We start from the raw sequence: 112,313 nt of genomic DNA, 5'->3' as shown, positions 1-112,313 counted from the left end.
ATCGGCCAGCAGATCAACCTGAGCTTCGCCATCGCCCTGCGCCGTACGCTGATCCTGCAAGCCGGCCACCAGCATTCAAGCGGCCTGTGGTGCTACCCGGAAGCGCGCGACGTGGCCCGCCTCGACATCGAGCAACTTACCAGCCGCAAGTTCTCGCAAGCCAAGGCCGACACCATCCTGCGCGTCGCACACATGATCGAGGACGGCAGGCTGTCGCTCGAGCGCACGCGCGACCCGCTCGAGGTCGGCCGCGAACTGCTGGCGATCAAGGGCATCGGCCCCTGGACCGTCAACTACGTGCTGCTGCGCGGCTTCGGCTATCCGGACTGCTCGCTGCATGGCGACGTCGCCGTGCGCGCCGCCCTGCACCACCTGGGTGGCGGCGATGCCCGCCCCAGCGTGAGGGAAGCCGAGCGCCTGCTGGAGCGCTACCAGCCGCACCGCACCATGGCCGCCGCCTACCTGTGGGCCAGCCTGGGCGAAAAGCCCGACCCGGCCGCCTAGTTCCAGCGCGGCAGCCCGTCATACTGCTGCGCCCCCTCTCCCGAAAACCGGATCAGCTCGGCCAACGGCACGGTGGCCAGGTTGTCGCAGCCGTAATGCCCGCCCAGCGCGCTGGGAATCTTGAGGCAATACTTGCGCCCTTCTTCCAGCGGACCCAGCGCCGCCTCGGCCAGCCGTACCGCCTCGGGCATGTACCAGTCGTCCAGGAAATCCTGGTTGTAGGCGAGCGCGTCGAGGTCGGCGCGGTTGCTGGCCAGCGGTTCGCAACACAGGTCTTGCGGACGCAGGCGCCAGAAGTGATCGTCCTCGTCGCGGATGATCAGATTGCCGAACGCATTGGCGCCCAGGACTTCGACGGCGTTCAGGCCAACCCAGCCCCAGGACTCGTTGATGTCGTCAACATGGATCATGATGTGCCTCTCGCTTGTCGGCCGCAGGATGCACGCACCATCCATCGGCCCTCGCATGGTTGGACCGGACCGGCCCGCATCCGTTGCAGCGAACGCGAGTGGGCTTGACCTGCGTCGAGGCCGTTAAAGGAGAGCAACGAAACAATTTGTCGCCCGGCCATCCGTATTGACAGTCCAGCGACGCTCGCTCACCATGGATCGCATCCCCGTCGAGCAAAGGAGCCATCTTGAGCAACGCACCCGGCGTCCAACCCCAGCTGGAATTCTGGTTCGATTTCGCCAGCAATTACAGCTACCTGAGCGTCATGCGCATCGAACACCTGGCGGCGCAAGCGGGCGTGCGCGTGGTCTGGCGCCCCTTCCTGCTGGGGCCGATCTTCCGCGATTTCGGCTGGAACACCTCGCCCTTCCTGCTGCAGCCCGAGAAGGGCCGCTATACCTGGAACGACATGCGGCGCCGCGCCGCCAGGTACGGGCTGGCGTTCAACCGCCCTTCGGCGTTTCCGCGCAATGCGCTGCTGCCGATGCGGGTCGCCCTGCTGGCGTCGAACGAACCGTGGATCGGCAGCTTCTGCCAGCGGGTGATGCAGCAGAATTTCGTCGAGGACGTCGACATCAACGATCCCGCGCACGTGCGACGCGCGCTGGACGGCCTGGTGGCCGACCCGGACGGCTTCATGCAGACGGCGCAGAGCGAGGCGGTCAAGGCGCGCCTGCGCGAACAGACCGGCCAGGCGCGCGCACGCGGCGTATTCGGTGCGCCGACCTTCTTCGTCGGAGAGGAATTGTTCTGGGGAGATGACCGGCTGGAAGACGCGATGGCATTCGCGCTCGAACCCATAACACAAACGACGACGCAAGCAGCGGCCGAATAAGGCGGCCGCCAATGCAAAAGCCCCTGATTCTCGATCGAAAATCAGGGGCTTTCTGAATTTGGTTGCGGGGACAGGATTTGAACCTGTGACCTTCGGGTTATGAGCCCGACGAGCTGCCAGACTGCTCCACCCCGCGTCTGATGGAATGAATTATACGCCCCCTGTCACATTTAGGCAATGCCAATCCTGCCCACATCTGCAATCGCAACAGTAAATTGCTCATCAATAAACACGACGGACAGCCGGGCGCGTCACGGCTGAGCAGCATGCGCCTGCCAACCGGCGCCGCATTCGGTGTAAAGTAAGGGCAATGCCAATTCGTCAAACCGTCATGAAATTCTGTTCCGAGTGCGCCCATCCCGTTGCGCTGGCCATCCCCGAAGGCGACAACCGGCCGCGCTACGTCTGCCCCCAGTGCCACACCATCCATTACCAGAATCCGAAGCTGGTGATCGGCTCGATCCCGGTATGGGAACAGGACGGCCAACTGCAGGTGCTGCTGTGCCGGCGCGCGATCGAACCGCGCTACGGCTACTGGACGCTGCCGGCGGGCTTCATGGAAAACGAAGAGACCACCAGCCAGGCCGCGGTGCGCGAAACCGAGGAAGAAGCCGGCGCCAACGTCGAACTCGGCAACCTGTTCACCCTGCTCAACGTGGCCCACGTGCACCAGGTGCACCTGTTCTACCTGGCGACGCTGCGCGACCTCGAGTTCGCCCCCGGCATCGAAAGCCTGGAGGTGCAGCTGTTTACCGAAGACCAGATTCCGTGGGACGAGCTGGCCTTCCCCACCATCCGCAGCACGCTGGAACTGTTCTTCGCCGACCGGATCAAAGTGCGCGAGGGCGGCAGCTACGGTTTTCACAGCCGCGACATCCATCGCCCGATGATCGCCCCGCGTGAACCGGACTGACGGTTCCGGCTCGAGATACGCAAGCGACTTGATATGATTCCCTGGCTCGAGTCCGACACGCCCTTCCCCGACGTGTCCAAGGCATTGACGGTGGAGGCGCCCGGCCTTCTCGCGGCCGGCGCCGACCTGTCGCCGCAGCGCCTGCTGCTGGCCTACCAGAACGGCATCTTCCCGTGGTTCTCGGAAGGCCAGCCGATCCTGTGGTGGAGCACCGATCCGCGCATGGTGCTGTACACCGACCGCTTCAAGATCAGCGCCAGCCTGGCCAAGACCCTGCGCAAGGTCGAGCGCAGCCGGCGCGAAGGCGGCCCCGGTGGTGACCGCCAGTGGGAAGTGCGCTTCGACAGCGCCTTCGAGGACGTGATGCGCGCCTGCGCCGCGCCGCGCAAGGACGGCCCCGGCACCTGGATCTCGGATGACATCATCGCCGGCTACGGCGGCCTGCACGCACTCGGCTACGCCCACTCGGCCGAGGTCTGGCTCGACGGCGAACTGGTCGGCGGCGCGTATGGCGTGTGCATCGGCCGCATGTTCTATGGCGAATCGATGTTCGCGCGCGTCTCGGACGCTTCCAAGGTGGCCCTGGCCTATCTGGTCGCCTTCCTGCGCGAGCAGGGCGTGCGCATGGTCGATTGCCAGCAGGAGACCAGCCACCTGGCATCGCTGGGCGCGGCGCCGATCGCGCGCAGCCAGTTCCTGGAGCACTTGCGCGGGGCCATACGCGAGCCGGCAATTGGCCCGTGGAAGGTCGTAGCACCGTTGCCTGCCTAACAGTGGCGAACGTGGGATTTCGTTAGAATAGGGTCACCAAACGTCGTCTCGAGAGTCTTTTGCATGACGCACCTACATGACCTGCCCTTCGCCACGCTGCAGTTCTATACGACGGCGCCCTATCCGTGCAGCTATCTCGATGCGCGCCAGGCGCGCTCGCAGGTCGCCACGCCATCGCACCTGATCAACGCCGACGTCTATTCCGAGCTGGTCAAGAACGGCTTCCGCCGCAGCGGCATCTTCACTTACCGCCCGTATTGCGACGGCTGCCAGGCCTGCATCCCGGTGCGCGTCAAGTGCGCCGACTTCCAGCCCAACCGCACCCAGCGCCGCGCATGGAAACGCCACGGCGACCTGGTGGCGATGGTGGCCAACCTGGCGTTCTCGGACGAACACTACGCGCTGTACCTGCGCTACCAGACCACGCGCCACGTCGGCGGCGGCATGGACCAGGACAGCCGCGACCAGTATGCCCAGTTCCTGCTGCAAAGCCGGGTGAATACGCGCCTGGTCGAGTTCCGCGAGCCGGACGGCACCCTGCGCATGGTGTCGATCATCGACGTGCTGTCCGACGGCCTGTCCTCGGTGTACACCTTCTTCGATCCGGACGTCGAAGGCGCCTCCTACGGCACCTACAACATCATGTGGCAGGTGAACCAGGCGCACGAACTGGGACTGTCCTACGTCTACCTCGGCTACTGGATCGAGCAGAGCCCGAAGATGGCGTACAAGATCAACTTCCGCCCGCTCGAGGCGCGCATCAACGGCGAGTGGGGCGTGCTGGAGCGCTGAGCTGCCGATGGCGTGCCGATGTCATAACATTTGCTTACGGACCTGGGCCCGCCGGCACGTTAGAATGGCGGCGATATCCCGAACGAGTAGCCCATGCCCGATAAACTCCTGTACACCCTCGCTCGCCCCGCCCTGTTCTCGCTCGATGCGGAGGCCGCCCACAACCTGACCTTGCCGCTGCTGCGCCGCCTCGATGCGCTCGGCCTCACCGGCGCCTTCAAGAAGCCCGCGCCCGACCCGCGCACCGTGATGGGCATCACCTTCCCGAACCCGGTCGGCCTGGCCGCCGGCCTGGACAAGGATGGCGCCTACATCGACGGCCTGGCGGCGCTCGGCTTCGGCTCGATCGAGATCGGCACCGTGACCCCGCGCGGCCAGGGCGGCAATCCCAAGCCGCGCATCTTCCGCCTGCCGCGCGCGCGCGGCATCATCAACCGCATGGGCTTCAACAACGGCGGCGTGGACGCCTTCGTGGCGAATGTCCAGGCCTCGCGCTTCTACCAGGAAAAGCAGGGCGTGCTGGGCCTGAACATCGGCAAGAACGCCGACACCCCGATCGAGCGCGCCGCCGACGATTACCTGCACTGCCTGCGCAAGGTCTATCCGTATGCCAGCTACGTCACGGTCAACATCTCGTCGCCCAACACCAAGAACCTGCGCCAGCTGCAGGGCGCGTCCGAACTGGATGGCCTGCTGTCGCAGCTGAAGGAAGAACAGAAGCGCCTGGCCGACCAGCACGGCCGCTACGTGCCGATCACGCTCAAGATCGCGCCCGATATCGACAACGACCAGATCCGCGACATCGCCGGCGCCCTGCTGCGCCACCGCATGGACGGCGTCATCGCCACCAACACCACCCTCAACCGGCGCGGCGTGGAAGGCATGAAGCACGCCACGGAAGCCGGCGGCCTGTCGGGCGAGCCGGTGTTCGAGCTGTCCAATATCGTGATCCGCGCGCTCAAGAAAGAGCTGGGCGACGAGGTGCCGATCATCGGCGTGGGCGGCATCCTGCGCGGCCAGGATGCGAAGGCGAAGATCGCGGCCGGCGCCCAGCTGGTGCAGCTGTACAGCGGCTTGATCTACGCCGGCCCGGCGCTGGTGCGCGAGTGCGCCAACGCCCTGCGTGCAGAAAAGAAGGCTTGAACATGGAACACGTCAAACTGGGACGCACCGACCTGGCGGTGACCAAGGTCTGCCTGGGCACGATGACCTTCGGCGAGCAGAACACCGAAGCGGATGCCCACAGCCAGCTCGATTACGCGCTCGAGCGCGGCATCAACTTCATCGACACCGCCGAGATGTATCCGGTGCCGCCCAGCGCCGCCACGCAGGGATCGACCGAACGCTTCATCGGTTCGTGGCTCAGGAAATCCGGCGCGCGCGAGCGCATCGTGCTGGCGACCAAGGCCGCCGGCCCCAACGCCAACCAGACCTGGATCCGCGGCGGCAAGCACAATCTGGACGCGGCCAATATCCGCGCCGCGGTCGACGCCAGCTTGCAGCGCCTGCAGACCGACTACATCGACCTGTACCAGCTGCACTGGCCGAGCCGCAACGTGCCGATCTTCGGCGCCAACCAGTTCGATCCGAGAAAAGAACGCAACGGCGTGCCGATCGAGGACACGCTGGCGGTGCTGGGCGAGTTGATCAAGGAAGGCAAGATCCGCCACATCGGCGTCTCGAACGAAAGCCCGTGGGGCGTGTGCGAGTACATCAAGCAGGCCGAGATGAAGGGCCTGCCGCGCATCGCCACCATCCAGAACCTGTACAACCTGACGGCGCGCGCGTTCGAAACCACGCTGCTGGACGAGGTGTGCTTCCGCGAAGAGGTCAGCCTGCTGGCCTACAGCCCGCTGGCGTTCGGGCAATTAAGCGCGAAGTATATCGACGATCCGAAAGCGGTCGGGCGCCTGTCGATCTATCCGCCGACCTGGAGCCCGCGCTACCTGCGGCCAGCGGTGCTGGACGCGACGCGCGAGTATGCGGCGCTGGCGCGCGAGAACGGCATGAGTCCTGCGCAGATGGCGCTGGCGTGGTGCTATTCGCGCTGGTTCGTGGGGTCGACCATCATCGGGGCGACCACGCTGGCGCAGCTGAAGGAAAACATCGATGCGGTCGAGACGGTGCTGCCGGTCGAGGTCATGAAGCGGATCGACGAGATCCACGCGCGCTACACAAACCCCGGGCAGTGATTCGGGATAGTGACGACGGATCGAACTTGGGTCCCCGCCTTCGCGGGGACGACGGTTTTAAAGTTAACGGTAGGGTCTTACGCTAACAGTATCCGACCTGTAAAGCTGCATGCACCACTACTTTTAAGACCGTCGTCCCCGCGAAGGCGGGGACCCAAGTTCACACCGCAGCCCGCGACTCGACCTTCAACCGGCAACCAGCCCCCTACTCCGTCGCAATCGCCTTCTCGATATCCGCCCGCGTATACCCCTGCGCAAAGCGCTCGATGAAGTGAAACGCATACGCGCGCAGATAGGTCCCGCGCCGCACGGCAAGGCGCGTCACGTTCTGCGCAAACAGGTGCGACGCCTCCATGGCTCGTAATCCTTTATCGCGCCCATGATCGAACGCCATCGACGCCACGATCCCCACGCCCATCCCGAGCGACACGTACTGCTTGATCACGTCCGAATCCATCGCCGTGAGCACGATGTCCGGCGCCAGCCCTGCTTCCACGAACGCGGCGTCGATGTGGCTGCGCCCGGTGAAGCCGACGTCATACGTGATCAACGGATGCTCGGCCAGGTCTTCCAGCCGCAGCGGCGAGCCGCCTGAAAAAATCGGATGCCCTTCCGGCGCCACCACCAGGTGGCTCCAGCGGTAGCACGGGAAAGACACCAGGTCGGGAAACGCCGACAGGCCTTCGGTGGCGATGCCGATGTCGGCCTTGCCCGAGGAAACCCACTCCGCGATGTGTTCCGGCGCGCTTTGCTGCAGGGCGATGCGCACTTCCGGGAAGGCCTGGCGGAACGACTGCACCACCTGCGGCAGCGCGTAGCGCGCCTGGGTGTGGGTCACGGCGATGGTCAGCGTGCCGCTGTCCTGGGCCGCATACTCGCGGCTGGCCTGCTGCAGGTTCTCGGCTTCCACCAGCAGCTTCTCGACGATGCGCAGGATGCCCTTGCCCGGCGGCGTCAGGCCGGTGAGCCGTTTCCCGTTACGCTCGAAGATCACCACCCCCAGCTCGTCTTCGAGCTCGCGGATCTGGCGCGACACGCCAGGCTGCGACGTGAACAGGGCATTGGCCACCTCGGTCAGGTTGAAATCGCGCCGGGCCGCTTCGCGCACGGAGCGCAGCTGCTGGAAGTTCATATATTGGTTCCTTCGTCGACGAACACTTCGATGCGGCGCGGACGCACCACCAGCGTCTCGCCCTCTTTCAGGCCCAGGCTGGCGAAGCGCTCGTTCGGCAGCACCGCTTCGATCAGCTGCCCGTTGTCGGCACGCTCCAGGTCGAGCTGGGCCAGCGGCCCGATTGCGTGCGCGCGGCGCAGCCTGGCCACCACGCCGTCGGCGCCGGCCGTGTAGCGTTCCACGTCCAGGTCGTGCGGGCGCACGTAGCCGATGCCGGCGCCATCAACCACGCCGGCCAGTTGCGGCGCCTGGAACGAGGCATCGCCGCTGGCCAGCACGCCGTCGTTGACGCGGCCGTGGAACAGGTTGACGTTGCCCAGGAAGCCGTACACGAACGGCGACGCCGGCTGGTTGTACACCGCGTCCGGGCTGCCCAGCTGCTCGACGCGGCCCTTGTTCATCAGGACCACCTGGTCGGCCACTTCCAGCGCTTCTTCCTGGTCGTGGGTGACGAAGATCGAGGTCACGTGCAGCTCGTCGTGCAGGCGGCGCAGCCAGCGCCGCAGTTCCTTGCGCACCTTGGCGTCGAGCGCGCCGAACGGTTCGTCGAGCAGCAGCACGCGCGGCTCCACGGCCAGGGCGCGCGCCAGGGCGATGCGCTGGCGCTGGCCGCCGGACAGTTGCGGCGGATAGCGGTCGGCGATCCAGTCCAGCTGGACGAGTTCAAGCAGTTGCTTGACCTTGGCGCGGATCTGGTCTTCGCTCGGACGCTCCTTGCGCGGCTTCACGCGCAAACCAAAAGCGACGTTCTCGAACACGGTCATGTGCTTGAACAGCGCGTAGTGCTGGAACACGAAGCCGACCTGGCGCTCGCGCACATGGCGGTGCGAGGAATCCTGGCCGTCGAGCAGCACCGCGCCCGAATCCGGGTGTTCGAGGCCGGCGATGATGCGCAGCAGCGTGGTCTTGCCGCAGCCCGAAGGGCCCAGCAGCGCGGTCAGTTCGCCATCCGGGAACTGCAGTGAGACGTCGTCGAGCGCGGTGAACTGGCCGAACTGCTTGCGGATGTGTTGGACTTCGATCGTCATTCGACTTGGCTCCGGATTAATGCGTTGGCGTGTCGGTCGAGGCCTTGCGAGCCGCGTGCAGACGCCATTCGATAAAGGACTTGATGGCCAGCGTCACCAGCGCGAGCAGCGCCAGCAGCGACGCGATCGCGAACGCGGCCGTGAAGTTGTATTCGTTGTAGAGGATCTCGACCTGCAGCGGCATGGTATTGGTCTCGCCGCGGATGTGGCCCGAGACCACCGACACCGCGCCGAACTCGCCCATGGCGCGGGCGTTACACAGGATCACGCCATACAGCAGGCCCCACTTGATGTTCGGGAGCGTCACGCGCCAGAAGGTCGACCAGCCAGAGGCGCCCAGCACCAGCGCGGCTTCCTCTTCTTCGGTGCCCTGCTGCTGCATCAGCGGAATCAGCTCGCGCGCCACGAACGGGAAGGTGATGAACACGGTGGCCAGCACGATGCCCGGCACCGCGAACAGGATCTTGATGTCATGCTCCGCCAGCCACGGGCCGAACCAGCCTTCGACGCCGAACAGCAGCACGTACATCAGGCCCGCGATCACGGGCGAGACCGAGAACGGCAGGTCGATCAGCGTGAGAAGAATGCTCTTGCCCTTGAATTCGAACTTGGCGATGGCCCACGCCGCCGCCACGCCGAACACCAGGTTCAGCGGCACCGAGATCGCGGCCGCGATCAGGGTCAGCTTGATGGCTGAAATAGCGTCGGGGTCGATAATCGCTTCGACGTAAACCTCCCAGCCTTTTTTCAGCGCTTCGGCGAACACCGCTACCAGCGGCACGAACAGGAACAGGGCCAGGAACAGCAGCGCGACCGTGATCAGCGCATAGCGCACCCAGCGCGGCTCGAGCGAATTGGTGACCACGCGGCGGGCCGGCGCGGCAGTCTGGCGCGGCAGCGCCTTGTCGTTCAACACGGCGCTCATGCCTTGCCCGCCCGTTTGCGCGTCCACGCCTGCAGCAGGTTAATCGTCAGCAGCAGGATGAACGAGAACACCAGCATCACCACCGCGATCGCGGTCGCGCCGGCGTAGTCGTACTGCTCCAGCTTGGAGATGATCAGCAGCGGCGTGATCTCGGACACCAGCGGCAGATTGCCGGCAATGAAGATCACCGAACCGTATTCGCCGGTGGCGCGCGCGAACGCCAGCGCGAAACCGGTCAGCAGCGCCGGCGTGATCGACGGCAGCACCACGCGGATGAAGGTCTGCAGCGGCGAGGCGCCCAGGCTGGCCGCCGCTTCTTCCAGTTCGCGCTCGGCTTCCTCCAGCACCGGCTGCACCGTGCGCACCACGAACGGCAGGCCGATGAAGGTCAGCGCCACCACGATGCCCAGCGGCGTGAACGCCACCTTGATGCCGAGGTCGGCGAGGTACTGGCCGATCCAGCCATTGTGCGAATACAGGGATGTGAGCGTGATGCCGGCCACTGCGGTCGGCAGCGCGAACGGCAGGTCGACCAGGGCGTCGATGAAGCGCTTGCCGGGGAATTGATAGCGCACCAGCACCCAGGCCACGATGCCGCCGAACACGACGTTGATCAGGGCGGCGATGAAAGAAGCGCCGAAGCTCAGGCGATAGGACGCCACCACGCGCTCGGACGTGACCGCGCTCCAGAATCCTTCCCAGGTCAGGTTGAAGGTATTCAGGAATACCGCCGACAGCGGGATCAGGACGATCAGCGCCAGGTAGAACAGCGTGAAGCCGAGCGAGAGGCCAAAGCCGGGAATCACCCGGCCCGGCCGCTTGCCCGGCCTGGGATGCGCTGGCGTCGTGCCCGGCATTGCAAGCGATGTCATGCGAGTCCTTATTACAAATTCTTCTAACGGACTCGCATGCTCTCACGCGATGTTCATAAAGCAAACGAAAGAATACTTATTTGTATAGACACCAAATGCTATTTGACCGCCGGTTGCTGGCGTCAAGTCACCAGCTTGAAAGCGACGCCGGTCAGGGTCATGGCCAGCAGGCCGCGCAGGAAGCGCTCCGGCACCTTGCGCGCCAGCATGGCGCCCAGGGTGATGCCGGGGAGCGAACCGACCAGCAGCGTCAGCAGCAGCATCCAGTCGATCGAGCCCAGCCACCAGTGGCCGAGGGCGGCGATGGCGGTCAGCGGCACCGCGTAGGCGATGTCGGTGCCGGCCACTTCGGCCGGGCTCAAGCGCGGATACAGGAACACCAGCAGCGTGGCGCCGATGGCGCCGGCGCCGATCGAGGACACCGTCACCAGCACGCCGAGCACGGCGCCCGAGACGATGGTGGCGGCGGCCAGGCTGCGGCCCTGCAGCTGGCGTTCGGGATGGGCGTTGATCCAGGCCAGCATGCGACGCCGGAACAGCAACGCCACCACGGTCAGCATCACCGAGACGGCGATCGTGTAGCGGATCAGCTGGCCGAGGTCATGGCTCAGGGCGCCGAAGCGGTTGAGCGCAATGGCGGCCAGCACGGCGGCCGGCAGCGCGCCCAGGCACAGGCGCCCGACGATCGGCCACTGGACGGTGCGGGTGAAGCGGTGGGTGATGGTGCCGGCGCTCTTGGTGATGGCGGCGAAGGCCAGGTCGGTGCCGACGGCAACCGAGGGCGAGACGCCGAACAGCAGCGTCAACAGCGGCGTCATCAGCGAGCCGCCCCCTACTCCCGTCATCCCTACCAGCAAACCTACTGCGAATCCTGCGATTACATATGTCGGCGACACGTCTGCTCCTCAAACTCGGGAACAGGGTAAGCCGGGCGCGGCCGTTTCACAAACGACAGCTTCCTCATTTGCTTATGCAGAGAAATTCGTACGCGGCGGGGGAATTATGGGGTTGGCCTCGGCGGCCCCGCGCTCCGCCGCCGACGCGGTGATTGCGATCGGCTCCGATCTCGTGCCGGATGATCTGGCTGCTAACTACCACCGCGTCGGCGGCGAAGCCGCCAACCCTACGGATACCGGGGAGTATCCCAAAACACGCTTACTTGTTCGGCTGCGGCGTCAGGCGCAGGTAAGGCTTGGGCGCCTCGTAGCCTTTCGGATACTTCTGCTTGATCACTTCCGGATCGGTCACGGTCAGCGGAATGATGACCGGGTCGCCATCCTTCCAGTTGCCCGGGGTGGCCACGGTGTAGCCGTCGGTCAGCTGCAGGGCGTCGATCACGCGCAGCACTTCGTCGAAGTTGCGGCCGGTGCTCATCGGGTAGGTGATGATCAGGCGCACCTTCTTGGCCGGGTCGATCACGAACAGCGAGCGCACGGTGGCGGTGGCCGAGGCGTTCGGGTGGATCATGTCGTACAGCTGCGAGACCGATTTGTCGGCATCGGCCACGATCGGGAAGCCGACCACGGTCTGCTGGGTCTCTTCGATGTCCTTGATCCAGCCCAGGTGCGATTCGGCGGCATCGACCGACAGCGCGATCGCCTTCACGTTGCGCTTGTCGAACTCCGGCTTCAGCTTCGCAGTCAGGCCCAGTTCGGTGGTGCAGACCGGGGTGAAGTCGGCCGGGTGCGAGAACAGCACCACCCACGAATCGCCCGCCCACTCGTGGAAGCGGATCTTGCCGATGCTGGAATCCTGCTCGAAATCGGGGGCGGTGTCGCCGAGGCGTAAGGTCATAGTCTTCTCCATGCTAGGTTTATCAAGCGTGGGCCTGCGCCAATCGGCGCAGGCTCACACGAATCGGTTGTACAGCACGACGGCCCAGGTGGCAGTGGCCATCAGCAGCGTGATCGCCACGGCGGCGCTGCCGATGTCCTTGGCCGCCTTCGACAGCGGATGGCGCTCGAGCGAAATGCGGTCGACGATGGCTTCGATCGCCGAGTTGATCAGCTCGACCACCAGCACCAGCCCCAGCACGCCGATCAGCGCCAGCTTCTGGAATCCGGACACCGGCAGCAGCAGCGCCACTACCGTAGCGATGGCAATCACCACCACCTCTTGCCGGAATGCCGCCTCGCTGCGCCAGGCCCAGGCCAGGCCGTCCCAGGTATTACGGCAAGCGGCGGCGATGCGGTCGATGCCGCGGCGGGTCTTGAATTCGCTGGTCGGATGTCCCATCGTGTTCCCATTTGGAAATATTGGAACACCATCATACCTGTCCGGGATCAGCATGTGGCATCTGCGTAAATTATGCAACTGCGCGCTGCCCTGCCACGAGCGCGAGTTTGCATCCCCGTTTCACATCATGGTATAAACGATGCACCGTTACTGCACTGCACCAACCACATCATGAAAATGGAAACGCCGACTCCAGCCAAGACCTCGATCCAGGTGATCGAACGCATGATGGGCCTGCTCGATGCGCTGGCCAGCTATTCGGATCCGGTCAGCCTCAAGGAATTGTCGCGCGTCTCGGGCCTGCATCCCTCGACCGCGCACCGGATCCTGAACGACATGGTGGTGACGCGCTTCGTCGACCGCGTCGAGCCGGGCACCTACCGCCTCGGCATGCGCCTGCTGGAACTGGGCAACGTGGTCAAGAGCCGGCTGTCGGTGCGCGAAGCGGCGCTGGACGCGATGCGCGCCCTGCACCGCAAGACCCAGCAGACGGTCAACCTGTCGGTGCGCCAGGGCGACGAGATCGTCTACATCGACCGCGCCTTCTCGGAACGCTCCGGGATGCAGGTGGTGCGCGCGATCGGCGGCCGCGGGCCGCTCCATCTCACCTCGACCGGCAAGCTGTTCTTGTCGGTGGACGACGTCAAGGCGATCCGCGCGTATTCGACCCGCACCGGCCTGGCCGGGCATACGCGCAACTCGATCACCGAGCTGCCGCGCCTCGAGCGCGAGCTGAGCCTGGTGCGCGCGCGCGGCTATGCGCGCGACAACGAGGAACTGGAACTGGGCGTGCGCTGCATGGCGGCCGGGATCATGGACGACAGCGGCAAGCTGGTGGCGGGCTTGTCGATCTCGGCCCCGGCCGACCGGTTGCAGGAAGACTGGGTGGAAGACCTGGTGCAGACGGCGGCGAAGATTTCGGCGACGCTGGGGTATCGACCGACACCGGCGATCTGAACGCGTGGACGGGCACCCCGTCCATCCGGACGGCCGCGCCGCCGGGCGCGCACATCACATCAATGCAAATCCGGCGCCGCCGGCGCGCTGGCCGTGATGGTCGGCGTACGCACCGCGTCCACGTCCATGCGGTCGGGCAGCGCCTCGATCCAGCGCCGGATGCGGCCGGCGTCGGCGGTGCGCGACATCTTGCCCTTCGAATCGAGGAACACCATCACCACGTTGCGGCCATGGATCATGGCCTGCATCACCAGGCAACGTCCCGCTTCGTTGATGAAGCCGGTCTTCTGCAGGCCGATGTTCCAGTCCGGCAGCGCCACCAGGTAGTTGGTGTTGTTGTAGTGCATGGTGCGGCCGCTGGCGCTCACGGTCGACTTCGGCGTGGTGGAGAATTCGCGCAGCAGCGGCTCGCGGTGCGCCACCGTGACCAGCTTGGCCAGGTCGCGTGCACTCGACACGTTCTGGCTCGACAGGCCGCTGGTATCGACGTAGCGGGTGTCGTTCATGCCCAGCTCCTTGGCCTTGGCGTTCATCGCGGCGACGAAGGCCTCCTTGCCGCCCGGGTAATTGCGGCCCAGCGCCGAGGCGGCGCGGTTTTCCGAACTCATCAGGGTGATGTGCAGCAGTTCGCGGCGCGTCATGCGCGCGCCCACCGGCAGGCGCGAGCTGCTGTACTTGTGGCGGTCGACGTCGGCGTCGGTCACCTGCAGCACTTCGTCCAGGTCCTGCTTCGCTTCGGTGACGATCACGCCGGTCATCAGCTTGGTGATCGAGGCGATCGGCAGCGCCACGTTGGCGTTCTTTTCGAACAGCACTTCCGAACTGTTCTGGTCAATGACGAAGGCGACGTTGGAACGCAGCGCCAATGGATCGTCGGTCTTGTTCAGGCCGGCGATATCGCCCATGCTGCGCGGCGCGTAAGCGGCAGCCGCAACGGCGGCGCCGGCCACGGCGGCGCGGCGCACCGGCACATAGGTCACCACCCGCTTGCCGCGCACGGTCTTGACACGACGCACCATGCGCGGACGGTCGTCGTCGGCCTTGGCCACGTCCTGGCGCTTGGCGCGCTTGGCCTTGCGCACGGTCTTGCGCTTGACGGTTTTCTTGGCAGCCTTCTTCGGCTTGGACTGTTGTGCCTGCTCGGCAGCGCCTGCGCCTGCGCCGGCGGCATGGACCGGCGCCAGGGCGAACAGTGCGGAAACGATGGCAGCCAAAGCAAGTTTAAACATGGTAAAGCCCTTGGACGCAAACTGATGAGGTACTCGATGAGTGTAGCCGAACGAGTCCTGATCGCAAGCAGTTTTCCGGTTCCGTGCGGCAACAATCCCAGCAAAACAACAGCTAGCTCAAAAAATTTTCTCTTTTGATATCAATGAGATAGCGTAAATACTTTACTCGATGAAACGCGCGAAGCCGCTGCTAGGTTCGCGCTCGGTGAGCAGCGTATTCTCGATCCGGTCCGGGTCGGCCCAGCCTAGCGCCATGCCGCACACGACCATCTCGTTGTCGGGCAAGGCCAGTTGATCGGCGATGATCCGATGATACTGGGTAAAAGCCGCCTGCGGGCAAGTATCGAGACCGCGCGCCCGCGCCGCCACCATGATGTTTTGCAGGAACATGCCGTAGTCCAGCCATGAGCCCTGCTCCATGATGCGGTCGATGGTGAAGATCAGGCCCACCGGGGCGTCGAAAAAGGCGTAGTTGCGGGCGTGCTGGGCCGCCATCCCGGCCTTGTTCTCGCGCGTCAGCCCGAGCAGGCTGTACAGGTCCCAGCCGACCTTGCGGCGGCGGTCGATGTACGGCGCCACCCACTCGCGCGGGTAGTACGGATATTCCTCGGCGTGGGCGCGCGCCTGCTGCGGGTCGGCGTTCACCGCCAGGATCGCCTGCGACAGGCGTTCGCGCGCGGCCCCGAGCAGCACGTGCACTTTCCACGGCTGGGTATTGGTGCCGGATGGCGCGCGCGCGGCAACGTCCAGGATGCGCGCGATCTCGTCACGCTCGACCGGCTTGTCGAGGAAGGCGCGGATCGAGCGGCGCGAGGTGATGGCGGCGTCGACGGCTTCTTGCTGGGGGCTGGACAGCATGGGTTCTCCTCTGTGATTGACTAGGGTTTCCGGACCACGAAGGCGACGCCGGCCACCGCCACCGCCATCCCGGCCAGGGCAAGCGGGCTGAACGATTCGCCGAACAGCAGCCAGGCCATGATGGCCGTGGTCGGCGGCGTCAGGTACATCAGGCTGGTGACTTCGGTCGCTCCGCTGCGTCCGATCAGGCGGAACAGCAAGAAGATGGCGCCGATCGACAGCGCCAGCACCGACCACAGCCAGGCGACGATGAAATCGACGCTCCAGGCGATGCGCGAGAACGCCGGATCGAGCCCTTCCAGCCACACGGCCAGCGGCGCCAGCGCCAGCACGGTGGCGCCGAACTGGACCACGGTGCCGCTGCGCAGGTCGAAGCGCGGGCAGAAACGGCGCTGGTACATGGTGCCGGCGGTAATGCTCAGCAGGGCGAACAGGCACAGGCCGAGCGCCGGCAACGACAGTCCGGCCAGGCTCAGCTTGGCGTACACGACCAGCGCCACGCCGGCCAGGCCGAGCAGCAGTCCGAGCCATTGCAAAGGCCGCACGCGCTCGCCGATCAGCGGCGCCGCGGCGGCGGTGAGGATCGGCTGCATGCCGACGATCAGGGCGGTCAGTCCGGCCGGCATGCCGAGCTTGATCGCGGCCCAGACGCCGCCCAGGTAGCCGGCCTGCAGCAGCAGGCCGGCGACGGCCAGGTGGCCGATCTGCTCACGCGGCGGCCAGGGCGCGCGCCACAGCAGCACGATCGGCAGCAGCACCGCCAGCACGCCCAGGCAGCGCACGATCAGGAAGGTCAGCGGCGGCGCGTAAGGCAGGCCCAGCTTGGCGACGATGAAGCCGGCGCTCCACAGGAAGACGAAGAACAGCGGCACGGGCGAGAGCCAGCCGGGAGCGGTCCGGGCGGACTGGGGTGACAGGGCGGAGGCGCGGGTCGACATGGTCCGGGACGGCGGCGCGGGCTGCCGTTGAAGAAAACACAAGCGCCGAGTCTAGCATGCCATCTGATATCGGATGAGCAGCCGCAAAAGATGACATCGGTTTGACATACATCAATTGACATTTCTTGAAAGAAATGCATTCAAATATTTTATGTAGTGTGGATGGTGCGTCGCACCAAAAACGCTTGACGCTTCAATTGAACTGGTTGAAAATTTGCCCTGTTGCGGTGCACAAAAAAGAGTTTCGACAATTTTCATCAAGAACCTGCCCTCACCTGAGCAATAGTCCATTTACGAAACGTACCAATTTTGGAGAGCCACATGTTTGCAATCCCTGAACAGTTTTCGAATGCCACCAAAGCCAGCCTGGAATCGCAGTTCGCTCTGATGTCGTCGCTGACCTCGAAGACGTTCGAAGGCATGGAAAAGCTGGTGGAACTGAATATCGCCACCGCCCGCGCCAGCCTGGAAAACTCGACCGCCGTCACCCGCCAGCTGCTGGGCGCCAAGGATCCGCAAGAATTCTTCTCGCTGACCGCGTCGCAAGCCCAGCCGAACGCCGAGAAAGCCGTGTCGTACACCCGCCAGGTGGCCGCCATCGCCACCGGCACCGGCGCCGAATTCTCGAAGGCCGCCGAAAGCCAGATCGTCGAAGCCAATCGCAAGGTGATCTCGCTGGTCGATGAAGTGAGCAAGAACGCCCCGGCCGGTTCGGAAAGCTTCGTTGCCGCCGTCAAGACCGCCATCAGCAACGCCAACGCCGGCTACGAGCAGTTCAGCAAGACCACCAAGCAGGCGGTCGAGGCGATGGAAAACAATATGAACGCCGCCGTGTCGCAGTTCTCGGCCACGGCCAGCAAGGCGACCAACGCCGCGACTGCCGCTACCGCAGCCGCTGCCGCTTAAGTCTCCTGCGTCAATCAAGAAAGGCCGGAAACGCTTGCGCGTTCCGGCCTTTTTTCATTGCGTAGGGTTGGCGGCTCTGCCGCCGACGCGGTGATAGTTTGCAGCGAGATCATCCGGCGCGAATGCGAAGCCGATAACAATCGACGCGTCGGCGGCAGAGCGCGGGGCCGCCGAGGCCAACCCTACGTTTCAGCCACCGATCATTCGCCCAGGTACGCTGCCTGCACGCGCGGATCGTCGAGCATGTCGCGCGCATTGCCGCTCATCGTGATCGCGCCCGACTCCATCACGTAGCCGCGGTGCGCGGCCTGCAGCGCCAGCCTGGCATTCTGTTCCACCAGCAGGATCGTGATGCCCTGGCTGGAGACGTCGCGGATCACCTCGAAGATCTTCTCCACCATGATCGGCGCCAGCCCCATCGACGGCTCGTCCAGCAGCAGCAGGGTCGGATGGCACATCAGGGCGCGCGCCATCGCCAGCATCTGCTGCTCGCCGCCGGACAAGGTGCCGGCCAGCTGCGCCGAGCGCTCCTTCAGGCGCGGGAACACCGTGTACCAGCGCTCGATGTCGGCCGCGATGCCGGCCTTGTCGTTGCGGGTGTAGGCGCCCATCAACAGGTTCTCGTGGATCGACATGCGGGTGAACACGCCCCGCCCTTCCGGCACCATGGCCAGTTTCTGCTGTACCAGCCGATGCGACTGGGCGCCGCGCAGCGATGCGCCCAGGTAAGTGATCTCGCCCTCCACCTTGCACGGCGGCAGGGTACCGGTGATGGCTTTCAGGGTGGTGGTCTTGCCGGCGCCGTTGGCCCCGATCAGGGTCACCAGTTCGCCCTTGCCGACCGTCAGGTCGACGCCTTTGACCGCCTTGATACCGCCATAGGCGACCTTTAGGCCGGCGATGTTCAGGACATTCTCGAGCATCAGTGCGCTCCTCCGAGATAGGCGTCGATCACCGCCTGGTTCTTCTGGATCTCGCCCGGCAGCCCTTCGGCGATGCGCTTGCCGTACTCGAGCACCGTAATGCGGTCGCACAGGCCCATCATCAGCTTGACGTCGTGCTCGATCAGCAGCACCGTCTTGCCCTGCTCCTTGATCTTCACCAGCAGTGCGCGCAGCGCCAGCTTTTCGGTGGCGTTCATGCCGGCCGCCGGTTCGTCCAGCGCCAGCAGTTTTGGTTCGGTCGCCAGCGCGCGCGCGATTTCCAGGCGGCGCTGGTCGCCATACGACAGGTATTTGGCGGTGCGATGGGCAAACTGGCCGATGCCCACAAAATCGAGCAGTTCCTGGGCACGCGCGGCGATCGCCGCTTCTTCCTCGCGCGCGGCCCGGTGGCGCAGGATCGCGCCCAGCACGCCCTGCTTCGTGCGCACGTGGCGCCCGACCATCACGTTCTCGAGCGCGCTCATCTCGCCGAACAGGCGGATGTTCTGAAAGGTGCGGGCAATGCCGGCCTTGGCCACCGCGTGCGGCGCCGACGGCGAATACGGCTGGCTGGCCAGTTCGAAGCTGCCGCTGTCGGGCTGGTACAGCCCGGTGATGACGTTGAAGAAAGTGGTCTTGCCGGCGCCGTTGGGACCGATCAGCCCATAGATCTGGCCCTGCAGGATGCGGATGCCGACGTCGGTCAGCGCTTGCAGACCGCCGAAGCGTTTATTGACGCCGGAAATATTCAGGAGGACTTGTTCGCTCATGTTCTGTTCCTCAGGCGGTCGACGCTTCTTCGTCTTCACGCGCCAGGGCTGCATTCGGACGCTCTTCCTTGTTGGGCGAAGGCCACAGTCCGGCCGGGCGCACCAGCATGATCAGCACCAGGGCTAAACCATAGAGCAATTGACGCAGCACCTCGGCCTCGATCACGATGCGACCGAACAGCGCCTGCTGCGCCGGATCGACCACGTGGCGCAGCACTTCGGGCAAGGCCGCCAGCAGCACGCCGCCCAGCACCACGCCCGGGATGTGGCCGATGCCGCCCAGCACCACCATCGCCAGCACCGCGATCGACTCGGTCAGCGAGAACGATTCCGGAGAAACAAAACCCTGGAAGGCGCCGAACATGGCGCCGGCCACGCCGCCGAACGAGGCGCCCATGGCGAACGCCAGCAGTTTGACGTTGCGGGTATTGATGCCCATCGCCTTGGCCGCGATCTCGTCTTCGCGGATCGCCACCCAGGCCCGGCCCAGGCGCGAATGCTGCAGGCGGCCGGTGATGAAGATGGTCGCGATCACCAAGCTGAGGAACAGGAAATAGTAGGCATTCACCGACGGCATCGCATAGCTGCCGATGTACACGGTGGAGTTAGTGCCCGCTTCGCCCGCCAGCGACACCCCGAACACGCGGATCGGGTCGATCATGTTGATGCCCTGCGAACCGTTGGTGAAGTTGATCGGATCGTTCAGGTTGAGCATGAAGATGCGGATGATCTCGCCGAAGCCGAGCGTCACGATGGCGAGATAGTCGCCGCGCAGTTTCAGCGTCGGCGCGCCCAGTAGCGCGCCGCACAGGCCGGCGACCAGCGCCGCCAGCGGCACGATCGCCCACACCGACAGGTGGATGCCGTTCTGCTGGATCTCGGGACCGAAGAACGCCACCAGCGCTTCGCCCAGCGCCGGCGAATAATAGATCAGCGACTCGAGCAGCGCCGCGAACTGGGGCGACGAGAACAGCCCGACCAGGTAGGCGCCGACCGCGAAGAAGGCGATGTAGCCCAGGTCCAGCAGGCCGGCGAAGCCGACCACGATGTTCAGGCCCAGCGCCAGAATGATGTACAGCAGCGCCATGTCGATGATGCGCACCCAGGAATTGCCGAACTGGGAAGCGAAGAACGGGAACACCAGCATCAGGGCCAGGAGTGCCACCATGCTGATGGCGGCCTGGCGCGGCTTGTGGCGGGTGTCGAAGCTCAGGAGTGCCATGTCAATATCCTCTCTTCACACGCATCAGGCGCGGTCGGCCACGCGCTCGCCCATGATGCCGGACGGCCGCAGGGTGAGCACCAGGATCAGCACCACGAAGGCAAAGATGTCCTGGTAATGGCTGCCGAGGAAGCCGCCGGTGAGGTCGCCCAGGTAGCCGGCGCCGAGCGCCTCGATGATCCCCAGCAGCAGGCCGCCGACCATGGCGCCGTAGATATTGCCGATGCCACCCAGCACCGCGGCGCAAAACGCCTTCAGGCCCGGCAGCACGCCCATGGTGAAGGTGATCGAAGCGTAGTTGGCGCCCCACATCACGCCGGCGACGGCCGCCAGCGCGGCGCCGATGGCGAAGGTGGCGACGATCACGCGATTCGTGTCCACGCCCATCAGGCCGGCCACGCGCGGGTTCTCGGCCACGGCGCGCATCGCGCGGCCCATGCGGGTGCGTTCGACCAGCAGCACCAGCGCGCCCATGGCGACGGCGGCCAGCACCAGCAGCAGCACCTGGGTCTGCGAAATCATGGCGCCGCCGACCACGATCGGCTCGGGCGACAGCAGTTGCGGGAACGGGATCGGGCTGCGGCCCCAGATCATCATGGCGAAGGTCTGCAGCAGGATCGAGATGCCGATTGCCGTGATCAGCGGCGCCAGGCGCGGCGCGTTGCGCAGGCGGCGGTAGGCGACGCGTTCGATCAGGATATTGACCAGCATGGTGACGGGAATCGCACCGAGGATTGCCAGCGCCAGTTGGACGTAGCCGGGCAGCCCCGGGATATATGCGTCAAGCAGTTGCAGGATGGTCAGGCCGACCATGGCGCCGATCATCAGCACGTCGCCGTGGGCGAAGTTGATCAGATTCAGGACGCCGTACACCATGGTGTAGCCGAGTGCGACCAGGGCGTACATGCTGCCCAGCACCAGGCCGTTAAGACATTGTTGGAGAAAAGTTTCCATCGTTTTCCACTTGCGTGAACCTGCAAACAAAAAACGGCACGTCGAGGATCTCGAAGTGCCGTTCATGGTATGCCTGAACCGTGATCTGCGATTAGCCGGCCGGGTTGTTCATGGCTGGCTTGACGAATTTCCGAGCGTCGCCATCATAGCTTGGCTTTTGGAAAACTAACAATGCTTAATTAAGACAGCCTCACAGCACTGGCAATGGCTCGTTTCAAGGCGAAACAGAAAATAAAGTTCCGGGCGCGGGCGCCGTTCCCTGCGCCGGCACGCCGTCCAGGCCTTTCGGCAGCGGGAAGGTCACGTGCTCTTCGACGCCTTCCAGTGCGCGCACGCTGGCCGCGCCCAGCTCCTTGAGGCGGTCGATCACGGCCTGCACCAGCACTTCCGGGGCCGACGCGCCGGCGGTGACGCCGACGCGCTTCTTGCCGGCGATCCAGGCCGGGTCGATCGCGCCGGCATTGTCGACCATGTAGGCCGGCGTGCCCATCTTCTCGGCCACCTCGCGCAGGCGGTTCGAATTCGAGCTGTTCGGGCTGCCGACCACGACCACGACTTCCACCTGCGGCGCCATGAATTTCACGGCTTCCTGGCGGTTGGTGGTGGCGTAGCAGATGTCGCCCTTCTTCGGCTCGATGATGTTCGGGAAGCGTGCCTTCAGGGCCTCGATGATCTCGGCGGTGTCGTCGACTGACAGCGTGGTCTGCGACACGTAGGCCAGCAGGTCCGGATTGCGCACCTGCAGCGTGTGCACGTCGTCGACCGTCTCGACCAGGTGCATGCCCTCTTCGGCCTGGCCCATGGTGCCTTCGACTTCCGGGTGGCCGTCGTGGCCGATCATGATGATCTCGGCGCCTTGTTTACGCATCTTGGCCACTTCCACGTGGACCTTGGTCACCAGCGGGCAGGTGGCATCAAAAATGGTCAGGCCGCGCGCTTCGGCATCGGCGCGCACCGCTTTCGACACGCCGTGCGCCGAGAACACCAGCGTATTGCCGGGCGGGACGTCTTCCAGTTCCTCGATGAAGATCGCGCCCTTGGTGCGCAGGTCTTCCACCACATAGGCGTTGTGCACGATTTCGTGACGCACATAGATCGGGGCACCGAATTGCTTCAGGGCGCGCTCGACGATCTCGATCGCACGGTCCACGCCGGCGCAAAAGCCGCGCGGCTGGGCTAGCAGAATCTCGTTTTCCATAGATTTTTCCTGGTGTCCGGTATTACAGAACCGAAATCAGTTTCACTTCGAATTGCAAGGGCTGGCCGGCCAGCGGATGGTTGAAGTCGAACAGGGCCGTGGTATCGCGCATCTCCAGCAGCACGCCGGCGAAGCGGCCGCCCTTGGGCGCATTGAACTCGACCACTTCGCCGACCGTGTAGTCGGTGCCGGGCACCGAGTTCTCGTCCAGCGTGGCCTTCGACACCGACTGGATCAGGTCCGGGTTGCGCTCGCCGAAGCCCTCGCCCGCGTCCAGTTCGAAGGTCTGGTGCGCGCCTTCGGGCAGGCCGATCAGGCGCTGTTCGAGGAACGGCGCCAGCTGGCCCTGGCCCAGCAGCAGCGTTGCTGGGGTGCCATTGAAAGTGGTGACGATATCCGCGCCGCCGGCAACTGCCAGGCGGTAATGCAGGGTCAGGTAAGACGATTCGGTGACGACGGGTGGTGCGATGGACATGTTCTTTGTGGTGACAGGGATACCTGATCAGGCAAACCGCTATTGTAAGCCACGCGCGCGCCTTGCGCCCTCGGTAGCGCATTTTGACTGCCTCTTTTTTTGGCGAAGGATCACATATGGGTATCTGTGACTGGCCGGAACAGGATCGTCCGCGCGAGCGGCTGCTGCGCGACGGCGCCGGCGCCCTGTCCGACACCGAACTGCTGGCCATCTTCCTGCGCGTCGGCGTGGCCGGCAAAAGCGCGGTGACGCTGGCGGGCGACGTCCTCAGCCACTTCGGCTCGCTTCACCGCCTGCTGCATGCCGACTCGGACGAGTTCGGCACCCTGCACGGACTGGGCCCGGCCAAGTACGCCCAGCTGCAAGCGGCGCTCGAGCTGGCGCGGCGCGCGGTGGCCGAGCAGTTCCGCCGCGAAGCATTGTGCTCGCCGCACGCGGTGCGCCAGTTCCTGCGCAGCCAGTTCGCGCTGCAGACCCATGAATCGTTCATGGTGCTGTTCCTGGACGTCAAGAACCGCCTGATCAATTGCGACGAAATGTTCAGGGGGACGCTGACCCATACAAGTGTCTATCCGCGCGAAGTGGTCAAGGCGGCGCTGCGGCGCAACGCGGCGGCGGTGATCCTGGCGCACAACCACCCTTCCGGCGTGGCCGAGCCGAGCGAAGCCGACCTGCGCCTGACGAGCGCCCTGGTGCAGGCGCTGTCGCTGGTCGATGTGCGGGTGCTGGATCACTTCGTGGTGGCGGGCAGCCAGGTGCATTCGTTTGCCGAGAGCGGGCAGTTGTGACATGGATGCCGCACCAGCCCCTGGCGGCACAGGGCTGCCGTATGCACATTGGCATGAAATTACATAACGTAAACAGCGAGTTACGTGCCGCCCAGCGAGCTCGGCAGCAATTGTTAAATACAGATGCGAGCGTAAGACACCATTGTTTTTCGCAAGTGATTGATTCCGCTTTGTTTTTCGCGCTATACTCTCGTTTTTCCAATTCTGGAACATATTTAAGGAGTGCACTATGGCACGTGTTTGCCAAGTAACCGGCAAGGGTGTGATGGTTGGTAACAACGTCTCCCACGCTAACAACAAAACGAAACGCCGCTTCCTGCCGAACCTGCAGAACCGCCGCATCTTCGTCGAATCCGAAAACCGTTGGGTTTCGCTGCGTCTGTCGAACGCCGGCCTGCGCGTGATCGACAAGCTCGGCATCGACGCCGTGCTGGCCGACATGCGTGCCCGTGGCGAAAAAGTTTAATTAGGGAGCTATCATGGCAAAAACTGGCCGCGACAAAATCAAGCTGGAATCGACCGCAGGTACCGGTCACTTCTACACCACCACCAAGAACAAGCGCACGATGCCGGCGAAGATGGAAATCACCAAATTCGACCCGAAAGCACGTAAGCACGTGATCTACAAGGAAACCAAGATCAAGTAATTGATCCTCGGTTCTTTGAAAAAGCCGCCGGCGCAAGCCTGGCGGCTTTTTTGTTGCCCATGGATGGACAAGTAACCAGCCCGTTTTGCTTCTCGTGAGCGCCCAGACGTAGGGTTGGCCTCGGCGGTCCCGCGCTCTGCCGCCGACGCGGTGATAGTTACCATCACAAACATCGGGCGCGACATCGAAGCCGATAACAATCACCGCGTCGGCGGCGAAGCCGCCAACCCTACCACTCAAACAAAAACGGCTCCCGAAGGAGCCGTTCATGTCAAACCGGAGTCCGGTCAGGCGTAGCTGCGCAGCCGGAACGAAAACTCCTGCAGCGCCTTGATTCCCGACGCTTCCGCCCGGTTGCACCAGTCCTGCAGCTGGTGCAGCAGCTGGTCGCGGGTCGAGTGCGAACGTTCCCAGATCGCGCCCAGTTCCACGCGCATCTGGTGCATCGTTTCCAGCGCCTTGCTGTGCTGGAACAGCTCGACCAGCTGCTGCTTCTGCGACATCTCCAGCTTGCCCGGCTCGCGCTGCATCAGCTTGCGCGAGCTTTTCAGGAAGCGCGCTTCCAGCTCGGCCTTGTGCTTCAGGTGCTCGAATTCCTCGCGGAAGGCGTGGCGCACCGACTTGGCGTACTTGGCCATCACGTCGTAGCGGTTCGCGATCACCGATTGCAGCGTGTCGAAGTCGGCCTGCGCCTTGTTCTTGTCCAGCTTCGGCTTCGGCGCCACTTTCTTCACTTTCGCCAGGCCCAGGATTTCCAGGGTGCGGATATAACCCCAGCCCAGGTCGAACTCGTACCACTTGCTCGACAGCTTGGCCGAAGTGGCGTGCGTATGGTGGTTGTTGTGCAGCTCTTCGCCACCGATCAGGATGCCCCACGGGAAGATGTTGGTGGCGGCATCGTTGCAATCGTAGTTGCGGTAACCCCACCAGTGGCCCAGGCCATTGATGATGCCGGCTGCGGTGATCGGGATCCACATCATCTGGATCGCCCACACGGTCAGGCCGAGCACGCCGAACAGTGCGACGTTGATGAACAGCAGCGCGACCACGCCGGCCGCGCTGTGCTTGGTGTACACATTGCGCTCGATCCAGTCGTCCGGCGTGCCATGGCCATATTTGTCCATGGTCTCTTTATTCTTGCTTTCGGCGCGGTACAGTTCGGCGCCTTCGAGCAGCACCTTGCGGATGCCGCGCGTCTGCGGGCTGTGCGGATCTTCTTCGGTGTCGCACTTGGCGTGGTGCTTGCGGTGGATCGACGCCCATTCCTTGGTCACCTGGCCGGTGGTCAGCCACAGCCAGAAGCGGAAGAAGTGGCTCGGGATCGGGTGCAGGTCGAGCGCACGGTGCGCCTGGTGACGGTGCAGATAAATCGTCACGCTGGCGATCGTGATATGGGTCACCACCAGCGTGTAGATCACGACTTCCCATGCCGAAAAGTTCAGCAGGCCGGTCGACAGGAACGACAGCACGTCGTTAAAGAAATTCATTCAATCTCCAAAGGTCTTGTATGACGTGCAACCACCGCGACTGCACAGGCATAACCCCGGCATTTTACGCGGTTCTACTGACGCACGGCACGCAAGTTTTATCGCGAACAGGCTTGCCGCAGCATTATGCGCGCAAGTCTGCGCCAGTTTGATCCGGCGTATGCGGCGTGCGCGCCACAACCGAGGTGATGTGGGCGTCGAGCAGGCGCGTGTCCATGGCCGGATGGCCGAGCTTGATCGTGCCGGCCTGCACCAGCGCGTAGATCTTGCGGTTGACCTCGGAGATCGGTCCGCCCTGCCCGTTTTCCGGGTCGCCCAGCCAGAACCCGACTTCGAGCTCGTAGCCGTCGGCGGCGAAGGCGTTCAGGAGCACGTTCGGCGCCGGCGCTTCCAGCACCCGCGGCACGTCTTTCGGCAATTGCTCCAGCAGCGGCATCACGACCGACAAATCGCTGTCGTACGACACCACCAGCTTGGTTACCGCGCGCACGTTGCGATTGGTGCCGGACTGGTTCATGACCACGCCGGTGATCAGCATCTCGTTCGGCAGCAGGGTCTGGGTGCCGTCGGCGCTGCGCAGCACCGTGTAGCGGGTGTTGATGTGCGACACCTTGCCCGAGTATTTGTCCAGCGTGATCGGGTCGCCGATCGTCAGGCTGCGCTCGAACAGGATGATGAAGCCGGACACATAGTTACTGGCGATGCGCTGCATGCCCAGACCGAGACCGACGCCGAGCGCGCCGCCGAATACCGACAACACCGTCAGGTCCAGGCCCGCCAGCGACAGGCTGAACAGCAACGCGACCAGGATCAGCGCCGCGCGCCCGACCCGCGCCATCGCCACCCGCAGCGAGGTGTGCATGCGCTGGAAGCCCATCAGGCGTTCTTCCAGCGCGGCACCGGCCCACAGCGCCAGCATCATCAGCACCACGATCGAGATCGCGCCCTGCAGCAGGTCGGCGATCGAGACCTTGTTCTTGCCGATCGGCAGCACAGTGCGCTCGAGCGCGCGGATCACGTCCGGCAGCACGCCGGTCAGGTGCAGCGCGACGATGACCCAGGCCACGAAGGCAAACACGCGCTCGAAGGTCTGCAGCGCCGCGCCCAGCTGGCCACGGCGGGCGAAGGCGCGCCGCAGCAGGTAGAAGAAGGTGCGGATCACCGCCAGCGACATGAACAGCGGCAAGGCCACGCGCAGCAAGTGCACGCTGTAATACTGCGCCATCACGACCTTGGCCAGCGCCAGCAGGCCGACGATCAGGAGCGGCCCCAGCACGCGGCCGAAGCTGCCCAGGCCGACACTGATCAGGCCGCCCTGCTGGCCGCGGTCCTTGAGCAGCGAACCGTGGATCAGCCGCGCCAGCCCCCAGCCCACCGCCACGCAGGCGACGATGGCCAGAGCCTGCCACAGGATGGCGGGATTGCGGAAGTCGGCGAACAGGTCGCCCAGCAGGTCTGACAGCGGCATCCGGGGTCCTTACGCTTCGGTGTCGCCTTCGGCTTCGGCCGGCGCCGCCTTCGGCGCCTTGGCCACGGCCTTGCGCTCCAGCACGGCGGCGAAGAAGCCGTCGGTCTGGTGCTTATGCGGCAGCAGCTTGAGGTACTTGTCCATCTCGAGGTCGATCTTCTGTTCGGCCAGCACCTTGTTCATCGGCACCAGTTCGAAGTCCGGATGGCTTTCCAGGAACTGCTCGACGATGAAGTCGTTCTCTTCGTTCAGCAGGCTGCAGGTGGCGTACACCAGGCGGCCGCCACCCTTGACCAGGCGCGCGGCGCCGTCCAGGATCGCCGCTTGCTTTTCTTGCATTTCGGCCACGGCGTCCGGCTTCTGGCGCCACTTGACGTCCGGATTGCGGCGCAGCGTGCCCAGGCCCGAGCATGGAGCGTCGACCAGTACACGGTCGACCTTGCCGGCCAGGCGTTTGACCTTGACGTCGCGCTCGTGCGCGATCAGCACCGATTGGATGTTCGACAGGCCGCTGCGCGCCATGCGCGGCTTGAGCTTGCTCAAACGCTTTTCCGAGACGTCAAACGCGTACAGGCGGCCGGTATTGCGCATCATCGCGCCCAGCGCCAGCGTCTTGCCGCCGGCGCCGGCGCAGAAGTCGACCACCATCTCGCCGCGGCGGGCGCCGACGATCTGGGACAGCACCTGGCTGCCCTCGTCCTGCACCTCGATCGCGCCTTCCTTGAACAGCGGCAGGTTCTGCAGCGCAGGCTTCTTCAGCACGCGCAGGCCCAGTGGGGCGTACGGCATCGGCTCGGCCACGATCGGCGCTTCCGCCAGCTTGGCGATCACCTCATCGCGCCCGGCCTTGATCGAATTCACGCGCAGGTCGAGCGGCGCCGGGGTGTTCAGCACGGCGGCCAGTTCCAGCGCTTCGGCCTCGCCAAACTGGTTCACCAGCTTGTCGAACAGCCATTGCGGCAGGTTGGCGCGGATCGGCCCCGGCAGCAGGCTGCGGTCGACTTCCTTGATGCGGGTGAGGAAATGGGTTTCGTCTTCGGTCAGGCCGCCGATGGCGTCGATGCCGGCCGTCTCGGCCAGGCCCAGCAGCGCCAGGCGGCGCATCGACGGCGTGTTGCCGCCGCTGGCGAAATCGGTGAAGAACGATTTATTGCGCAGCACGGCGTAGACCGCCTCGGCGATGACACCGCGCTCGCGGCCGCCAAAGCGCGGGTTGTCCTTGAAGAAGCGCGACAGGGTGACGTCGGCGGGCGCGGTAAAACGCAAAATGTCGCGCAAGACTTCTTCGGTCTTGGCGACGATCGCTGGAGGCAATCTCATGTAAATCCTTGAATTAGCTGCTGATGGTGTCGAGCGCGCCGCTCACGTCGGCGTGCTCGAGAATGCGTACGGCGCCGTCTTCGATGACCAGACGCCCTTCCACGAACAATTGCACCGCCCGTGGGTAAATCTTGTGTTCCTCGACCAGCACCCGCGCCGACAGGGTCTCTTCGGTATCGCCCGGCAACACCGGCACCCGCGCCTGCAGCACGGCCGGACCATGGTCCAGCTCGGCGGTGACGAAGTGCACGGTGGCGCCGTGTTCGGTCACGCCGGCGTCGATCGCCTGCTGGTGCGTGCCCAGTCCCGGGAACAGCGGCAGCAGCGAAGGGTGAATATTCATCATGCGTCCCGCGTAGTGTTCGACGAAGGGCGCGGTAAGAATGCGCATGAAGCCGGCCAGCACCACCAGGTCGGGCGCGAAGCCGTCGATGGTTTCCTGCAGTTTGGCGTCGAACTCGGCGCGGGTGGCGAATTCCTTGTTGGCCACCACCGCGGTCGGGATTCCACGCGCCGCGGCAAAGGCCAGGCCGCCGGCCTCGGGTTTGTTGCTGATCACCGCTGCGATACGGGCCGGCCACTTCTGGCTCTCGGCCGCGCGCACGACCGCTTCCATATTGCTGCCGCGGCCGGAAATGAGGATCACGATGTTTTTCATGGCCGACATTGTACCGTATCGACACCGGCCAACCGCAGCCTCGGGGCCGGGTTTTATCGGACCATGGGCCCGGTTCAGCCGGCCTGGGCGTCGGTTTGCAGCAGGGTCGCGAACGAGTAGAACACGCGGAACGGCACCTTCTTTTCGGCCCAGAACTCGGCCGCGTCGCGGAACACGTCGAGCAGGTTTTCGCGCGCTTCCTTGTCGAATTTTTGTGCGCTAGGTAGTTGTTCGAGCACAACAAGGAAACCCGGCTGGGGACCGGCTTCGTGGATGGTTTCGGTCAGGCACTTACGCAGCGCATCGAAATTCTTGCTGCAAGGCTTGGGGAAATGGAAGTTCTCGCCGATTCGCGCACAGACCTGTTGCTTGGTCAGTGTATTGGCGCAATGCGCATACAAGAAGTGATGGCCCAGTCTGCCGGCCTCCTGTTGCAGATCGCCAACGCTATACGCGCGGATCGCTTGCACAAGATTTGGCGCCACCCTCATCAACAAACTCATTTTTTCCTCAAGTTGACCTGTCAGACCCGCGCCAAGGCGCCACCCGTCGCGGCGCCCGGTGACGCCGCTGCTGCTTCCCCCGCTGTCGTTGCTATACGCCAATAAATCCATGATTTGTGTAAGGGTAACGTTTTGTGGTATTGGAAGCAACCCAAATGTGAGTTTCACATACCCATTTGTAAGAAATGGTAGGGGCAACTGTCACACAAAGTCAGCCCCGATCGCCCGATCTCATTCTGGCGCGAGTCTTCCCGGGTCCGCATCGCTGTTACATTTTGTTGCCACGCGGATTCGAACCCTTTTCCGGGAAAGGATTACCATGAAGGTTCGAACCAAGACACTTGCGGCGCAGCGCCGCACCACCTACGAGGACACTATGAACATCCACGCCAAATTGATCGTCGCGGCCCTTGGCATCGCCGCCCTGCCGCTGGCGCAGGCTGCCGATTTCGAAGACTTCGGCCGCGTGGTGCGTGTCGAGCCGCGCGTCGAGCAAGTACGCACCCCTCGCCAGGAATGCCGCACCGACTACGTGCAAGTGCCGGTGCAGCAAGAACGCAGCGCTGGCGGCGGTATTGTCGGCGGGATCGCCGGCGCCCTGCTGGGCAATCAGATCGGCAGCGGCAATGGCCGCGTGGCGGCGACTGCCGCCGGTGCGATCGCCGGCGCCATGGTCGGCGACCGCGTCGACAACCGTAACGGCCAGCCCAGCAGCGTGCAGGAGCAAGCGGTGCGCCAGTGCCGCACGGTGGAAGCGATCGAGCAGCGCACTGCCGGCTACAACGTGACCTACGAATACCGCGGCCAGACCTACACGTCGCTGATGAACACCGATCCGGGCAACCGCGTGCGCCTGCGCGTCTCGGTGCAGCCGGTCGACAGCGCCAGCCAGGCCTACAGCCAGTACTGATCGGATTTATTTTGTTACAAGCAGCGCGGCCGGGCGGCGACGCCACGGCCGCGTTGCCGTTTATACACCTTGCGCATGTGCGCTTGCGCTACGGGAACGCGCGCCCCGATAATAGGGCGATTCCATCAGGCTGTCCTATGCTCATCAAACGCAAATCCATCGAACTGGCCGAATCGTCGCGCCGTCCCGCCCGCAAACCCAAATTCGCCCCCGTGACGCTGTCCGAACAGGATGGCGTGCGCTACCTCCACTTCGGCACCGAGTGGGTGCAAGGCGCCATGCGCATCCGCAAGCCCGACTGGCCCGAGCTGGAATACGCGCAGCAGATGATGGCTTGGATGCTGTTCATCGACGCCCCGCGCGCCATCGCGCAACTCGGCCTGGGCACGGCGGCGCTGACCAAGTTCTGCTATCGCCAGTTCCCTGAAGCCACGGTTACCGCGGTCGAGCTCAACGAATCGGTGATTGCGATCTGCAATTCGATGTTCAAGCTGCCGCCGCAGGACGAGCGCCTGCAGGTGCTCGAGATGGATGCGCTCGACTTCGTCGAGGATCCGGATAACCACGGCGCCTTCGACGTGCTGCAATGCGACCTGTACGACGCCACCGCGCGCGGCCCGGTGCTCGACACACCCGAGTTCTATCAGGCGTGCGCCAACTGCCTGAACGAGCACGGCATCATGACCGTCAACCTGTTCGGCGACCACCCGAGCTTTGCCAAGAACCTGAAGGCCATGAAATTCGCCTTCGGCCACGTGATGTGCCTGCCCGAGGTGCATGATGGCAATGTGGTGGCGCTGTGCTTCAAGACCCGCCCTACGATCGACAAGGAACAATTGGCCGCACGTGCCGCCGAGATCGTGGCGCAGACCAAGCTGCCGGCCAAGTCGTGGGTCAAGGGATTGCTCTCCACAGATTGACCCATCCATAAGGCCACCGTGAACGCTCCGCACAAGCCAGCCAGTCTCCGCAAACTCGACCTGCAATCGATTTTCTCGTGGCTGTTGGCCGACGGGATCGTCACCAAGGACAGCGTCAAGGCGCACTTTGCCCAGGCCCAGGGCATCCTCAAGAATGCGCCCGGCGTCATGCATCCGCTCACCGCGGTGGCGCAATGCAAGCTGGTATCGAACCTGGCGCCGCACCGGCTGCTGACGCTGGACGTGCTGACCGAATGGTGCGCCGCCAAGGTCGGCCTGCCCTTCATGCGCATCGACCCGCTCAAGATCGACTTCACCCGGGTGGCCGACGTGATGTCGGCAGGCTACGCTGCGCGTTTCAACATCCTGCCGATCGAGATGAACGCCACCACGCTGGTGGTGGCCACCGCCGATCCGGCCCTGACCGAATGGGAAGCCGAGATCGCCAAGGTCTCGCGCCGCCGCATCGAACTGGTGCTGGCCAACCCGCTCGACATCGCCCAGTACATCTCGCAATTCTTCGCGCTCGCCAAGTCGATCCGCGACGCCAACCGCAACAGCGGCCAGGACGTGGCGATGCGCAACAACTTCGAGCAGCTGGTCGAACTGGGCAAGTCGAACAAACAGTTCGACGCCAACGACCAGCACATCGTCAACATCGTCGACTGGCTGTGGAGCTATGCGTTCGAGCAGCGCGCCTCCGACATACACCTGGAACCCAAGCGCGAATTCGCGGTCATTCGCTTGCGTATCGACGGCGTGCTGCACCAGGTGTACCAGGTGCCGGCGGTGGTGATGATCGCGATGACGGCGCGCATCAAGCTGTTGGGACGGATGGACGTGATCGAAAAGCGCCGCCCGCAGGATGGCCGCATCAAGACCCGCACCGGCGGCGGGCAGGAAGTCGAGCTGCGCTTGTCGACCATGCCGACCGCGTTCGGCGAAAAGCTGGTGATGCGTATCTTCGATCCCGAAGTCGTGGTCAAGACCTTGCCTGAGCTCGGCTTTCCGCCGGATGATGCGCAGCGCTGGGATGGGCTGACCGCCCGGCCGCACGGCATCATCCTGGTTACGGGGCCGACCGGCTCGGGCAAGACCACGACTCTCTACACCACGCTCAAGGCGCTGGCCACCAGCGAAGTCAACGTGTGCACGGTGGAAGACCCGATCGAGATGGTCGAAGCGTCCTTCAACCAGATGCAGGTGCAGCCGGGGATCGAGCTGTCGTTCGCCGACGGCGTGCGCTCGCTGATGCGGCAGGATCCCGACATCATCATGGTAGGCGAGATCCGCGACCTGGAAACGGCCGAGATGGCGATCCAGGCGGCGCTGACCGGGCATCTGGTGTTCTCGACGCTGCACACCAACGACGCGCCGTCGGCCGTGGTGCGCCTGATCGAACTGGGCGTGCCGGATTACCTGCTCGAAGCCACGCTGATCGGCGTGATGGCGCAGCGGCTGGTACGGACGCTCTGCCCTGCGTGCAAGGCGCCGGGCGGCGAATTGAGCGACGAAGTGTGGCAGAGCATCGGCGGGGCGTGGAAGATCGACAAGCCGTCGGTGGTATATCGGCCGGTGGGGTGCCCCGAGTGCCGGCAGACCGGATATCGCGGACGGACCGGGATTTATGAACTGCTGACGGTAAGCGAAGGCTTCGGGCGGCTGCTGCGCGCGTCCGGCGATATCCAGGCGCTGCGGCGCCAGAGCGTGGCGGACGGCATGAAGCCGCTGCGCATCGCCGGTGCGATGAAGGTGGTCGAGGGCGTGACCACGGCAGACGAGGTGCTGAAGGTGACGTCGGCGCTGTCGTGAGGATGTGCGCAAGTTCCTCTGGCGCAAATCAAAATCGCCGGCTATAATGCTGCCTCTTTCGGGTCGTTAGCTCAGCTGGTAGAGCAGCGGACTTTTAATCCGTTGGTCGCAGGTTCGAATCCCGCACGGCCTACCACGAATTTGTTGCAGCATTGAAGGCGTTACGAGCAATCGTGACGCCTTTTTTGTTTTCGGCATGCCACTGCCCGAGTGACTGCTTGCCTGATTGGTGCACGCGCGAACACAAGCCCTTGCGCATTCAATGCTAGAGTCTTGTAACTCTATAAACATCGTGCACCATGAAAGCCATCACAAAACTGTTTGAACTCGGTTACGTCTTCATCGTCATCCTGTTTTTTGCCTGCGGCGTCGGTCTGATCGTCCTCGCAGGCATCGAAATATGGTCTGCCCTGCTTCCATCCGCCGACACCGCGGCGCGCGATCGCTTCGACCTCATCCTCGAATGCATCGGCATGCTGACCATTGCCGTCGCCTCACTGGGCCTCGGCCAGACCGTGCTGGAAGAAGAAATCCAGCGCGAAGCCAACATCAGCTCGCCAACGCGCGTGCGCCGCTTCCTGTCGCGCTTCCTGATCGTCATCGTGGTGTCGCTGTCGGTCGAATGCCTGATCGGCGTCTTCCAGTACGTCCATGGCAGCCCTGAATACCTGCCGCACGCCGCGTCGATCGGCGTCGCCGCCGCCGCCCTGCTGGCAACCTGGGGGCTGTTCGTGCGCCTCAACGTCAGCGCCGAGGAACTCGAGCCGCACGCGATGCACGATGTGCAGGCCGAGGACAAGGTCATCGAAGGCGAGGACGTCGGCGAAGAAGGCGAACAGCACGCCGAGGAACAGGGCGAGGAGTACCGCGCCGACATAGACGAAAAGAAAAAGTAATCCGAAGCACTTGGATAATCGTCGAAGTCCCGCTATAATCTTGTCTTCTTCGGGTCGTTAGCTCAGCTGGTAGAGCAGCGGACTTTTAATCCGTTGGTCGCAGGTTCGAATCCCGCACGGCCTACCAAAGATTCAACAACAACGCCAACCTTCGGGTTGGCGTTGTTGTTTTCATTTCTGCTTTTCCAGCATCTCATGCCCCAGACGATCGCCAGCGCCGTCCACCACGAACTGATCATCAAGAAAAGCCGCTTCATCGCCTGCGTGCAGCCGATGCCGGACCGCGCCGGGGCGCAAAAGATCGTGGCCGCGCTGCGCGCCGAGCATCCGGGCGCCGCCCACGTGTGCTGGGCGCTGCTGGCCGGCGGCCAGTCGGCGGCGGTCGACGATGGCGAGCCGAGCGGCACCGCGGGCCGCCCGATGCTCGACGTGCTGCGCCACCAGGACCTGGAAGGGGTGCTGGCCACCGTGGTGCGCTACTTCGGCGGCGTCAAGCTCGGCGCCGGCGGCTTGGTGCGTGCCTATACCGATAGCGTGGCGCAAGCCCTGCTCGGCGCCGACAAAGTGGCGATCGTCAAATTGCAACAATTGCGCTGCACCGCGCCGTATGCGATGGAAGGCATGCTGCGGCGCGAGCTCGAGGCCAGCGGCGCCACCCTCGACGCAGTCAAGCACGGCGACGACGTGCTGTTCACCTTCAGCCTGCCGGTGCAGGGGGTGGCAGCCTTGCGTGCGCGCCTCGACGACGCCGGACACGGCCGCATCGGCTGGCCCAAAGCGGATCCGGACGGCGGCGCAGACGCCCTGTAACGACGTCCATACCACCCTCCTATACCCGTCATCACCAGACGAAAGCGGACGCCAGCGGCGCCAGCCGGTATAGTGCCCGGTCCTGGCCGCTTCTCATGTCGGCCGGCCCTTTCCTCTCTACATAAATTCAAGTGATCAAGAAAAGCCTCGCACCCCTCGCCCTTGGCGGCTTCGGCATCGGCATGACCGAATTCGTCATGATGGGCATCCTGCCCGACATCGCCGGCGGCCTGCACATCACCATTCCGCAAGCCGGCTACCTGATCACCGCCTACGCCCTCGGCGTGGTGGTCGGCGCGCCGACCCTGGTCAGCCTGGTGGCCGGCCGCCCGCCGCGCAGCGTGCTGGTCTGGTTCATGCTGATGTTTGCGGTATTTAATGCGATGTCGGCGTTCGCACCGAACTTCGAAATCATGATGGCCTCACGCTTCCTGGCCGGCCTGCCGCACGGCGCCTTCTTCGGCGTCGGCGCCATCGTCGCCACCCGCCTGGCCGATCCGGGCAAGGTGGCGGCCGCGGTGGCCTCGATGTTCACCGGGCTGACGCTGGCCAACGTGGTCGGGGTGCCGCTCGGCACCTGGATCGGCCATACCATCGACTGGCGCCTGGTGTTCCTGATCGTCGCCGCCATCGGGCTATTGACGATGGTGAGCCTGCACAAGTGGGTGCCGTTCATCGAGCCGCGCCAGCGCACCGGCATCCTGCAAGACCTGCGCATCTTCCGCAAGGCCGACCTGTGGCTGGCGCTGGGCATCGTCTCGATCGGCACCGGCGGCTTCTTCGCCTGGTTCAGCTACATCGCGCCGCTGCTCACCGACGTCACCGGCTTCGCATCGACCACCATTCCACTGATCATGACCGTGGTCGGGGTCGGCATGACGGTCGGCGTGCAACTGGGCGGGCGCCTGGCCGACCGCTTCCACCCGCTGCCCGCGGTGCTGATCCTGCTGGTGTCGATGACAGTGCTGCTGCTGTGTAATGGCCTGTTCGCGCAGTCGCAGGCGGCGATGATCGTGCTGGCGTTCGCCACCGGCGCGAATGCGCTGGCGCTCGGTCCGCCGATCCAGATGATGCTGATGGAGCAGTCGCGCGAAGCCGAGATGCTCGGCTCCTCGCTGGGCCAGTCGGGCTTTAATATCGGCAATGCGATGGGCGCCTTCCTGGGTGGCATCCCGCTGACGCTGGGCTATTCCTTCGTCGCGCCGCAATGGGTCGCGGCGGCAGTGGCGGGCGTCGGCGTGCTGCTGGCGCTGGCGATGCTGGCACGGCACCGGGGGCAGGCGCGCGCCCTGGCCTGAGCCGGGGCTCAGTCAGCCGAGCATCGGCCGAACATCAGCCGAGCATCCGCCAAAGGTCAGCCGAAAGTCAGTAGAAAATCAGGCGCGCCGGCGGCGCAGGCCGGCCACGGCGCAGGCGCCGGCCGCCAGCAGCGCCAGCGTGCCCGGTTCCGGCACCTGGGCCGGATCGTCCGGCTCGAGGCCAAAGCCGGGAATATCGACCGGCTTGAAATAGTGGTTGGAATTGACCTGGATTGTCGAGTTCCATGAATCGACGATCACGTTGCCGTTGATGACGCCCCAGTCGGCCTTCACGGTGGCGTTCGGCGCCAGCACAGTGCCGATCACGCCGCGCACGTTGACCTCGGTCGCCTCGAAGAAGTTGAACAGCACGTTGTAGCCCGACAGCGGTTCGAAGCTGATGCCGCCATCGTTGAAGGTGCCGAGGCTGCCGCTGACGTTGAAGATCAGGGTCTGGCCGGCCGTCAGGCCGTGCAGCATCCAGTGGCTGGAGTTGCGAAACATATCGGCCGAGACATTAAAGATATCCAGGCTGCCATTCCCGCTGCCTGTCACCTTGGCGCCGCTCCACAGCGATTCCACGCTACCGGTCGCGCTCAGCGCCGACAGGCCGTTGGCGAGCTCCCTGAACTGCTGGCTGGTGGCGGCGAAGTCGAGCGGCTGGGTCGCGCCGGTCTCGACCCGCGCTGCCTGCTGCAGCGAGGTGGCGCCGCCGGCATAGGTCTTGCCGTTATTGATCGCCCCGCTCGTCAGCTTGAGGTCGCCCCCGGCCACCACGGCGTAGTCGCCGTAGGCTTTCTTGTTGTTGAGATTGACGGCGTAGTTCTGGATCGTGACGTTGCCGCCGGCAACGATCGAACCTTCCACGTCACTCGAGTGCGCCTTGAAGTCGCCCGCCGTGTAGACGTTGGCGCCGCCCATCATGGAACCAAGATCGATCACACCTGCCTGGGCGCCAGTCGTTGCAAGGAGTGCCGCCAGCACGATACCGGGCTTGATCATTTCTATTCCATATAGAAATTGATAATGCTCAAGGGTAACACCAATCCGGCCGGTGTCCGTTTGGTACGTGGCGACTTTTCTGGGTATTTTCCTCTAGACCAGCACCGCGTCGCCCATCGCGCGCGCGGTTTCGGCCGCTTCGTCCAGCATCTCGCTCAGGGTCTGCTCATCGAACACGAAGTCGACTGCGCTTTCGCCATGCGGCGGCGGCGGGGCGCGCTTGCCGTCGAGCGGCGACGGCACCGGCGCATACTGGTTCGCCAGCAGCAGCGTGTCGAGCAGGGTCGAGGGCGGCATATTCAGCCAGCCGCCGCGCATGTCGCCGATGGCCTCGGCCACCAGCGGCGGGATCGACAGTTTCTTCATGACTTCGACGCTGACCACGTCCTCGCACAATGCGCCCCAGTTCTCGGGATCGTCGTCCAGCAGGCCCGGGAATTCGTCGGCGCGCGCCAGCAAATAAAAGGCGCCGACCTCGTGCACGATGCCGGCAAACAGCGCGGTGTCGGGATCGATGCCGGTGATGCGGCGCGCCAGCGAATGGGCGATCGCCGCCACGTGGGTGGTGTGTTCCCACAACTGTTCCGCCTTGCTCCTGAGGCCGGGGTCGACGATGCGGTTGCCGAACTGGCGCACCACCAGGCTGGCCACCAGCGCCTGCAGGCGGCGGTAGCCGATGCGGCCGACGGCGCTGCGCACATTGGTCACCGGGGCGCCGCCGCTGCCGCCGAAGGCTGCGGTATTCGCCACGGCGACCGTGCGCGCGGCCAATTGCGGTTCGGCCAGCACGAGGCGGATCGCCTCGTCGATGTGGCAATCGGGATCGTCGAGCGCGAGCTGCAGGCGCAGCACGGCGTTGACGCTGGTGGGAAACGTAATTTCACCGCGCACGGCCTGCGCCGCGATGTATCCGAAGGCTTCGAGTTTGTTCACGCGCGTAATTATAGCGCCGGGGCGGTGCCATCGACGGCGGCAGCCGGCCGTCGATGGCCGTGAGAGACGCGGATTGTGGCGGCGCATCCACATTGCGTGACGGGCATGCGCCGGTCTGCCGACATGCTCCAGGCATGCCGGCCGCCGTTGCGTCAGGCTTACTTGACCTTGATCGCGCTCTTCACGCTCGTCACGCCTTCGACGCTCTTGGCCACCTGCACCGCGCGGTCGGCCTCGGTTTTGGATTCGACGAAGCCGCTCAGCATCACCACGCCTTGCTCGGTGTCGACCGCGATCTCCATGCCGCTCAGGTCGGGCTCGGCGACCAGGCCGGCCTTGACCTTGGTGGTGATCGCGCTGTCCGAGGCGGCGCGCGCGGTGCGCTCGCCGGCGCGGTCGGCCGCGTCGCCGGTCTTGCGCACGGCGTTCGACGCCATCTCCTTGGTGCGGTCGACCGCGGCCGCCGTCTTTTCCTTCACCGTGGCCACGGCTTCGCGGGTGCGCTCGCCGGCGCCGGCCATGCCGGTCTTCTCGGCCACGCTGGCGGCCATGTCGCGCGTTTTGTCGGCGGCGCTGCGCGCCGCTTCACGCGTGCCCTCGGCGGCGTTGGCGGCGGCATTGCGGGTGTTCTCGGCGATCGCGGCGCCGGTCGCCGAGGCGGCGGCGCCGGCGCTGGTGACGTTGCCCTTGTGGTCGACCAGGCAGGACGTGCGCGCGTTGCCGGTCATCTGTTCGCATTTGGCCACCGCTTCGGCCTTGACCGGGTCGCTGGTGTCGATGCGCGAGATCAGGCCGCCGCTGCCGGTGGCAGCCTTGTCCTGGGATTGCGCCTGGGTCTGGGGCTGGGTCTGGGTTTGCGCCTGGGCAGGCACGATGGCGAGGCCGGCGGACGCGATCAGGGTGGCGATCAGGGTTTTCATGATGGTTCCCTTGCATGCGGTTGTTGTGATGGATGCATTAAATCCCTGCCCCCAGTCAGCTTCCGTGCGACACCGAACACTGTCCGCCGAACGCGCCCTGCTCCTACAGCCCGGTCCGCCGAATGGCGTGGCCGAACGGCGTAACCAAAAACGACAAAGGCTGCCGCCGGCAGCCCTGGATGGATCGGAGCTCGCGCACGAACTCGATCGGGGAATTACGAACGCTTCGCCTTGTTGGCGTCGCGTGCGGCGTCGCGGGCCGACTTGGCCTGCATTTCGCAGCGGTCTTCGGCATCGCCTTTCAGCTCGTCGCATTTTTCGTCCGCCAGTTCGTACTCGGCGTCGATCACTTTGTCGCGCGCTTTCTGCACGTTGTTGCCGGTGTTGTCGAACTTGACGGTCGCTTCATGCTCGGCCTTGGCGCGCGCCAGCTTGGCTTCTTCTTCGCACAGGTCTTCGGCGTGGCCGCTCATGGCGTCGCACTTGTCCTTGGCAACCTTGTAGTCGGCCTTGGCCTTGTCCATCGCGGTCTTGTGCTGGTCCTTGTTGGTCTGGGCAGCAGCAGGGGCGATGCCGACGGCGGCGAGGGCGGCGGTGGCGACGAGCGTGGCGATGAACGATTTCATGGTGGTTCCCTTTCGTGGTTGATGTAATGGTGTCATTACACGACCACCGGAAAATTGCCTCTGTACGACAGCGCACGCTTGCTAAAAAATCAATTGCCTCGAACGCGACAATAGATTTCGCATATTCATAGAAGGTTATTGCACCAAGCCCTTTTGCCACAGTGCTTGTGCCGCCTCGAATGGCGTCACGCCGGGATCAAACTGGGCGCCGTCCTCGGCCAGGCGCACCCAGACCCGCGTGTCATGCCCGCTGTTGGGCGTTACCACCGCCTCGCGCACCGCGCTCAGCCAGTCGTGCACGCGCTCGTAGTCGGCGGGATGGCTGCGCTGGATCCAGGCCAGCGCGGCCAGATCGGCAAAGCCTTCCTCGCGCCGGGTTTCGCGCATCGCCTTCGAAGCCGCCAGCAGGCCCGGGTCGCGCGCGCTTTCGCGGTTGACTTCGACGAAGCCGGCCGGCAGCGCATGCCACTCGCCCTGGGCGTAGCGCCAGCAGTGGGCCAGCTCGTGCGCGGCCATGGCTTCGATCAGGCGCGGCTGATCAACTGCCGGCACGCCGGCCAGCACCTGCTCGGCGTCGGGATTGCCGCGCATTGACAGCACCAGCTTGCAGCGTCCCCTGGCGAAGCCCATCGCCAACGGCACTGCGCCGGGATTGGCTTGCGGCTGCACCACGATGTCGACCGGCAGCGCGATCTGCTTCGAATAATTCAGCACCGGGGCGGCGGCGTGCAGCCAGCGTGTTTCTTGTGGCGTGAGTTGCGAGGTAGCTTGCGACGTGCGCTGCGGCGTGAGTTCGACGGCCTGCAGCGGAAGCGCGGCAGCGGCGACGAGGGCCGCTGCCAGTGGGAGGGACTTGAGCATGGGACGTCTCCGGGTAGAACGAAATTCCTATCGGAAATTCTATCTCCGGTAACGGCACCTTTTAGAGAATATATTTGCGTGTAATCAAATGATCAAAGCTGGCGGAAGGACACTGCCAGCCTTTCTTCAAGGCGTCAGGCCAGCGCCAGCGCCGGACGCGCACCCGTCCCGGGCAAGGCCGTGCGGCCGCCCTGCTCCAGGCGGAACACGCTGACCAAAGTCGCCAGGCGCTCGGCCTCCTCTTCTAGCGCCGAGGCGGCCGAGCCGGCCTGCTGCACCATGGCCGCGTTCTGGCGCGTGGCTTCGTCCATCTGGCCGATGGCGCCGTTGACCTGCTCGATGCCGGCGCGCTGCTCGGCGCTGGCGTGGGTGATCTCGGCCATGATGTCGGTGACGCGGCGCACGCTGGTGACGATCTCGTCCATGGTGGCGCCGGCCTGGTCGACCAGGCGCGCGCCGGCGTCGACCCGCTCGACCGAGCTGCCGATCAGTTCACGCACTTCCTTGGCCGCGGCGCCGGAGCGCTGAGCCAGGTTGCGCACTTCGCTGGCGACCACCGCGAAGCCACGGCCCTGCTCGCCGGCGCGCGCCGCTTCCACTGCCGCATTGAGCGCCAGGATATTGGTCTGGAACGCGATGCCGTCGATCACGCCGATGATGTCCACCACCTTCTTCGACGACTCGTTGATCGCCGCCATGGTCTGCACCACCTGCGCCACCACCTCGCCGCCGCGCAGCGCCACGCTGGAGGCCGACTCGGCCAGCACGTTGGCCTGGCGCGCATTGTCGGCGTTCTGGCGCACGGTGCCGGTCAGCTGCTCGACCGAGGCGGCGGTGGCTTCCAGCGTGCCGGCCTGGCGCACGGTGCGTTCGGACAGGTCGCGGTTGCCGGCCGCGATCTCGGTCGAGACATCGGCGATCGATTCGGTGCCGCTGCGCACTTGCGCCACGATCGAGACCAGGCTGTCGCGCATGCCGCGCATCGCGTACAGCAGGCTGGAGCGGTCGTCGGGCCGGGTGTCGATCTTCACGCCCAGGTCGCCGGCGGCGATCGCGGCCACGATCGAGGCGGCGTAATCCGGCTGGCCGCCGAGCTGGCGCAGCAGGCCGCGGCTCAGGTACCAGGCCGCCAGCGAACCGGCGCCGATCGCCAGCGCGCACAGCATCTCCATCCAGCCCAGGAAGCCATTGGCCACCGTGCGCGCCTCGAGCGCGGCGTCCTTGTTCAACTGCTCTTCCAGGTCGATCAGGCGATTGATGCTGGCCAGCCAGTCGACGAAGGCCGGCGCGGCCTGCTGCGACAGCAGCGCCGCCGCGTCGCCGCCCTGCCCTGCGCGGTGCAGTGCGACCACCTTGTCGATCAGCGGCTTGGTGCGGGTTTCCTGCGCCTTGATGGCGGACAGCGCCTGCTTTTCTTCCGGCAGGATGTCGGTGCGGGTTGCGAACAGATCGTCGAGCGGCGCCGCCGAGCGGGCGTAGTTGTCGTCCAGGGTGGCGATCAGCGCGGTCGGCGTCGCCGCCGCGGCCGGGTCGGCCGCCAGTACCACGTCGCGCAGAGCGATCGCGCGGTCGTGCACGCTGCCACGGAAATTGATGGCGTAGCGCTGCTTGACGTTATTCACGTCGTTCATCTGGGCCAGGATGTGTTCGATGTGGCCGACGCGATTGGCGGCCAGGAACGTCAACCCGATCATGAGCAAGAACACGGCGCCATAGCCGATCGCCAGCCTGGCGCCGATGGATAACTGCTTGGTTTGCATGGGAATAGTCAGCGATATTCGTTATTGTTAAGGAAATTTGTATTTCCGATTAGCAACAACAACTATAGCAACTATGCCGTTATCTTTCTGTCGGACAACTGCTCGTCATAGATGCAGGATATTGCCGACACTGAAGCGTGGTCAGCGCACCGTTGCCAGCGCCGGCCCCTGCTCCCAGCCGCCGCCAAGCGCCCGCGCCACCGCCACCGCCGCCAGCAGGCGCTGGGTGCGGATCTGCGCCGCCGCCCGGTCCGCGCTCAGGGTGCTGCGCTGGGCGTCGGTCACGTCGAGATAGGTCGACACGCCGCGCTCGTAGCGCGCCTGCGCCACCAGCAGCGCGCGCGCCGCCGCCTGTTGCGACTGCGCCTGCACCTCGCCCTGCTTCGCACGCTGCTCCAGGTCCGACAAGGCGTCTTCCACTTCGCGCAGCGCGGTCAGCAGGCGCGCTTCATGGTTGGCGCGCGCCTCGTCGTAGCGCGCCTGCGCCAGCGCCAGGTTGGAACGGTTGCGGCCGCCGTCGAACACCGGCAGCGACAGCGACAACGGCCCGGCCGAGAACTGGCGCGCGCCGCCGCTGGCCAGGTCGTTCAGGCTTTTCGAGGCGTAGCCGAAATTGCCGGTCAGCGTGAGCGCCGGATAGAACGCGCCTTCGGCCACGCCGATCTGGGCGTTGGCCGCCTTGAGCTGGGCCACGCTGGCCGCCAGATCGGGCCGCTGGCCCACCAGGCTGGCCGGCAGGCCGACCGGGATCGCGGGCGGCAGCGGCAGCTGGGCGTTGGCGGCGCTCGCCGTTTCTCCCAAGAGCGGCGCGCTCGGCGAAGCGCCGACCAGTGTCGCCAGCGCGTGCTCGACCAGGTTGCGCTGGCGCTGCACCTCGTGCAGGTCGGCTTCGGCGTTGGCGCGTTCGATGCGCGCGCGCGAGACGTCCAGTTCATTGGACAGGCCGGCATTGAAGCGCGCCTCCACCAGCTGCTGCGATTCGCCGCGCGTGGCCAGGGCGTCCTTCAGGATCGCCATCTCGACGTCCAGCCCGCGCAGCTGCCAGTACGACGACGCCACCTGGTTCGACAGCATCAAGAGCACGCCGTCGCGGTCGTACTGCGCCGCCAGCGCCTGGGCGTCGCTGGCTTCGACGACGCGGCGCACGCGCCCCCACAGGTCGAGTTCATACGACAGCGAGGCGGCCACGCTGTAGTTGTTGCCTTCGATCGAACGCCCGCCCAGGGCCAGGCCCTGCGCCGTTTCGGCGGAGGTGCGCGAATTCGACACGCCGGCGCCGACCGAGACGCTCGGCAGCTGGCCGGCGCGTACCACGCCCAGTTGCGCCTGCGCCTGCAGCAGGCGCTGGGCGGCGGCGCTCACGTTCGGGTTGTCGCGCAAGGCGCGCGTCTCGAGGCTGTCGAGGGTGGCGTCGCCGAACACGGTCCACCAGGCGGCCGGCAAACGCGCGCTGTCGCCGATGGTTTCCGGCGCGTGGCGGAACGCCGTGTCGCCTGGCGCGGCCGGCGCCTTGAAGTCCGGGCCGAGCGTGGTGCAGCTCGAGACCAGGGTGGCGACGGCGACCGCGATGATGGTCGATGCGAGAGGCTTGAACATAGTGGTTCTCTTTTCCAAATTCGATATCAATGACCGCCACCGCCGGCGCCGCCGGGCGACTTGACCTTGTCGGCCATCCAGATCGCGGCGATGCAGCCGATCAGGATCATGCCGATGATCCAGAAGCCGTCGTTGTAGGCCATCACGTAGGACTCGCGCCGCACCAGGCGGTCGACCACGGCCAGCGCCTGGTTGGCCGCGCTGGCAGGATCGATGCCGCTGGCGATGAAGTTCTGGGTCAGGCCGTCGAGCCGTTCCTGGGTCGCCGGCGCATAGTTGGACACCGCCTCGCCCAGGCGCGCCGAATGAAAGTGCTCGCGGTTGGTGAGCGAGGTCGCCAGCAGCGCGATGCCGATCGAGCCGCCCAGGTTGCGCGTCATGTTGAACAGGCTCGAGGCCGACGGCATCTGGCTCGGTTTCAAGCCCGACATCGCGAAGTTCGACAGGGTCAGCATCACGAACGGCTGGCCGATGGCGCGGATCACCTGGGTCCACAGCAGCTGGTCGTAGCCGGTGGTGGCGTCCATGTAGGCGTTCATCACGCACGAGATGCCGAACATGAACAGGCCGAAGCTGCACAGGATGCGATTGTCGACTTTCGACGACAGCGCCGCCGCGAACGGCATCACGATCAGCTGCGGCAATCCCATCCAGGCGATCACTTCGCCGATCTGCATCGGCGAGTAGCCGGCGATCTGGCCCAGGTACAGCGGCAGCAGGTACGACGAGCCGTACAGCCCCATGCCGATCACCGCCGACAGCGCGGTCGCCACCAAAAAGTTACGCTGGCCGTACAGGCGCAGGTCGACGAACGGATCGGGGCGCGAAAAACTCAGCACGATCCAGCCCAGCAGGCCGGTGAGCGACAGCGCGGCGAAGGTGACGATGAAGCTCGACTCGAACCAGTCCTTCGAGTTGCCCTCTTCCAGGAAGATGGTCAGGCAGGCCAGGCCCATCGCCATCATGGCGATGCCGAGCCAGTCGGCCTTGAGCAGCGTTTTCAGATTCGCCTTCTCGGGGTCCAGGCCCCACCACATGCCGGCGATCAGCAGCACGCCCGGCACCCAGTTGATGTAGAAGATCGACGGCCAGCCATACAGCTCGGACAGGTAGCCGCCCAGGGTCGGGCCCATGGCCGGCGCCAGCGTCGCGGTTAAACCGAAAATGGCCAGACCCGTGGCGCGTTTCGAGGCCGGCAGGCGCGTGATCACCAGCGTCATCGCCATCGGAATCAGGGCGCCGCCGGTAAAGCCCTGCATCATGCGGAACACGATCATGCTCTCCAGGCTCCAGGCTGCGCCGCACAGGGTCGAGAACAGCAGGAACAGCGCGGTAGTGCCGATCATGTAGTTGCGCACTCCGAAGGCGCGCGTGAACAGCGCGGTCAGCGGAATGACGACGATCTCGGCGCACAGGTAGGCGGTGGAGATCCAGGAGCCTTCTTCCTGCGTGGCCGACAGCGTGCCGAGGATGTCGCGCAGCGAGGAGTTGGTGATCTGGATGTCGAGCACCGCCATGAAGGCGCCCAGCATGCCGGCGGCCACCGCGATCCAGGTGCGCGCGTCGACCTTGGCGCCATTGGCGGGCGCGCCGGTCACCGCGCGCAGATCGGCATCGGCGGGTTTGCTCAAGCTGGTCATGATCGGCTCTTAGCGGGCGGCCGCGGTCTGGGTCGACGTGGCCTTGCCTTCGACCTTCTGTCTCAGTTCGATCTCGGCCACCACCGACATGCCCGGCACCAGGCGGCCGGCGTACTTCTTCACGTCCTGCGGGTCGAGCGTGATCTTGACCGGCACGCGCTGCACGATCTTGGTGAAATTGCCGGTCGCGTTATCGGCCGGCAGCAGCGCGAACTGGTTGCCCGAAGCCGGCGCGAAGCTGTCCACGCGGCCGACCAGGTGATGGTCCGGCAGCGCATCGACTTCCAGGCTCACGGCCTGGCCCGGCTGCAGGCCGGCGAGCTGGGTTTCCTTGAAGTTGGCGACCACCCAGACGTTGTCCTCGACCACCGCCAGCAGGGCCTGGCCCGGCTGCACGCGCGCGCCGACTTCGACGCTGCGGCGGCCGACGCGGCCATCGGTCGGCGCCACGATGCGGTTGTAGCCAAGCTGCTGCTGCGCGTCTTTCAACTGCGCCTGCAGCACCTTGATCTGCGCCTTGAGCACGTCGCGGCCCGCTTCGGCGGCGCCGATCTGGGCTTGCGCGGCGGCGGCGTTGTCGCGCCGCGCGGCGACGTCGGCCACGGCGCCGGCGCGCGCGGCGCTCGACGCATCCACCTCGGCCTTCGAGACTGCCTTCATGGTGTCGTTGTACAGCTGGCCGAAGCGCTCGGCGTCCTGGCGCGCGCGCACCAATTGGGCCTCGGCCTGCTTGACCTGGGCGCCGGCGGCGGCGGCTTGCGCGCGCACCTGCGCCAGCTGCGCGTCGGCCTGGCCGACCTGCTGCTGCACGCTCAGGATCTGCGCTTCGATCTGCTCGATGCGCACGCGGTGGTCGGCCGGATCCAGCTCGGCGATCACGTCGCCCGCCTTCACCATCTGGTTGTCGTCCACCAGCACCTTGGTGACCACGCCGGCCACACGCGACGAGACCTGGTGCACGCGTCCGGTGACGTAGGCATTTTCGGTCTCGACGTAGTGATGGCTGCGGTACCACATGCGGCCACCCGCGCCGATCGCGACCAGGGCGATGATCCCGACGATGGCCAGCACGCGCTTGTTGGGCGGGGTCTTGCCCGGTGCTGCGGCCGGTTGGGAAGCGGCGGGCGTCTGACCTGCCGGGCTGTTCATCTCTGCCATGGATTGCTCCGGTGTGAAAATTGAAGATTAAATGAAACGAATTCATCGCATTATTTGCCAAGCCAAGGGCAAAGTCAAGAAATGAAACGGTTGCATTTCATTTTAAATTGCACTACAGTCCCCGCCATGAGCACACCCTCCCCTTGCACCAAGTCTGCCGGGCGTCCCAAGGCGTCCGAAGTCGAAGCCCGCACCCAGGAACTGATCGAAGCGGCCGGCATGCTGTTCCTGAAGAACGGCTACACCAAGGTCAGCCTGGAAGCGATCGCGCGCCAGGCGCGCGTGGCGGTGCGCACGATTTATGTGAAATTCGGCGGCAAGGCCGGACTGCTGCGGGCGGTGCTGGCCTCGCGCCGCGAACGCCTGTTCGACGAGCGCGCGATGGAAACCGACAGTCGTCCCCTGCGCGTCGTGATCGACGAGTTCGCCGCCGGCTTCCACGCCTTGCTGTGTTCGCACGAAGCGATGGCGATGCAGCGTGTGGTGATCGCCGAGGCGGCCACCAATCCCGAGCTGGCCGAGGCCTTTTACGAGGGTGGACCGCGCCTGACGCGTGAGACGCTGGCGCGCTATTTCGCGCGTTCCGACATCCGCGCCCAGCTGCGCGACGAGGTGCCGCTGGCGCTATTGCCGACGCACCTGATCGGCTGTATCAGCGGCGACCCGATCGGACGCTTTTTGTTCCCCGATGCCGAGCCTTGTAACGAAGAAGCACAGCGCCAGCTCAAGGCGCGGCTCGAGCTCTTCTATCATGGCGTGCTCAAGCATCCGTAGCCGGCAGGGTCGGTGCGCCAACGCACGGACTGTCATCCCTCGTCTGTGCCAACCTGTATTCCTTCACACAAGGGTGTCGTGAATATCAATAAAACAGCGGTGTACCGCGAGGAGAAATGAAATGAGCAAATCGTCCCGATATGAATGGCGTGATCAGCAAGCATCGCTGCAGGAGCGCATGAAGGGGTTCATCGAGAACCCGAGTAACGAACAGCTCGAAGCAGTCGTCACCGAAATGCGTGCCTACGCTGCAGCCGCCAAGTCTGGCGCCATCGATATTCCGGAGCGCTTCGTCAGCTTCGGCTGATCGCCCTCCATAACAGCAAGCTGCCGTCCGGTGTGAACCGGGCGGCATTTTTTTTGCCTGCGGCCTTTACCTTGCCTTCTATGTCGTCGACATCGGCACGGGCCGCGCCTGCTCTTCCACTTCATGCACGCGCATCAGGAAGTGCTGCTTGCGCGGGGCGCGGTGGCGTTCGTGGGTTTCGCGCGTGAGCACCTCGACCCGGCGCGGACGCAAGGCGAGTTGGCGCGGATCGAGCCAGTCGGGCGTGTGGTCGATGAGTTGTTCGGCCAGGTGCTGGGCGATGGTGCCGGTTACGGTCGCGGGCACGCCGTGGATGATGGTGCTGAGTTCGAACGCGCGGGACTGGGGCAATACGTAGAGCGTGCCGACGTATTCGTGGGTGTGGTCGTCCATCGAAACCTCCGCTGCGGCGGGGTGCCGCTGGTGGCTTTATGATAGACCATCGGTGGGAGGTCGCAAGTGGGATACGCGCCGCGTTTTCGCGTGCTGCGTTTCCTCTTGCCCGCGCCCCAAAAACGTCATCCCCGCGAAGGCGGGGATCCAAGTTTGCCCGCACAGCCACTTCGGTATTCGCTGGTGGCTGTGCATCGGACTTGGATCCCCGCCTGCGCGGGGATGACGTTGTTTTAAAGCGCTGATGAATCTGGCGACGTCAGTATCGTGACGCCGCCGGGCCGCTATTAACGCTTGCGCGGCGGCGGCAGGTCGGTGCAGACGCCTTCGTAGGCTTCCGCCGCCATGCCGATCGACTCACCCAGCGTCGGGTGCGGGTGGATGGTCTTGCCGATATCCACGCCATCCGCGCCCATCTCGATCGCCAGCGCGATCTCGCCGATCATGTCGCCGGCGCCCGTGCCGACGATGGTGCCGCCGATGATGCGATGCGTTTCAGCGTCGAACAGCAGCTTGGTGAAGCCTTCGTCGCGGCCGTTGGCCACGGCGCGGCCGCTGGCGTTCCACGGGAAGTGGCCCTTCTCGACCTTGATGCCCTTCTGCTTGGCTTCTTCTTCGGTGACGCCGACCCATGCCACTTCCGGATCGGTGTACGCGACCGACGGAATCACCTTGGCGTCGAAGTGGGTCTTCTTGTCCAGTGCCGCTTCGGCCGCCACGTGCGCCTCGTGCACCGCCTTGTGCGCCAGCATCGGCTGGCCCACCAGATCGCCGATGGCGAAGATGTGCGGCACGTTGGTGCGCATCTGGCTGTCGACGCCGATGAAGCCGCGGTCGGTCACCGCCACGCCAGCTTTATCTGCGGCGATCTTCTTGCCGTTCGGGCTGCGGCCAACGGCCACCAGCACCAGGTCGTACAGTTGCGGCTCCGGCGCGGCGACGCCTGCCTCGGCCGACTCGAACGTGACCTTGATGCCTTCCGCCAGCGCTTCCACGCCGACGGTTTTGGTCTTGGTCATGATGTTGTCGAAGCGGTGCGCATTGAACTTCTGCCAGACCTTGACGGCCTCGCGGTCGGCGCCCTGCATCAGGCCATCCATCATCTCGACCACATCGATGCGCGCACCGAGCGTCGAGTAGACGGTTGCCATTTCCAGGCCGATGATGCCGCCGCCGATGACCAGCATGCGCTTCGGCACCTGGCGCAGTTCCAGCGCGCCGGTCGAATCGACGATGCGCGGATCTTCCGGCACGAATGGCAGCTTCACCACCGACGAACCGGCGGCGATGATCGCCTTCTTGAAGCCGACGACTTTCTTGGCGCCGTCAGGACCGGTGACTTCGATGTGGTTCGGGCTGAGGAACTGGCCCACGCCCTGCACCACATTGACCTTGCGCGCCTTGGCCATGAAGGCCAGGCCGCCGGTCATCTTCTTGATCACGCCGTCCTTGTGCGCGCGCAGCTTGTCGATGTCGACCTGCGGCTTGGCGAACGACACGCCGAGATCGGCCATGTGGGCGGTTTCATCCATGATGTGCGCCACGTGCAGCAGTGCCTTGGATGGAATGCAGCCCACGTTCAGGCACACGCCGCCCAGCGTCGCGTACTTCTCGATCAGGACCGTGTTCATGCCCAGGTCGGCCGCGCGGAAGGCGGCCGAGTAGCCGCCAGGGCCCGCGCCCAGCACCATCATTTCGCATTCGATGTCGACCTGGCCGCTGTAGCTCGACGCATTCGGAGCTGGGGTCGCATCTTTCGGTGCGGCCGGCGCCGGATGCGCGGGCGCGTACGAGTCGGTCGGGGCGGCGGCGGCGGTCGGCGCCACGGCTTGCGCGCCGATCTGCGCGGCCGGCTTGTCGCTGGCTGCCGATGGTGCTGCCAGCGCAGCGGCAGGAGCAGCAGCAGCGCCCTCTTCCACCAGAAGCAGCAACGAGCCTTCACCGATCTTGTCGCCGACCTTGACCTTCACCTCCTTGATCGTGCCGGCATGGGTCGATGGAATCTCCATGCTGGCCTTGTCCGATTCCACGGTGATCAGGGACTGGTCGACCTTGATCGTGTCGCCAGCCTTGACCATCAGTTCGATCACTTCGACTTCCTTGAAGTCGCCGATGTTCGGGACTTTCACTTCAACAGTGCTCATCTATGCGCTCCAATCACAGAAGGGTCTTGCGCAGGTCGGCCAGCACTTCGGCCAGGTAGGCGGCGAAGCGCGCGGCGCCGGCGCCGTCGATCACGCGGTGGTCGTACGACAGCGACAGCGGCAGCATCAGGCGCGGCTGGAAGCTCGAACCGTCCCACACCGGCTTCATCGCCGACTTGGACAGGCCCAGGATCGCCAGTTCCGGCGCGTTGATGATCGGCGTGAATGCGGTGCCGCCGATGCCGCCCAGCGACGAGATGGTGAAGGTCGCGCCCTGCATCGCGGTCGGCGGCAGCTTGCCGTCGCGCGCCTGGCTTGAGAGCTCGCCCATCTCGGTAGCGATCTGCGAGATGGTCTTCTTGTCCGCATCCTTCACCACCGGGACCACCAGGCCGTTCGGGGTGTCGGCCGCGAAGCCGATGTTGTAGTACTGCTTGGTGATCAATGCCGCGCCGTCTTCCGACAGCGATGCATTAAATTGCGGGAACTTCTTCAGCGCGGCGACGCTCGCCTTGATCACGAAGGCCAGCATGGTCAGCTTGACGGCCGACTTCTGCTTGGCCAGCGACGCGTTCGAATCGACGCGGAACTGTTCCAGGTCGGTCACGTCGGCTTCGTCGAAGTGGGTGACGTGCGGGATCATGACCCAGTTGCGGTGCAGGTTCGGGCCCGAGATCTTCTTGATGCGCGACAGCGGCACGGTTTCGGTCGGACCGAACTTGGAGAAGTCGAGCGACGGCCATGGCAGCAGGTTGATGCCGCCGATGCCTGCGCCCGAACCGCCTGCGGCTGCAGGAGCGGCTGCCGGCGCGGCCATCACGCCCTTCACAAAGTTCTGCACGTCCTGCTGGGTGATGCGGCCTTTCGGACCGGTGCCCGGCACGCGGCCCAGGTCGACGCCGAGTTCGCGCGCGAACTTGCGGATCGACGGCGAAGCGTGGGCTTTCGAGCCGGTGGCGCCTTGTGCGGCCGGTGCTGGAGCTGGTGCAGCGGCAGGTGCCGGCGCAGGCGCCGATGCTTGCGCAGGTGCGGCGGCAGGAGCGGCAGCAGCCGGTGCCGGTGCAGCAGCAGCTGGCGCGGCTGCAGGCGCGCCGCCGGTCGCTTCAACGATCAGCACCAGCGAACCCTTGGCGACCTTGTCGCCGACCTTCACTTTGAGTTCCTTGACCACGCCGGCATGGCTCGACGGGATCTCCATGCTGGCCTTGTCCGATTCGACGGTGATCAAGGACTGGTCGACCTTGATGGTGTCGCCCGGCTTGACCATCAGTTCGATGACTTCGACTTCCTTGAAGTCGCCGATGTCCGGCACGGTGACTTCGACGGTGCCGCCTGCTGCGGCAGGTGCGGCAGGTGCTGCAGCGGCAGGCGCTTCAGCCTGGGCCGGTGCCGCAGCTGGTGCGGATGCAGCAGGTGCTTCAGCGGCGCCGCCAGCTTCTTCGAGCAGCAGCACCAGCGAACCTTCGGCAACCTTGTCGCCGACCTTGATCTTGATTTCCTTGACGACGCCGGCATGGCTCGATGGGATTTCCATGCTTGCCTTGTCGGATTCGACGGTCACCAGCGACTGATCGACCTTGATCGTATCGCCCGGCTTGACCATCAGTTCGATGACTTCGACTTCCTTGAAGTCGCCGATATCGGGGACTTTGACTTCCACAATGCTCATAGTGTTAGCTCCAATTTCTTATTCGAGTTAGCTTCAAGACCGTCGCCGCGCACACGCACGGCGACGGACGAGCATTTACTGGGTCACCGGATTCGGCTTGTTCGCATCGATGCCGTACTTGGCGATCGCCTGCGACACGATCGCGCGGTCGATCTTGCCTTCGTCGGCCAGCGCGCGCAGCGCGGCAACCGTCACGTAGTAGCGGTTCACTTCGAAGAACTCGCGCAGCTTGACGCGCGAATCCGAGCGGCCGAAGCCGTCGGTGCCCAGCACTTTATAGGTGCGGTCCTTCGGCATGAAGGCGCGGATCTGCTCGGCGAACATGCGCATGTAGTCGGTGGTCGCGACGATCGGGCCGCTGGTGTTCTGCAGCAGCGAGGCCACGTACGGCACGCGCTGTTCGCTTTCCGGGTTGACCATGTTCCAGCGCTCGCAATCCTGGCCATCGCGCGCCAGCAGCGTCAGCGAAGGCGCCGACCACACGTCCGCATCGACGCCCCAGTCGTTCTTCAGCAGCTCGGCGGCGAAGATCGATTCGCGCAGGATGGTGCCGCAACCGATCAGCTGCACGCGCGGCGCGCTGGTGTTCGCACCTTCGTAGGCGGCGCCCGGCTGCAGCAGGTACATGCCCTTCAGGATGCCCTCTTCCTGGCCCGCCTTCAGGCCCGGCTGCGCGTAGTTCTCGTTCATGATGGTGATGTAGTAGAACACGTCTTCCTGTTCTTCCACCATGCGGCGCAGGCCGTCCTGGATGATGACGGCGACTTCGTGGCCGAAGCTCGGGTCGTACGGCAGGCAGTTCGGCACGGTCGCTGCGATCACGTGGCTGTGGCCATCTTCGTGCTGCAGGCCTTCGCCGTTGAGCGTGGTGCGGCCGGCGGTGCCGCCCATCAGGAAGCCGCGCGCGCGGATGTCGCCCGCCAGCCAGACCAGGTCACCGACGCGCTGCATGCCGAACATCGAGTAGAAGGTGTAGAACGGGATCATGGTGCGGTTGTTCGACGAGTACGACGTCGCCGCTGCGATCCACGAGCTCATGCCGCCCGCTTCGTTGATGCCCTCTTGCAGGATCTGGCCTGCCTTGTCTTCGCGGTAGTACATCACCTGGTCGCGATCGACCGGCTCGTACAACTGGCCCTGCTGGTTGAAGATGCCGATCTGGCGGAACAGGCCTTCCATGCCGAAGGTACGCGATTCGTCGACCAGGATCGGCACGATGCGCTGGCCGATGCTTTCGTCCTTCAGCAGGCTGGTGATCACGCGCACGTACGACTGGGTGGTCGAGATTTCGCGGCCTTCCGCGGTCGGCTCGAGCACGCCCTTGAACGACTCGAGCTTTGGCACCACCAGCTGCTCGTCGGCCTTTTCGCGGCGCTGCGGCAGGTAGCCGCCCAGGGCCTTGCGGCGCTCGTGCAGGTACTGCATTTCAGGCGCGTCGTCGGCCGGCTTGAAGAACGGGATGTCGGCCAGCTGGTCGTCCGGAATCGCGATGTTGAAGCGGTCGCGCATGTCGCGGATCGCCTGATCATCGAGCTTCTTGGTCTGGTGCGCGGTGTTGCGCGCTTCGCCCGACTTGCCCATGCCGAAGCCCTTGACGGTCTTCACCAGCAGCACGGTCGGCGAACCCTTGTTCTCCTGCGCGTTCTTGAACGCGGCGTAGATCTTGTGCGGATCGTGGCCGCCGCGGGTCAGGCGCCAGATGTCGTCGTCGCTCATCTTCGAGACCATCTCGAGCAGCTTCGGATGCTTGCCGAAGAAGTGCTTGCGCACGTAGGCGCCGTCCTTGGCCTTGTAGTTCTGGTATTCGCCGTCGACGGTTTCCATCATCACGCGCTGCAGGATGCCGTCCTTGTCCTGGGCCAGCAGCGGATCCCACTGCGAGCCCCAGATGACCTTGACGACGTTCCAGCCGGCGCCGCGGAAGTCGGCTTCCAGTTCCTGGATGATCTTGCCGTTGCCGCGCACGGGACCGTCCAGGCGCTGCAGGTTGCAGTTGACGACCATGACGAGGTTGTCCAGCTGCTCGCGCGCGGCCATGCCGATCGCGCCCATCGATTCCGGTTCGTCCATCTCGCCGTCGCCGCAGAAGACCCAGACCTTGCGGTTGTCGGTCTTGGCGATGCCGCGCGCGTGCAGGTACTTCAGGAAGCGCGCCTGGTAGATCGCCATCAGTGGGCCCAGGCCCATCGACACGGTCGGGAACTGCCAGAAGTCCGGCATCAGTTTCGGGTGCGGGTACGACGACAGGCCCTTGCCGTCGACTTCGCGGCGGAAGTTCAGCAGCTGCTCTTCGCTCAGGCGGCCTTCGAGGAAGGCGCGTGCGTAGATGCCGGGCGACGAGTGGCCCTGGATGTACAGCAGGTCGCCGCCATGGTCTTCGGTCGGGGCGTGCCAGAAGTGGTTGAAGCCGGTGCCGAGCATGTTGGCCAGCGAGGCGAACGACGAGATGTGGCCACCGAGGTCGCCGTCGGCGCGGTTGGCCTTGACCACCATCGCCATCGCGTTCCAGCGCATCCACGAGCGCAGGCGCTCTTCGTATTCGAGGTTGCCCGGGCTGTTCTGGTTCAGGTGCGCGGGAATCGTGTTGACGTAGGCGGTGTTGCTCGAGAACGGGACATGGGCGCCGCGGCGGCGCGCCAGGTCGACCAGGCGCTCCATCAGGTAGTGGGCGCGCTCGGTGCCTTCGTGTTCGATCACCGCTTCCAGCGCGTCGAGCCATTCCTTGGTCTCGATGGCGTCCGGGTCGTTGGCGGCTTGCGCGGTCAACTGGTCGAGTTGAGCTGACATGTTCTGCGTCTCCTAGAGTGGTGCGCCCCGACCCGATCCCTGCGCAGGCTGGCGGCGATTGGTGAAATTTCAGACTATCTTTTTAGATAAACCCATGGATTATACGGGCGGATTTTTGCATTTTCAAATTACGATATGCCATTTCATTATGTGAAATCCTATGCTGCAAGTGCACAATTTTCATAGGAGAAACTCTGCACTGTCGATCACCGGATATCGTATACCGAAGCGCTCGATCATCCCCCAAATCGCGCCGATTTAGTCGCCATCCTTAAGCAATTACCAAAGCGCGCCGTATAATTCGCTTTTTGCCCAGCGACGAGCCTTCACCATGCCTGCACAACTGATCGACGGAGTCCTCCTTTCCCAACAACTGCGCGCCGACATCGCCGCGCGCACCGCCAAACTTACCGCCGCCGGCAAGCAGCCGGGCCTGGCCGTGATCCTGGTCGGCGAAGACCCGGCCAGCCAGGTCTATGTGCGCAACAAGGTGAAGGCCTGCGGCGACGTCGGCTTCCATTCGGTGCTCGAGAAATACGACGCCGACCTGTCGGAACAGGCTCTCCTTGACCGCATTGCAGCATTGAACGCCGACCCGGCCATCCATGGCATCCTGGTGCAAATGCCGCTGCCGAAGCACATCGACCCGAGCAAGGTGATCGAAGCGATTTCCACCAGCAAGGACGTCGACGGCTACTCGGTGCTGTCGGCCGGCGAACTGGTCGCCAACCTGCCGGGCTTCCGTCCGTGCACCCCATACGGCTGCATGAAGCTGATCGAAACCACCGGCGTCGACCTGCGCGGCAAGCACGCGGTCGTGATCGGCCGTTCGAACACCGTCGGCAAACCGATGGCCTTGCTGCTCTTGCAAGCCAACGCCACCGTCACCATCTGCCATAGCGCAACGCCGGACCTGGGCTACCATACCCGCCAGGCCGACGTGGTCGTGGCCGCCGTCGGCCGCCGCAATACCTTGAGGGCGGACATGGTCAAGCCGGGCGCGATCGTGATCGACGTCGGCATGAACCGCGACGACGCGGGCAAGCTGTGCGGCGACGTGGATTTCGCGGGCGTGTCCGAAGTGGCCGCCCACATCACGCCGGTGCCGGGTGGCGTCGGTCCGATGACGATCACGATGCTGTTGATGAATACCCTCGAGTCCGCGGAGCGCGGACACGCCGCCGCCAACGCGGCGCCCGACCAGGCACAAGGCATGGAGCCGAAGGCCGGCGTGGCGTAAACCGGATGGCTGGTGGCTGCGCTCGGCGTACCTATGAATAACGAAATTGGAAGGAATACGATGACGACCGCTACCAGCAATCCCCTGCTCGACAATCCGCTGCTCGACTTCGGCGACCTGCCGCGCTTCGACGCGATCAAGCCCGAGCACGTGACGCCGGCCATCGAAGGCCTGATCGCCGAGGCCAAAGCTATTGTCACCCAGCTCGAGGCCCCGATCGAGAACGTCACCTGGGACACGCTGGCGCCGCTCGACGACGCCAGCGAGAAGCTTGGCCGCGCCTGGGGCGTGATCGGTCACCTGAACCACGTGATGGACACGCCCGAGCTGCGCGCGGTCTACAACGAAAACCAGCCGAAGGTGGTCGAGTTCTCGACCTCGATCGGCCAGAACGAAGCGCTGTTCGCCAAGTACAAGGCGCTGCGCGACGGCCCGACCTGGGAGTCGCTCAGCCCGACGCGCAAGCGCATCGTCGAAAACGCCCTGCGCGACTTCCGCCTGGGCGGCGCCGAACTGCCCGAAGACAAGAAGGCGCGCTTCGCCGAGATCCAGGAACAGCAGTCGCAACTCTCGACCCGCTTCTCGGAAAACGTGCTGGACGCGACCAACGACTACAAGCTGCTGGTCGAGAACGAAGCCGACTTGGCCGGCCTGCCCGACGACGCCAAGCAGGCAGCCAAGGCCACCGCGGAACGCGACGGCAAGACCGGCTACCAGTTCACCCTGCACTTCCCGTCCTACTTCCCGGTGCTGCAGTTCTGCGACAACCGCAGCCTGCGCGAGACCTTGTACCGCGCCAGCGCCACCAAGGCTTCGGACACCGGCGTGATGTTCAGCGACCTGGCCAAGTGGGACAACTCGTCCAACATCGTCAACCTGCTCAAACTGCGCAATGAAGAAGCCAAACTGCTGGACTACGGCAGCTTCGCCGACGTCTCGCTGGTGGCCAAGATGGCGCAGAGCCCGCAGCACGTGATCGAATTCCTGGAAGACCTGGCGCGCCGCGCGCGTCCGTTCGCCGAGCAGGACCTGCAGGAACTGCGCAGCTTCGCGCGCGAGCAGCTCGGCATCGACGACCTGCAAAGCTGGGACGTGGCCTACGCCTCGGAAAAGCTGCGCGAACAGCGCTACGCCTTCTCGGCCCAGGAAGTGAAGGAATTCTTCCCCGAGCCGAAGGTGGTCGAAGGCCTGTTCGGCGTGATCCAGAACCTGTTCGGCGTGCAGATCAAACCCGATAACGCGCCGGTCTGGCACCCGGACGTGCGGTTCTTCCGCATCGAGCGTGACGGCCAGCTGGTCGGCCAGTTCTACCTCGACCTGTACGCCCGCCCCGGCAAGGCGCAGGGCGCCTGGATGGACGATGCGCGCGGCCGCCGCGTGCTGGGCGGCGGCACCGTGCAGACCCCGGTCGCCTACCTGGTCTGCAACTTCACCCCGCCGGCCACGGTGGACGGCAAGCTGCAGCCGTCGCTGTTCACGCACGACGAAGTAACGACCCTGTTCCACGAATTCGGCCACGGCCTGCACCACATGCTGACCGAAGTCGAAGAGCTGCCGGTGTCGGGCATCTCGGGCGTGGAGTGGGATGCGGTGGAGCTGCCGTCGCAGTTCATGGAAAACTTCTGCTGGGAGTGGGACAAGCTGCAGCAGATGACCGCCCACGTCAAGACCGGCGAGCCGCTGCCGCGCGCGCTGTACGACAAGATGCTGGCGGCGAAGAACTTCCAGTCCGGGATGCAGACCCTGCGCCAGGTCGAGTTCTCGCTGATCGACATGCACCTGCACTACGATTTCGACCCGCACAGCCAGCAGGTGCAGGAGCTGGTGAACGAGGTGCGCCGCAACTTCGCGGTGATCACCCCGCCCGACTTCAACCGCTTCCAGCACTCGTTCAGCCACATTTTCGCGGGCGGCTACGCGGCCGGCTACTACAGCTACAAGTGGGCCGAGGTGCTGTCCGCCGACGCCTACGCGGCCTTTGAAGAAGCATCGAGCGACGGCGGCGACCTGCTCGAGACCGGCCGCCGCTTCCAGCGCGAGATCCTGTCGGTGGGCGGCTCGCGTCCGGCGCTGGAATCGTTCAAGGCCTTCCGCGGCCGCGAACCATCGATCGACGCGCTGTTGCGCCATAGCGGCATGAGCGTGGACGGCGCCACTGCCGGCGCACACGCCTGATGTATCGGGAGGGCTTTCGCCCTCCCTCTTTTATTTGAACCATGACCCGGATCGACTTTCACACCAATATCCCCGACAAGCTGGCCTACGCCTGCCGCCTGGCGCGCAAGGCTTATGCCGCGCGCGCCAAGGTCGTGGTGCTGGCCGAGAATGCGGCGCAGGCCGAGGAATTGAATGCCTCGCTGTGGACCGTGTCCGACCTCGATTTCATTCCGCACGTCCTGGCGGGCGACCCGCTGGCGCCGCAAACGCCGATCGTGATCACGTTCGAAGAATCGGCCGAACTGCCGCACCATGAAATGCTGGTGAATCTCACACGCCGCACGCCGGCCAATTTCACGCAATTCGCGCGCGTGTTCGAGATTATCTCGACCGACGAGGAAGACGCCGCCGAAGGCCGCAAGCGCTACGTCGCGTATAAAAAACAATCCTATCCACTCACCCATTTTGTCGCAGGCCAGTCATGAACCACGATCCCGCTTTCGATGCGAGCATTCCGGTATTGACCGAGGTGGTGACCGAACCGAAGGCCGATCCTGCGGTGGCAGCGGAAGCGGTCGATCCGGTCGCGCCGGCCGTCGCGGCAGAACGCGACGTGACCGACGACATCGGCGAACAGCTCGAACGGCGCGCCGTCGACCGCTGGAGCGGCGAGCAATGGAGCGTGCTGGAGCGGCGCGTCACCAACCGCATCCTGCAACAGCTGCAGGGCCGCGTCGATTTCGTGCTGGAACAGCGCCTGCGCGAAGGCATTGCCGAAGCGGTCGAACGGGCGCTGGGCGACCTGGCCGATGAAATCCGCCTCGGCCTGCAAGGCACGCTGGGCGAAGTCGTGAGCCGCGCAGTTTCTCAAGAAATTGCCCATATACAGACACTGGGTAAATAAATAGGGGTTTCTTGGGAATCCGTGGCGTCTTTTGTACGCCAATTACCCCGCGCACGATTGTCATTCATTATTAACCATTAAATAGTAAAATCCTTTTCGCGGTTACGCAGAAATGCGGTTTCCTTGAAACGATCCACCCATAAAGGATGATTAATAATGGCAAACATCGATCTGTCGGGCTACAACCTCGCTGAGCTGAAAGGTCTTCAATTCGACATCGAAAAGGAGATCAAAAACCGCCAGCATCTGGATGTAAAAAAAGCGCGCGAGCAAATTCTCGAGATCGCCCAGAAAATGGGTATTTCGGTCGAAGAATTGGTCGCCAAGGGCGGCAGTGGCAAATCCAAAAAGTCCACCGGCGCCAAGGTCAATCCGCAATACCATAACCCGGCCGACAATTCCCAGACCTGGACCGGCCGCGGCCGTCAGCCAAAATGGGTGGCCGAGGCACTGTCCAAGGGCAAATCGCTGGACGACCTGCGCATTTAAGACGTTTTTCTCCTGCGCGCCGCCGCGACCCCGGTCCGGCGGCAATCGCATTCACCGTTTCGCTTGAAACCGGTCTCATCGGCTAAGATTGCAGCCTCAGCAATCTTTCGGCCGTCTTCGTGAAACGCACAACCCTCATCGCCGCCCTGGCCGGCGCCGCCGTCATTGCGGCCGGCATCGCCTTCACCTTTACCGACACCATCGAACGCCAGCCGGGCGCCGCCCTGGCCGTGTTCACGCCCGCCATCGCCGACACCACCCCTTTCTGGCCGGCGCGCGTGCATCCGCTGGCCGGCGACGGCCAGGACGGCGCGCTCGACGGCGCAGCCGCCGCCAGCCGCTTCAGCGACCCGTACGGCGTCGCCATCGGCCCGCGCGGCACGGTCTACGTGGCCGACGGCGGCAATGCCAACCGCATCCGCACCATCCAGCCCGATGGCACGGTCGCCACCCTGGCCGGCGGCAGCGAAGGTTTTACGGACGGCATGGGCGCCGCCGCCGCGTTCAATACCCCGTCCGCCGTCGCGCTCGACCATGAAGGCAACCTGTACGTGGCCGACACCGGCAACCACGCGATCCGCAAGATAGCCAAGGACGGCAGCGTCACCACCCTGGCCGGCAACGGCAGCCCGGGCTACCTGGACGGCGTCGGCCGCGCCGCCCAGTTCAACGGCCCGGTCGGCATCGCGGTCGATGCCGCCGGCATCGTCTACGTGGCCGACACCTACAACGACCGCATCCGCCGCATCGCCAGGGACGGCACTGTCACCACGCTGGCCGGCAGCGGCGCGCCCGCCTTCTTCGACGGCCCGGCGGCGCAAGCCGCGTTCGACACCCCGAGCGCGCTCGCGGTCGCCCTCGACGGCACGCTGTACGTGGCCGACACCGGCAACCACGCCGTGCGCCGCATCGGCGCCGACGGCACAGTCGACACGGTGGCGATGCCGCTCGAAGGCGAACGCCGCCCGCCGCTGCGCCGCCCGACCGGCGTGGCGGTCACGCGCGACGGCTACCTGTACATCGCCGCCAGCGCGGGCGGCCGCATCCTGCAACGCACGCCCGAGGGCGAACTGCGTCCGCTGCAGGACGCCGACCGCCCGGCCGACCCACAAGGCTTCGGCAGCGACGGCACGGTGCAGCTGACCGCGCCGCGCGGCATCGCCGTCAACCGCGACGGCAGCCTGGTGGTGGCCGACGCCAACGCCCACCGCGTGCTGCGCCTGGCCCCCCCGCGCGCCGGCGAAGCGGCGCCGCAGCTGGCGCGTCCGGCATTGGCGAAGCGTAGCGAACCGATGCCGTGGCCGGTGGGTCCGCAGGACATGGTGCACGAGGTAGTCGGCGTGATGGGCGAAGTGCGCGGCGCCTACAACGGCGACGCCCGCGACCACTTCCATGCCGGCCTGGACGTGCGCGCCGACGTCGGATCGAAGGTGCTGGCGGTGTTGCCGTCGAAGGTCACCGACCCGCACGCCAACTGGGGTTTCAACACGCTCAGCGAAGGCCTGACGGTGGGCCCGCTGTCGTACATCCACATGCGCGTCGGGCGCGATCCGCGCGGCCGCGCGCTCGACCCGCGCTTCCAGATCCTGCGCGACGCCAAAGGAAAAGCCGAACGCGTGCGGGTAGCGCGCGGCACCCGCTTCGCCGTCGGCGACGCGCTCGGCACCATCAACGCCATGGCCCACGTCCACCTCGACTACTACCAGGGCGGCACGGTGGTCAATCCCCTGACGCTGCCCTTCACCGGCTTCACCGACACGGTGCCGCCGACGATCCAGCGCATCGCCCTGTACGACGCCGCCGGCAAGCGCATCACGGCCAGGAAGGGCCAGCCGCTGACGGTGACGCGCGCCCAGGGCGAACTGCAGGTGGTGGTGAACGCCTACGACCAGGTCAACGGCAACCTGGCGCGGCGCAAGCTCGGCCTGTACAAGCTGGGCTACCAGCTGCTGCGCGCCGACGGCACGCCGCTGCCGGGTTACGAAGCTCCGCTGATCACCCAGGTGTACGACCGCCTGCCGCGCAATCCCGACGCCGTCAAGGCCGTCTATGCGCCGACCAGCGGCATCACCGTCTACGGCAGCGCCTCGACCCAGTTCGACTATGCGCTGAATAACCGCATGCGCGACGGCGAGATCGAGACCGGCGCCTGGAAGATCGACGCGCTCGCGCCCGGCGCCTACATCCTGCGCATCCACGCGGCCGACTTTTCCGGGCAGGTGGCGCAGGCCGGCCGCGACCTGTCCTTCACCGTCGAGTAGGATCGCCCTCGTCCGGGAACCATTCGCCGGCGCCGCCATCTAGATACGAAGGAGGAAAAAGGCCGGAGGGGCGCCATGGACAAGGTCGACGTACTCATCGCCGGCGCGGGACCGACCGGCCTGGTGCTGGCCCTGTGGCTGGCGCACCAGGGGGTCAAGGTCGCGATCGTCGACAAGGCGGCCGCGCCGGGCGCCACTTCGCGCGCCATGGCGGTCCAGGCGCGCACGCTGGAACTGTACCGCCAGCTCGGCCTGGCCGAAGAGACGGTCGCCGCCGGCAAGCGCATTGATGCGATCAACCTGTGGGTGCGCGGCAAGCGCAAGGCCCACCTGGCGCTGCGCTCGGCCGGCGCGTGCCTGACGCCCTTCCCGTTCATCCTGGTCTATCCGCAAGACCGCCACGAGCGGCTCCTGATCCGGCATCTGGAACTTGGCGGCGTGCAGGTCCGGCGCCCGGTCGAACTGGTCGCTTTTGAAGACCGCGACGACTACGTGCTGGCGCGCCTGCGCGACGCCGACGGCAGCGAGCGCGAATGCGAGGCGCGCTTCCTGTGCGGCTGCGACGGCGCCAGTTCAAGGGTGCGCAACCAGCTCGGCGCCGGTTTCGCCGGCGGAACCTACGACCACGTGTTCTACGTGGCCGACGTCGATGCGCGCGGCCCGGCGGCGGACGGCGAAGTGCACCTGTCGCTCGAAACCGCCGACTTCGTGATCCTGCTGCCGTATACCGACACCGGACGCGCGCGCCTGGTCGGCACCGTTCGCGAGCGCTCGCCGGAACAGCGCGAGCACGGCCCGGCCAGCTGGACCTTCGAGGACGTCGCCCACCGCGCCCTGAGCAGCCTCGGGATCGAGGTCGACACCGTGCACTGGTTCTCGACCTACCGCGTGCACCACCGCGTCACCAACCATTACCGCAGCGGCCAGGTGTTCCTGCTCGGCGACGCCGCCCACGTGCACAGCCCGGCCGGCGGCCAGGGCATGAACACCGGCATCGGCGACGCCGTCAACCTGGCCTGGAAGCTGGCCGCGGTGGTGCGGCGCGAAGCGCCCGACAGCCTGCTCGACAGCTACGAGAGCGAGCGCATCGCCTTCGCGCGCAAGCTGGTCGACACCACCGACCGCATGTTCACCTTCATCACCGCCGAGGGCAACCTGGCCGACTTCGTGCGCATCCACATCGCCCCCATGTTCGCCAGCGTCGCCTACGGCATCGACACCGTGCGCGAGCTGCTGTTCCGGATCGTCTCGCAGATCACGATCAGCTACCACGACAGCCCGCTGAGCGTGGGCAGCGCCGGCGCGATCAAGGCCGGCGACCGCCTGCCGTGGGTCGGCGCCGACGGCGATCGTGCGGACAACCACGCGCCGCTGGAGCGCATCGACTGGCAGGTGCAGGTCTATGGCGCGGCCGGCGACGCCCTGCGCGCCTGGTGCGCGCTGCACGGCATGCCGATCCGCGAATTCCCCTGGAGCGCGGCGCATGAAGCCGCCGGCTTCGTGCGCAACGCCCACTACCTGGTGCGGCCCGACGGCCACGTCGCGCTGTGCGACCCCAGCGCCGGGCCGGACGCCATCGCGCGCTACTTCCGCGACCGCGCCTACCGCCGCTTCTGCTGACGATTTACCTGGTGCGCATGACTTCACGCCACAATGTAGACATCATTGTCTAGATAATCTAAGCTGGCATTCCCAGGGAGCGTCTCCCGCCATCACAAGGACTGCCATGCTGCACAGACTCGCCATCGCGTTCGCCATCGTCATCGCCACCTGCACCGGCGCGCGGGCCGCCGACCTGCCCTCGTATCCGTTCATCCACGTCAACGCCTCGGCCGACCTGAACGTGATGCCCGACACCGGCGAGATCGACTTCGAGATCGTCAGCACCGACGCAGATCTGGAAGCCGCGTGGAAGCTGGTGATGGCGCGCCTGGAAGCGTCGCGCGCGCTGTTCGCCGAACACGGCGTGGCGATGGAAGACATCTCGGTGCAGGACATCCTGCGCCGCCACCTGAAGCAGGGCGACACGGTGACCGGCATCGAGACGCGCGGCGCGGTGCACGTCACGGTGCGCAAACTCGATGGCTGGACGGCGCTGATCCAGGCCCTGATGACGATGCCCAACGTGGAGTCGCTGGCGGTGTCCTTCAGCCGCAGCGACGCCGACAAGATCGAGGCCGAACTGGTGAGCCAGGCGCTGGGCGCGGCGCGCGTCAAGGCGCAGAACATCGCGCGCGGCATCGGCGCCAGGCTGGGTCCGGCCAACGGCGTGGCGCTGGCGCCGCTCAAGAACCTGTCCAATGCGATGGGACTGGCGACCGACGCCCCGCGCTACACGACGCCCGCCGGCGCGCCGCGCGACCCGCTGCTGATAGCGGCGATGAAGCTGGTGCAGGGCGTGGACGTGATCTACCGGATCGGCAAATAGGCTGCGCAGCGCACCAAGTTTTGCCATGTCATGGTCCTGTCATGATGGATGAGCGGGCGGCTGAACCAGGAGTATGATGAGTTCATCAACCGTTCCTTCAAACTTACGTAAAACTATTTACAGCTTGCTTTACTGTTGAATTCCTGCTTCGTCGAAGCTGGTTTCACCCTGCAATTTTGCAGGGCCAGAGCCGTCTTCTCCACAGGCTGATACGGTGGAACTCACCGCCGAATGATAAGACTACACAGTATTGAATGAGTTCCAAGCTAACTGCTAAAACCCGTCGTCGTCGGCGCGCATAGGGTGCGCTGCGGCGACGAACAGCCAGCGGACTGCATGCCGGGCGCCGATGCCGTTCCTTCTTCGCGCCCCGCCCGCCGCTGTGCTGCCCACAGTGAAAGGATGACGTATGGCCAACCAACAAAAACCGAAACCCGCGGCCCCGGAGGACAAGCAGCCCGACCTGCACAAAACCGCGCCGCCGCAGGAGCAGCAAGCGCCAGGCGAGACCGCGACTGGCGAGCCGGCCGCCAACGAACCGCAGGCCGACCAGGCGCCGGCCGGGATCCGTCCGGTCAAGGCCGAACCAGTACGCCTGCGCGCGCGCATGACGCTGGAAGACGCGTTCCAGTGCATCGGCATCAACTGCGTGCGCCAGATCGAAGCGAATATCCCCGGCGTGCTGCAGAAGAACGTCGAAAGCCTGCACCAGATGCGGGTCGGCCTGCGCCGCCTGCGCGCGCTGCTGGCCATGTTCGAGGACCTGGCCGCGCCGCCGGTCGCCCTGCACGCCAGCATCGAGTGGCTGTCGAGCGAACTCGGTCCCGCGCGCGACTGGGACGTGCTGACCGAATCCACGCTGGAAAAGGTGCAGGGCATCGACGCCGCCGCGCTGCGCCAGGCCGCGCACGAGCGCGCCGTGGCCCACCACGCCCAGATCCTGTACGTGCTGCGCGAGCCGCGCTTCGCCGAACTGATGGACCAGCTCAACGACTGGCTGCAGGAGCGCCGCTGGCGGCCCGACGGCAAGCTGGCCAAGGATTCGCCGCTGCACGAGCGCGCCTGGAAAGGCGCTTCTCCCCTGCTGCGCAAGGCCGAGAAGCGCCTGGCCAAGCGCATCGACGGGCTGGACGAAACCGACGCCCCGGGCCGCCACCGCGTGCGCATCGCCGCCAAGAAGGCGCGCTACGCGGCCGAATTCTTCCGCGACCTGCTGCCGGCGCGCCGCGTCAAGCGCTACGTCAGCCACCTGGAGGGACTGCAGGACCGTCTCGGCGAATTGAACGACCTGGCCGTGGCCGAGCACCTGCTCGATGAACTCAAGGGTGGCAGCAGCCAGGTGGCCAAGCAGGCGGCCTACGCGCGCGGCTATGTCGCCGCCAGCAGCGCAGCCGGCGTGCAGGGCCTGGGCAAGGCGCTGAAGGACGTCGCCAAGCGCCGCATCACGCGCTGACACTTCGGGTGGACGGCTGCGCCGTCCACCCTCCCTCTTTTCCTGAAGTGACAATTGCGGTAACGTTGTCCTGCGATTCCTGGTCGACCGCCAGCGCGGCCCTGCGCAGTCCTCACTTCACGGAGACATCATGCGGCACAGCACCAAGCTCCTTGCATTCGCCCTCGCCCTGGCCTGCGCCGGCGGCGCCCACGCCCAGCAAGTCGTCAGGATCGGCCACGTCGGCCCGGTCTCCGGCCCCAACTCCCACCTCGGCAAGGACAACGAAAATGCCGCACGCATGGCGGTCGATGAACTCAACAGCAAAGGCTTCTCCATCAACGGCCAGCGCGTCACCCTGCAACTGCTGGCCGAGGACGACGCCAGCGATCCGAAGCAAGGCACGGCGGTGGCGCAGAAGCTGGTCGATGCGAAAGTCAACGGCGTGGTCGGCCACCTGAATTCGGGCACCAGCGTACCGGCTTCGCGCATCTACCACAACGCCGGCCTGGTGCAGATCTCGCCGGCCACCACCGCCACCCTGTTCACCAGGCAGAAATTCCCGGGCGTGTTCCGGGTGGTGGCCAACGACGCCAAGCTGGGCGGCGCGCTGGGCAAGTATGCGGTCGAGACGCTCAAGGTGAAAAGCATCGCCGTCATCGACGACCGCACCACCTATGGCCAGGGGGTGGCGGCCGAATTCGCGCGCGGCGCCAAGGGGCCGGGCGTGAAGATCGTCGACAAGCAGTTCACCACCGCCAGCGCCACCGACTTCACCGCCATCCTGACCGCGATCCGCGCCAAAAAGCCCGACCTGGTGTTCTTCGGCGGCATGGACGCGGTGGCCGGCCCGATGCTCAAGCAAATGCGCGCGCTCGGCATCGAAGCGCGCTTCATGGGCGGCGACGGCATGTGCACCGAAGCGCTGGGCCGCCTGGCCGGTCCCGCGGTCGGCGAAGGCAAGGTGGTGTGCGCCGAAGCCGGCGGCGTGAAAGGCGCGCAGGAGCAGAAGATGGCCGACTTCCGCGCCCGCTTCAAACAGAAGACCGGCATCGAAGTGCAGCTGTACGCGCCCTATGTGTACGACGCGGTGATGGTGATGGCCAGCGCGATGCAGAACGCGAAATCGGCCGACCCGGCCAGGTATCTGCCGGAGCTGAAGAAGATCAAATATGAGGGCGTCACCGGCACCATCCAGTTCGACCCGGCCGGCGACATCCTGAACGGCGCGCTGACGCTGTACACCTATAAAGGCGGCAAGCGCACGCGGATGGACGTGATCCGCTAACTCGTCGGAGCCTGCGTGGTGCTCACCAGCGGTCGGTGGACACCAGATCGCTCAACGGCGCGCGCTGCGCCCAGCCTTCCAGCTCCAGCATCGGCGCCGGATAGAACTCGGCCACCTGGCCCAGGCACAGGATGGCGATCGGCTTGCCGCCTTCGGGGATGCCGAGCAGCCTGGCCAGACGGCGCGGATCGAACAGCGACACCCAGCCCATGCCGAGGCCTTCGGCGCGCGCGGCCAGCCACATGTTCTGGATCGCGCACGAGACCGAAGCGAGATCCATCTCGGGCAGCGTGCGGCGGCCGAACACATGGCGTTCGCGCCCGTCCATCAGGCTGGCCACCAGCACCTCGCCGCAGTCGCGGATGCCTTCGACTTTCAGGCGCATGAATTCTGCGCCGCGTTCGCCCAGCGCGTCGGCGGTGGCGATACGCTCTTCTTCGACCAGCGCGCAGATCCGCTCGCGCAGATCAGGACTCTTGACGCGGATGAAGCGCCACGGCTGCATCAGGCCGACGCTGGGCGCCTGGTGCGCCGCCGCGAGCAGGCGCGCCAGCAGCGCTTCGTCGACTGCGCCGGGCACGAAGTGGCGCACGTCGCGCCGCTCGGCGATGGCGCGGTAGACGCCGTCGAGCTGTGCCTGGCCGAAGCGGTGGGCCGAGGCGTCAGGCATCGCCCGCTTCGCCGGCCTGGTGGAACACCAGCTCGTCCACCTTCTCGCCCTTGCACAGGTGCTGGTCGATGATGCGGTCCATGTTCTCGGGCGTGACGTTGTAGTACCAGGTGCCGTCCGGCTGCACGCACACGATCGGCCCGCCCTTGCAGGCGGCGAAGCAGCTGACGCGGCTGCGCTTGACGCGCAGCGGACCGTTGTTCAGGCCACTGGCCTTGAACTTGTCGCCCAGGCTGTCGAACAGTGCCTGCGAGGCGCCGTCTTCGCTGCAGCGCGGACCGGTGCACACCAGCAGGTGGCGGTGGTAGCTGCCGATCTTCGGTTTTACCGGCTGCGCTCCGGCGTCGGTCTGGATCGCGTCTTTGGTCTCGATATCGCTCATGCTTCGGTCTCCTCACTCGCGGCGGCGGGCGCCGCTTCCCATGGTTCGTCCAGCGTGGCCTGGATGTAGTCGGCCGGCAGGCGGTGGCGCGCGGCCAGCGTTTCGATGCTGTCGCCCGCCGCATGTTCGGCGGCCAGGGTTTCCAGCCATCCGAGCAGGCCGGTGGACAGCGAGCGGCCGGCGCGTTCGCCTTCGCGGGTGCTGCCGCCGTCTTCCATATCGTACTTGTTGGCGTAGCCGCGCGGCGTGACCATCAGGCCGTTGCGGACAAACGTGTTGCTGTTGCCGATCAGGACCGTGCTGAGCATGCCGATGTCGGCCTCGGCCATGCTGTCGAGGGTGGTGAACACGATGTTCTCGCGGCGGCGGTAGGCGCTCTTGACGATCGCCACCGGCGTGTCGGGACGGCGGTGGCGCAGGAACAGGCGCTGCGCCTCCACGATCTGGCGCGTGCGGCGCCCGCTCTTGGGGTTGTACAGGGCGACCACGAAGTCGGCCATCGCCACCGCGTCCAGGCGTCGGGCGATGGTCGGCCACGGCGTGAGCAAGTCGGACAGCGAGATGGCGCAGAAGTCGTGCGTCAGCGGCGCGCCGACCAGGGCGGCGCAGCTGTTCAGGGCCGAGGCGCCGGGGATGATCTCGACCTGGACCGCGTCGTCCGGGGTCCATCCCGACTGGAACAGCACCTCGTAGGTTGGGCCGGCCATGCCGTACACGCCGGCGTCGCCCGACGAGATCAGGGCCACCTTCTTGCCGGCGCGCGCCGCTTCCAGCGCGCTGACGGCACGGTCGAGTTCCTCGGTCATCGACTTGCGGATGATCTCCTTGCCCTCGATCAGGTCGGCCACCAGCTTGATGTAGGTGACGTAGCCGATCACCACGTCGCTTTCGGCGATGGCGTCGCGGGCGCGCTGGGTCATGTGCTCCACGCTGCCGGGGCCGATCCCCACCAGCATGATCTTGCCGGCGCTTGGTGTCACGGGCATTTCGGTTTCAGTATTCATGGGTCTTTCCTTGCGATCGAGACGGTGGCGTTGCGGCCGTCCGCGCCCCGGTGTTTGTGTTTTTCGACGACCAGCGCGGCCATCGAGGTATCTGGTCCGGCGGCCAGCAGCGCCGCCGCTTCGCTGACCGACGGCGTGCCGGTGTACTTGCGCACCGTCTCGGACGGATTCGGCACCGCGACCTGCGCCAGTTTTTCGGGCGGGTAGAACACCAGCGTCCATCCAAGTTTTTGCGCCAGCGCCAGCAGCGCGGCTTCGTCCTGCTTGATCGTGATCGAGGCCGCCATCGTCACCTGCTCGGCGCGCGCGCCGGCCAGCATCAGCGCGGCCTGCACCGCCTCGTGCACGGTTTCCAGCGCCACGCCGCGGTCGCATCCCAGGCCGACGGTGTAGCGGGCGCCACCCGTCGTCATGCCGCGTCGTCCTGCGGCGGGCGGTACACCACCAGGCGCTCGTGCAGCGCGTCCCAGCGCTCTTGCGGCACGTCGGCGTGGGTCACCCACAGCACGGCCGCATGCTTGTCGAGATCGACGTCTTCGAAGCGCGCGAAGCGGTGGATGGTGTCGGGCAGCGGCGTCGGCCGGGTCCACCAGTCCGGGCTGCCGGCTTCCTGCACGAAGGCGATCGGTTCGCCGTTGACCACGTGCGCCGAAACGCGCGTGATGTTGATTTTTGGTGCTTCCACGCGCCAGCCGAGATGGCGGCCGAGGATGTCCACCGGGATGGTGCGGCCGACGTCCGACGCGGTGGTCAGCACCGGCGCGGCACCAATCAGGTCCGCGATGCGCTCGCTCCATTCATTGGCACCGCCGACGTGGCCCGACAGCACGGGAATCACGTATTGGCCGGCGTCGTCGACCACGATCACGCCCGGGTCTTCGTCCTTGCTGCGCAGATGCGGCGCGATCAGGCGCACCACGGCGCCGAGCGAGACGAAGAACACGATCTGGTCGTAGTTGGCGAACAACGGCGCGATCTCGTCGCGCAGCGCGCCGTCGTAGGCGCGCACGGTGTTGGTGACGTCGCTGAAGGCGGCTGCGAACTTGGCCGAGGTGCAGATCGCGGCGTCGGGCAGGTCGACGGCCAGGCGCGCGGCCTGCGCGGCGCCGTGCCTGGTGATGGCGACCAGGCAGACACGTGGCGCAAGCGGCGGCGTGACGATGGAAGGATTGCTCATGCAGTCTCCGTAATGATGGGTAGCGGGCTGCTCTTCTTGAGACAGCCCTTGATGCGTTCGCCGCGGATGCGGTGGTTGTGCTTGACGATCAGCAGCGACAGATAGCTGACCTTGGTGCCGCGCAGTTGCAGGATCTCGGCGCCGCTGTAGCGCCGCTCGTCCGGCGCGCCGACGCGTTCGATGAAGTGGGAACCATCCAGCAACGCGCGCCGTTCGAGCCAGTCGATCAACTCGTCGAGGATCGGCTTCACCTTCATCAAGACCAGCGTGTCGAAGTCGGGCAACAGGCGCTCGACCGCGCTCACGCCATACGCGGCCGGCACGATGGCGACCGTGTCGTCCTGCTCGGCGAACGGCACGTCGGCCATGGCGCAGGCGGCGGTGAAGGCGTTGACGCCGGCGATGATGGGTGTGGCAATGCTGTCGTCGAGCGCGCGCACGGTACGCGCCAGGTGGCCGAAGGTGGCATACGTGCTGGCGTCGCCCTCGACCAGGAACAGCACGTCGCGGCCGGCACGCAGCCAGGGCAGCACAGTCTCGGCGGCGCGCAGCCAGGCGCGCGCCAACTTTTCGCCGTCGTGGGTCATCGGGAACAGAAGCTGCGTGTGTTCAGGCGGTGGCGCGAGGCCGGCGCGCACCACGATGTCGAAGGCGTAGCTCGGCGTCTTGCCGCTGCGCGCCGGATACACCCAGATGGTGTCGCGGCGCTGCAATGCTTCCCACGCGGCGCGCGTGATCAGGCCCGGGTCGCCGGGGCCGAGCGAGATGCCCCACAGGGTGCCGCTCATTGGGTATCTCCTTTGCGGGCGCAGACGATCCATACCGGATTCTCGGCCGCCATGCGGTGCATGTGCAGGATCGGCTTGCTGCGCGCAGCCTGCAGCTGCAGCACATCCCAGCTCACTCCCTGCTCTTGCATCGACTGCAGCGTGGCGGTGGCCGTGGCCAGGTTTTCCAGCGTAACGAAGTTCATCACCAGCGATCCGTTCGGACGCAAGCGCCCCAGGATCATGGCGATCAGGCCGGCCAGTTCGCCGCCCGAGCCGCCGATGAAGACGGCGTCCGGATCGGGCCAGGTGTCCAGCCCTTCCGGCGCCTTGCCGTGGAACAGGCTGTAGTTGCTGACACCAAAGGCGGCGTGGTTCTGGCCGGCGATGGCGAAGTCCGCCTCGTTCTTCTCGGTCGCCCACACGTGACCGTCGGAACACAGGCGCGCTGCTTCCAGGCCCACCGAGCCGGATCCGGCGCCGATGTCCCACACCACGCTGTCCTGGCGCAGCTGCATGCGCGCCAGGCTCACGGCGCGCACTTCCTGCTTGGTGATGAGACCCTTCTCGGGCTGGCGCTGCGCGAACTCGCTGTCCGCCAGGCCGAAGCGCACCGGCTTCGTGCCAGCGGTCACGCGCCACAGCAGCACCACATTCAGGTCGGCGAAGCGCATGACGGCCGCATCGTCGGGATTGAGGTCGGCCAGCACCCGCTCTTCCGGCTGCAGCAGGTTCTCGGCCACGGCCATGTGGAAGTCACCGGCCAGGCCTTCGGCCTGCAACAGGCGCGCGATACGGTCGGGGGAATTATCGGGACTGGTCAGCACCAAGAGGCGCGACTCGCGCCGCAGCGCCTGCGCCAGCCCGTACAGGCCATGGCCGGGCGCGCTGCCGCGCGTCCATTCGCCGGCGTCGCGCGCATGCACCGAGACGATGCGCGCATCCTGCCAGGCCAGGCCGACGCGCGCGCAGGCCAGCTGCAGCGTCGACAGGTTCGGCAGGATGTCGAGCGCGTCGACGCACAGGTGCTGCGCCAGGTACGGCGCGATGCCGTGGCACAGCGGGTCGCCGGTGGCCAGCACCACGCAGCCGAGGTTGTCGCCCCGCGCCGCGCGCACCCACTCGGGCACTTCCTTCAGGCGCTTGGTCAGATCGTGGCGCAGCGCCCCCGGCTTGAACTCGCGTTCGAACAACGCCAGCGTGCGCGCGCCGCCGATCACGACGTCGGCGTTGCGGATGTAAGCCAGCGCGGTCGGGCTCAGACTGGCGACGCCATCGTCGAGCACACCGATCACGCGGCAGGGATTGGGATCTTTCAGCATGGTGTCCATGGCTTCATTGGTGGAAGTTGTCGGCTTCGGGCAGGTGGTCGATGCCGATCCGGCCGGCGCTGGCGGGACGCTCCTGCGGCAGCGCCGGCAGCGACCAAACGTCGGCCACCTGCACGCCGCTGAAGTCGCACACCAGCACGCGCAGCTGGAAAGCGCGGCCGTAGCGGTCGGGCGCGGTGAGCGTGTCGATCGCGGCCTGGGCCAGCGCGTGGTGGAAGGCGTCGCCCAGCCCGCGCTCGACCATCAGCTCGGCGCCGAAGCGCGCCGTCTCGGCCGAAGCGATGGCGTCGCAATCTTCCGGCGCGGCGCCGATCCGGCGCGCGATCGACGCCACCAGGTCGGTGTCGACTTCGCTGCGGTTGGCGTGGGTGATGGTTTCTCCCTGCGCGATCTTGGTGAGTTTACCGACCATGACCGCCAGCACCACCGTCCCGATGCCCTGCGCCACCGCTTCGTCCAGCGCGTAGCGCAAAAAGTCGCCCATCTGCACGAAGCAGGCGGACGGCAATTCGGGCCGCTCGGCGCGCAGCGCGCCGATGGCGAAGGTCTCGGTGCGCCCGCCGGTGGTCAAGGCCACCACATCGTGGCCGGTGGTCGCCGCCACCTGCACGCCCTGCACCACGCTGGCGCGCCAGGCGGCGGTGGAATATGGCTTGACGATGCCGGTGGTGCCCAGGATGCTGATGCCGCCCAGGATGCCCAGGCGCGCATTGGTGGTCTTCTTGGCCATGGTCTGGCCGTCCGGCACGCTGACCGTGACTTCGATGCCGTGCTGCTGCAGCAGTGCGGGCGCCGCTTCGCGCAGGTTGTCGGCGATGTTGCGGCGCGGGACCGGGTTGATTGCCGGGCCGCCGACTTCCAGGCCCAGCCCGCGCATGGTGACGGTGCCAACGCCGTCGCCGGCGACGTAGGTGACTTCGCCGGCCTGGCCCGGCAACAGGCGCAGATCGACGGTGAGATGAGCGCCGTCGGTGCAATCGGGATCATCGCCGGCGAACTTGATCACCATCGCGTGCGCAGATTGCGCATCGCTGCGTCCATCGTGCACGGCGAAACGCACCCGGCTGCCGTTGGGCAGCAGGCTTTCGATCTCTTCCGGCACGCGGCCGTCGACCATGCCCAGCACCGCCGCGCGCGCGGCAGCAGCCGCGCAGGCGCCGGTGGTGAAGCCGGTACGCGTGCCCCGTTCGGCCGCCTTGTCCTTCATGCCCATGGGTTCAAGCAGCCTTTTGCCGTGCTTCGGCCAGCGACAGCAGCGCGTGCAGCGCCGCCACCACCAGCGTCGAACCACCCTTGCGGCCGCGGATCACGATCCACGGCACTTCGTTCAGCTCCGCCATCAGGTCCTTCGACTCGGCGGCCGACACGAAGCCAACCGGCATGCCGACCACCAGCGCCGGGCGCACGCCCTCTTCGCGGATCAGGCGCACCAGTTCGATCAGTGCGGTCGGCGCGTTGCCGATGCCGACGATGGCGCCGTCCAGCAGACCCTTACGGTGCGCCTTGCGCATCGCCTGCACCGCGCGCGTGGTGTCTTCCAGCCTGGCGGTCTCGATCACGTCCGCGTCGCTGATGAACTGGTAAGTCGACATGCCGAAGTGCGCCAGGCGCGGCTTCGACAGGCCGGAACAGATCATCTCGACGTCGGCCACCACCGGCGCGCCGCCTCCCAGCATGGCGCGCACGCCCGCTTCCACCGCGTCCGGGTGGAAATCGGTCAGGCCATTGAAGTCAAAGTCGGCATTCGCGTGGATCATGCGGCGCACGATCGGCCACTGGCCTTCGGTGTACGCGTGCGGGCCGACTTCGGCGTCGATGATGGCGAAGCTGTCGTGCTCGATCGCCTGGCCGGCGCGGGTCAGCTGCTCGGTGACGGTGTTAATCGTGCTCATGCCGGCTGCTCCTTGGCGTGGTGCGCATGGTCGTGATCGTGGCCGTGAGCGTGGTCGTGGCCATGGTCGTGTGTATGGTCGTGGCCATGATCGTGCCCATGTGCGTGCGCATGCTCCGGCCCGTGCGCATGTCCATGGTCGTGCGTGTGCGCATGCGAGTGGCCATGCCCCATCTCGTGCGCCAGCTCGCGGTAGCTGCAGCCGTCGCACGGCAGGCGGCTGCCCGGCACGCCGGCGCGCAGTTCTTCCACCCGCTCTTCCATCAGCGCGAAGATCTCCTTCTCGAAGCCGAAATGCTCGCTGCAGGCGAAGCGCACCTGCGGATACTGGCCGCGCAGGTGCTCGACCTGGCGGTGGATGCGCTGCATCAGCGTGCCGGTGTACAGGTAGTACGGCAGCACCACGATCTGGCGCATGCCCAGCAGCACCTGGCGCTGCACGACCTTTTCCAGGCGCGGCCAGGTGATGCCGGTGAAGGCCAGGTCGACCAGTTCATGGTCGCCCTCTTCCATCAGCCAGCGCGCCATCTTGGCCATCTCGCCGTTGGCGCCGCGGTCGGACGAGCCGCGTCCCAGCACCACCACGCCGGTGGTGGTCGGATCCGGCATGTCGAGCGCCGTCATCGCCTTGCGCAGGCGGCGCTTGAGGATCGCCAGGATCGGATCGCAGGCGGTCAGGTGCGGTGCCAACAGGATCTCGGTCTGCGGGCAGGCGGCGCGCGCGCCCTCCACCGCTTCCGGAATCTCCATCTTGACGTGGCCGGCCGCGTTCAGGATCAGCGGCACCACCAGCACCCGGCGCGAGCTGCGCGCGGCGGAGAGCAGCGCGGCGTTCATCTCGGGCGGCGCGAACTCGATGAAGCACAGTTCGATGCGCCAGTCGGGGCGCTGGGCGCGCCACTGCTCGGTGAACTCGCGGATTTCCTGGTTGCCGGAATCCTCGCGCGAACCGTGGCCGACGATGAGGATGGTGTCGCCGCTGGAGGGCATGAAGGTCAATGGGTTCGCCGCGGTCATGCGCTGGCCTTTCTGAATCGGTGGGTGAATGTGGGGTCGTACAGCTTCGAGCGCACCAGGGTTTCCCAGTGCAGCGCGCCAAGCGTCGGGCTGGCGACGATCATCGCCTGGCTGGCCACGCCCGCTTCGCGGCAGCGCGCCTTGATGTCGGCCAGCGTGCCGCGCAGGATCTTCTGCTCGCCCGGCCAGCTGGCCTTGTGCACCACCAGCATCGGCGAATCTTCCGGCCAGCCGGCTTCCCGCAACGCCTTCTCGACCTTGTGCATCAGGGTGATCGACAGGAAGATGCAGATCGTGCTGCGGTGCGCGGCCAGGCTGGCCAGGTCTTCGCCATCCGGCATCGGGGTGCGGCCTTCGACGCGGGTCAGGATCACGGTCTGGGTCACCTCGGGCAGCGTCATCGACTCGCCGGCGGCGGCCATCGAGGCCATCGCCGAGGACACGCCCGGCACCACCGCCCATTCGATGCCGGCATCCCGCAGTGGACGCGCCAGCTCGATCAGCGCGCCATACAAGGACGGGTCGCCGGTCTGCAGACGCACCACCGTCGCGTGGCGACTGGCCTGGTCGATCAGCCAGGCGGTCATCTCTTCCAGCGTCATGTCCTTGGAATCGCGAATCGCGCAGCCGGGTGGCGCCCACATGGTGGCGGCGCGGTCGACCAGCGAACCGGCGAACAGCACCGCGCCGGCTTGCGCCAGCAGCTTCTGGCCCTTGACCGTGATGAGTTCCGGGTCGCCCGGGCCGGCGCCGACAAACCAGATCTTGCCTGGGGTGCTTGGAATCATGTCGTAACTTCTCCTGGATGAGTGATGCGCAGCGCATCCAACAGCGCGTCGATGCTGCGTGGTTCGAGGTCCGGCGCCAATACGCCGCGCTCCGTGAGCAATGCATGCAACGCCAGCGCTGCAGGTGGACGCTGGCCGGCGGCGCGCAATGCGCCGTCCTGACGTACCACCTGCCGCGTCGGACCGGACGCGATGCAGCGGCCTTCCGCCACCAGGTGCAGGCGGTCGGCCCAGCGATAAGCAAAATCGACGTCATGGGTCGACAGCAGCACGGTGACGCCGCGCGCCGCCAGGCGGTCGAGCAGCGCCGCCAGCTCGTGCTGCATCGGCGCGTCGAGGCCCGCCATCGGTTCGTCCAGCAGCAGCACTTCGGGTTCCATCGCCAGCACGCCGGCGATGCAGACGCGCTTTTTCTGGCCGAAGCTCAGGTGGTGTACCGCGCGCCCGCCCTGCCCTTGCAGGCCGACCGCTTCCAGCGCGGACGCCACGCGCGCACGGACGATGGCGGGGTCCAGGCCGAGGTTGAGTGGGCCGAAGGAAACATCTTCCTCTACCTGGGCCGAGAACAGCTGGCGGTCCGGGTTCTGGAACACCAGGCCGACGCGGCGCCGCAGTTCGGCCAGGCCCGCGCGGCTGTAGTCGAACGGCTGGCCGTCCCGGCGCAAGGTGCCGGCGCTCGGACGCAGCAAGCCGTTCAGGTGCTGCAGCAAGGTGGTCTTGCCGGCGCCGTTCGCGCCCAGCAGCGCGTGGCGCATGCCGCGCTCGAACGACAGGCTGCAGCCGCGCAGGCCGGCGCTGCCGTCCGCGAACACGTGGTCCACCGCATCGAGGGCGAGCACGGGATTCACGACAGCCGGTCTCCGATGGCCAGCGCCAGCAGCAGCGCGCCGCCCAGCGCCGCGCGCAGATTCTGCGCCCGCGCCTGCGGGAACACCGCCGGCAGGAAGCGCAGCGCGCCCTGGTAGCCGCGCGCATCGGCTGCCATCTGCAGGGCGGAGGCGCGCTGCCACACCTGCACCGCCATCTGGCCGGCCAGCAGGCCCATCGAGCGCCAGGCGTGACGCCAGCCGCGATAACCAAGACGCGCGCGCTGCGCCTGCACGCCATCGTCCCAGGCCTGGCGCAGCACGAACAGCATGCGGTAGCACAGCACCATCAGGTCGAGCAGCAGTTCCGGCGTGCGTACGCGGCGCAGCAGGTGGATCAGGTCGGGCAGCGGCGTGGTGAGGACCAGACCAAGCAGCGCGGCGAGCACCGCCAGCGAACGCAAGGCAGTGCGCGCCACCAGGTCCGGCGCGGCGCCATGCCAGCCCCAATGCCCGTCCGCGCCGGGACTGGCCAGCATCGCCACGCACGACAACAGCAGGAAGCCGACCGGCGCGATCGCCAGCGCCGCATAGGTGCGCAGCGGCACGCGCGCGAACAGCAGCGCAGTCAAGACCAGCATGCAGGCCAGCGCCGCCAGCATTGACGGGCGCTGCGCGATCCAGGCCGCGCCGATGCCGCACAATGCGAACAGCGCCTTTGCCGTTGGCGCCACCGGGCGCCAGCGGCTGGCGTAGGCCGCCGTCTCAATCAGCATGGGACTGCGCAGCTTCGCGCCGCGCGCGTTCACGCGTCACCGAGGTGCCCAGCCAGTAGCCGATCACGCCGGCGCCGATCGCCGCCTGCAACGCGAACAGGAGCGAGGCGATCTCGCCGCTGGCCGGCTCGAACACCGGCTCGAACCACGGCGTGTAATGCGGCGCGACGGTGCTGATGGCCTGCTGCGCGCGCTCGTCGGCGCCGCCGAACATAGCGGGCGCCTCGGCGCCCGGTTCGGCCGGCGGCGCGCTGGCGAACCACAGCGGCAGCACGGTGAGCAGCAAGATGGCGCTCCAGGTCAGGACGGTACGGATCTTCATGCCTTCTTCTCCATCGCCATCACCGGCAACGCGCGCAGTTCGTGCGCATTGAAACGCGCCATGGCGTTCACCACCAGCACCGTAAGTAAACCTTCGCTGATCGCGATCGGCACCTGGGTCAGGCCGAAGATGCCGGCGAACTTGGTGAAGGAGGCCGCAAAGCCGCCGACGGCGTCCGGAAAGGCCCAGGCCAGCTGGATCGAGGTGGTGACGTAGGTGGCCAGGTCGCCCAGGCAGGCGGCCAGGAACACGGCGACCGAACGCGACGCGCCCGCCTTGGCAGCGGCGCGGAACACGCCATAGGCCACGAACGGGCCGACCACCGCCATCGAGAATACATTGGCGCCGAGCGTGGTGATGCCGCCGTGCGCCAGCAGCAGCGCCTGGAACAGCAGCACCACGAAGCCCACCGGGACCATCGCGGCGGGACCGAACAGCAATGCCCCGAGACCGATCCCGGTCGGATGCGAGCAGCTGCCCGTCACCGACGGCAGCTTGAGGGCGGAAAGAAGAAAGGCGAAAGCGGCGGCGACGCCGAGCAGCATGCGCTGTTCGGGATGCGTGGCCAGCGTGCGTTTTACGCTGCGCAGGCCGAAGGCCAGGAACGGCAGTGATGCGGCGGCCCAGCCGATGGCGTGCGCCGGCGGCAGGAAACCTTCCATGATATGCATTCGAAACCTCCCGTCGAATGGTCGATAAGGACACCATGCGGGGAGGCAGAAGGACGGTCGACAGGGTTCAGGAGCGCGAAGCCGGCCGACAGCGGCTTCCCGTCACCCCGGGGAATAGTGCTGGCAATTCGGGCCGGTATTCTGGCTCGCCTTCATCCTTCTCCGTGCCTTCCCGCGCGGTTGTGCAACCAGGCAGTGGCGTATCGACGGAGTCGTCAGGCTTACAGCAGCGGGGGCTGCACCGGAATGGCCGCGCGAGGCGGTGTCACCGGTTTCCCGTTTAACGTCATCTCTTGCGAAAGATGAACGCACCCAAACGAGCATCTTACACAAGAAACGCGGGCGCCTCAATGCAAGAGTCTGCTATGAGTCTGCTTTAAAGCGTCTGCCGGGACGTGGCGTGACACCGCGCGCCATGAAAAAAGCGCGCCGTGCTTGAGCAGGCGCGCTTCATCGAACTGCGGGAGGTGGCTCGGGACTTACTTGGTCGACAGCACCCACTTGACCAGGGTGCGCGCCTCGGCCTCGCTTACCTGCGGGTTGGCAGGCATCGGCACCGGACCCCAGACACCGGCGCCGCCCTTGAGCACTTTCTGCACCAGCTTGTCCTCGGCGCTCTTCTGGCCCGCATAGCGTTCGGCCACGTCCTTGTACGCCGGGCCGACCAGCTTGGTCTGCACCGTGTGGCAGGTCATGCAGTTCTTGGCCTTCGCCAGGTCTGCCTGTGCGAACGCGCCGCCAGAGGCCAGGGCCGACAACATCACACATAACGACAGCGAGCGCTTCATGAAATTCTCCGTGTTTATCACTGAAGCGATTCTACCTGCAATCCCCGGACCAACCGCAGACCGATACACTCTGTAACCTGGACATGGCATTGGTAACACCTGGCGGCGATGGAAACGTCTTTAATTTTCCACAGAGCATCTTCCAGCATCGGGTTTCTTTGTAAGATGGCAGCTTCGAAGGAGTGTTGAATCATGCGCCTGATCCTGTTCATCGTCGCCCTGGTCGCGTTGCGCGGCTTTGAAGTATGGCGTTTCGCCGACCTGTCATGGTGGTACATCATCGGACTGATGGTGGTGGCCTTCATCTGGTTCGAGTTCATCGAAAAGATGCTGGGGCTCGACAAGAAGAAGGAACACGCGTTGCAGGACCGGCACCGCGCCGAGCGCGTCAAAAAGTCGCTCGACAAGCGACGCTGAGCCGGCTTCCCCATGTGATACATTGGACGTATCACCAAATCGCGTCCATACGTAGCACATATCAATGCATCCCGAACTGCGCCAGCTGCGCCATTTCGTCACCGTCGCCGAAGAACTGCATTTCGGCCGCGCCGCCCAGCGCCTGCACATGACCCAGCCGCCGCTGTCGCAGAGCATCGCCAACCTGGAAGACCTGCTCGGCGCCGCGCTGTTTTTGCGTAACCGCCGCACCGTCAGCCTGACTGCCGCAGGCAGCGCCCTGCTGCCGGAAGCGCGGCGCATCATCGAGCAAAGCAGCGCCCTGGGTGAACTGGTGCGGCGCGCGGCCAGCGGCGAAGCGGGCCGCCTGGCGCTGTCGTTCGTCTCTACCGCCGGCCTGGGCCTGTTGCCGGACATGCTGCGCCGTTACCGCGCGGCCTATCCGCAAGTGCAGCTGGTGCTGCAGGAATCGACCTCCGACGTCCAGTTCGAGGAGCTGCTGGCGGGCCGCATCGACGCCGGCTTCGTCATTCCCTTGCAGACCGGCGCGCCCGATCCTGCACTCGATTATTTGAAAGTGCTGGAAGAGCCGCTGGTGCTGTGCGCGCCAAGCGGCCTGGATGCGCTGTCGACACCGGGCCCGGTGCGCCTGCGCGAGCTGCCGCCGCTGCCGCTGGTGATCTTCCCGCGCGCGCTGGCGCCCGGCCTGCACGACGCCATCCTGGCATCATTCCGCGCGGCCGGCGTCACGCCCGTCATCGGCCAGGAAGCGATCCAGATGCAGACCATCGTCAGCCTGGTCTCCGGCGGCATGGGCTTGGCACTTGTGCCACAATCCGTGTCGAACCTGATGCGGCCGGGCGTAGAATACCGTGCGTTACTGGACCCGACGCCGCTGGCCGAAACCGGCCTGGCCTGGCGCCGCGATAACGACTCGCCCGTCCTCAAGGGATTCCTGGACCTGATAAAGAAAGACTGACTATGCTGATTCATCCGCAGCCGGACCCGATCGCGATCTCGCTCGGCCCGGTGCAAATCCACTGGTATGGCCTGATGTACGTGCTGGCCTTCGCCCTGTTCATCATCCTGGGCCGGGTGCGCATCCGCATGCCGCACGTCGCCGCCCAGGGCTGGACCCGCGACGACCTGGACGACATGCTGTTCTACGGGATGCTGGGGGTGGTGCTCGGCGGGCGCCTGGGCGAAGTGCTGTTCTACCAGCCGCTGTACTTCCTGCAGCACCCGCTCGAGATCTTCATGATCTGGCGCGGCGGCATGTCGTTCCACGGCGGCTTCCTGGGCGTGCTGATCGCGATGGCGCTGTGGTCGCGCAAGCGCAAGCGCAACCTGCTCGACGTGTACGACTTCATCGCGCCGCTGGTGCCGCTGGGGTATGCCTGCGGCCGCATGGGCAACTTCATCAACGCCGAACTGCCGGGCCGCCTGGCCGATCCGAGCCTGCCGTGGGCCATGCTGTGGCCGGGCGTGGCCGGCCCGCGCCACCCTTCTCCGATTTACCAGATGCTGGTCGACGGCATCCTGGTGTTCATCATCCTGTGGCTGTTCGCGCGCAAGGCGCGTCCGCGCCTGGCGGTGGGCGCCATGTTCACCCTGCTGTACGGCTGCGCGCGCTTCTTCACCGAGTGGTTCCGCGTGCCGGACTGGGAAACCACGGTATTCGGCCTGCCGATCACCTCGGGCCAGGTGCTGTCGCTGCCGATGATCGTGGCCGCGCTGATCATGCTGGCCTGGGCCTATCGCCAGGCGCCGCGCCAGCCGGTGGCGGCCTGAGCTTAACATCGTACGGGTCAGTGCCGAAAAGTGGACACGGGCTGATCTTTAGCGCGATCCGCTGACGTTTGATCCATGCGAAATTCCGGCTGCCGCCGCCAGCTATCGTAGTCGGATGAACCGACCGCTGCGATTGGAATTTCCAGGTGCGCTATATCATGTGACGGCCCGAGGTGATAACCGCGGGCTGATTTTCATGGATGATGCCGATCGCCGGAAATGGCTCAGCATTATGTCCCTGGTGAGCGCGCGCTTCAATGTCGCCGCCCATGCTTATTGCCAGATGGGGAACCACTATCATCTCGTTATCGAGACGATTGAAGGTAACCTCAGCCAGGGAATGCGGCAACTGAACAGCATTTATTCGCAGTATTTCAATCGCAGGCACGATCGGGTTGGGCATGTCTTTCAGGGACGCTATAAAGCCATACTGATCCAACGAGAGAGCCATCTGTTCGAGCTCGCACGTTATATTGCACTCAACCCCGTGCGCGCCGGACTGGTTGCGCACGCAGGTGAATGGCAGTGGAGTCACTACAATGCAAGCATCGGCGTCACGGCCGCACCTGCGTGGCTGGTAACCGACTGGCTGCTGAACCAGTTTTCGACCCATGGCGACCGCGCCGTCAATGTATATCGGGCGTTCGTTGCCGATGGCATGACAGCGGTCGATCCATTGCAGGATGTGCGCCACCAACTCGTCTTGGGGAGCACGGAATTTGAAGCGCTGCAGCGTCCCCGTCTACGCGAGCTGGATCTGACTGCGATTTCCAAAAAACAGCGCCGGCTGGGAGCTTTGCCGCTGCAAGATTATGCCGATCAATACCAGGACCGGGATCAGGCGATGACGGCAGCGTACCTGTCGACGGCTTTTACAATGCGCGAGATCGGGCGGCATTTTGGCGTTTCCTACAAGACGGTGGGGCGGGCGATCAAGCGGTTTGAAAACAGCGGCTTGATTGAATGACTGATTCATCCATCTGCGCGTAATCGCACTTATGCATTAGAGCCATCGCGAATTCGTATTCGTGCGACCACCATCACCTTTTTCAACTTGATCCTGTAAGTGGTTGGTCGCTCCTGCATCAGGTTCCTCCGATCGCTGCGCAACCGATGCCCATGTTGAGCACAGGCGCCACTGCTTGTGCAAACTGAATCCACTGCGTAATTATTTATCGCACAGAGCCGCGTACATTTTCTGCAGAGTTCGTGTCCACTTTTCGGCACTGACCCGCAGGAATGGTGGTCATGTTGGGGCTTCGACGTTGATTCGTTGGAGTGATGCCATGTTGAGTGGGCGAGCGCACAGAGGGCTGGTGTCACGAACCCGACAATGGGACTCCAGAATCGGGGCATCAAGAATGGATCAATCCAGGCGCAAGCGACATGTCGGGCGGTGGCTGCTTGCGGCGGCCGTCGTGCTGGCGTGCGTGGCCTTCGCCATCATGTGGCGGCCGGCAATCGCGCCGACCAGCGTACTCCCCTCCTTCGACCAGGCCCGTATCGACCGCGGCGCCAACCTGGCGCGCCTCGGCATGTGCGCTTCGTGCCATACACCTGACCTGGCCAAGCCCTTCGCCGGCGGCAAGCCGATGGAGACGCCGTTCGGCACCGTCCACAGCACCAACATCACGCCCGATAACGAGACCGGCATCGGCCGCTGGAGCCCCGACGCTTTTGCCCGCGCTATGCGCAAGGGCGTCTCGCGCGACGGCCACCTGCTGTACCCCGCCTTCCCCTACAACCACTACACGCGCATGACGCAGGCCGACATCGACGACCTGTACGCCTATTTCATGACGCGCCCCGCGATCCACGCCCCGGCGCGCCACAACCACATGACATTCCCGTTCGGCTTGCGGCCGCTGGTCGCGTTCTGGAACGTGCTGTACCTGGACGACAGCGCGTGGCAGCCGGACCCCAGGCAGTCGGCCGAATGGAACCGCGGCGCCTACCTGGCCGACGCGGTCGCGCACTGCGCCGCCTGCCACACGCCGCGCACGATGCTGGGCGGCCCCGACCTCTCGCGTCCACTGGACGGCGGCGAAGCGGAAGACTGGTACGCGCCGGCCCTGAACGCGCGCTCGCCGTCGCCGCTGCCATGGACGCGCGAACAGCTGCACACCTATCTGCGCACCGGCATCGCCGAGGATCACGCGGCGGCCGGCGGCCCGATGCAGGACGTGGTGATGCTGCTGTCGCAGTCTGACCAGCGTGACGTGGCCGCGCTTTCGGCCTGGGCCCACAGCCATCTGGCGCAGGCGCCGGCACAGGCGCAAGGAAAATCGACGCCGGCGCAGCAGCCCGGATCGCTGCCGGCGCCGAAGGCGGACGATCCCGACCTGCAGCGCATGCAGGCCGGCTACGCGTTGTACGCCAACAGCTGCGCGCGCTGCCACGACGCCGGCCGCGGCGTCGGCTCGGGCACGGCGCTGCCGCTGCAGAAGGCGGTGGCGCTGTACGATCCCGACCCGCGCAGTCTGATCCACCTCGTCGACGAAGGCATCGCGCCGCCGGACGGCGAGCCGGGACGCTGGATGCCCGGCTACCGCACCATCCTCACCGACGAGCAGACCGGCGCCCTGGCCGCCTACCTGCGCAAGTACGGCGCCGGCCAGCCGGCTTGGGCCGACCTCGACGACGCCGTCCGCAAAGCGAGAGCACCATGACCATCTACCGCCTGCAAGTCAACGGCAAGCAGCATGCCGTCGACACCGATCCCGACACCCCGCTGCTGTACGTGCTGCGCAATGAACTCGAACTCAATGGCGCCAAGTTCGGCTGCGGCCTGGGCCAGTGCGGCGCCTGCACCGTGCTGGTGGAAGACAAGCCGGCGATGTCGTGCCTGGTGCCGGTGTCGAGCGTCGGCCGGCGCGCCGTGCGCACCGTCGAAGGCCTGGGGACGGTGGACAAGCCGGGCGTGCTGCAGCAGGCCTTCATCGACGAGCAGGCGGCGCAATGCGGCTACTGCATCGCCGGCATGATCGTGCAGGCCACGGCGCTGCTCGAGCGCACGCCAAGGCCGACCGACGCCCAGATCCGCGCCCACATGTCGCCGAATTTGTGCCGCTGCGGCACCCACATGCGCATCCTGCGCGCGGTGCGGCGCGCGGCCGACGTGCTGGCAAAGCAGCCGGCGGGGGCCAAGCGGTGAGCGCGCTGCCCTGCAACGAAGGCCGGCGCCGCTTCCTGGCCGCTGGCGGCGCGCTGACGCTGTCGTTCGCCATGCCGGCATGGCCGGCCCCTGGCGAGCTGCCCAAGAGCCTCGACAAGACCCCATGGCTCGACGCCTGGATCCGCATCGGGGCCGACGAACGCATCACCGTCTTCACCGGCAAGGTCGAACTGGGACAAGGCATCAAGACCGCCCTGCTGCAAGTGGCGGCCGACGAATTGCGCGTGGCGCCCGGCCGCCTGCTGCTGGTCACGGCCGACACCGAGCGCACGCCCGACGAAGGCCTGACCGCCGGCAGCAACTCGATGAAGGACAGCGGCACCGCGCTGCGCCACGCGGCCGGCCAGGTGCGCGCGCGCCTGGGCGAACTGGCGGCGACGCGCCTGTCCGTTCCTGCCCCGAGCCTGGCGCTGAAGGACGGCGCCTTCGCCGCGCCGGATGGCCGCCGCGTCACCTTCGGCCAGCTGGTCACGGGCCAGGAACTGCACGTGCGCGCCACGCCCGAACCCGCCCCGCCGGCGCCGGGCCCAAAAACCGCGATCGGCAAATCGGTGCCGCGCGTCGACATTCCCCCGAAGCTCACCGGCGGACGCGCCTACATCCAGGACCTGCGCCTGCCGCAAATGGTGCATGCGCGCGTGGTGCGTCCGCCGTCGCAGGCAGCGCGCCTGATCGAGGTCGACAGCGCCGCCGTGATGCGCCTGCCGGGCGTGTTGAAGGTCGTGCGCGACGGCCGTTTCCTGGCCGTGATCGCGGACGGCGAATACCGCGCCGTGAAGGCCGCCACCGCGCTGGCGCGCGCCGCACGCTGGGAGACACCGGCGTCGCTGCCGGCGCACCCCGACATCGCCTCGCTGGTGCGCGCCCAGCCGGCGCAGCCCTATCCGATCCTGGAGCGCGGCGCGCCCGGCACGCCGGGCAAGACCCTGCGCGCGACGTACACCCGTCCGTTCCAGCTGCACGGCTCGATCGGCCCGTCGTGCGCGGTGGCGCAACTGCTCGACGGCCGCTACACCGTCTGGACCCACTCGCAGGGCGTATTCCCGCTGCGCGGCGCGCTGGCCGAACTGCTGGGCGTGAAGGACGCCACCATCCGCTGCATCCACGTCGAAGGCGCCGGCTGCTATGGCCACAACGGCGCCGACGACGTCGCGACCGACGCCGCGCTGCTGGCGCGCGCCCTGCCCGGCCGGCCGGTGCGGGTGCAGTGGATGCGCGAAGAGGAACACGCATGGGAGCCGCTCGGCGCGGCGATGGTGGTCGACGTCGCCGCCACGCTGGGCGCCGATGGCCGCATCGCCGACTGGCAGTATGCGGTGCTGACGCCCTCGCACAACCAGCGTCCCGGCAAGGCCGGCAACCTGCTGGCGGCGACGCACCTGGCCAGGCCGTTCACGCCGCCGGTGCCGAAACCGAGCCCGCAGCCGGAAGGCAGCGGCGACCGCAATGCGATCCCGTATTACGCGATCCCGAATGCGCGCGTGACGCACCACTTCCAGCCCAGGGCGATCCTGCGCACCTCGGCGCTGCGCGGCCTGGGCGCCTATTGCAACGTGTTCGCGATCGAGAGCTTCATGGACGAACTGGCGCGCGCGGCGAATGCCGACCCGGTCGCGTTCCGGCTGCGCCATCTCACCGACCCGCGCGCCATCGACGTGGTCAGGCTGGCGGCCTCCAAGTTCGGCTGGGACAGCTACAAGCGCCCTCAAGGCACTACCCGGCGCGGACGCGGTTTCGCCTTTGCCCGCTACAAGAACCTGCTGGCCTACTGCGCGCTGGCGGTCGAAGTCGAGGTGGCGCTGGAAACGGGCCTGGTGCGCATCGTGCGCGCGCAGGCAGCGGTGGATTGCGGCGAGATCGTCAATCCTGACGGCGTGCGCAACCAGATCGAAGGCGGCATCGTGCAGTCCACCAGCTGGACCTTGCTGGAAAAGGTGCGCTACGACGAGCGCCACGTGCTCACCGTCGACTGGGCCTCGTACCCGATCCTGCGCTTCAACCAGGTGCCGGACACGGTCGGCGTGCACCTGATCGACCGCCCCGGTCAGCCTTTCCTGGGCACCGGCGAAGCGGCGCAAGGCCCGGCCGCGGCGGCGATCGCCAACGCGGTGTTTGACGCCTGCGGGCTGCGCATGCGCGACCTGCCGCTGGACCGCCAGCGCATGCGCCGCGCCTAGCGCTGCAAGGTATAGTGGCAAGCATCGCCTGCACTGGCGTATGACAACCATCGGAGACACCGTTTGAACGCCACCCTACCGACGCTGCTGGCCGCGGCGCTGCTCGCCATGTCCACGCCATCCTCTGCGCAGGCAGATGCGCCATCGGCCGCCACGCCGCGCTGGTCGCGCGTTGCCGACGCCACCATCGCGCGCCAGGAAATCTATCCCGCCGTGCTCGACGGCCGCATCTACGTGGCGGGCGGCATCCTGTCCGACGCTCCCGGCTTCACCGCACACGTCGAAGCCTACGACGCGGCAGCGAACACGTGGCACAAGCTGTCGCCACTGCCCGAAGGCCGGCACCACATCGCGCTGGCAGCAAGCGACGGAAAAATCTACGGCATCGGCGGCTTCTCCGGCGCCATTCCAGACTGGCGCGCCCACGCTTCGGTGTTCGTCTACGATCCGAAAGCCGACCGCTGGACGTCCGGCCCGGCCCTGCCGCAGGCGCGCGCCGAAGGCGTGGTCGCATCGATCGGCGAACGCATCTACCTGATCGGCGGGCGCATGCCGGTCAGCGCCGACGCGTCGCACATCAGCCAGCACGCCGACACCAATCGCGGCGAAGTGCTGGACGTGCGCACCGGGCAATGGAAGCGCATCGCCGACGCCCCGAACGCGCGCAACAGCGCCGCCGCGGCAGTCATCGACGACAAAATTTATGTAGTGGGCGGACGCCGGATGGTGACGCAGCCGACTGGCGGCCAGCGCCCGGTCAACGTGGCGACGCTGGAAGTCTACGATCCCGCCACCGACCGCTGGGAGGCTAGAGCCCCGATGCCGCTGGCCCAGGGCGGGCTGGCGGCGGCTGCATACGGCGGCAAGTTATACGCCTTCGGCGGCGAACAGTTCGTGCCGGAGCGGAAGGTGTTCTCCGAGGGATGGGTCTACGATCCGGACACCGATCGCTGGTCGTCCCTGCCGCCGATGCCGACGCCACGCCATGGCCACGGCGCGGGCGTCGTCGGCAAGCGCATCTTTTTGATCGGCGGCGGAGAAAAAGTGGGCGTCGGCGCCAGCCGCGTGCACGAGGCGCTCGAGGTCCCGACTGGCCGTCCTTAATTGACCGCCTTCCAGAACATGTAGCCGGCCAGCGCATACAGGATCACGGCAAAGATGCGCTGCAGCTGGCGCACCGGCATCTTGTGTGCGGCACGCGCGCCGAGCGGCGCCATGATCACGCTGGCGGCCACGATGATCGCCAGCGCCGGCAGGTAGATGAAACCGAGCGACCATGCCGGCAGGCCCGGCTCGCCCCAGCCGTAATACACGTTCGACAGCGTCCCCGACAGGGCGATCGGAAAGCCCAGCGCCGCGCTGGTGGCGACCGCATTGTGGATGCGGATGTTACAGCGCGTCATGAACGGCACCGAGACGAAGCCACCGCCGGCGCCCACCAGGCCGGACAGGACGCCGATCAGGCCACCCATCGAGAACATGCCGGCCTTGCCGGGCAGCTCGCGCGCCGCCGCCGGCTTTTTCCCGATCAGCATCTGGGTCGCCGAGAAGGCGACGAAGCAGCCGAAGAAGAAGGCCAGCACCGCGGTGTCCATCTGCTTGCCGATCCAGGGGCCGATCCAGGAACCGATCACGATGCCCGGGGCCAGCAGCTTCACCACCGGCCACAAGACCGCGCCGTGCTTGTGGTGCGCGCGCACCGAGGACATCGACGTGAACAGGATCACGCCGAGCGCGGTGGCGATCGCCATGTGCACCACCAGGTGGTCGGGGAAGCCGCGCGCGGTGAAGATCATGGTGATGAACGGCACCAGCACCATGCCGCCGCCGATGCCGAGCAGGCCGGCCGCGAAGCCGCCGAAGGTGCCCATCGCCAGCAGGGCCAGAATCAGGAGCGGGTCCATCACGCGCCCTTCCCGCAAACGGGAGCAATGAGCGCGACCACCGCGTCCCACTCGGCCTGCGTCACCGGCGACACCGACAGCCGGCTGCCCTTCTTGAGCAGCACCATGTCTTCCAGCGCGGCGACTGTTCGCATCTCGGACAGCGGCAAATAGCGCCCCTGTGCGACGGCGCGCACGTCGACCGAGATCCAGCGCAGGGTTTCCTGCGTGGCCTTGGGGTCGTGGTAGTGGGAGGCGGGGTCGAACTGGGTGGCGTCGGGATACGGGCCGCTGGCGATTTCGGCGATGCCGGCCACGCCGGGCAGCGCGCAGCTGGAGTGGTAGAACAGGACGCCGTCGCCCACCGACATGGCGTCGCGCATGAAGTTGCGCGCCTGGTAGTTGCGCACGCCGTACCAGGAGACGGTGCGTTCGGGCGCCGCCAGCACGTCGTCGAAGCTGACGTCGTCCGGTTCGGATTTCATTAACCAATAGCGCATTGCGCCTCTCTTTCGTACGGCATGCGCGCGAATGGCGCGCGCATGAAAAAAGCGGTTGCGTACCGAGTGCGCAACCGCTTGTGTGTTCTAGCCCCGCATGTGCCGTTATTGCCGGCATCCTGAACCAAAACGGTTCAAGGCGGTCACGGTCAGATCAATTTCGGGTTCGTCGGACTAGCGACGCTCACGCCCATCGAACTTGTTCCACGACCTATGCGTAAGAATGGTTCAAGGAATATATGGCAAATCTCGAACACCGCAGGGTAGAGCGCAGTTTACTCTTTTGTCCGGTCCTGTCAAACGGATTCGGGCTCACCCGAACTTTTAAACCAGGTTTTCCTGTGGCGAAAGAACCTTGTCGAGCACGGCATGCATCGACTCGAGTTTTTGCTTGACCTCGAGAATCGACAGGTCCGACAACGGCCCTTGCGGCGACTTGACCGACAGGAATTCCGCAGCAACGCTGAGCGCGGCCATGACGGCGATGCGGTCGGTGCCCTTGACCTTGCCCGAATCGCGCAGCAGGCACATCTTGCCGTCGAGGTAGCTCACCGCTTCGCGCAGCGTGCGCTCTTCGCCCGGACGGCAGGCCAGGCGGTACGACATGCCCATGATGGTGACGTCGAGATGGATCATCGTGCGGCCTCGCTGTTGTTGACACTGCCGGCCGGCCCACTGGACGCCGCCCCGGCATCGGTGGTGTCGGCGCCCTCGCCTTCCGCCTCGTCGCCCGGCGGCTTGGGCAGCTCGTCGAGCATGGCCTCGATGCGCTGCTGGGCCGCGAAAAGGCGTTCCTTGAACGACAGGTTCTCGGCGCTGAGCAGGGTGTTGGCCTGGCGTAGCAGATAGTTCTCGGCGCGCAGCGACTGGGTCAGCTGGGCGAGCCGGTCGATTTTGTCTGAGAGGTCTTGGAATTCGGAAATCATTCGACACTATAGGATCGAGATGGTTTTTCCGTCAACCGAATCGCGCGTTCCCGGCTTGACAGTTGTAAGCAGTCGTGTCAGCCGTGCGGCATGAAAGCGCCAGCCGGTGTACGCTGCCCGCCTCTTGCCAATTCGTTCATTGCATGCATGAACATGCTTACAACACATTGTGCGGGATTCAGTAAAACGATTGAGCCAGCTCAAATGCCCCAGCTAATTAAGCAATATTGCTGCTTGAAATGGCAATTTATCGTCCCTATAATTAGCACTCGTTAGTAGAGAGTGCTAACAACTCTTTGCAACCGGCGCAGCGCTTCCAAACTTGCTGCGACGGTATCAAAAAACGCTAGTCAATCCATTGAATATTAAGGAGTTTTGCATGAACCTTCGTCCTCTGCACGATCGCGTTATCGTGAAGCGCCTCGACCAGGAAACCAAAACTGCGTCCGGCCTGATCATCCCTGATGCCGCGGCAGAAAAACCGGACCAGGGCGAGGTCCTCGCCGTCGGTAACGGCAAAGTGCAAGACAACGGCCAGGTCCGTCCGCTGGAAGTCAAGGTCGGCGACCGCGTGCTGTTCGGCAAATACTCGGGCCAGGCCGTCAAGGTCAACGGCGAAGAGCTGCTGGTGATGCGCGAAGAAGACATCATGGCCGTCGTGGCCCAGTAATTCCCTGACCTCATTCACGAAATCCGGAGAAATAACAAAATGGCAGCTAAAGAAGTAGTATTCGGCGACGCAGCGCGCGCCAAGATGGTCGAAGGCGTCAACATCCTGGCCAACGCGGTCAAGGTCACCCTGGGCCCGAAAGGCCGCAACGTCGTGCTGGAGCGCTCGTTCGGCGCCCCGACCGTCACCAAGGACGGTGTCTCGGTCGCGAAAGAAGTCGAACTGAAGGACAAGCTCCAGAACATGGGCGCGCAAATGGTCAAGGAAGTCGCTTCCAAGACCAGCGACAACGCCGGTGACGGCACCACCACCGCGACCGTGCTGGCACAAGCCATCGTGCGCGAAGGCATGAAGTTCGTGGCCGCCGGCATGAACCCGATGGACCTGAAGCGCGGCATCGACAAGGCCGTCGCCGCCACCGTCGAAGAACTGAAAAAGATCGCCAAGCCGACCACCACCACCAAGGAAATCGCGCAAGTCGGCGCCATCTCGGCCAACTCGGAAACCTCGATCGGCGAGCGCATCGCCGAGGCGATGGAAAAAGTCGGCAAGGAAGGCGTCATCACCGTCGAAGACGGCAAGTCGCTGAACGACGAGCTGGACATCGTGGAAGGCATGCAGTTCGACCGCGGCTACCTGTCGCCGTACTTCATCAACAACCCGGACAAGCAAGTCGCCGTGCACGAACAGCCGTTCATCCTGCTGTGCGACAAGAAGATCTCGAACATCCGTGACCTGCTGCCGGTGCTGGAGCAAGTCGCCAAGGCCGGCCGTCCGCTGGTGATCGTCGCCGAAGACATCGAAGGCGAAGCGCTGGCGACCCTGGTGGTCAACAACATCCGTGGCATCCTGAAGACCGTCGCCGTCAAGGCGCCAGGCTTCGGCGACCGCCGCAAGGCCATGCTGGAAGACATCGCCATCCTGACCGGCGGCCAGGTGATCGCCGAAGAAGTCGGCCTGACCCTGGAAAAAGTCACCCTGGCAGAACTGGGCCAGGCTGCGCGCGTCGAAGTCGGCAAGGAAAACACCATCATCATCGACGGCGCCGGCCAGGCCGAGTCGATCGAGGGCCGCGTCAAGATGATCCGCACCCAGATCGAAGAAGCGACCTCGGACTACGACCGCGAAAAACTGCAAGAGCGCGTGGCCAAGCTGGCCGGCGGCGTTGCCGTGATCCGCGTCGGTGCAGCCACCGAAGTCGAGATGAAAGAGAAGAAGGCCCGCGTCGAAGACGCGCTGCACGCAACCCGCGCAGCCGTCGAAGAAGGCATCGTGCCAGGCGGCGGCGTGGCTCTGCTGCGCGCCCGCGCTTCGCTGGACATCAAGGGCGACAACCCTGACCAGGAAGCCGGCATCAAGATCGTCCTGCGCGCGATGGAAGAGCCGCTGCGCATGATCGTCCAGAACGCCGGCGACGAGCCGTCGGTCGTGGTCGCGGCAGTCCTGGCCGGCACCGGTAACTACGGTTACAACGCAGGCAACGGCACCTACGGCGACATGGTCGAAATGGGCGTGCTGGATCCGGCCAAGGTCACCCGCTCGGCCCTGCAGAACGCAGCGTCGATCGCCGGCCTGATGCTGACCACCGACTGCATGATCTCGGAAGTTGCCGAAGACAAGCCAGCCGGCGGCATGGGCGGCATGGGTGGTATGGGCGGCATGGGCGGCATGGACGGCATGATGTAATTTGCCGGGCCCCGGCCCTGCCTGGAACACCGGCGCGCGGCAACGCGGCGCGCCGGTCTCCAGGAAAACAAAAAGCCCGCGAGGTTCACGCCTCGCGGGCTTTTTTTCGTCCGGTGGCCGTGACTCAGTGCCGGGCGCGGCGTCCCTGGCGGCGCAGCCACAGCATCGCCGCGATGGCGGCGCCGCTCAGCCACAGCGTGCCCGGCTCGGGCAGTTCGACCGGAGCGGCGGGCAGGTCGACGTCGCCCGGCGTGGACGGCTGCGGCGCACCCGGGGTGGCAGGACCTTGCGGCGGCAGTTCGGGGCCGGCTTCGGGCACCGGGGTCGACGGCTGGTTGCCGGAACCGCTACCGCCACCGCCCGGGCCGCCGTTGCCGTTTCCGGCGCCACCGGTGCCAGTACCACCGTTACCGCCATTCCCGCCCGTAGCAGGACCACCTGCTCCACCATCACCGCCCGCGCCGCCGCTGCCAGTGCCGGGCGTGGCGGATGGATCGCCATCGGCCGGCGTCGTGCCGCCGCCGGTCGCGGGCGTGTCCCCGCCGCCGGACGGCTGCGCGCTGTCTCCACCGCTGCCGCTGCCGGTCGTTCCGCCGCCTGACGCGCCGGCACTCGGCGTCGCGCCGGCGTCGCCTTCCGACGCGCTGCTCTGCGCCATGCGGCCGATGCGGTTGCCCGTGCTCAGGTCATACAAGGCCGAACGATCGGCCTGTGGCACCGACGCCATCCCCGCGCGCATGCTGGCCAGCGACGACGCCGGCTGCACCAGGCCGGCGCCATCCGGGAAGTAGCCGAGCGGATAGCGCGAACCGCTGCCGCCGGCTTCCGCCACGCTGCCCGCCGACGCGGCCAGGAACATGCCTTCTTCGCCGGTCGCACTGGCCAGCACGGTGTCGAGTTCTTCCTCGCTCGGCCCGTGGGCTTCGACCGGGAACCGCGGCACGTCCGAGATGCGGTTGGCGCAGCGCGCGCGCATTTCGTTGCTGCCGTCGGAAAGCAGGGTTTCGCCCTGCGCCAGCATGACCTTCTTCGCGGTCCAGAACACCTGGTCGCCCTTGCGGTACGACACGTGCACGGCGCGCGGCCTGGTGACGGTGACTTCCTGCGCCTTGTCTGCGTCGAAGTCCGCGTAGTGCGCCGCCACCACCTTGTCGGCACGGATCACGCGCTTGAGTTCAGCGACACCCGAGACGCCGCCAGGAATGATCGAATACGGATACACACGGCGCGGCGCGGCCGCCTGTTGCGGCGTTGCCGCGGCAGGCACCGGCGCTGCAGCCGGAGCCGGAGCGGTGCCGACGGCGGCATGGCGCTCGTCGTGGGCGCCCACCAGCTCGGGGACCAGCAATGCCGCTACACCTGCCGTCACGCCAAACACGACCAGCGTGCCGAAGCGTTTTTGACGCCGGGACGCTTTTTCCAGGCGACGGGTATAGGCAGTGCGGAAATCCATGTTGTGCTGAGTAGGAGTGATCCTACAGGATAGCAGTATTCCAAACAGTAAATTGCCATTCCTTAACAAAAAGCGGCAAAACGTCGCGCAAATGTTGAATTTATTTCCATGTGGAAAATATTTAAACGCTTCGGAAGTGGCAGCACAAACAACACGCCTGCCTGCTTCGATCCTCCGGACGACGCCGGCATGTTATCCTCGCCGACGCCAAGTTGCTGCTCAAACAAGCATGGTTTAGTATGTCCGCCTCACCCTATGAGGCCATCCATGCATCCACGTGCCGCTGCTTTTTCTTCCCTGCGCCTGCTGGCCGCGACGCTGGCGCTGGCCTGCGCGTTCGCCGGCTGCAAGCGCGCCGAGCGCGAAGCGCCCCAGCCCGCACCCGCCGCCCCGGCCGCCGCCGTGCAGCCGGTCCAGTCCAAAGACCAGGCCATGGCCTCGCTGCTGGCCCTGCCCGAGCTGCAGGCATGGTCGAAGCAGATCGAAACGCGCTCGCGCGGCAAGGCGCATGGCGCCGTCATCGAAGACAATCCGGTCCCGCGCGAACTGAACGGCAAGAAGTATTACCAGCTGAGCTTTGTCGAGAACCGCGCCGACGACGTGCAGCGCCGCGAAAGCTTCCTGGTGGCCCAGGACAGCGGCGAGATCCTGGTCGAGGATACCGATAACGATACCCTGCTCAGTCTGCAGGAATGGCGCCGCACCATCGAACGGGTCGACATCAAGAGCGCCAACTGAGGCTAGCCGGCCTGCCGCCCGGCGACCTGGCGCGCGACGATCTGCCGTCCGAATCTGGCGCCGAATGCGGCCAGCCGCCGGGGATCGAAGGCGCCGACGATGTTCGGGTACTTGAAACCGCCCACCACGTGGGAAAACATGACGTGATAAGCATCGTCGGCATCGTGCAGGTTACGGATATCGTCCAGGTCCACCGCATACAGGCAGGGGAAGACACCGCGCAGGAAATCGAAGAAGTCCGGCACCGAAGTGCGCTGCAGGACGTTCAGGCACCAGTGGTTCAACTCCAGCGTCACCGTCGGTTCGAATACCGCCAGCGTCTTGCGCAAACCTTCGATGACATCGCGCTCGAAGCCTTCGACATCGATCTTGATGAAGTCGACCTCATCGATCCCGGCCTGGTCCAGGAAGTCGTCGCCGCAGGCGATCTCGATGGCTTCGACCTGGTGCCCGGCCGAGGCACTGATCCGGTTCGAGACGAAGCCGCCGGAACGGTTATTGGCTGAAAACGTCAGCTCGAAGCGCCCGGCTTCCTTTCCCAATCCGACGTTGTTGAGGGAAACGTTGTGCAGGTCCGCTGCCCGCACGTTCTTCTCGAGCAGGCGATAGGTGGTGGGCGAAGGTTCGAAGCTGACCACGCGCCGGGCGCGGCTGCCGAACAGGATCGACGTGCAGCCGATATTCGCGCCGATGTCGAGCACGGTGTCGGACGGTGCGAGCAGCGTATCGAACAGTTCGACCATGTGCGGCTCGAACGTTCCCCGGATGTGATCCAGGTAATCGTCGTCGGACTCCATGCGATAGTGCTTGCCGCCGATATCCGTGACGACGTAGCGGGCGCCATTGGCGCCGGCATGTCCGTCCGTCTGCCCGTCCGCCTGCCCGTCCGCCGGTCCGTCCGCCTGCGCGTGCGCTTGCCTGTCCTGCGCGCCGTCCGCTTGCCGCTGGGCTTGCGCCTCTACGGGCGGCACTGCGGGCGGCGGCTGCATGCCGCGCCTGATACGCTCCATCAATCTTTTCAAGATCGCTCTCCCGGGATCCGCTGCTGGACTTGCCATCCGGCGCACGGCGCCGCAATGGTGGGGGTGGGGTGTCACGGCCGCGTCATGACGTACGGCTTGCAAAAAGAATAGCACGCGCGATCACGCTGAAATTCGCGCTTTGTCACAGCGGGGAAGGCAGAAAGGATGGTTGTCGCGTCCTTGCATCAAGGGCGACGCCTGCGTGCCGGCCAGGACACGCAGCAGATGCGCGGCCCGCGCGTGCGGGCCATGGATGGGCAAGGCAGCGGTCGATCGCCGCCGGCGCCGCCGCCTATGCGCCCGTCGCCGCCGGCACGGTGCCGAACCAGGCGCCGTAAGGCGGCAGCGTCACGCGGCCGCGTTCCGCACTGCCCTGCAGCCCGGCGACCGCCATCTGCGCCGCGCCATCGGTCGCCGGCCAGTCGAAGCTCACCGGCGCGTCCGACAGGTTGAACGCCGCCAGCACGCTGGCTTCCCCGTCCAGGTCACGGCGCAGCGCCAGCGCCGGTTCCGGCGCGTCGAAGAACGCGATCTCGCCGCGCGTCAGTTGCGGCAGCGAGCGGCGCAGCGCGATGAAGCGGCGCTGGAAGTTCAGCATCGAGTCCGGATCGCGGTCCTGCACGTCGACCGCGGCAGCCGCGTGCGACGGCTCCACCGGCAGCCACGGCGTGCCTCCGGTGAAGCCGGCGTGCGGCGCATCGGCCTCCCACGGCATCGGGGTGCGGCAGCCGTCGCGGCCCTTGAACTCGGGCCAGAAGGCCTTGCCGTAAGGGTCCTGCAGCAGTTCGAACGGCACGTCGGCTTCGTGCAGCGCCAGCTCGTCGCCCTGGTACAGGCACGGCGTGCCCTTGAGCGACAGCTGCATCGCCAGCACCAGCTTGGCCAGCGCCGGGGTCGCGTCCGGACCGCCCCAGCGCGTCATCACGCGGATCGCATCGTGGTTGCCCACCGACCAGGAGGCCCAGCCTTCCTGCACGCGGCGCTCGAAATCCTCGACCTGGGTGCGGATGTGGTGCGCGGTGAAGACCGGGGTCAGGAAGTTGAAGCTGTAGCACATGTGCAGCTTGTTCCCGCCCGCCATGTACTCGGCCATCTGGGCCAGCGCGTCGTCCGAGCTGATCTCGCCGATCGAGACGGCGCCGAATTCGTCGAGCTGGGCGCGCAGGCGCTCCAGGAACGGGATGTTCTCGGGCTGGGTCTTGTCGTAGATGTGGGCCTGCATGCCGTACGGGTTCACGTCGGTCACGGTCGAGGTGTCGCGCACCAGCGCCGGCGGATTGCTGCGCAGCTGGCGGTCGTGGAAGTGGAACACGCAGGCGTCCATGCGCACGCCGTCCACCCCGCGCGCGAGCCAGAAGCGCTGCGCGTCCAGGTGCGCCTGCTGCACCAGCGGATTGTGGAAGTTCAGCTGCGGCTGGCTGACCAGGAAGTTGTGCAGGTAGTACTGCTTGCGGCGCGTGTCCCATTGCCACGCCGAGCCGCCGAACACCGACAGCCAGTTGTTCGGCGGATTGCCGTCCGGGAGCGGGTCGGCCCACACGTACCAGTCCGACTTCGGATTGTCGCGGCTGGCGCGGCTCTCGACGAACCAGGGGTGGGTTTCGGCGGTGTGCGACATCACCTGGTCGATCATGATCTTCAGGCCCAGGCCGTGCGCCTTGGCCACCAGACGATCGAAGTCGGCCAGGGTGCCGAACAGCGGATCGACGTCACAATAGTCGGCGATGTCATAGCCGAAATCGGCCATCGGTGACTTGAAGAACGGCGACAGCCAGACGATGTCCACGCCCAGGCCCGCGATGTAGTCGAGCCGTTCGGTGATGCCGTTCAGGTCGCCGACGCCGTCGCCGTTGCTGTCCTGGTAGCTGCGCGGATACACCTGGTAGATGATGGCGTCGCGCCACCAGTTCGGATTGTCAAGCGTCGAGATCTGGGTCATGGCTGGTCAGGTCGGTTTTAAAATTTTAGGCAATATACATGATGCAATTACTGCTGACAATCGCATGAAATCGGCAAATCCGGAGCACATTTCCTTTGTATTCAGTCGCTTAGCACGACGAAAACGTTTCCAACCGTCGCCTGCCCGTAATTAAACTACGTGTAAATGTATCGCCTTTGTTTCATGGCGATATTTTTATTGCAAAATCGACCGGCCTCGGCATAGCATCGCGTCTGTTTGCCAATTTCAAGGAACCGGCTCATGACCGATCTCGCCAAACCGACCTCCGGCCGCATGCCGCGCCAGATCCCCTACATCATCGCCAACGAGGGCTGCGAGCGCTTCAGCTTCTACGGCATGCGCAACATCCTGACGCCGTTCCTGATCACCACCCTGTTGATGTTCCTGCCGGAAGACATGCGCACCGGCGAAGCCAAGCACGTGTTCCACACGTTTGTCATCGGCGTGTACTTCTTCCCGCTGCTGGGCGGCTGGCTGGCCGACCGCTACTTCGGCAAGTACAACACCGTGTTCTGGCTCAGCCTCGTCTACTGCGCCGGCCACGCCTGCCTGGCCATCTTCGAAGACAACGTCAACGGCTTCTATTTCGGCCTGTTCCTGATCGCGCTCGGCTCGGGGGGCATCAAGCCGCTGGTGGCCTCCTTCGTCGGCGACCAGTTCGACCAGACCAACAAGGACAAGGCGAAGGTCGTGTTCGACGCCTTCTACTGGATCATCAACTTCGGCTCGTTCTTCGCTTCGCTCCTGATGCCATGGCTGCTGCGCGACTTCGGCCCGGCCTGGGCCTTCGGCGTGCCGGGCATCCTGATGTTCATCGCCACCATGGTGTTCTGGAGCGGCAAGAAGAAATACGTGCACGTGCCGCCGGCGCCCGCCAATCCGCACTCGTTCATGCGCGTGGCGCGCACCGCGCTGCTGGCGCGCCGCGATGGCGAAGGCCGCCCGGGCCTGACCGTGGCCGCCATCGGCGCCATCGGTGCGCTGGCGTCGCTGGCGATGATCCCGCAGTGGGGCTTCGTGATCGCGGCCTGCATGGCCCTGGTGCTGGTGATGGCCTTCGGCGGCATCGGCGCTTCGATGCAGCTCGATCGCGCGCGCGGCATTCATCCGGACGATGCGGTGGACGGCGTGCGCGCCGTGCTGCGCATCCTGATCGTGTTCGCGCTGGTGACGCCGTTCTGGTCGCTGTTCGACCAGAAGGCCTCGACCTGGATCGTGCAGGCCAACGCCATGACCACCCAGGTGAGCCTGTTCGGCTGGACCTGGGACGTGATCCCGGCCCAGGTGCAAGCCCTGAACCCGCTGCTGGTGATGCTGCTGATCCCGTTCAACAACTTCGCCCTGTTCCCGATGCTGCGTTCGCTCGGCATCGAACCGACCCCGCTGCGCCGCATGACCGCCGGCATCGTGTTCTCGGCCCTGGCCTGGATCGTGGTCGGCTACCTGCAGATGCAACTGGACGCCGGCGACGCCGTCTCGATCGCCTGGCAGATCGCGCCGTATGCCCTGCTGACGCTGGGCGAGGTGCTGGTCTCGGCCACCGGCCTTGAATTCGCCTACAGCCAGGCCCCGGCCTCGATGAAGGGCGTGATCATGGCGCTGTGGTACCTGGCCGTGACGGTCGGTAACCTGTGGGTGCTGATCGTGAACGCCAGCGTCAAGAACGAATCGGTGGTCACGTACATCGAAGGCACCGGCATGGGCGTGATGGCCGCGCAGATGTACTTCTTCGCCGCCTTCGCGCTGCTGTCGGCGGCGGTCTTCGGCTGGTATGCGACGCGCTACAAGATGGTCGACCACTACCGCGGCACCGCTGCCTGACATCATGAAAAAACTGCACCTTGCCCTGATCGCGGCGTCGCTGTCCTCGTCCGCCTGCGCCGCCGTTCCCATCGAAGCCTGCGACAGCCCGTCGTTCCAGGAAGTCCTCAACGCCTCCGGCGAAACGCTCGACGCGCGCGCCGTCTGGTTCGACAAGCGCCTGCTGCGCTGGCCCGGCGCCGCCCAGGATGGCCTCTACCGCCTGTACCACTCCCCGACCGGCGCCATCGTCGCCAGGCCGGGCAGCAAGGTAGTCGGCGCCGCCGGCGCCGTGACCCTGAACGTCGCCAGCACCGCAGTGCCGGCCGCCGTCGCCACCCGCTTCAAGTACGTCGCCGCCGGCCCGACGCTGGCGGTCAGCGACGCCGACCTGGCGCGCCTGCCGCTGCTGCATCGCGAACAGCTGGTGCTGGTGCGCGAAGGCGCCGACGGCGCCGTCATCGCCGCCACCCGCATCCAGGCCGCCGGCGCGCTGGACGACCTGTACGCCGCCGCCGATGGCATTCCCGACCTGGGCGCCACGCCAACCGCCAGACAGACGACGTTCAAACTGTGGGCGCCGACCGCGCGCCAGGTCGCCGTCTGCACCTACGACAGCGCCACCGGCAAGGCTTCCGGCGTGCAGCCGATGGCGCTCGACGAACGCACCGGCACATGGAGCTTCAGCGCCCCGCGCGACCTCTCCGGCAGTTACTACAAGTACGCGGTGGACGTGATCGTCGACGGCGCCGGCCTGGTGCGCAATATGGTCACCGACCCGTACTCGGTCAGCCTCAACGCCGATTCGAAACGCAGCTACGTGGCCGACCTCGACGCCCCCAACCTCAAGCCGCAGGGCTGGGACGCGACGCGCGCGCCGGACACGGTGAAGGCGCCGACCGACATGTCGATCTACGAGCTGCACGTGCGCGACTTCTCGCTGATCGACCAGACCGTGCCCGAAGCCAAGCGCGGCAAGTATGCGGCCTTCGGCGAGACCAACTCGAACGGCATGAAGCACCTGCGCGCGCTGGCGCAAGCCGGCCTGACCGACATCCACCTGCTGCCGGTGTACGACATCGGCAGCATCCCGGAAGTCGGCTGCGCCGTGCCGCAGCCAAGCGGCGCGCCGGACAGCGAAGCGCAGCAGGCCCTGATCCGCAAGACCGCCCACACCGACTGCTTCAACTGGGGCTACGACCCGCAGCACTTCAATGCGGTCGAAGGCAGCTACGCCAGCGACCCGCAGGACGGCGCGCGCCGCGTCATCGAATTCCGCCAGATGGTGATGGACCTGCACCAGGCCGGCCTGCGCGTCGGCGTCGACGTGGTCTACAACCACACCTTCATCGCCGGCCAGAACGAGAAGTCGATCCTGGACCGTGTGGTGCCGGGCTACTACCACCGCCTGAATGCCATCGGAGCGATCGAGTCGTCGACCTGCTGCTTCAACACGGCCACCGAAAACACCATGATGGCCAAGCTGATGATCGACTCGGCGGTGCTGTGGACGCGCCACTACAAGATCGACTCCTACCGCTTCGACCTGATGGGCCACCAGCCGCGCGCCGCCATGGAGCGCCTGCAACGCGAAGTCGACCGCGCCGCGGGCCGCCACGTGCAGCTGCTGGGCGAAGGCTGGAACTTCGGCGAGGTTGCGGACGGCGCGCGCTTCGTGCAGGCCTCGCAGCTGTCGCTGAACGGCAGCGGCATCGGCACCTTCAGCGACCGCGCGCGCGACGCCGTGCGCGGCGGTTCGCCCGGCGACTCGGGCGAGACCGTGCTGCGCCAGCAAGGCTACATCAACGGCCTGGTGTACGACCCGAACCGCCTCGGCGGCGGGCGCCAGCACAGCGACCTGCTCAAGGCCGCAGACCTGATCCGCGTCGGCCTGGCCGGCTCGGTGCGCGCGTTCCCGATGCAGACCTTCGACGGCCAGACCCGCCGGCTCGAAAGCATCGTCTACGGCGGCAACCAGCCGGCCGGCTACGCTAGAGAACCGGGCGAAGCGGTCAACTACGTCGAGAACCACGACAACCAGACGCTGTACGACATCAATGCGCTCAAGCTCCCGGTGAATACCTCCGCCGCCGAGCGCGCGCGGGTGCAGGTGCTGGGCATGGCGATCAACGCCTTCAGCCAGGGCGTGGCCTACTACCACGCCGGCATCGACGTCCTGCGTTCCAAGTCCCTGGATCGCAACAGCTTCAATTCGGGCGACTGGTTCAACCGCCTCGACTGGACCTACCGGGACAACTTCTTCGGCACCGGCCTGCCGCCCGCCGACGACAACGCCAGGGACTGGCCGCTGTTCAAGCCGCTGCTGGCGAATGCCGCCCTCAAGCCCGCCCCGGCCGACATCGCCTTCGCGCGCGACGCCTTCCGCGACCTGCTGCAGATCCGCGCCGGCACCACGCTGCTGCGCCTGCGCACAAGCGACGACATCGTCAAGCGCCTGCGCTTCTTCAACACCGGCCCCGGCCAGGTGCCGACCGTGCTGGCGGCCTGGATCGACGGCCGCGGCTATCCGGGCGCGCGCTTCGGCGGTTTGACCTACCTGGTGAACGTCGACAAGACGGCGCGCACGGTCAAGGAAGAGACCCTGCGCGGCAAGCGCCTGCGCCTGCATCCGGTGCACGTGGCAAAAGGCGCGGCCGACAAGCGCGCGGCCCAGGCGCGCTTCGACAGCGCCAGCGGCACGTTCACGATTCCGGCGCGTACCGCCGTGGTGTTCGTGGCCGATTGAGTTCGGGCGCGCCAGCGCCATGTCGGACGGACAGGTAGAATCAAGCGTTTTCCCTACCGACTTCCACCGCATGGCGCGCGACAACATCAGTGACATCCTGGTCTTCCTGGCCGTGGCCCGCGAGCGCAGCTTCACGCGCGCTGCGGCCAAGCTGGGGATGACGCAATCGGCGCTCAGCCACATCGTGCGCGCGCTCGAGTCGCGCATGGGCGTGCGTCTGCTCTCCCGCACCACGCGCAGCGTATCGCCCACCGAAGCGGGCGAGCGCCTGCTGCAGAACGTGGCGCCGCGCCTGCAGGAGATCGACGCCGAGATCGCCGCCATCAGCGAATTGGGCGACAAGCCCTCGGGCCTGATCCGCATCACCTCGACCGACCACGTGATCGACAACTTCCTGTGGCCGCGCCTGGCCCCGGTGCTGCCGCAGTATCCCGACATCCAGGTCGAGATCAGCAGCGACTACCGCATGGTCGACATCGCCGCCGAGCGCTACGACATCGGCGTGCGCTGGGGCGACCAGGTGGACAAGGACATGATCGCGGTGCGCCTGACACCCGACGTCAAGACCATGATCGTCGGCTCGCCCGCCTACTTCGCGCACCGTCCGGTGCCGAACTCGGTGCAGGACCTGATCAAGCACAACTGCGTGCAGCTGCGCCTGGCCAGCAAGGGCGGCGTGTATGCCTGGGAACTGCTGCAGGACGGCCGCCCGATCGAGGCCCGGCTGCGCGGCCAGTGCACCTTCAACAGCGTGTACCAGATGCGCAATGCGGCGCTGAGCGGCTCGGGCCTGGCCTATCTCACCGCCGACGTGGTCGGCGACCATGTGCGCGAAGGGCGGCTGGTGAGCGTGATGGAAGACTGGTGCCCGTCCTTCCCCGGCCTGCACGCCTACTACCCGAGCCGGCGCCATTCGTCGCGCGCGCTCGGGCTGGTGATCGACGCGATCCGCTACACGGGCTGATTCAAAAGCTGATTCAAACGCTTGCCTTGCCGGCGGCGCGTCCCGCCAGCACGGCCAGCAGCGCGGCCAGCATCAGCACGACGACGCTGGCGCCGAAGGTCAGCACGTAACCGCTGGCGTCGAACAGCACCCCGCCCACCGTCGCGCCGAGCGCGATCGACAGCTGCACTACGGCCACCATCAAGCCGCCGCCGGCTTCCGCATCCTGCGGCATCGAGCGCGCCAGCCAGGTCCACCAGCCGACCGGCGCCGCGGTGGCGATCAGGCCCCAGCACCCCAGCAGCAGCGTGACGATCGCGCTCGAGTGGCCGAACATCAGCAGCGCCACGCCGATCGCCGCCATCAGGAGCGGCATCACGGTCAACGTGCGGTACAGGCCATCCTTCAGGAAAGCGCCGATCAGCGTGGTGCCGACGAAGCCGGCCACGCCGACCAGCAGCAGCATCAGCGACAGCGTCGATACGTCCACCCGCGTCACCGTCTCGAGGAACGGCCGCAGGTAGGTGAACAGCGCGAACTGCCCCATGAACAGCAGCCCGACCGCCGCCATGCCCAGCGCCACCGCCGGGCGCTTGAGCAGCGCGAACACGCCGGCCCCGCCCTTTGCCCGGGTTGGCGCCATGGCCGGCAGGCTGGCCGCCTTCCAGGCCAGCGCGATGGCGGCGAACGGAATCAGGCAGAAGAAGGCGCCGCGCCAGCCGATCACCGCGCCCAGGAAGCTGCCCAGCGGCGCCGCCACCACCGTCGCCAGCGCGTTGCCGCCGTTGAGGATGGCCAGCGCGCGCGGCACCTGGTCTTCAGGCACCAGGCGCATGGCGATCGCCGCCGACATCGACCAGAAGCCGCCGATGGCCACGCCGATGAAGGCGCGGCCGATCATGAAGACGGGATAGCTGGGGGCGAAGGCGGCGATGGTGCCGGAGACGATCATCAGCAAGGTCAGGCCGAGCAGCAGCAGCTTGCGGTCGAGCTTACCGGCCAGCGTCGAGATGCACAGGCTGGTGATCAGGGCGAACGCGCCCGAGACGGCGATCGCCTGGCCGGCCTGGCCTTCGGTGATGCGCAGGTCGGAAGCGATCGGGGTCAGCAGGCTGACGGGCATGAATTCGGAAGCGACCAGCACGAAGGCGCCGAGGGACATGGCCAGGACGGCGCCCCAGGCGGCGGGTTGGGTCGGAACTGTGGATGCCGTGGCGGGTGATGCGGTTGGTGGAGTCATTATTATTTTGGGAATAGGAAGCCGTGCCGCTCGCGCGGCAAAAAGATAAGAACTGAAGAGTGAAAAACGGGGGGCGTCCAGAACGCCGCTAGCCTAAAAACCGTCATCCCCGCGCAGGCGGGGATCCAAGTTGTGCGCACTGCCACTTCGATCGACCAGAGTGGCTACATGAGCAAACTTGGATCCCCGCCTTCGCGGGGATGACGTGCTGCTGCTAACTGAATGAAGAAGGACGTATTACGCCGCCAGCGTCGCGCTGTCGATCACGAAGCGATACTTCACATCGCCCTTGAGCATGCGCTCATACGCCGCATTGATCTCTTCCATGCGGATCATCTCGATGTCCGCCACGATCCCATGCTCGGCGCAGAAGTCCAGCATCTCCTGGGTCTCGGGAATCCCGCCGATCATCGAGCCGGCGATCTCGCGCCGCTTCATGATCAGGTTGAACACATTCGGCGACGGGTGCGGCGTGGCCGGGGCGCCGACCAGCACCATGGTCCCGTCGCGCTTGAGCAGGTGCAGCAGCGCGTCCAGGTCGTGCGGGGCGGCGACCGTGTTGACGATCAGGTCGAGCGACCTGGCTTGCGCGGCCATCGCGGCAGGATCCTTCGAGACCACCACTTCGTGCGCGCCCAGCGCCTCGGCGTCCTGGCGCTTGTTTTCCGAGGTGGTGAACGCCACCACGTGCGCGCCCATTGCGCGCGCCAGCTTGATGCCCATGTGGCCCAGGCCGCCGATGCCGACAATGCCGACCCGCTTGCCGGGACCGGCGTTCCAGTGGCGCAGCGGCGAATACGTCGTGATGCCGGCGCACAGCAGCGGCGCGACGGCGGCCAATTGCTCTTCCGGGTGCGTCACGCGCAGCACGAAGCGCTCGTGCACCACGATCTGCTCGGAGTAGCCGCCCAGCGTGTGGCCCGGCGCGTCCGGGGTCGGCGAGTTGTAGGTGCCGACCATGTTGTCGCAATAGTTTTCCAGGCCGTCGCCGCAATCGGCGCACTCCTGGCAGCTGTCGACCATGCAGCCGACGCCGACCAGGTCGCCGACCTGGTAGTTCTTGACGTGGGCCCCGACTGCCGCGACGCGGCCGACGATCTCGTGGCCCGGCACGCACGGGTACTGGGTGCCGGCCCATTCGCCGCGCACCTGGTGCAGGTCGGAGTGGCAGACGCCGCAGAAGGCGATGTCGATGCGCACGTCGTGCGCGCCCGGCTCGCGGCGGGTGATGTCGATCGGTTCGAGCGGCTGGTCGCCGGCGTGGGCGCCGTAGGCTTTGACGGTCATGGATTGCTCCTTCGGATAAGTGAGATGATGAGTGAGGCGTTGAATTGACGCGGGCGCTGTCCTGCGATTGCAGGAACAGCGCCCGTATCGAGCTTGCGAACATGGTAACGGCAAACGGGCCCCTGTAACGGCGCCGGATTTGCATGGCCTTATGAGCCGCGATCATGAGTCGGAACTGCATTACAGTTCCAATCGTCATGAACGCTTACGCGACGTCGGGCATCTCCTTGAGCAGCTTATCCAAAGTCACCGGATAGTCGCGCACGCGCACGCCGGTGGCGTTGTAGATCGCGTTCGCCACCGCCGCGCCGACGCCGCAGAGGCCCAGCTCGCCGACACCCTTGGCCTTCATCGGCGACGAGTAGGCATCCGTTTCGTCGATGAAGATCACTTCCTGGTGCGGGATGTCGGCATGCACCGGCACCTCGTAGCCCGCCAGGTCGTGGTTGACGAAGAAGCCGATGCGCTTGTCCACCGCCAGCTCTTCCATGATGGCGCCGCCGACGCCCATGGTCATGGCGCCGATCACCTGGCTGCGCGCGGTCTTCGGGTTCAGGATGCGGCCCGCCGCGCACACCGCCAGCATGCGGCGGATGCGGATCTCGGCGGTGTCGACGTCGACCCCGACTTCGACGAAGTGGGCGCCGAAGGTCGACTGCTGCCACTTCTTGTCGAGGTCACCGAACTCGATCTTGTCTTCGGCGGTGATGGCGCCACCGGACGCGACCTGCTTGAGATCGACGGCTTTCCCGCCCACGTTCACGCTGCCGCCCGTGAACTCGGCCTTGGCCGCATCCAGGCCGGCCTTCTGCGCGATCTGCTCGCGCAGCTTGACGCAGGCCGCGTACACGCCGGCGGTCGAGCTGTTGGCACCCCACTGGCCGCCCGAACCGGCCGACACCGGATAGTCCGAGTCGCCCAGCAGCACTTTGACGCGCTCGACCGGCAGGCCGAGCATCTCGGCCGCGGTCTGGGCGATGATGGTGTAGCTGCCGGTGCCGATGTCGGTCATGTCGGTTTCGACGGTCACCGAGCCATCGGTTTCCAGGCGCACGCGCGCCGCCGAGGTCATCACGATATTGTTGCGGAAGGCCGAGGCCACGCCCATGCCGACCAGCCAGCGGCCGTCGCGCACCGAGGCGGGTTTTGCCTTGCGCTCCTTCCAGCCGAACTTGTCGGCGCCGGTGCGCAGGCAATTCACGTAGCGGCGCGCCGAGAACTTGCGGCCCGGCTTTTCCGGGTCGACCGTGGTGTCGTTGATGACGCGGAAGGTGACCGGGTCCATCTTGAGCTTCTCGGCCATCTCGTCGATCGCCACTTCCAGCGCCATCATGCCCGGCGCTTCGCCCGGCGCGCGCATCGCGTTCGCTTCCGGCAGGTCGAGCTTGGCCAGCTTCAGCTGGGTCAGGCGATCGGCGCCGCGGTACAGCAAACGGGTTTGCTGGGTCGCCGGTTCCGGCGCGCCATCCGGCAGGTCGCCCGACCAGCTTTCGTGCGAGATCGCGGTGATGCGCCCTTCGCGGTTGGCGCCCAGGCGGATGCGCTGGATGGTGGCCGGACGGTGGGTGGTGTTGTTCATGATCAGGGCGCGCTGCAGCGCCACTTTCACCGGACGCTGGGCCGCACGCGCGCCCAGCGCCGCCAGCAGCGCTTCGGAACGCAGGAACAGCTTGCCGCCGAAGCCGCCGCCGATGTACGGCGAGACCAGGCGCACCTTGTCGGCCGGGATGCCGAGCGTCTTGGCCAGGTCCTTCTTGCCCCAGGCGATCATCTGGTTCGAGGTCCACACCGTGACCTTGTCGCCGTCCCAGCTGGCGATCGAGGCATGCGGTTCCATCATCGCGTGGCTCTGGTCCGGGGTGGTGTAGGTCAGGTCGATCTTGACCGGCGCGGCGGCGAAGCCCTTCTCGAAGTCGCCCGCCTTCGAGACCGGATCGTGCTTCTCGGGGATGGTCGCGGCATCCTTGGCCTTGGCCAGGTCGTAGGCGCCCTGCTCTTTCGCATACTCGACCTTCACCAGCGAGGCGGCGGCGCGCGCCTGCTCGAAGGTCTCGGCCACCACCAGCGCGATCGCCTGGTGGTAGTGCTGGATCTCGGGGCCGCCCAGCAGTTTGGCGGTGTTGAAGTTGCCCTTGGCCAGGGTGCCGGCATTCTCGGCGTTGACGACGGCGATCACGCCCGGCGCGCGGCGCGCGGCAGTGATGTCCATCGACACGATGCGGCCCTTGGCGATGGCCGAGCCGACTACATAGCCGTAGGCGGCGTTCGGCGCCGCCTTGTGCTGTTCATAGGCGTAGGGCGCGAGCCCGGTGGTCTTGAGCGCGCCGTCGATGCGGTCGAGCGGTTTGCCGACCACCTGCATGCGGTCGATCGGATTATTGGTCGCGGGTTTGGTGAATTTCATGGTCAGCCTTTCTTGGCATCGGTCAGCACGGCATTCAACGTGCGCTGGACCAGGACGACTTTATACGCATTGTGCTCGTCGGTGCGGGCATCGGCCAGCAGCTGGCCAGCCGCCGCCTTGGCGCCTTGCGGCAGGGCCGCGTCGGCCGCCGCTACGCGCCATGGCTTGTGCGCCACGCCGCCCAGGGCCACGCGGCCGCTGCCGTCCGGCTGCACCACCGCCGCCACCGAAATCAGGGCGAAGGCGTAGGACGCGCGGTCGCGCACCTTGCGGTAATAGTGCTTGCCGCCGAGCGGCTTGGGCAGCGTCACCGCGGTGATCAGCTCACCCGGGGCCAGGCTGGTCTCGATGTGCGGGGTGTTGCCCGGCAGGCGATAGAAGTCGTTGATCGGGATGGTGCGGCGTGCGCCGCTCGCGTTCACGGTTTCGACGTTGGCGTCCAGCAGCTGCATCGCCACCGCCATGTCGCTCGGGTGGGTCGCGATGCAGGCCTGGCTGTGGCCGACGATGGCGTGGCCGCGGGTGAAGCCGCCGATCGCCGAGCAGCCGCTGCCGGGCACGCGCTTGTTGCAGGCCTGGTTGGTGTCGTAGAAGTACGGGCAGCGGGTGCGCTGCAGCAGGTTGCCGGCGGTGGTCGCCTTGTTGCGCAGCTGGGCCGAAGCGCCGGCCAGCAGCGCGCGCGACAGCACCGCGTAATCCTTGCGCACACGGGCGTCGGCCGCCAGGTCGGCATTGAGCACCAGCGCGCCGATGCGCAGGCCGCCTTCATTCGTCGCTTCGATCTTGTCCAGGCCCAGGCCATTCACGTCGACCAGGTGCGGCGGGGTTTCGATCTCGAGCTTCATCAGGTCGAGCAGGTTGGTGCCGCCGGCGATGAAGCGCGCGCCCGGCGCGCGCATCACGGCCGCTGCGGCTTCCTGCGGGGTCTTGGCGCGTTCGTAGGTGAAGGCCTTCATGCTGCACCGCCCTTCATACCAGCCACTTCGGCGATGGCGTCGACGATGTTCGAATAGGCGCCACATCGGCATATATTGCCGCTCATGCGCTCGCGGATCTCGTCGATGCTGAGCAGCGGCCTGGCGTTCAGGTCGCCGGTGACGTGGCTCGGGACGCCCTTGCGGATTTCGTCCAGCACCGACACGGCCGAACAGATCTGGCCGGGGGTACAGTAGCCGCACTGGTAGCCATCGTGCTTGACGAAGGCGGCCTGCATCGGGTGCAGCTTGTCCGGGGTGCCGAGACCTTCCACGGTGGTGATCTGGGCGCCGTCGTGCATGATCGCCAGCGACAGGCAGGAATTGATGCGGCGGCCGTCGACGATGACGGTGCAGGCGCCGCACTGGCCCTGGTCGCAGCCCTTCTTGGAGCCGGTCAGGTGCAGGTGCTCGCGCAGCATGTCCAGGAGCGAGGTGCGGGTGTCGAGTTCCATCTCGTGGCGCTGGCCGTTGACGCTCAGCGCCACCTTGGCCCTGACCGGCGCCGGCGTGGTGGCGGGGGCGGCGGGCGCGCCGCCCGGCTGGGCCGAGGCGACCGTCGGCACGGCGGCGGCCGTGGCCGACAGCGCGCCGGTGATCAGGACGTTGCGCCTGGTGTGGTTGATGTCCTGGGTGTCGTCCATCTTGGGGGCATCCATGTGTCGCTTCCTTTCAGCTCATGGTCAGCAGGCCACGAACGACGGACGCAGTCCGCCATCCCTCGACCCGACGGGTAAAGAAGCGATGTTAAGTGAAGATCAACTGCCCACTCATGCGTGGATTCGCATGGGCTTATGATGCCAATTCATCAATCAAGCCAATTGATGACGGAAGATGGAAGGACCGGCCCCGCCAGGGCGGCGGGTCCGTGAGCATACGACAGGGCGTATTACAGGGGAACCTCAGGCGGCGTCGCCCACCGGCTGCAACAGCTCGGCCATGCGCGCGATGGCGAAGGTGTTGCGCCCGGCCGCCTTGGCCTGGTACAGCGCGCCGTCGGCCAGTTCGCTGATCGATTGCGTGGTCACGCCCGGCGCGTCGGCCAGGCCGATGCCGATGCTGGCGCTCACGCGCAGCACGTGGCTGCCGGCCGTGAACGGCGCTTCCATCGCCTGCAGGATCTTCTTGGCCACCAGTTCGACGTCGCGCGGCGAGCCGCATTCTTCCAGCACGATGGTGAATTCGTCGCCGGCCAGACGCGCCACCAGGTCGGAACTGCGCACCGCATTGCGCACCCGGCGCGCGAACTCCACCAGCACCATGTCGCCGATGGCGTGGCCATGGCTGTCGTTGATCGCCTTGAAGCAGTCGATGTCGAGGTAGAACAGGGCGAAGCCACGCTCGCGCGATGGCGCGCGCTCCACCGCCGCCTGCAGGCCCAGTTCGAACTGGCGCCGGTTGGGAATGCCGGTCAGCGAATCGGTGTGCGCCAGCGCATGCAGGTTGCGTTCGTGCATGCGCGCCGCGGTGGCGTCGGTGGTCAGGATGTACACCCCGACCACGGCGCCGTCGCGCACGTCCGGCAAAAAGGTGGAGTGCACGATGCGCGCATGCTTCTTGCGGATGATGTCATGCTCGCACTGCGACGCCTTGCCGATCCAGGCGTCGTCGATCGCTTCCTTCTGCTGCGCGTAGTAATCGTCACCGAAGGCTTCGGCCATGGTCAGGCCGATGATCTGCTCGGAGGTCTTGCCCAGCCACGACTGGTGCACCACGTTGGCGAAGCGGTAGCGGTGCTGCTGGTCGAGATACGCGATCAGCACCGGCAGGTTGTCGGTGATGGTGCGCAGCCGGTTCTCGCTCTCCGCCAGGCGGTTCTGCGAAGCGTTGAGCGCGGTGATGTCCTTCATCGCCACCACCGCGCCCAGGGTCTTGCCCTGCGCGCTGCGCAACGGGCGGCCGCTCGCCATCAGCGTGTAGGGATCGCGTCCGGCGGGCGCGATCACCATGGCGCCGCCGCGCACCACTTCGCCCTTGAGCGCGCGCACCAGCGGCACTTCGTCCATCGTCATGGCGGTCAGGCCGTCGGCATGGAACAGCGAATAGTGCTCGGGCCATTCGGCCGCCGGCACCGCCTTCAGGTCGAAGCCGTGGAATTCGCGCGCGCTGCGGTTGAACAGCGACAGGTTGCCCACCGCGTCGCAGGCCACCACGCCGACGTCGATCGATTCGAGCACGGCGTCCAGCAGCTCTTCCTTCTCTTCCATCTGCTGCTGGCCGCGAATGCGCTCGGAGATGTCGTTGACGAAGGCGCCGACATAGCGCGCCTCGTTCCACTTGTGCGTGGCGAGCGTCATCTCGATCGTGATCTGGCGTCCGCTCTGGGTCAGCGCCGCCATCTGCACGCTGCGCGCCAGATACGGGCCCGCGCCCAGCTCGATCAGCATGCGCATATTGCGTTCGTGCGCGGCGCGCTGCGGCGCCGGCACGATCAGTTCGGCCAGCAGACGCCCGATGGCCTGCTCGCCGGTGTAGCCGAAGATGCGCTCGGCCGACGGGTTCCAGGCCACCACGCGCCCTTCGCTGTCGCTGCCGATAAAGCCGCTGAACGACGAAGCGATGATGGTGCGGTTCCAGGCTTCGCTCTGGCGCAGCATGGTTTCCGTGGTTTCGTGCTGCGCCACCTTCTCTTCCAGCTCCGCGGTGCGGGCCGCGATGCGGCTTTCGAGTTCGGTGTTGAGCGACTTGAGCGCCTGCTCGGCCAGCATGCGGGCCGCCACCACCCGCGTGTGATTCAGTTCCACC

108 protein-coding genes, 3 tRNA genes, 1 other RNA gene and 1 riboswitch (2 of these 113 running past the window's edge) are annotated in these 112,313 nt (G+C 65.9%); of the genes, 46 read left to right on the top strand and 66 right to left on the bottom strand.

Translation table 11 applies throughout. The features are described 5' to 3' along the window. Nucleotides 1–504, top strand: partial view of a DNA-3-methyladenine glycosylase 2 gene (locus QPK27_RS01475; protein WP_290416416.1) — the 3' portion only. Its footprint begins 489 nt before the window's first position; the window shows 504 of its 993 coding nt (coding positions 490–993); its start codon lies off the left edge, out of view; the stop codon is at nucleotides 502–504. Here the strand turns inward: QPK27_RS01475 and QPK27_RS01470 are convergent. Beyond that, nucleotides 501–914, bottom strand: coding sequence for a T6SS immunity protein Tdi1 domain-containing protein (locus tag QPK27_RS01470; protein WP_290416415.1), 414 nt, complete (start codon nucleotides 912–914; stop codon nucleotides 501–503). The two genes, QPK27_RS01475 and QPK27_RS01470, sit on opposite strands and share 4 nt — an antisense overlap. 224 nt (nucleotides 915–1,138) lie before the next feature. On the opposite strand from QPK27_RS01470, the gene QPK27_RS01465 reads away from it, so the two are divergent. Then, on the top strand, nucleotides 1,139–1,789 hold the full coding sequence (locus tag QPK27_RS01465) for a 2-hydroxychromene-2-carboxylate isomerase (protein WP_374046998.1): 651 nt from the start codon (nucleotides 1,139–1,141) through the stop codon (nucleotides 1,787–1,789). A 59-nt stretch (nucleotides 1,790–1,848) separates the two neighbouring features. Here QPK27_RS01465 and QPK27_RS01460 read toward each other — a convergent pair. Beyond that, a tRNA-Met gene (locus tag QPK27_RS01460) sits at nucleotides 1,849–1,925 on the bottom strand. Nucleotides 1,926–2,120: 195 nt separating this feature from the next. Between QPK27_RS01460 and QPK27_RS01455 the strand changes: the two genes are divergently transcribed. The 5 genes from QPK27_RS01455 to QPK27_RS01435 all read left to right on the top strand — a co-directional run bounded on the left by QPK27_RS01455 (nucleotide 2,121) and on the right by QPK27_RS01435 (nucleotide 6,457). After that, the gene (locus tag QPK27_RS01455; RefSeq protein ID WP_290416413.1) at nucleotides 2,121–2,702 is read left to right on the top strand and encodes an NUDIX hydrolase; all 582 of its coding nucleotides are present in this window, start codon (nucleotides 2,121–2,123) and stop codon (nucleotides 2,700–2,702) included. Between the two features lie 33 nt (nucleotides 2,703–2,735). Further along, a complete protein-coding gene (gene aat / locus QPK27_RS01450; protein ID WP_290416412.1) occupies nucleotides 2,736–3,473 on the top strand; it encodes a leucyl/phenylalanyl-tRNA--protein transferase in 738 nt (245 codons plus the stop codon). Between the two features lie 63 nt (nucleotides 3,474–3,536). Then, entirely contained in the window at nucleotides 3,537–4,265 is a 729-nt protein-coding gene (locus QPK27_RS01445; protein ID WP_290416411.1) for an arginyltransferase, read from the top strand. 93 nt (nucleotides 4,266–4,358) lie between these two features. Further along, on the top strand, nucleotides 4,359–5,408 hold the full coding sequence (locus tag QPK27_RS01440; protein WP_290416410.1) for a quinone-dependent dihydroorotate dehydrogenase: 1,050 nt from the start codon (nucleotides 4,359–4,361) through the stop codon (nucleotides 5,406–5,408). A gap of 2 nt (nucleotides 5,409–5,410) precedes the next feature. Further along, nucleotides 5,411–6,457, top strand: a complete 1,047-nt coding sequence (locus tag QPK27_RS01435) for an aldo/keto reductase (RefSeq protein ID WP_290416409.1) — start codon at nucleotides 5,411–5,413, stop codon at nucleotides 6,455–6,457. 205 nt (nucleotides 6,458–6,662) lie between these two features. Here the strand turns inward: QPK27_RS01435 and QPK27_RS01430 are convergent, their stop codons facing one another. The 7 genes from QPK27_RS01430 to QPK27_RS01400 form a co-directional block, all read right to left on the bottom strand. Further along, nucleotides 6,663–7,589, bottom strand: coding sequence for a CysB family HTH-type transcriptional regulator (locus QPK27_RS01430; RefSeq protein ID WP_290416408.1), 927 nt, complete (start codon nucleotides 7,587–7,589; stop codon nucleotides 6,663–6,665). Beyond that, nucleotides 7,586–8,659, bottom strand: coding sequence for a sulfate/molybdate ABC transporter ATP-binding protein (locus QPK27_RS01425; RefSeq protein ID WP_290416407.1), 1,074 nt, complete (start codon nucleotides 8,657–8,659; stop codon nucleotides 7,586–7,588). The genes QPK27_RS01430 and QPK27_RS01425 overlap by 4 nt, the downstream gene beginning before the upstream one ends. Nucleotides 8,660–8,675: 16 nt before the next feature. Further along, complete coding sequence (gene cysW, locus QPK27_RS01420) at nucleotides 8,676–9,584, bottom strand: sulfate ABC transporter permease subunit CysW (protein ID WP_290416406.1); 909 nt, start codon at nucleotides 9,582–9,584, stop codon at nucleotides 8,676–8,678. Beyond that, a complete protein-coding gene (cysT, locus tag QPK27_RS01415) occupies nucleotides 9,581–10,456 on the bottom strand; it encodes a sulfate ABC transporter permease subunit CysT (RefSeq protein WP_374046992.1) in 876 nt (291 codons plus the stop codon). The genes cysW and cysT overlap by 4 nt, the downstream gene beginning before the upstream one ends. 122 nt (nucleotides 10,457–10,578) lie before the next feature. Then, nucleotides 10,579–11,352, bottom strand: coding sequence for a sulfite exporter TauE/SafE family protein (locus QPK27_RS01410; protein ID WP_290416405.1), 774 nt, complete (start codon nucleotides 11,350–11,352; stop codon nucleotides 10,579–10,581). Nucleotides 11,353–11,611: 259 nt separating this feature from the next. Next, the gene (locus QPK27_RS01405) at nucleotides 11,612–12,250 is read right to left on the bottom strand and encodes a peroxiredoxin (protein ID WP_290416404.1); all 639 of its coding nucleotides are present in this window, start codon (nucleotides 12,248–12,250) and stop codon (nucleotides 11,612–11,614) included. Between the two features lie 54 nt (nucleotides 12,251–12,304). Beyond that, entirely contained in the window at nucleotides 12,305–12,691 is a 387-nt protein-coding gene (locus QPK27_RS01400) for a diacylglycerol kinase (protein ID WP_290416403.1), read from the bottom strand. Nucleotides 12,692–12,862: 171 nt separating this feature from the next. Here QPK27_RS01400 and QPK27_RS01395 point away from each other — a divergent pair, with 171 nt between their 5' ends. Next, complete coding sequence (locus tag QPK27_RS01395; RefSeq protein WP_290416402.1) at nucleotides 12,863–13,648, top strand: IclR family transcriptional regulator; 786 nt, start codon at nucleotides 12,863–12,865, stop codon at nucleotides 13,646–13,648. A gap of 59 nt (nucleotides 13,649–13,707) precedes the next feature. On the opposite strand, the gene pbpG is transcribed toward QPK27_RS01395, so the two are convergent. From pbpG to QPK27_RS01380, 3 genes are all read right to left on the bottom strand, one after another. Then, nucleotides 13,708–14,877: a D-alanyl-D-alanine endopeptidase gene (gene pbpG / locus QPK27_RS01390; RefSeq protein WP_290416401.1), complete on the bottom strand. Its 1,170-nt coding sequence runs from the start codon at nucleotides 14,875–14,877 to the stop codon at nucleotides 13,708–13,710. A 162-nt stretch (nucleotides 14,878–15,039) separates the two neighbouring features. Further along, nucleotides 15,040–15,735: a nitroreductase gene (locus tag QPK27_RS01385; protein ID WP_290416400.1), complete on the bottom strand. Its 696-nt coding sequence runs from the start codon at nucleotides 15,733–15,735 to the stop codon at nucleotides 15,040–15,042. Nucleotides 15,736–15,755: 20 nt separating this feature from the next. Continuing rightward, complete coding sequence (locus QPK27_RS01380) at nucleotides 15,756–16,673, bottom strand: DMT family transporter (protein WP_290416399.1); 918 nt, start codon at nucleotides 16,671–16,673, stop codon at nucleotides 15,756–15,758. Between the two features lie 321 nt (nucleotides 16,674–16,994). Here QPK27_RS01380 and phaP point away from each other — a divergent pair, with 321 nt between their 5' ends. Then, nucleotides 16,995–17,579, top strand: coding sequence for a TIGR01841 family phasin (gene phaP / locus QPK27_RS01375; protein WP_290416398.1), 585 nt, complete (start codon nucleotides 16,995–16,997; stop codon nucleotides 17,577–17,579). A 200-nt stretch (nucleotides 17,580–17,779) separates the two neighbouring features. Here the strand turns inward: phaP and QPK27_RS01370 are convergent, their stop codons facing one another. From QPK27_RS01370 to QPK27_RS01345, 6 genes are all read right to left on the bottom strand, one after another. Continuing rightward, nucleotides 17,780–18,502 carry an ABC transporter ATP-binding protein gene (locus tag QPK27_RS01370; protein WP_290416397.1) on the bottom strand — a complete coding sequence of 241 codons (723 nt, stop codon included), beginning with the start codon at nucleotides 18,500–18,502 and terminating at the stop codon, nucleotides 17,780–17,782. Next, nucleotides 18,502–19,272: an ABC transporter ATP-binding protein gene (locus QPK27_RS01365; protein ID WP_290416396.1), complete on the bottom strand. Its 771-nt coding sequence runs from the start codon at nucleotides 19,270–19,272 to the stop codon at nucleotides 18,502–18,504. The genes QPK27_RS01370 and QPK27_RS01365 overlap by 1 nt, the downstream gene beginning before the upstream one ends. Nucleotides 19,273–19,282: 10 nt before the next feature. Beyond that, nucleotides 19,283–20,494: an ABC transporter ATP-binding protein gene (locus tag QPK27_RS01360; protein ID WP_290416395.1), complete on the bottom strand. Its 1,212-nt coding sequence runs from the start codon at nucleotides 20,492–20,494 to the stop codon at nucleotides 19,283–19,285. 24 nt (nucleotides 20,495–20,518) lie between these two features. After that, nucleotides 20,519–21,448 carry a branched-chain amino acid ABC transporter permease gene (locus QPK27_RS01355; RefSeq protein WP_290416394.1) on the bottom strand — a complete coding sequence of 310 codons (930 nt, stop codon included), beginning with the start codon at nucleotides 21,446–21,448 and terminating at the stop codon, nucleotides 20,519–20,521. Nucleotides 21,449–21,662: 214 nt separating this feature from the next. Continuing rightward, nucleotides 21,663–22,646: a 4-hydroxy-3-methylbut-2-enyl diphosphate reductase gene (gene ispH, locus QPK27_RS01350; RefSeq protein ID WP_290416393.1), complete on the bottom strand. Its 984-nt coding sequence runs from the start codon at nucleotides 22,644–22,646 to the stop codon at nucleotides 21,663–21,665. Nucleotides 22,647–22,668: 22 nt separating this feature from the next. Beyond that, the gene (locus tag QPK27_RS01345; RefSeq protein WP_290416392.1) at nucleotides 22,669–23,121 is read right to left on the bottom strand and encodes a peptidylprolyl isomerase; all 453 of its coding nucleotides are present in this window, start codon (nucleotides 23,119–23,121) and stop codon (nucleotides 22,669–22,671) included. A 116-nt stretch (nucleotides 23,122–23,237) separates the two neighbouring features. Here QPK27_RS01345 and radC point away from each other — a divergent pair, with 116 nt between their 5' ends. The 3 genes from radC to rpmG all read left to right on the top strand — a co-directional run bounded on the left by radC (nucleotide 23,238) and on the right by rpmG (nucleotide 24,556). Continuing rightward, a complete protein-coding gene (gene radC / locus QPK27_RS01340) occupies nucleotides 23,238–23,909 on the top strand; it encodes a DNA repair protein RadC (RefSeq protein ID WP_290416391.1) in 672 nt (223 codons plus the stop codon). Nucleotides 23,910–24,138: 229 nt separating this feature from the next. Next, nucleotides 24,139–24,375: a 50S ribosomal protein L28 gene (gene rpmB / locus QPK27_RS01335; protein ID WP_026354825.1), complete on the top strand. Its 237-nt coding sequence runs from the start codon at nucleotides 24,139–24,141 to the stop codon at nucleotides 24,373–24,375. 13 nt (nucleotides 24,376–24,388) lie between these two features. Then, nucleotides 24,389–24,556 carry a 50S ribosomal protein L33 gene (rpmG, locus tag QPK27_RS01330; RefSeq protein ID WP_005665735.1) on the top strand — a complete coding sequence of 56 codons (168 nt, stop codon included), beginning with the start codon at nucleotides 24,389–24,391 and terminating at the stop codon, nucleotides 24,554–24,556. Between the two features lie 287 nt (nucleotides 24,557–24,843). On the opposite strand, the gene QPK27_RS01325 is transcribed toward rpmG, so the two are convergent. From QPK27_RS01325 to QPK27_RS01305, 5 genes are all read right to left on the bottom strand, one after another. Further along, nucleotides 24,844–26,043 carry a fatty acid desaturase gene (locus tag QPK27_RS01325; protein ID WP_290416390.1) on the bottom strand — a complete coding sequence of 400 codons (1,200 nt, stop codon included), beginning with the start codon at nucleotides 26,041–26,043 and terminating at the stop codon, nucleotides 24,844–24,846. A gap of 124 nt (nucleotides 26,044–26,167) precedes the next feature. Next, on the bottom strand, nucleotides 26,168–27,511 hold the full coding sequence (locus QPK27_RS01320; RefSeq protein ID WP_290416389.1) for a mechanosensitive ion channel family protein: 1,344 nt from the start codon (nucleotides 27,509–27,511) through the stop codon (nucleotides 26,168–26,170). Nucleotides 27,512–27,520: 9 nt separating this feature from the next. After that, a complete protein-coding gene (locus tag QPK27_RS01315; RefSeq protein ID WP_290416388.1) occupies nucleotides 27,521–28,831 on the bottom strand; it encodes an RsmB/NOP family class I SAM-dependent RNA methyltransferase in 1,311 nt (436 codons plus the stop codon). 13 nt (nucleotides 28,832–28,844) lie between these two features. Beyond that, nucleotides 28,845–29,489: a phosphoribosylglycinamide formyltransferase gene (gene purN / locus QPK27_RS01310; protein WP_290416387.1), complete on the bottom strand. Its 645-nt coding sequence runs from the start codon at nucleotides 29,487–29,489 to the stop codon at nucleotides 28,845–28,847. A 74-nt stretch (nucleotides 29,490–29,563) separates the two neighbouring features. Further along, nucleotides 29,564–30,103 (bottom strand): barstar family protein, encoded by a 540-nt coding sequence (locus QPK27_RS01305; RefSeq protein WP_290416386.1) that lies wholly within the window; start codon nucleotides 30,101–30,103, stop codon nucleotides 29,564–29,566. Between the two features lie 265 nt (nucleotides 30,104–30,368). Between QPK27_RS01305 and QPK27_RS01300 the strand changes: the two genes are divergently transcribed. The 8 genes from QPK27_RS01300 (at nucleotide 30,369) to QPK27_RS01265 (ending at nucleotide 36,638) form a co-directional block, all read left to right on the top strand. Continuing rightward, complete coding sequence (locus QPK27_RS01300) at nucleotides 30,369–30,902, top strand: glycine zipper 2TM domain-containing protein (RefSeq protein WP_290416604.1); 534 nt, start codon at nucleotides 30,369–30,371, stop codon at nucleotides 30,900–30,902. 137 nt (nucleotides 30,903–31,039) lie between these two features. After that, entirely contained in the window at nucleotides 31,040–31,822 is a 783-nt protein-coding gene (locus tag QPK27_RS01295; protein WP_290416385.1) for a spermidine synthase, read from the top strand. Between the two features lie 18 nt (nucleotides 31,823–31,840). After that, nucleotides 31,841–33,634, top strand: coding sequence for a GspE/PulE family protein (locus QPK27_RS01290; protein WP_290416384.1), 1,794 nt, complete (start codon nucleotides 31,841–31,843; stop codon nucleotides 33,632–33,634). Nucleotides 33,635–33,694: 60 nt separating this feature from the next. Then, nucleotides 33,695–33,770 (top strand) — tRNA-Lys (locus QPK27_RS01285). A gap of 163 nt (nucleotides 33,771–33,933) precedes the next feature. Beyond that, a complete protein-coding gene (locus tag QPK27_RS01280) occupies nucleotides 33,934–34,530 on the top strand; it encodes a hypothetical protein (RefSeq protein ID WP_290416383.1) in 597 nt (198 codons plus the stop codon). A gap of 51 nt (nucleotides 34,531–34,581) precedes the next feature. Continuing rightward, nucleotides 34,582–34,657: transfer RNA gene (locus QPK27_RS01275), tRNA-Lys, on the top strand. 68 nt (nucleotides 34,658–34,725) lie between these two features. Beyond that, nucleotides 34,726–35,340 carry a YigZ family protein gene (locus QPK27_RS01270; RefSeq protein ID WP_290416382.1) on the top strand — a complete coding sequence of 205 codons (615 nt, stop codon included), beginning with the start codon at nucleotides 34,726–34,728 and terminating at the stop codon, nucleotides 35,338–35,340. 131 nt (nucleotides 35,341–35,471) lie between these two features. Further along, nucleotides 35,472–36,638, top strand: coding sequence for an MFS transporter (locus QPK27_RS01265; protein WP_290416381.1), 1,167 nt, complete (start codon nucleotides 35,472–35,474; stop codon nucleotides 36,636–36,638). Between the two features lie 78 nt (nucleotides 36,639–36,716). Here QPK27_RS01265 and QPK27_RS01260 read toward each other — a convergent pair whose 3' ends face one another. The 9 genes from QPK27_RS01260 to QPK27_RS01220 form a co-directional block, all read right to left on the bottom strand. Further along, nucleotides 36,717–37,640 (bottom strand): choice-of-anchor A family protein, encoded by a 924-nt coding sequence (locus QPK27_RS01260; RefSeq protein WP_290416380.1) that lies wholly within the window; start codon nucleotides 37,638–37,640, stop codon nucleotides 36,717–36,719. 93 nt (nucleotides 37,641–37,733) lie between these two features. Next, nucleotides 37,734–38,573 carry an HDOD domain-containing protein gene (locus QPK27_RS01255; protein WP_290416379.1) on the bottom strand — a complete coding sequence of 280 codons (840 nt, stop codon included), beginning with the start codon at nucleotides 38,571–38,573 and terminating at the stop codon, nucleotides 37,734–37,736. Between the two features lie 158 nt (nucleotides 38,574–38,731). Continuing rightward, entirely contained in the window at nucleotides 38,732–39,493 is a 762-nt protein-coding gene (locus QPK27_RS01250; protein WP_290416378.1) for a BON domain-containing protein, read from the bottom strand. A gap of 215 nt (nucleotides 39,494–39,708) precedes the next feature. After that, nucleotides 39,709–40,119, bottom strand: a complete 411-nt coding sequence (locus tag QPK27_RS01245) for a cell envelope biogenesis protein TolA (protein ID WP_290416377.1) — start codon at nucleotides 40,117–40,119, stop codon at nucleotides 39,709–39,711. 135 nt (nucleotides 40,120–40,254) lie between these two features. Then, entirely contained in the window at nucleotides 40,255–40,980 is a 726-nt protein-coding gene (locus QPK27_RS01240) for a hypothetical protein (RefSeq protein WP_290416376.1), read from the bottom strand. A gap of 134 nt (nucleotides 40,981–41,114) precedes the next feature. Then, nucleotides 41,115–42,740, bottom strand: a complete 1,626-nt coding sequence (locus QPK27_RS01235; RefSeq protein ID WP_290416375.1) for a methyl-accepting chemotaxis protein — start codon at nucleotides 42,738–42,740, stop codon at nucleotides 41,115–41,117. A 141-nt stretch (nucleotides 42,741–42,881) separates the two neighbouring features. Next, nucleotides 42,882–44,336 (bottom strand): efflux transporter outer membrane subunit, encoded by a 1,455-nt coding sequence (locus tag QPK27_RS01230; RefSeq protein WP_290416374.1) that lies wholly within the window; start codon nucleotides 44,334–44,336, stop codon nucleotides 42,882–42,884. Nucleotides 44,337–44,362: 26 nt separating this feature from the next. Next, nucleotides 44,363–45,976: a DHA2 family efflux MFS transporter permease subunit gene (locus tag QPK27_RS01225; RefSeq protein ID WP_290416373.1), complete on the bottom strand. Its 1,614-nt coding sequence runs from the start codon at nucleotides 45,974–45,976 to the stop codon at nucleotides 44,363–44,365. Between the two features lie 9 nt (nucleotides 45,977–45,985). Next, a complete protein-coding gene (locus QPK27_RS01220; RefSeq protein WP_290416372.1) occupies nucleotides 45,986–47,134 on the bottom strand; it encodes an HlyD family secretion protein in 1,149 nt (382 codons plus the stop codon). 126 nt (nucleotides 47,135–47,260) lie between these two features. Between QPK27_RS01220 and QPK27_RS01215 the strand changes: the two genes are divergently transcribed. Then, nucleotides 47,261–47,908, top strand: a complete 648-nt coding sequence (locus QPK27_RS01215) for a TetR/AcrR family transcriptional regulator (protein WP_290416371.1) — start codon at nucleotides 47,261–47,263, stop codon at nucleotides 47,906–47,908. A gap of 121 nt (nucleotides 47,909–48,029) precedes the next feature. Beyond that, a complete protein-coding gene (locus QPK27_RS01210) occupies nucleotides 48,030–48,215 on the top strand; it encodes a hypothetical protein (RefSeq protein WP_290416370.1) in 186 nt (61 codons plus the stop codon). Between the two features lie 78 nt (nucleotides 48,216–48,293). Here QPK27_RS01210 and QPK27_RS01205 read toward each other — a convergent pair whose 3' ends face one another. From QPK27_RS01205 to aceE, 4 genes are all read right to left on the bottom strand, one after another. Continuing rightward, nucleotides 48,294–48,608: a hypothetical protein gene (locus QPK27_RS01205; protein ID WP_290416369.1), complete on the bottom strand. Its 315-nt coding sequence runs from the start codon at nucleotides 48,606–48,608 to the stop codon at nucleotides 48,294–48,296. A gap of 287 nt (nucleotides 48,609–48,895) precedes the next feature. Further along, nucleotides 48,896–50,752, bottom strand: a complete 1,857-nt coding sequence (gene lpdA, locus QPK27_RS01200) for a dihydrolipoyl dehydrogenase (protein WP_290416368.1) — start codon at nucleotides 50,750–50,752, stop codon at nucleotides 48,896–48,898. 13 nt (nucleotides 50,753–50,765) lie between these two features. After that, on the bottom strand, nucleotides 50,766–52,421 hold the full coding sequence (gene aceF / locus QPK27_RS01195; protein WP_290416367.1) for a dihydrolipoyllysine-residue acetyltransferase: 1,656 nt from the start codon (nucleotides 52,419–52,421) through the stop codon (nucleotides 50,766–50,768). 75 nt (nucleotides 52,422–52,496) lie between these two features. Then, nucleotides 52,497–55,208 (bottom strand): pyruvate dehydrogenase (acetyl-transferring), homodimeric type, encoded by a 2,712-nt coding sequence (gene aceE, locus QPK27_RS01190; RefSeq protein WP_290416366.1) that lies wholly within the window; start codon nucleotides 55,206–55,208, stop codon nucleotides 52,497–52,499. A gap of 331 nt (nucleotides 55,209–55,539) precedes the next feature. Between aceE and folD the strand changes: the two genes are divergently transcribed. From folD to QPK27_RS01140, 10 genes are all read left to right on the top strand, one after another. After that, entirely contained in the window at nucleotides 55,540–56,448 is a 909-nt protein-coding gene (gene folD / locus QPK27_RS01185) for a bifunctional methylenetetrahydrofolate dehydrogenase/methenyltetrahydrofolate cyclohydrolase FolD (RefSeq protein WP_290416365.1), read from the top strand. A 60-nt stretch (nucleotides 56,449–56,508) separates the two neighbouring features. Next, nucleotides 56,509–58,623: a M3 family metallopeptidase gene (locus tag QPK27_RS01180; RefSeq protein WP_290416364.1), complete on the top strand. Its 2,115-nt coding sequence runs from the start codon at nucleotides 56,509–56,511 to the stop codon at nucleotides 58,621–58,623. A 41-nt stretch (nucleotides 58,624–58,664) separates the two neighbouring features. Continuing rightward, entirely contained in the window at nucleotides 58,665–59,090 is a 426-nt protein-coding gene (locus QPK27_RS01175) for a DNA polymerase III subunit chi (RefSeq protein WP_290416363.1), read from the top strand. Further along, nucleotides 59,087–59,509, top strand: coding sequence for a hypothetical protein (locus tag QPK27_RS01170; RefSeq protein WP_290416362.1), 423 nt, complete (start codon nucleotides 59,087–59,089; stop codon nucleotides 59,507–59,509). Before QPK27_RS01175 ends, QPK27_RS01170 begins: the two co-directional genes overlap by 4 nt. Nucleotides 59,510–59,665: 156 nt before the next feature. After that, complete coding sequence (locus QPK27_RS01165; RefSeq protein WP_290416361.1) at nucleotides 59,666–59,998, top strand: H-NS histone family protein; 333 nt, start codon at nucleotides 59,666–59,668, stop codon at nucleotides 59,996–59,998. 119 nt (nucleotides 59,999–60,117) lie between these two features. Continuing rightward, on the top strand, nucleotides 60,118–62,259 hold the full coding sequence (locus QPK27_RS01160) for an NHL repeat-containing protein (RefSeq protein ID WP_290416360.1): 2,142 nt from the start codon (nucleotides 60,118–60,120) through the stop codon (nucleotides 62,257–62,259). A gap of 75 nt (nucleotides 62,260–62,334) precedes the next feature. Beyond that, entirely contained in the window at nucleotides 62,335–63,879 is a 1,545-nt protein-coding gene (locus tag QPK27_RS01155; RefSeq protein ID WP_290416359.1) for an FAD-dependent monooxygenase, read from the top strand. A 106-nt stretch (nucleotides 63,880–63,985) separates the two neighbouring features. Next, on the top strand, nucleotides 63,986–64,687 hold the full coding sequence (locus tag QPK27_RS01150) for an SIMPL domain-containing protein (protein ID WP_290416358.1): 702 nt from the start codon (nucleotides 63,986–63,988) through the stop codon (nucleotides 64,685–64,687). A 409-nt stretch (nucleotides 64,688–65,096) separates the two neighbouring features. Next, nucleotides 65,097–66,140: a CHAD domain-containing protein gene (locus tag QPK27_RS01145; protein ID WP_290416357.1), complete on the top strand. Its 1,044-nt coding sequence runs from the start codon at nucleotides 65,097–65,099 to the stop codon at nucleotides 66,138–66,140. 130 nt (nucleotides 66,141–66,270) lie between these two features. Further along, entirely contained in the window at nucleotides 66,271–67,407 is a 1,137-nt protein-coding gene (locus tag QPK27_RS01140) for a branched-chain amino acid ABC transporter substrate-binding protein (RefSeq protein ID WP_290416356.1), read from the top strand. A gap of 22 nt (nucleotides 67,408–67,429) precedes the next feature. Here the strand turns inward: QPK27_RS01140 and bluB are convergent, their stop codons facing one another. From bluB to QPK27_RS01060, 16 genes are all read right to left on the bottom strand, one after another. Continuing rightward, on the bottom strand, nucleotides 67,430–68,077 hold the full coding sequence (gene bluB / locus QPK27_RS01135) for a 5,6-dimethylbenzimidazole synthase (RefSeq protein ID WP_290416355.1): 648 nt from the start codon (nucleotides 68,075–68,077) through the stop codon (nucleotides 67,430–67,432). Continuing rightward, nucleotides 68,070–68,459 (bottom strand): ferredoxin, encoded by a 390-nt coding sequence (locus tag QPK27_RS01130; protein ID WP_290416354.1) that lies wholly within the window; start codon nucleotides 68,457–68,459, stop codon nucleotides 68,070–68,072. Before QPK27_RS01130 ends, bluB begins: the two co-directional genes overlap by 8 nt. Beyond that, nucleotides 68,456–69,463, bottom strand: coding sequence for a precorrin-3B C(17)-methyltransferase (cobJ, locus tag QPK27_RS01125; protein ID WP_290416353.1), 1,008 nt, complete (start codon nucleotides 69,461–69,463; stop codon nucleotides 68,456–68,458). Before cobJ ends, QPK27_RS01130 begins: the two co-directional genes overlap by 4 nt. Next, the gene (locus QPK27_RS01120; RefSeq protein ID WP_290416352.1) at nucleotides 69,460–69,876 is read right to left on the bottom strand and encodes a cobalamin biosynthesis protein; all 417 of its coding nucleotides are present in this window, start codon (nucleotides 69,874–69,876) and stop codon (nucleotides 69,460–69,462) included. The genes cobJ and QPK27_RS01120 overlap by 4 nt, the downstream gene beginning before the upstream one ends. Further along, the gene (locus QPK27_RS01115; RefSeq protein ID WP_290416351.1) at nucleotides 69,873–70,640 is read right to left on the bottom strand and encodes a cobalamin biosynthesis central domain-containing protein; all 768 of its coding nucleotides are present in this window, start codon (nucleotides 70,638–70,640) and stop codon (nucleotides 69,873–69,875) included. The genes QPK27_RS01120 and QPK27_RS01115 overlap by 4 nt, the downstream gene beginning before the upstream one ends. Further along, entirely contained in the window at nucleotides 70,637–71,428 is a 792-nt protein-coding gene (cobI, locus tag QPK27_RS01110; RefSeq protein ID WP_374046991.1) for a precorrin-2 C(20)-methyltransferase, read from the bottom strand. Before cobI ends, QPK27_RS01115 begins: the two co-directional genes overlap by 4 nt. Then, a complete protein-coding gene (gene cbiE / locus QPK27_RS01105) occupies nucleotides 71,425–72,729 on the bottom strand; it encodes a precorrin-6y C5,15-methyltransferase (decarboxylating) subunit CbiE (protein WP_290416349.1) in 1,305 nt (434 codons plus the stop codon). Before cbiE ends, cobI begins: the two co-directional genes overlap by 4 nt. A 13-nt stretch (nucleotides 72,730–72,742) precedes the next feature. After that, nucleotides 72,743–73,945 carry a cobalt-precorrin-5B (C(1))-methyltransferase gene (locus tag QPK27_RS01100; RefSeq protein WP_290416603.1) on the bottom strand — a complete coding sequence of 401 codons (1,203 nt, stop codon included), beginning with the start codon at nucleotides 73,943–73,945 and terminating at the stop codon, nucleotides 72,743–72,745. A 10-nt stretch (nucleotides 73,946–73,955) separates the two neighbouring features. Continuing rightward, entirely contained in the window at nucleotides 73,956–74,630 is a 675-nt protein-coding gene (locus QPK27_RS01095) for a precorrin-8X methylmutase (RefSeq protein WP_290416348.1), read from the bottom strand. Next, nucleotides 74,627–75,646: a sirohydrochlorin chelatase gene (locus QPK27_RS01090; protein WP_290416347.1), complete on the bottom strand. Its 1,020-nt coding sequence runs from the start codon at nucleotides 75,644–75,646 to the stop codon at nucleotides 74,627–74,629. The genes QPK27_RS01095 and QPK27_RS01090 overlap by 4 nt, the downstream gene beginning before the upstream one ends. Then, nucleotides 75,643–76,434, bottom strand: a complete 792-nt coding sequence (gene cobM / locus QPK27_RS01085) for a precorrin-4 C(11)-methyltransferase (protein WP_290416346.1) — start codon at nucleotides 76,432–76,434, stop codon at nucleotides 75,643–75,645. Before cobM ends, QPK27_RS01090 begins: the two co-directional genes overlap by 4 nt. Further along, nucleotides 76,431–77,282, bottom strand: coding sequence for an ABC transporter ATP-binding protein (locus tag QPK27_RS01080; protein ID WP_290416345.1), 852 nt, complete (start codon nucleotides 77,280–77,282; stop codon nucleotides 76,431–76,433). The genes cobM and QPK27_RS01080 overlap by 4 nt, the downstream gene beginning before the upstream one ends. Further along, nucleotides 77,279–78,016, bottom strand: a complete 738-nt coding sequence (cbiQ, locus tag QPK27_RS01075; protein ID WP_290416344.1) for a cobalt ECF transporter T component CbiQ — start codon at nucleotides 78,014–78,016, stop codon at nucleotides 77,279–77,281. The genes QPK27_RS01080 and cbiQ overlap by 4 nt, the downstream gene beginning before the upstream one ends. Then, nucleotides 78,006–78,338, bottom strand: a complete 333-nt coding sequence (locus QPK27_RS01070; protein ID WP_290416343.1) for an energy-coupling factor ABC transporter substrate-binding protein — start codon at nucleotides 78,336–78,338, stop codon at nucleotides 78,006–78,008. Before QPK27_RS01070 ends, cbiQ begins: the two co-directional genes overlap by 11 nt. Then, nucleotides 78,335–79,009 (bottom strand): energy-coupling factor ABC transporter permease, encoded by a 675-nt coding sequence (locus QPK27_RS01065; RefSeq protein WP_290416342.1) that lies wholly within the window; start codon nucleotides 79,007–79,009, stop codon nucleotides 78,335–78,337. Before QPK27_RS01065 ends, QPK27_RS01070 begins: the two co-directional genes overlap by 4 nt. Nucleotides 79,010–79,122: 113 nt before the next feature. Then, a riboswitch (cobalamin riboswitch) is annotated at nucleotides 79,123–79,340 on the bottom strand. A 148-nt stretch (nucleotides 79,341–79,488) separates the two neighbouring features. Then, nucleotides 79,489–79,797: a c-type cytochrome gene (locus QPK27_RS01060; RefSeq protein WP_290416341.1), complete on the bottom strand. Its 309-nt coding sequence runs from the start codon at nucleotides 79,795–79,797 to the stop codon at nucleotides 79,489–79,491. 192 nt (nucleotides 79,798–79,989) lie between these two features. Here QPK27_RS01060 and QPK27_RS01055 point away from each other — a divergent pair, with 192 nt between their 5' ends. The 8 genes from QPK27_RS01055 (at nucleotide 79,990) to QPK27_RS01020 (ending at nucleotide 88,440) form a co-directional block, all read left to right on the top strand. Next, on the top strand, nucleotides 79,990–80,214 hold the full coding sequence (locus QPK27_RS01055) for a TIGR04438 family Trp-rich protein (RefSeq protein WP_290416340.1): 225 nt from the start codon (nucleotides 79,990–79,992) through the stop codon (nucleotides 80,212–80,214). Nucleotides 80,215–80,278: 64 nt separating this feature from the next. Beyond that, a complete protein-coding gene (locus tag QPK27_RS01050) occupies nucleotides 80,279–81,172 on the top strand; it encodes a LysR family transcriptional regulator (protein ID WP_290416339.1) in 894 nt (297 codons plus the stop codon). A 2-nt stretch (nucleotides 81,173–81,174) separates the two neighbouring features. Continuing rightward, nucleotides 81,175–81,984 (top strand): prolipoprotein diacylglyceryl transferase, encoded by an 810-nt coding sequence (lgt, locus tag QPK27_RS01045; RefSeq protein ID WP_290416338.1) that lies wholly within the window; start codon nucleotides 81,175–81,177, stop codon nucleotides 81,982–81,984. 115 nt (nucleotides 81,985–82,099) lie between these two features. Beyond that, the gene (locus tag QPK27_RS01040; protein ID WP_290416337.1) at nucleotides 82,100–82,951 is read left to right on the top strand and encodes a transposase; all 852 of its coding nucleotides are present in this window, start codon (nucleotides 82,100–82,102) and stop codon (nucleotides 82,949–82,951) included. Between the two features lie 463 nt (nucleotides 82,952–83,414). Beyond that, nucleotides 83,415–84,653 (top strand): cytochrome c, encoded by a 1,239-nt coding sequence (locus QPK27_RS01035; RefSeq protein ID WP_290416336.1) that lies wholly within the window; start codon nucleotides 83,415–83,417, stop codon nucleotides 84,651–84,653. A 2-nt stretch (nucleotides 84,654–84,655) separates the two neighbouring features. Further along, entirely contained in the window at nucleotides 84,656–85,138 is a 483-nt protein-coding gene (locus QPK27_RS01030; protein WP_290416602.1) for a (2Fe-2S)-binding protein, read from the top strand. After that, on the top strand, nucleotides 85,135–87,336 hold the full coding sequence (locus QPK27_RS01025; RefSeq protein WP_374046990.1) for a molybdopterin cofactor-binding domain-containing protein: 2,202 nt from the start codon (nucleotides 85,135–85,137) through the stop codon (nucleotides 87,334–87,336). Before QPK27_RS01030 ends, QPK27_RS01025 begins: the two co-directional genes overlap by 4 nt. 63 nt (nucleotides 87,337–87,399) lie before the next feature. Then, complete coding sequence (locus QPK27_RS01020) at nucleotides 87,400–88,440, top strand: kelch motif-containing protein (protein ID WP_290416335.1); 1,041 nt, start codon at nucleotides 87,400–87,402, stop codon at nucleotides 88,438–88,440. Here the strand turns inward: QPK27_RS01020 and QPK27_RS01015 are convergent. From QPK27_RS01015 to QPK27_RS00995, 5 genes are all read right to left on the bottom strand, one after another. Further along, nucleotides 88,437–89,240: a sulfite exporter TauE/SafE family protein gene (locus QPK27_RS01015; RefSeq protein ID WP_290416600.1), complete on the bottom strand. Its 804-nt coding sequence runs from the start codon at nucleotides 89,238–89,240 to the stop codon at nucleotides 88,437–88,439. The genes QPK27_RS01020 and QPK27_RS01015 overlap by 4 nt on opposite strands. After that, entirely contained in the window at nucleotides 89,240–89,719 is a 480-nt protein-coding gene (locus QPK27_RS01010) for an EVE domain-containing protein (RefSeq protein ID WP_290416334.1), read from the bottom strand. Before QPK27_RS01010 ends, QPK27_RS01015 begins: the two co-directional genes overlap by 1 nt. 86 nt (nucleotides 89,720–89,805) lie before the next feature. Next, a non-coding RNA gene (ssrS, locus tag QPK27_RS01005) (6S RNA) lies at nucleotides 89,806–89,987 on the bottom strand. A gap of 56 nt (nucleotides 89,988–90,043) precedes the next feature. Continuing rightward, nucleotides 90,044–90,355 (bottom strand): cell division protein ZapA, encoded by a 312-nt coding sequence (locus QPK27_RS01000; protein ID WP_290416333.1) that lies wholly within the window; start codon nucleotides 90,353–90,355, stop codon nucleotides 90,044–90,046. Next, nucleotides 90,352–90,645, bottom strand: a complete 294-nt coding sequence (locus QPK27_RS00995; protein WP_290416332.1) for a hypothetical protein — start codon at nucleotides 90,643–90,645, stop codon at nucleotides 90,352–90,354. The genes QPK27_RS01000 and QPK27_RS00995 overlap by 4 nt, the downstream gene beginning before the upstream one ends. A gap of 379 nt (nucleotides 90,646–91,024) precedes the next feature. Here QPK27_RS00995 and groES point away from each other — a divergent pair, with 379 nt between their 5' ends. Both groES and groL read left to right on the top strand, forming a co-directional pair. Next, nucleotides 91,025–91,315 carry a co-chaperone GroES gene (groES, locus tag QPK27_RS00990; protein ID WP_005665652.1) on the top strand — a complete coding sequence of 97 codons (291 nt, stop codon included), beginning with the start codon at nucleotides 91,025–91,027 and terminating at the stop codon, nucleotides 91,313–91,315. A 39-nt stretch (nucleotides 91,316–91,354) separates the two neighbouring features. Beyond that, complete coding sequence (gene groL, locus QPK27_RS00985) at nucleotides 91,355–93,001, top strand: chaperonin GroEL (protein ID WP_290416331.1); 1,647 nt, start codon at nucleotides 91,355–91,357, stop codon at nucleotides 92,999–93,001. Between the two features lie 124 nt (nucleotides 93,002–93,125). Here the strand turns inward: groL and QPK27_RS00980 are convergent, their stop codons facing one another. Continuing rightward, nucleotides 93,126–94,454, bottom strand: coding sequence for a hypothetical protein (locus QPK27_RS00980; RefSeq protein WP_290416330.1), 1,329 nt, complete (start codon nucleotides 94,452–94,454; stop codon nucleotides 93,126–93,128). Nucleotides 94,455–94,721: 267 nt separating this feature from the next. Here QPK27_RS00980 and QPK27_RS00975 point away from each other — a divergent pair, with 267 nt between their 5' ends. Beyond that, nucleotides 94,722–95,192, top strand: coding sequence for a hypothetical protein (locus QPK27_RS00975; RefSeq protein ID WP_290416329.1), 471 nt, complete (start codon nucleotides 94,722–94,724; stop codon nucleotides 95,190–95,192). Nucleotides 95,193–95,194: 2 nt separating this feature from the next. On the opposite strand, the gene QPK27_RS00970 is transcribed toward QPK27_RS00975, so the two are convergent. Both QPK27_RS00970 and QPK27_RS00965 read right to left on the bottom strand, forming a co-directional pair. Beyond that, nucleotides 95,195–96,181 (bottom strand): FkbM family methyltransferase, encoded by a 987-nt coding sequence (locus QPK27_RS00970; RefSeq protein ID WP_290416328.1) that lies wholly within the window; start codon nucleotides 96,179–96,181, stop codon nucleotides 95,195–95,197. Between the two features lie 325 nt (nucleotides 96,182–96,506). Further along, the gene (locus QPK27_RS00965; RefSeq protein WP_290416327.1) at nucleotides 96,507–98,153 is read right to left on the bottom strand and encodes an alpha-glucosidase; all 1,647 of its coding nucleotides are present in this window, start codon (nucleotides 98,151–98,153) and stop codon (nucleotides 96,507–96,509) included. A gap of 261 nt (nucleotides 98,154–98,414) precedes the next feature. On the opposite strand from QPK27_RS00965, the gene QPK27_RS00960 reads away from it, so the two are divergent. The 3 genes from QPK27_RS00960 to QPK27_RS00950 all read left to right on the top strand — a co-directional run bounded on the left by QPK27_RS00960 (nucleotide 98,415) and on the right by QPK27_RS00950 (nucleotide 103,684). Beyond that, complete coding sequence (locus QPK27_RS00960) at nucleotides 98,415–99,995, top strand: oligopeptide:H+ symporter (protein WP_290416326.1); 1,581 nt, start codon at nucleotides 98,415–98,417, stop codon at nucleotides 99,993–99,995. 4 nt (nucleotides 99,996–99,999) lie between these two features. Next, nucleotides 100,000–102,720 carry an alpha-1,6-glucosidase domain-containing protein gene (locus QPK27_RS00955; RefSeq protein ID WP_290416325.1) on the top strand — a complete coding sequence of 907 codons (2,721 nt, stop codon included), beginning with the start codon at nucleotides 100,000–100,002 and terminating at the stop codon, nucleotides 102,718–102,720. A 70-nt stretch (nucleotides 102,721–102,790) separates the two neighbouring features. Beyond that, entirely contained in the window at nucleotides 102,791–103,684 is an 894-nt protein-coding gene (locus tag QPK27_RS00950) for a LysR family transcriptional regulator (RefSeq protein WP_290416324.1), read from the top strand. A 13-nt stretch (nucleotides 103,685–103,697) separates the two neighbouring features. Here the strand turns inward: QPK27_RS00950 and QPK27_RS00945 are convergent, their stop codons facing one another. The 6 genes from QPK27_RS00945 to QPK27_RS00920 form a co-directional block, all read right to left on the bottom strand. Further along, complete coding sequence (locus QPK27_RS00945) at nucleotides 103,698–104,903, bottom strand: MFS transporter (RefSeq protein ID WP_290416323.1); 1,206 nt, start codon at nucleotides 104,901–104,903, stop codon at nucleotides 103,698–103,700. Between the two features lie 237 nt (nucleotides 104,904–105,140). Next, nucleotides 105,141–106,190, bottom strand: coding sequence for an NAD(P)-dependent alcohol dehydrogenase (locus QPK27_RS00940; RefSeq protein WP_290416322.1), 1,050 nt, complete (start codon nucleotides 106,188–106,190; stop codon nucleotides 105,141–105,143). A 205-nt stretch (nucleotides 106,191–106,395) separates the two neighbouring features. Further along, nucleotides 106,396–108,594: an aldehyde oxidoreductase molybdenum-binding subunit PaoC gene (gene paoC, locus QPK27_RS00935; RefSeq protein WP_290416321.1), complete on the bottom strand. Its 2,199-nt coding sequence runs from the start codon at nucleotides 108,592–108,594 to the stop codon at nucleotides 106,396–106,398. A gap of 2 nt (nucleotides 108,595–108,596) precedes the next feature. Further along, nucleotides 108,597–109,550: a xanthine dehydrogenase family protein subunit M gene (locus QPK27_RS00930; protein WP_290416320.1), complete on the bottom strand. Its 954-nt coding sequence runs from the start codon at nucleotides 109,548–109,550 to the stop codon at nucleotides 108,597–108,599. Next, entirely contained in the window at nucleotides 109,547–110,227 is a 681-nt protein-coding gene (paoA, locus tag QPK27_RS00925) for an aldehyde dehydrogenase iron-sulfur subunit PaoA (RefSeq protein WP_290416319.1), read from the bottom strand. Before paoA ends, QPK27_RS00930 begins: the two co-directional genes overlap by 4 nt. 243 nt (nucleotides 110,228–110,470) lie before the next feature. Further along, nucleotides 110,471–112,313, bottom strand: partial view of a diguanylate cyclase domain-containing protein gene (locus tag QPK27_RS00920; protein ID WP_290416318.1) — the 3' portion only. Its footprint extends 455 nt past the window's final position; only the last 1,843 of its 2,298 coding nucleotides appear in the window; its start codon lies beyond the right edge, outside the window — the gene reads right to left on this strand; the stop codon is at nucleotides 110,471–110,473.

Origin of the sequence: Massilia sp. YIM B02443, from assembly GCF_030411955.1 — a bacterium.
In the GTDB taxonomy this organism is placed as follows: Bacteria; Pseudomonadota; Gammaproteobacteria; order Burkholderiales; family Burkholderiaceae_D; genus Telluria.
The sequence above is the reverse complement of the archived record's forward strand: the minus strand, read 5'-3'. Positions and strand labels throughout refer to the sequence as shown.

Coding starts and splice junctions, on each gene's coding strand:
- QPK27_RS01235 (WP_290416375.1), bottom strand. CDS start 42,740: ATGCAAACCAAGCAGTTATCCATCGGCGCCAGGCTGGCGATCGGCTAT.
- folD (WP_290416365.1), top strand. CDS start 55,540: ATGCCTGCACAACTGATCGACGGAGTCCTCCTTTCCCAACAACTGCGC.
- QPK27_RS01060 (WP_290416341.1), bottom strand. CDS start 79,797: ATGAAGCGCTCGCTGTCGTTATGTGTGATGTTGTCGGCCCTGGCCTCT.
- QPK27_RS01430 (WP_290416408.1), bottom strand. CDS start 7,589: ATGAACTTCCAGCAGCTGCGCTCCGTGCGCGAAGCGGCCCGGCGCGAT.
- QPK27_RS01065 (WP_290416342.1), bottom strand. CDS start 79,009: ATGCATATCATGGAAGGTTTCCTGCCGCCGGCGCACGCCATCGGCTGG.
- QPK27_RS01295 (WP_290416385.1), top strand. CDS start 31,040: ATGCTCATCAAACGCAAATCCATCGAACTGGCCGAATCGTCGCGCCGT.
- QPK27_RS01055 (WP_290416340.1), top strand. CDS start 79,990: ATGCGCCTGATCCTGTTCATCGTCGCCCTGGTCGCGTTGCGCGGCTTT.
- cysW (WP_290416406.1), bottom strand. CDS start 9,584: ATGAGCGCCGTGTTGAACGACAAGGCGCTGCCGCGCCAGACTGCCGCG.
- QPK27_RS01115 (WP_290416351.1), bottom strand. CDS start 70,640: ATGAGCAATCCTTCCATCGTCACGCCGCCGCTTGCGCCACGTGTCTGC.
- QPK27_RS01245 (WP_290416377.1), bottom strand. CDS start 40,119: ATGAAATCGTTCATCGCCACGCTCGTCGCCACCGCCGCCCTCGCCGCC.
- cobI (WP_374046991.1), bottom strand. CDS start 71,428: ATGAGCGGCACCCTGTGGGGCATCTCGCTCGGCCCCGGCGACCCGGGC.
- QPK27_RS00950 (WP_290416324.1), top strand. CDS start 102,791: ATGGCGCGCGACAACATCAGTGACATCCTGGTCTTCCTGGCCGTGGCC.
- QPK27_RS01070 (WP_290416343.1), bottom strand. CDS start 78,338: ATGAAGATCCGTACCGTCCTGACCTGGAGCGCCATCTTGCTGCTCACC.
- QPK27_RS00965 (WP_290416327.1), bottom strand. CDS start 98,153: ATGACCCAGATCTCGACGCTTGACAATCCGAACTGGTGGCGCGACGCC.
- QPK27_RS01300 (WP_290416604.1), top strand. CDS start 30,369: ATGAACATCCACGCCAAATTGATCGTCGCGGCCCTTGGCATCGCCGCC.
- phaP (WP_290416398.1), top strand. CDS start 16,995: ATGTTTGCAATCCCTGAACAGTTTTCGAATGCCACCAAAGCCAGCCTG.
- QPK27_RS01360 (WP_290416395.1), bottom strand. CDS start 20,494: ATGGCACTCCTGAGCTTCGACACCCGCCACAAGCCGCGCCAGGCCGCC.
- bluB (WP_290416355.1), bottom strand. CDS start 68,077: ATGCCTGACGCCTCGGCCCACCGCTTCGGCCAGGCACAGCTCGACGGC.
- radC (WP_290416391.1), top strand. CDS start 23,238: ATGGGTATCTGTGACTGGCCGGAACAGGATCGTCCGCGCGAGCGGCTG.
- QPK27_RS01425 (WP_290416407.1), bottom strand. CDS start 8,659: ATGACGATCGAAGTCCAACACATCCGCAAGCAGTTCGGCCAGTTCACC.
- QPK27_RS01215 (WP_290416371.1), top strand. CDS start 47,261: ATGAGCACACCCTCCCCTTGCACCAAGTCTGCCGGGCGTCCCAAGGCG.
- QPK27_RS00995 (WP_290416332.1), bottom strand. CDS start 90,645: ATGATTTCCGAATTCCAAGACCTCTCAGACAAAATCGACCGGCTCGCC.
- QPK27_RS01010 (WP_290416334.1), bottom strand. CDS start 89,719: ATGCGCTATTGGTTAATGAAATCCGAACCGGACGACGTCAGCTTCGAC.
- lgt (WP_290416338.1), top strand. CDS start 81,175: ATGCTGATTCATCCGCAGCCGGACCCGATCGCGATCTCGCTCGGCCCG.
- cysT (WP_374046992.1), bottom strand. CDS start 10,456: ATGACATCGCTTGCAATGCCGGGCACGACGCCAGCGCATCCCAGGCCG.
- QPK27_RS01385 (WP_290416400.1), bottom strand. CDS start 15,735: ATGCTGTCCAGCCCCCAGCAAGAAGCCGTCGACGCCGCCATCACCTCG.
- QPK27_RS01100 (WP_290416603.1), bottom strand. CDS start 73,945: ATGAAGGACAAGGCGGCCGAACGGGGCACGCGTACCGGCTTCACCACC.
- QPK27_RS01205 (WP_290416369.1), bottom strand. CDS start 48,608: ATGGACGACCACACCCACGAATACGTCGGCACGCTCTACGTATTGCCC.
- cobJ (WP_290416353.1), bottom strand. CDS start 69,463: ATGAATACTGAAACCGAAATGCCCGTGACACCAAGCGCCGGCAAGATC.
- QPK27_RS01280 (WP_290416383.1), top strand. CDS start 33,934: ATGAAAGCCATCACAAAACTGTTTGAACTCGGTTACGTCTTCATCGTC.
- QPK27_RS01120 (WP_290416352.1), bottom strand. CDS start 69,876: ATGACGACGGGTGGCGCCCGCTACACCGTCGGCCTGGGATGCGACCGC.
- QPK27_RS01000 (WP_290416333.1), bottom strand. CDS start 90,355: ATGATCCATCTCGACGTCACCATCATGGGCATGTCGTACCGCCTGGCC.
- pbpG (WP_290416401.1), bottom strand. CDS start 14,877: ATGTTTAAACTTGCTTTGGCTGCCATCGTTTCCGCACTGTTCGCCCTG.
- QPK27_RS01455 (WP_290416413.1), top strand. CDS start 2,121: ATGAAATTCTGTTCCGAGTGCGCCCATCCCGTTGCGCTGGCCATCCCC.
- QPK27_RS01440 (WP_290416410.1), top strand. CDS start 4,359: ATGCCCGATAAACTCCTGTACACCCTCGCTCGCCCCGCCCTGTTCTCG.
- QPK27_RS01370 (WP_290416397.1), bottom strand. CDS start 18,502: ATGCTCGAGAATGTCCTGAACATCGCCGGCCTAAAGGTCGCCTATGGC.
- ispH (WP_290416393.1), bottom strand. CDS start 22,646: ATGGAAAACGAGATTCTGCTAGCCCAGCCGCGCGGCTTTTGCGCCGGC.
- QPK27_RS01015 (WP_290416600.1), bottom strand. CDS start 89,240: ATGGACCCGCTCCTGATTCTGGCCCTGCTGGCGATGGGCACCTTCGGC.
- QPK27_RS01050 (WP_290416339.1), top strand. CDS start 80,279: ATGCATCCCGAACTGCGCCAGCTGCGCCATTTCGTCACCGTCGCCGAA.
- QPK27_RS00970 (WP_290416328.1), bottom strand. CDS start 96,181: ATGCAGCCGCCGCCCGCAGTGCCGCCCGTAGAGGCGCAAGCCCAGCGG.
- aat (WP_290416412.1), top strand. CDS start 2,736: ATGATTCCCTGGCTCGAGTCCGACACGCCCTTCCCCGACGTGTCCAAG.
- QPK27_RS01140 (WP_290416356.1), top strand. CDS start 66,271: ATGCGGCACAGCACCAAGCTCCTTGCATTCGCCCTCGCCCTGGCCTGC.
- QPK27_RS01315 (WP_290416388.1), bottom strand. CDS start 28,831: ATGAGATTGCCTCCAGCGATCGTCGCCAAGACCGAAGAAGTCTTGCGC.
- QPK27_RS01180 (WP_290416364.1), top strand. CDS start 56,509: ATGACGACCGCTACCAGCAATCCCCTGCTCGACAATCCGCTGCTCGAC.
- QPK27_RS01225 (WP_290416373.1), bottom strand. CDS start 45,976: ATGACCAGCTTGAGCAAACCCGCCGATGCCGATCTGCGCGCGGTGACC.
- QPK27_RS01130 (WP_290416354.1), bottom strand. CDS start 68,459: ATGAGCGATATCGAGACCAAAGACGCGATCCAGACCGACGCCGGAGCG.
- QPK27_RS01470 (WP_290416415.1), bottom strand. CDS start 914: ATGATCCATGTTGACGACATCAACGAGTCCTGGGGCTGGGTTGGCCTG.
- QPK27_RS01435 (WP_290416409.1), top strand. CDS start 5,411: ATGGAACACGTCAAACTGGGACGCACCGACCTGGCGGTGACCAAGGTC.
- QPK27_RS01305 (WP_290416386.1), bottom strand. CDS start 30,103: ATGGATTTATTGGCGTATAGCAACGACAGCGGGGGAAGCAGCAGCGGC.
- rpmG (WP_005665735.1), top strand. CDS start 24,389: ATGGCAAAAACTGGCCGCGACAAAATCAAGCTGGAATCGACCGCAGGT.
- QPK27_RS00960 (WP_290416326.1), top strand. CDS start 98,415: ATGACCGATCTCGCCAAACCGACCTCCGGCCGCATGCCGCGCCAGATC.
- QPK27_RS01240 (WP_290416376.1), bottom strand. CDS start 40,980: ATGCTCAAGTCCCTCCCACTGGCAGCGGCCCTCGTCGCCGCTGCCGCG.
- QPK27_RS01220 (WP_290416372.1), bottom strand. CDS start 47,134: ATGGCAGAGATGAACAGCCCGGCAGGTCAGACGCCCGCCGCTTCCCAA.
- QPK27_RS01445 (WP_290416411.1), top strand. CDS start 3,537: ATGACGCACCTACATGACCTGCCCTTCGCCACGCTGCAGTTCTATACG.
- QPK27_RS01400 (WP_290416403.1), bottom strand. CDS start 12,691: ATGGGACATCCGACCAGCGAATTCAAGACCCGCCGCGGCATCGACCGC.
- QPK27_RS01250 (WP_290416378.1), bottom strand. CDS start 39,493: ATGAAAACCCTGATCGCCACCCTGATCGCGTCCGCCGGCCTCGCCATC.
- QPK27_RS00955 (WP_290416325.1), top strand. CDS start 100,000: ATGAAAAAACTGCACCTTGCCCTGATCGCGGCGTCGCTGTCCTCGTCC.
- paoC (WP_290416321.1), bottom strand. CDS start 108,594: ATGAAATTCACCAAACCCGCGACCAATAATCCGATCGACCGCATGCAG.
- QPK27_RS00980 (WP_290416330.1), bottom strand. CDS start 94,454: ATGGATTTCCGCACTGCCTATACCCGTCGCCTGGAAAAAGCGTCCCGG.
- QPK27_RS01155 (WP_290416359.1), top strand. CDS start 62,335: ATGGACAAGGTCGACGTACTCATCGCCGGCGCGGGACCGACCGGCCTG.
- QPK27_RS01210 (WP_290416370.1), top strand. CDS start 48,030: ATGAGCAAATCGTCCCGATATGAATGGCGTGATCAGCAAGCATCGCTG.
- QPK27_RS01165 (WP_290416361.1), top strand. CDS start 59,666: ATGGCAAACATCGATCTGTCGGGCTACAACCTCGCTGAGCTGAAAGGT.
- aceE (WP_290416366.1), bottom strand. CDS start 55,208: ATGTCAGCTCAACTCGACCAGTTGACCGCGCAAGCCGCCAACGACCCG.
- QPK27_RS01145 (WP_290416357.1), top strand. CDS start 65,097: ATGGCCAACCAACAAAAACCGAAACCCGCGGCCCCGGAGGACAAGCAG.
- QPK27_RS00975 (WP_290416329.1), top strand. CDS start 94,722: ATGCATCCACGTGCCGCTGCTTTTTCTTCCCTGCGCCTGCTGGCCGCG.
- purN (WP_290416387.1), bottom strand. CDS start 29,489: ATGAAAAACATCGTGATCCTCATTTCCGGCCGCGGCAGCAATATGGAA.
- QPK27_RS01090 (WP_290416347.1), bottom strand. CDS start 75,646: ATGACCGCGGCGAACCCATTGACCTTCATGCCCTCCAGCGGCGACACC.
- QPK27_RS01325 (WP_290416390.1), bottom strand. CDS start 26,043: ATGAATTTCTTTAACGACGTGCTGTCGTTCCTGTCGACCGGCCTGCTG.
- cbiE (WP_290416349.1), bottom strand. CDS start 72,729: ATGCTGAAAGATCCCAATCCCTGCCGCGTGATCGGTGTGCTCGACGAT.
- groES (WP_005665652.1), top strand. CDS start 91,025: ATGAACCTTCGTCCTCTGCACGATCGCGTTATCGTGAAGCGCCTCGAC.
- rpmB (WP_026354825.1), top strand. CDS start 24,139: ATGGCACGTGTTTGCCAAGTAACCGGCAAGGGTGTGATGGTTGGTAAC.
- QPK27_RS00945 (WP_290416323.1), bottom strand. CDS start 104,903: ATGACTCCACCAACCGCATCACCCGCCACGGCATCCACAGTTCCGACC.
- QPK27_RS01405 (WP_290416404.1), bottom strand. CDS start 12,250: ATGACCTTACGCCTCGGCGACACCGCCCCCGATTTCGAGCAGGATTCC.
- QPK27_RS01345 (WP_290416392.1), bottom strand. CDS start 23,121: ATGTCCATCGCACCACCCGTCGTCACCGAATCGTCTTACCTGACCCTG.
- QPK27_RS01260 (WP_290416380.1), bottom strand. CDS start 37,640: ATGATCAAGCCCGGTATCGTGCTGGCGGCACTCCTTGCAACGACTGGC.
- QPK27_RS01355 (WP_290416394.1), bottom strand. CDS start 21,448: ATGGAAACTTTTCTCCAACAATGTCTTAACGGCCTGGTGCTGGGCAGC.
- QPK27_RS01365 (WP_290416396.1), bottom strand. CDS start 19,272: ATGAGCGAACAAGTCCTCCTGAATATTTCCGGCGTCAATAAACGCTTC.
- QPK27_RS01170 (WP_290416362.1), top strand. CDS start 59,087: ATGAACCACGATCCCGCTTTCGATGCGAGCATTCCGGTATTGACCGAG.
- QPK27_RS01270 (WP_290416382.1), top strand. CDS start 34,726: ATGCCCCAGACGATCGCCAGCGCCGTCCACCACGAACTGATCATCAAG.
- QPK27_RS00940 (WP_290416322.1), bottom strand. CDS start 106,190: ATGACCGTCAAAGCCTACGGCGCCCACGCCGGCGACCAGCCGCTCGAA.
- QPK27_RS01040 (WP_290416337.1), top strand. CDS start 82,100: ATGAACCGACCGCTGCGATTGGAATTTCCAGGTGCGCTATATCATGTG.
- cobM (WP_290416346.1), bottom strand. CDS start 76,434: ATGATTCCAAGCACCCCAGGCAAGATCTGGTTTGTCGGCGCCGGCCCG.
- QPK27_RS01380 (WP_290416399.1), bottom strand. CDS start 16,673: ATGTCGACCCGCGCCTCCGCCCTGTCACCCCAGTCCGCCCGGACCGCT.
- QPK27_RS01095 (WP_290416348.1), bottom strand. CDS start 74,630: ATGAGCACGATTAACACCGTCACCGAGCAGCTGACCCGCGCCGGCCAG.
- paoA (WP_290416319.1), bottom strand. CDS start 110,227: ATGGATGCCCCCAAGATGGACGACACCCAGGACATCAACCACACCAGG.
- cbiQ (WP_290416344.1), bottom strand. CDS start 78,016: ATGCTGATTGAGACGGCGGCCTACGCCAGCCGCTGGCGCCCGGTGGCG.
- QPK27_RS01320 (WP_290416389.1), bottom strand. CDS start 27,511: ATGCCGCTGTCAGACCTGCTGGGCGACCTGTTCGCCGACTTCCGCAAT.
- aceF (WP_290416367.1), bottom strand. CDS start 52,421: ATGAGCATTGTGGAAGTCAAAGTCCCCGATATCGGCGACTTCAAGGAA.
- QPK27_RS00930 (WP_290416320.1), bottom strand. CDS start 109,550: ATGAAGGCCTTCACCTACGAACGCGCCAAGACCCCGCAGGAAGCCGCA.
- QPK27_RS01395 (WP_290416402.1), top strand. CDS start 12,863: ATGAAAATGGAAACGCCGACTCCAGCCAAGACCTCGATCCAGGTGATC.
- QPK27_RS01230 (WP_290416374.1), bottom strand. CDS start 44,336: ATGTTCAAGCCTCTCGCATCGACCATCATCGCGGTCGCCGTCGCCACC.
- QPK27_RS01175 (WP_290416363.1), top strand. CDS start 58,665: ATGACCCGGATCGACTTTCACACCAATATCCCCGACAAGCTGGCCTAC.
- lpdA (WP_290416368.1), bottom strand. CDS start 50,752: ATGAGCACTGTTGAAGTGAAAGTCCCGAACATCGGCGACTTCAAGGAA.
- groL (WP_290416331.1), top strand. CDS start 91,355: ATGGCAGCTAAAGAAGTAGTATTCGGCGACGCAGCGCGCGCCAAGATG.
- QPK27_RS01150 (WP_290416358.1), top strand. CDS start 63,986: ATGCTGCACAGACTCGCCATCGCGTTCGCCATCGTCATCGCCACCTGC.